Annotated in this window: 69 protein-coding genes, 31 pseudogenes and 4 other annotated features; of the genes and pseudogenes, 51 read left to right on the forward strand and 49 right to left on the reverse strand. The window is 38.1% G+C overall.

The window, feature by feature from the left end; all coding sequences use genetic code 11:
- Together AC4CVD_RS17615 and AC4CVD_RS17620 are read right to left on the reverse strand one after the other, a co-directional pair.
- Positions 1 to 429 (reverse strand): cysteine hydrolase family protein (locus AC4CVD_RS17615; RefSeq protein ID WP_490753562.1); only part of this gene is annotated, 429 nt, incomplete at its 3' end.
- A gap of 84 nt (positions 430 to 513) precedes the next feature.
- The gene (locus tag AC4CVD_RS17620; protein ID WP_490753564.1) at positions 514 to 1,398 is read right to left on the reverse strand and encodes an MBL fold metallo-hydrolase; all 885 of its coding nucleotides are present in this window, start codon (positions 1,396 to 1,398) and stop codon (positions 514 to 516) included.
- Between the two features lie 132 nt (positions 1,399 to 1,530).
- Between AC4CVD_RS17620 and AC4CVD_RS17625 the strand changes: the two genes are divergently transcribed.
- The 3 genes from AC4CVD_RS17625 (at position 1,531) to AC4CVD_RS17635 (ending at position 3,189) form a co-directional block, all read left to right on the forward strand.
- A complete protein-coding gene (locus AC4CVD_RS17625) occupies positions 1,531 to 2,508 on the forward strand; it encodes a GlxA family transcriptional regulator (protein WP_490753566.1) in 978 nt (325 codons plus the stop codon).
- Positions 2,509 to 2,600: 92 nt separating this feature from the next.
- On the forward strand, positions 2,601 to 2,897 hold the full coding sequence (locus tag AC4CVD_RS17630) for a type II toxin-antitoxin system RelE/ParE family toxin (protein ID WP_004647749.1): 297 nt from the start codon (positions 2,601 to 2,603) through the stop codon (positions 2,895 to 2,897).
- A gap of 1 nt (position 2,898) precedes the next feature.
- On the forward strand, positions 2,899 to 3,189 hold the full coding sequence (locus AC4CVD_RS17635; protein ID WP_005093398.1) for an addiction module antidote protein: 291 nt from the start codon (positions 2,899 to 2,901) through the stop codon (positions 3,187 to 3,189).
- Between the two features lie 106 nt (positions 3,190 to 3,295).
- Here the strand turns inward: AC4CVD_RS17635 and AC4CVD_RS17640 are convergent, their stop codons facing one another.
- Both AC4CVD_RS17640 and AC4CVD_RS17645 read right to left on the reverse strand, forming a co-directional pair.
- Entirely contained in the window at positions 3,296 to 4,627 is a 1,332-nt protein-coding gene (locus AC4CVD_RS17640; protein WP_151982606.1) for a basic amino acid/polyamine antiporter, read from the reverse strand.
- A gap of 5 nt (positions 4,628 to 4,632) precedes the next feature.
- A complete protein-coding gene (locus AC4CVD_RS17645) occupies positions 4,633 to 5,511 on the reverse strand; it encodes a homocysteine S-methyltransferase family protein (RefSeq protein WP_151982604.1) in 879 nt (292 codons plus the stop codon).
- A gap of 212 nt (positions 5,512 to 5,723) precedes the next feature.
- On the opposite strand from AC4CVD_RS17645, the gene AC4CVD_RS17650 reads away from it, so the two are divergent.
- From AC4CVD_RS17650 to AC4CVD_RS17665, 4 genes are all read left to right on the forward strand, one after another.
- Positions 5,724 to 6,044: a type II toxin-antitoxin system RelE/ParE family toxin gene (locus tag AC4CVD_RS17650; RefSeq protein ID WP_039253786.1), complete on the forward strand. Its 321-nt coding sequence runs from the start codon at positions 5,724 to 5,726 to the stop codon at positions 6,042 to 6,044.
- Complete coding sequence (gene nadS / locus AC4CVD_RS17655; RefSeq protein ID WP_000369781.1) at positions 6,037 to 6,309, forward strand: NadS family protein; 273 nt, start codon at positions 6,037 to 6,039, stop codon at positions 6,307 to 6,309. The genes AC4CVD_RS17650 and nadS overlap by 8 nt, the downstream gene beginning before the upstream one ends.
- 380 nt (positions 6,310 to 6,689) lie before the next feature.
- Positions 6,690 to 6,938 (forward strand): type II toxin-antitoxin system HicA family toxin, encoded by a 249-nt coding sequence (locus AC4CVD_RS17660; protein WP_004812233.1) that lies wholly within the window; start codon positions 6,690 to 6,692, stop codon positions 6,936 to 6,938.
- On the forward strand, positions 6,935 to 7,267 hold the full coding sequence (locus AC4CVD_RS17665; RefSeq protein WP_004812232.1) for a type II toxin-antitoxin system HicB family antitoxin: 333 nt from the start codon (positions 6,935 to 6,937) through the stop codon (positions 7,265 to 7,267). Before AC4CVD_RS17660 ends, AC4CVD_RS17665 begins: the two co-directional genes overlap by 4 nt.
- A 146-nt stretch (positions 7,268 to 7,413) precedes the next feature.
- Here the strand turns inward: AC4CVD_RS17665 and AC4CVD_RS17670 are convergent, their stop codons facing one another.
- Positions 7,414 to 9,633 carry a TonB-dependent siderophore receptor gene (locus tag AC4CVD_RS17670; protein ID WP_490753569.1) on the reverse strand — a complete coding sequence of 740 codons (2,220 nt, stop codon included), beginning with the start codon at positions 9,631 to 9,633 and terminating at the stop codon, positions 7,414 to 7,416.
- 196 nt (positions 9,634 to 9,829) lie between these two features.
- Between AC4CVD_RS17670 and AC4CVD_RS17675 the strand changes: the two genes are divergently transcribed.
- The 3 genes from AC4CVD_RS17675 to AC4CVD_RS17685 all read left to right on the forward strand — a co-directional run bounded on the left by AC4CVD_RS17675 (position 9,830) and on the right by AC4CVD_RS17685 (position 11,653).
- Complete coding sequence (locus AC4CVD_RS17675; RefSeq protein WP_000246756.1) at positions 9,830 to 10,075, forward strand: type II toxin-antitoxin system RelB/DinJ family antitoxin; 246 nt, start codon at positions 9,830 to 9,832, stop codon at positions 10,073 to 10,075.
- Positions 10,065 to 10,358: a type II toxin-antitoxin system RelE family toxin gene (locus AC4CVD_RS17680; RefSeq protein ID WP_119686978.1), complete on the forward strand. Its 294-nt coding sequence runs from the start codon at positions 10,065 to 10,067 to the stop codon at positions 10,356 to 10,358. Before AC4CVD_RS17675 ends, AC4CVD_RS17680 begins: the two co-directional genes overlap by 11 nt.
- 176 nt (positions 10,359 to 10,534) lie before the next feature.
- A complete protein-coding gene (locus AC4CVD_RS17685; protein WP_490753571.1) occupies positions 10,535 to 11,653 on the forward strand; it encodes a Fic family protein in 1,119 nt (372 codons plus the stop codon).
- Positions 11,654 to 12,288: 635 nt separating this feature from the next.
- Here the strand turns inward: AC4CVD_RS17685 and AC4CVD_RS17690 are convergent.
- The 3 genes and pseudogenes from AC4CVD_RS17690 to AC4CVD_RS17700 form a co-directional block, all read right to left on the reverse strand.
- Positions 12,289 to 12,444 (reverse strand): annotated as a pseudogene (locus AC4CVD_RS17690) (transcriptional regulator); the annotation flags it as partial.
- Positions 12,437 to 12,669 (reverse strand): annotated as a pseudogene (locus AC4CVD_RS17695) (type II toxin-antitoxin system RelE/ParE family toxin). The pseudogenes AC4CVD_RS17695 and AC4CVD_RS17690, both read right to left, overlap by 8 nt.
- Before the next feature lie 272 nt (positions 12,670 to 12,941).
- Complete coding sequence (locus AC4CVD_RS17700) at positions 12,942 to 14,276, reverse strand: ISNCY family transposase (RefSeq protein WP_203080106.1); 1,335 nt, start codon at positions 14,274 to 14,276, stop codon at positions 12,942 to 12,944.
- 622 nt (positions 14,277 to 14,898) lie between these two features.
- Between AC4CVD_RS17700 and AC4CVD_RS17705 the strand changes: the two genes are divergently transcribed.
- The 6 genes and pseudogenes from AC4CVD_RS17705 (at position 14,899) to AC4CVD_RS17730 (ending at position 17,245) form a co-directional block, all read left to right on the forward strand.
- A complete protein-coding gene (locus AC4CVD_RS17705; RefSeq protein ID WP_000401521.1) occupies positions 14,899 to 15,129 on the forward strand; it encodes an antitoxin in 231 nt (76 codons plus the stop codon).
- Complete coding sequence (gene vapC, locus AC4CVD_RS17710; RefSeq protein WP_000639719.1) at positions 15,126 to 15,521, forward strand: type II toxin-antitoxin system tRNA(fMet)-specific endonuclease VapC; 396 nt, start codon at positions 15,126 to 15,128, stop codon at positions 15,519 to 15,521. Before AC4CVD_RS17705 ends, vapC begins: the two co-directional genes overlap by 4 nt.
- A gap of 160 nt (positions 15,522 to 15,681) precedes the next feature.
- The gene (locus AC4CVD_RS17715) at positions 15,682 to 16,113 is read left to right on the forward strand and encodes a DUF6392 family protein (protein ID WP_004763240.1); all 432 of its coding nucleotides are present in this window, start codon (positions 15,682 to 15,684) and stop codon (positions 16,111 to 16,113) included.
- Positions 16,114 to 16,472: 359 nt separating this feature from the next.
- The gene (locus tag AC4CVD_RS17720; RefSeq protein ID WP_261484713.1) at positions 16,473 to 16,550 is read left to right on the forward strand and encodes a hypothetical protein; all 78 of its coding nucleotides are present in this window, start codon (positions 16,473 to 16,475) and stop codon (positions 16,548 to 16,550) included.
- A 35-nt stretch (positions 16,551 to 16,585) separates the two neighbouring features.
- Positions 16,586 to 17,011 (forward strand): annotated as a pseudogene (locus AC4CVD_RS17725) (IS5 family transposase); the annotation flags it as partial.
- A gap of 96 nt (positions 17,012 to 17,107) precedes the next feature.
- Entirely contained in the window at positions 17,108 to 17,245 is a 138-nt protein-coding gene (locus AC4CVD_RS17730; RefSeq protein ID WP_004637095.1) for a hypothetical protein, read from the forward strand.
- A gap of 111 nt (positions 17,246 to 17,356) precedes the next feature.
- Here AC4CVD_RS17730 and AC4CVD_RS17735 read toward each other — a convergent pair whose 3' ends face one another.
- Together AC4CVD_RS17735 and AC4CVD_RS17740 are read right to left on the reverse strand one after the other, a co-directional pair.
- Positions 17,357 to 19,081 carry a bifunctional protein-serine/threonine kinase/phosphatase gene (locus AC4CVD_RS17735; RefSeq protein WP_000751934.1) on the reverse strand — a complete coding sequence of 575 codons (1,725 nt, stop codon included), beginning with the start codon at positions 19,079 to 19,081 and terminating at the stop codon, positions 17,357 to 17,359.
- Between the two features lie 51 nt (positions 19,082 to 19,132).
- On the reverse strand, positions 19,133 to 19,942 hold the full coding sequence (locus AC4CVD_RS17740; protein ID WP_000323725.1) for a formate/nitrite transporter family protein: 810 nt from the start codon (positions 19,940 to 19,942) through the stop codon (positions 19,133 to 19,135).
- Positions 19,943 to 20,226: 284 nt separating this feature from the next.
- Here AC4CVD_RS17740 and cynS point away from each other — a divergent pair, with 284 nt between their 5' ends.
- The gene (cynS, locus tag AC4CVD_RS17745) at positions 20,227 to 20,676 is read left to right on the forward strand and encodes a cyanase (RefSeq protein ID WP_078390387.1); all 450 of its coding nucleotides are present in this window, start codon (positions 20,227 to 20,229) and stop codon (positions 20,674 to 20,676) included.
- A 79-nt stretch (positions 20,677 to 20,755) separates the two neighbouring features.
- On the opposite strand, the pseudogene AC4CVD_RS17750 reads toward cynS, so the two are convergent.
- Together AC4CVD_RS17750 and AC4CVD_RS17755 are read right to left on the reverse strand one after the other, a co-directional pair.
- A pseudogene (locus AC4CVD_RS17750) lies at positions 20,756 to 20,863 on the reverse strand (metallophosphoesterase); the annotation flags it as partial.
- Positions 20,864 to 20,912: 49 nt separating this feature from the next.
- Positions 20,913 to 21,428, reverse strand: a pseudogene (locus AC4CVD_RS17755) (IS3-like element ISAba2 family transposase); the annotation flags it as partial.
- A gap of 89 nt (positions 21,429 to 21,517) precedes the next feature.
- Here AC4CVD_RS17755 and AC4CVD_RS17760 point away from each other — a divergent pair.
- The 3 genes and pseudogenes from AC4CVD_RS17760 to AC4CVD_RS17770 all read left to right on the forward strand — a co-directional run bounded on the left by AC4CVD_RS17760 (position 21,518) and on the right by AC4CVD_RS17770 (position 24,492).
- Positions 21,518 to 22,650 (forward strand): IS3 family transposase gene (locus AC4CVD_RS17760; RefSeq protein WP_223672967.1). Its coding sequence is split into 2 segments (ribosomal slippage): positions 21,518 to 21,770 and positions 21,770 to 22,650, totalling 1,134 coding nucleotides; the frame shifts between segments, so codons are not numbered across the junction.
- Positions 22,651 to 22,728: 78 nt separating this feature from the next.
- Positions 22,729 to 23,655, forward strand: a pseudogene (locus AC4CVD_RS17765) (MFS transporter); the annotation flags it as partial.
- 66 nt (positions 23,656 to 23,721) lie between these two features.
- Positions 23,722 to 24,492 carry an SDR family oxidoreductase gene (locus AC4CVD_RS17770; RefSeq protein WP_490753573.1) on the forward strand — a complete coding sequence of 257 codons (771 nt, stop codon included), beginning with the start codon at positions 23,722 to 23,724 and terminating at the stop codon, positions 24,490 to 24,492.
- 40 nt (positions 24,493 to 24,532) lie between these two features.
- Here AC4CVD_RS17770 and AC4CVD_RS17775 read toward each other — a convergent pair whose 3' ends face one another.
- Positions 24,533 to 25,210, reverse strand: a complete 678-nt coding sequence (locus AC4CVD_RS17775; RefSeq protein WP_490753574.1) for a dehydroquinate synthase/iron-containing alcohol dehydrogenase family protein — start codon at positions 25,208 to 25,210, stop codon at positions 24,533 to 24,535.
- An 85-nt stretch (positions 25,211 to 25,295) separates the two neighbouring features.
- Between AC4CVD_RS17775 and AC4CVD_RS17780 the strand changes: the two genes are divergently transcribed.
- Positions 25,296 to 26,515 (forward strand): IS3 family transposase gene (locus AC4CVD_RS17780; protein ID WP_490753576.1). Its coding sequence is split into 2 segments (ribosomal slippage): positions 25,296 to 25,572 and positions 25,572 to 26,515, totalling 1,221 coding nucleotides; the frame shifts between segments, so codons are not numbered across the junction.
- Positions 25,571 to 25,687: a sequence feature (AL1L pseudoknot), on the forward strand. Its footprint overlaps the gene before it by 117 nt.
- 1 nt (position 26,516) lies before the next feature.
- Here the strand turns inward: AC4CVD_RS17780 and AC4CVD_RS17785 are convergent.
- On the reverse strand, positions 26,517 to 26,924 hold the full coding sequence (locus AC4CVD_RS17785; RefSeq protein ID WP_490753578.1) for an iron-containing alcohol dehydrogenase: 408 nt from the start codon (positions 26,922 to 26,924) through the stop codon (positions 26,517 to 26,519).
- A 120-nt stretch (positions 26,925 to 27,044) separates the two neighbouring features.
- On the reverse strand, positions 27,045 to 27,593 hold the full coding sequence (locus AC4CVD_RS17790; RefSeq protein ID WP_490753579.1) for a 2,4'-dihydroxyacetophenone dioxygenase family protein: 549 nt from the start codon (positions 27,591 to 27,593) through the stop codon (positions 27,045 to 27,047).
- A gap of 172 nt (positions 27,594 to 27,765) precedes the next feature.
- Between AC4CVD_RS17790 and AC4CVD_RS17795 the strand changes: the two genes are divergently transcribed.
- The gene (locus AC4CVD_RS17795) at positions 27,766 to 28,674 is read left to right on the forward strand and encodes a LysR family transcriptional regulator (protein WP_490753581.1); all 909 of its coding nucleotides are present in this window, start codon (positions 27,766 to 27,768) and stop codon (positions 28,672 to 28,674) included.
- Positions 28,675 to 28,722: 48 nt separating this feature from the next.
- Positions 28,723 to 29,055, forward strand: a pseudogene (locus AC4CVD_RS17800) (siderophore-interacting protein); the annotation flags it as partial.
- Positions 29,056 to 29,384: 329 nt separating this feature from the next.
- On the opposite strand, the gene AC4CVD_RS17805 reads toward AC4CVD_RS17800, so the two are convergent.
- From AC4CVD_RS17805 to AC4CVD_RS17815, 3 genes are all read right to left on the reverse strand, one after another.
- Complete coding sequence (locus AC4CVD_RS17805; RefSeq protein ID WP_490753583.1) at positions 29,385 to 30,566, reverse strand: NADH-dependent flavin oxidoreductase; 1,182 nt, start codon at positions 30,564 to 30,566, stop codon at positions 29,385 to 29,387.
- Between the two features lie 24 nt (positions 30,567 to 30,590).
- On the reverse strand, positions 30,591 to 31,106 hold the full coding sequence (locus tag AC4CVD_RS17810) for an MBL fold metallo-hydrolase (protein ID WP_490753585.1): 516 nt from the start codon (positions 31,104 to 31,106) through the stop codon (positions 30,591 to 30,593).
- 134 nt (positions 31,107 to 31,240) lie between these two features.
- Positions 31,241 to 32,149 carry a LysR family transcriptional regulator gene (locus AC4CVD_RS17815; RefSeq protein ID WP_490753587.1) on the reverse strand — a complete coding sequence of 303 codons (909 nt, stop codon included), beginning with the start codon at positions 32,147 to 32,149 and terminating at the stop codon, positions 31,241 to 31,243.
- Positions 32,150 to 32,270: 121 nt separating this feature from the next.
- Between AC4CVD_RS17815 and AC4CVD_RS17820 the strand changes: the two genes are divergently transcribed.
- The 3 genes from AC4CVD_RS17820 to AC4CVD_RS17830 all read left to right on the forward strand — a co-directional run bounded on the left by AC4CVD_RS17820 (position 32,271) and on the right by AC4CVD_RS17830 (position 34,114).
- Positions 32,271 to 33,200, forward strand: a complete 930-nt coding sequence (locus AC4CVD_RS17820; RefSeq protein ID WP_490753589.1) for an alpha/beta hydrolase — start codon at positions 32,271 to 32,273, stop codon at positions 33,198 to 33,200.
- Between the two features lie 385 nt (positions 33,201 to 33,585).
- The gene (locus tag AC4CVD_RS17825) at positions 33,586 to 33,831 is read left to right on the forward strand and encodes a type II toxin-antitoxin system RelB/DinJ family antitoxin (protein WP_000246756.1); all 246 of its coding nucleotides are present in this window, start codon (positions 33,586 to 33,588) and stop codon (positions 33,829 to 33,831) included.
- Complete coding sequence (locus tag AC4CVD_RS17830) at positions 33,821 to 34,114, forward strand: type II toxin-antitoxin system RelE family toxin (protein WP_000221358.1); 294 nt, start codon at positions 33,821 to 33,823, stop codon at positions 34,112 to 34,114. Before AC4CVD_RS17825 ends, AC4CVD_RS17830 begins: the two co-directional genes overlap by 11 nt.
- A 116-nt stretch (positions 34,115 to 34,230) precedes the next feature.
- Here AC4CVD_RS17830 and AC4CVD_RS17835 read toward each other — a convergent pair whose 3' ends face one another.
- The 3 genes and pseudogenes from AC4CVD_RS17835 to AC4CVD_RS17845 all read right to left on the reverse strand — a co-directional run.
- Positions 34,231 to 35,562, reverse strand: coding sequence for a basic amino acid/polyamine antiporter (locus tag AC4CVD_RS17835; protein ID WP_151982606.1), 1,332 nt, complete (start codon positions 35,560 to 35,562; stop codon positions 34,231 to 34,233).
- Between the two features lie 5 nt (positions 35,563 to 35,567).
- Positions 35,568 to 36,362, reverse strand: a pseudogene (locus tag AC4CVD_RS17840) (homocysteine S-methyltransferase family protein); the annotation flags it as partial.
- A gap of 30 nt (positions 36,363 to 36,392) precedes the next feature.
- A pseudogene (locus AC4CVD_RS17845) lies at positions 36,393 to 36,692 on the reverse strand (FKBP-type peptidyl-prolyl cis-trans isomerase N-terminal domain-containing protein); the annotation flags it as partial.
- An 11-nt stretch (positions 36,693 to 36,703) separates the two neighbouring features.
- On the opposite strand from AC4CVD_RS17845, the pseudogene AC4CVD_RS17850 reads away from it, so the two are divergent.
- Positions 36,704 to 36,919: pseudogene (locus AC4CVD_RS17850) on the forward strand (hypothetical protein); the annotation flags it as partial.
- Here the strand turns inward: AC4CVD_RS17850 and AC4CVD_RS17855 are convergent.
- Positions 36,905 to 39,075 (reverse strand): annotated as a pseudogene (locus AC4CVD_RS17855) (P-loop NTPase family protein). The pseudogenes AC4CVD_RS17850 and AC4CVD_RS17855 overlap by 15 nt on opposite strands.
- 76 nt (positions 39,076 to 39,151) lie before the next feature.
- Positions 39,152 to 39,409: pseudogene (locus tag AC4CVD_RS17860) on the reverse strand (arsenate reductase/protein-tyrosine-phosphatase family protein); the annotation flags it as partial.
- Here AC4CVD_RS17860 and AC4CVD_RS17865 point away from each other — a divergent pair.
- Positions 39,395 to 39,587, forward strand: a pseudogene (locus AC4CVD_RS17865) (GlxA family transcriptional regulator); the annotation flags it as partial. The pseudogenes AC4CVD_RS17860 and AC4CVD_RS17865 overlap by 15 nt on opposite strands.
- A 54-nt stretch (positions 39,588 to 39,641) precedes the next feature.
- Here the strand turns inward: AC4CVD_RS17865 and AC4CVD_RS17870 are convergent.
- Both AC4CVD_RS17870 and AC4CVD_RS17875 read right to left on the reverse strand, forming a co-directional pair.
- Positions 39,642 to 39,971: pseudogene (locus tag AC4CVD_RS17870) on the reverse strand (polysaccharide biosynthesis/export family protein); the annotation flags it as partial.
- Positions 39,972 to 40,134: 163 nt separating this feature from the next.
- A pseudogene (locus AC4CVD_RS17875) lies at positions 40,135 to 40,769 on the reverse strand (polysaccharide biosynthesis/export family protein); the annotation flags it as partial.
- Between the two features lie 153 nt (positions 40,770 to 40,922).
- On the opposite strand from AC4CVD_RS17875, the gene AC4CVD_RS17880 reads away from it, so the two are divergent.
- The 3 genes from AC4CVD_RS17880 to AC4CVD_RS17890 all read left to right on the forward strand — a co-directional run bounded on the left by AC4CVD_RS17880 (position 40,923) and on the right by AC4CVD_RS17890 (position 42,851).
- Positions 40,923 to 42,013, forward strand: a protein-coding gene (locus tag AC4CVD_RS17880) for an IS4-like element ISAba1 family transposase (RefSeq protein WP_100607965.1) whose coding sequence is annotated in 2 segments (ribosomal slippage) — positions 40,923 to 41,463 and positions 41,463 to 42,013 — 1,092 coding nt in all. Because the reading frame shifts where the segments join, the coding sequence is not laid out codon by codon here.
- Between the two features lie 8 nt (positions 42,014 to 42,021).
- Complete coding sequence (locus tag AC4CVD_RS17885; RefSeq protein ID WP_490753609.1) at positions 42,022 to 42,318, forward strand: IS630 transposase-related protein; 297 nt, start codon at positions 42,022 to 42,024, stop codon at positions 42,316 to 42,318.
- A 44-nt stretch (positions 42,319 to 42,362) separates the two neighbouring features.
- A complete protein-coding gene (locus AC4CVD_RS17890) occupies positions 42,363 to 42,851 on the forward strand; it encodes a transposase (RefSeq protein ID WP_490753591.1) in 489 nt (162 codons plus the stop codon).
- A gap of 219 nt (positions 42,852 to 43,070) precedes the next feature.
- Here AC4CVD_RS17890 and AC4CVD_RS17895 read toward each other — a convergent pair whose 3' ends face one another.
- From AC4CVD_RS17895 to AC4CVD_RS17910, 4 genes are read right to left on the reverse strand one after another with little or no spacing between them, the layout of a single operon-like run.
- On the reverse strand, positions 43,071 to 44,093 hold the full coding sequence (locus AC4CVD_RS17895) for a Csu type fimbrial protein (protein WP_490753593.1): 1,023 nt from the start codon (positions 44,091 to 44,093) through the stop codon (positions 43,071 to 43,073).
- Positions 44,093 to 46,555 (reverse strand): fimbria/pilus outer membrane usher protein, encoded by a 2,463-nt coding sequence (locus AC4CVD_RS17900; protein WP_490753595.1) that lies wholly within the window; start codon positions 46,553 to 46,555, stop codon positions 44,093 to 44,095. The genes AC4CVD_RS17895 and AC4CVD_RS17900 overlap by 1 nt, the downstream gene beginning before the upstream one ends.
- A complete protein-coding gene (locus tag AC4CVD_RS17905) occupies positions 46,506 to 47,267 on the reverse strand; it encodes a fimbrial biogenesis chaperone (RefSeq protein WP_490753596.1) in 762 nt (253 codons plus the stop codon). The genes AC4CVD_RS17900 and AC4CVD_RS17905 overlap by 50 nt, the downstream gene beginning before the upstream one ends.
- A 5-nt stretch (positions 47,268 to 47,272) precedes the next feature.
- The gene (locus AC4CVD_RS17910; RefSeq protein ID WP_490753598.1) at positions 47,273 to 47,803 is read right to left on the reverse strand and encodes a spore coat protein U domain-containing protein; all 531 of its coding nucleotides are present in this window, start codon (positions 47,801 to 47,803) and stop codon (positions 47,273 to 47,275) included.
- Positions 47,804 to 48,754: 951 nt separating this feature from the next.
- On the opposite strand from AC4CVD_RS17910, the gene AC4CVD_RS17915 reads away from it, so the two are divergent.
- Positions 48,755 to 49,884 (forward strand): IS3-like element ISAcsp5 family transposase gene (locus tag AC4CVD_RS17915; RefSeq protein ID WP_100607972.1). Its coding sequence is split into 2 segments (ribosomal slippage): positions 48,755 to 49,007 and positions 49,007 to 49,884, totalling 1,131 coding nucleotides; the frame shifts between segments, so codons are not numbered across the junction.
- Positions 49,885 to 49,986: 102 nt separating this feature from the next.
- Here AC4CVD_RS17915 and AC4CVD_RS17920 read toward each other — a convergent pair.
- From AC4CVD_RS17920 to AC4CVD_RS17930, 3 genes and pseudogenes are all read right to left on the reverse strand, one after another.
- A complete protein-coding gene (locus AC4CVD_RS17920; RefSeq protein WP_015060294.1) occupies positions 49,987 to 50,922 on the reverse strand; it encodes a hypothetical protein in 936 nt (311 codons plus the stop codon).
- A gap of 71 nt (positions 50,923 to 50,993) precedes the next feature.
- Positions 50,994 to 51,332: a DUF192 domain-containing protein gene (locus AC4CVD_RS17925; RefSeq protein WP_015060295.1), complete on the reverse strand. Its 339-nt coding sequence runs from the start codon at positions 51,330 to 51,332 to the stop codon at positions 50,994 to 50,996.
- Between the two features lie 116 nt (positions 51,333 to 51,448).
- Positions 51,449 to 51,862 (reverse strand): annotated as a pseudogene (locus AC4CVD_RS17930) (DUF4113 domain-containing protein); the annotation flags it as partial.
- Positions 51,863 to 51,901: 39 nt separating this feature from the next.
- Here AC4CVD_RS17930 and AC4CVD_RS17935 point away from each other — a divergent pair.
- Positions 51,902 to 52,611 (forward strand): annotated as a pseudogene (locus AC4CVD_RS17935) (IS3 family transposase); the annotation flags it as partial.
- Positions 52,177 to 52,293, forward strand: a sequence feature (AL1L pseudoknot). Its footprint overlaps the pseudogene before it by 117 nt.
- A gap of 84 nt (positions 52,612 to 52,695) precedes the next feature.
- Positions 52,696 to 53,825 (forward strand): IS3 family transposase gene (locus AC4CVD_RS17940; protein ID WP_290344405.1). Its coding sequence is split into 2 segments (ribosomal slippage): positions 52,696 to 52,948 and positions 52,948 to 53,825, totalling 1,131 coding nucleotides; the frame shifts between segments, so codons are not numbered across the junction.
- A gap of 70 nt (positions 53,826 to 53,895) precedes the next feature.
- Here the strand turns inward: AC4CVD_RS17940 and AC4CVD_RS17945 are convergent.
- From AC4CVD_RS17945 to AC4CVD_RS17955, 3 genes and pseudogenes are all read right to left on the reverse strand, one after another.
- Positions 53,896 to 54,249: pseudogene (locus AC4CVD_RS17945) on the reverse strand (ATP-binding protein); the annotation flags it as partial.
- A gap of 196 nt (positions 54,250 to 54,445) precedes the next feature.
- Positions 54,446 to 55,471, reverse strand: a pseudogene (locus AC4CVD_RS17950) (IS3 family transposase).
- Positions 55,080 to 55,196 (reverse strand) — a sequence feature (AL1L pseudoknot). It overlaps the preceding pseudogene by 117 nt.
- Before the next feature lie 864 nt (positions 55,472 to 56,335).
- A complete protein-coding gene (locus AC4CVD_RS17955) occupies positions 56,336 to 57,508 on the reverse strand; it encodes a replication initiation protein (RefSeq protein ID WP_004637173.1) in 1,173 nt (390 codons plus the stop codon).
- A 913-nt stretch (positions 57,509 to 58,421) separates the two neighbouring features.
- Here AC4CVD_RS17955 and AC4CVD_RS17960 point away from each other — a divergent pair.
- The 5 genes from AC4CVD_RS17960 to AC4CVD_RS17980 all read left to right on the forward strand — a co-directional run bounded on the left by AC4CVD_RS17960 (position 58,422) and on the right by AC4CVD_RS17980 (position 62,460).
- Positions 58,422 to 59,198 (forward strand): ParA family protein, encoded by a 777-nt coding sequence (locus AC4CVD_RS17960; protein WP_058952656.1) that lies wholly within the window; start codon positions 58,422 to 58,424, stop codon positions 59,196 to 59,198.
- A gap of 18 nt (positions 59,199 to 59,216) precedes the next feature.
- On the forward strand, positions 59,217 to 60,116 hold the full coding sequence (locus AC4CVD_RS17965) for a ParB/RepB/Spo0J family partition protein (protein ID WP_110975735.1): 900 nt from the start codon (positions 59,217 to 59,219) through the stop codon (positions 60,114 to 60,116).
- A gap of 320 nt (positions 60,117 to 60,436) precedes the next feature.
- A complete protein-coding gene (locus AC4CVD_RS17970) occupies positions 60,437 to 61,153 on the forward strand; it encodes an alkaline phosphatase (protein ID WP_490753601.1) in 717 nt (238 codons plus the stop codon).
- A 59-nt stretch (positions 61,154 to 61,212) separates the two neighbouring features.
- Entirely contained in the window at positions 61,213 to 61,356 is a 144-nt protein-coding gene (locus AC4CVD_RS17975) for an alkaline phosphatase (protein ID WP_265735892.1), read from the forward strand.
- 153 nt (positions 61,357 to 61,509) lie between these two features.
- The gene (locus AC4CVD_RS17980; protein ID WP_031952559.1) at positions 61,510 to 62,460 is read left to right on the forward strand and encodes an IS481 family transposase; all 951 of its coding nucleotides are present in this window, start codon (positions 61,510 to 61,512) and stop codon (positions 62,458 to 62,460) included.
- A 66-nt stretch (positions 62,461 to 62,526) separates the two neighbouring features.
- Here the strand turns inward: AC4CVD_RS17980 and AC4CVD_RS17985 are convergent.
- Positions 62,527 to 62,652 (reverse strand): annotated as a pseudogene (locus AC4CVD_RS17985) (IS5/IS1182 family transposase); the annotation flags it as partial.
- 57 nt (positions 62,653 to 62,709) lie between these two features.
- On the opposite strand from AC4CVD_RS17985, the gene AC4CVD_RS17990 reads away from it, so the two are divergent.
- On the forward strand, positions 62,710 to 63,411 hold the full coding sequence (locus AC4CVD_RS17990; RefSeq protein WP_490753603.1) for an IS1 family transposase: 702 nt from the start codon (positions 62,710 to 62,712) through the stop codon (positions 63,409 to 63,411).
- Between the two features lie 24 nt (positions 63,412 to 63,435).
- Here the strand turns inward: AC4CVD_RS17990 and AC4CVD_RS17995 are convergent.
- The 3 pseudogenes from AC4CVD_RS17995 to AC4CVD_RS18005 form a co-directional block, all read right to left on the reverse strand.
- Positions 63,436 to 63,978: pseudogene (locus tag AC4CVD_RS17995) on the reverse strand (IS5 family transposase); the annotation flags it as partial.
- A gap of 1,006 nt (positions 63,979 to 64,984) precedes the next feature.
- Positions 64,985 to 66,205 (reverse strand): annotated as a pseudogene (locus AC4CVD_RS18000) (type II toxin-antitoxin system HipA family toxin).
- Between the two features lie 490 nt (positions 66,206 to 66,695).
- A pseudogene (locus tag AC4CVD_RS18005) lies at positions 66,696 to 66,948 on the reverse strand (hypothetical protein); the annotation flags it as partial.
- A gap of 219 nt (positions 66,949 to 67,167) precedes the next feature.
- On the opposite strand from AC4CVD_RS18005, the gene AC4CVD_RS18010 reads away from it, so the two are divergent.
- Positions 67,168 to 67,269, forward strand: a complete 102-nt coding sequence (locus AC4CVD_RS18010; protein ID WP_419350460.1) for an AlpA family phage regulatory protein — start codon at positions 67,168 to 67,170, stop codon at positions 67,267 to 67,269.
- Between the two features lie 27 nt (positions 67,270 to 67,296).
- Here the strand turns inward: AC4CVD_RS18010 and AC4CVD_RS18015 are convergent.
- A pseudogene (locus AC4CVD_RS18015) lies at positions 67,297 to 67,893 on the reverse strand (putative adenosine monophosphate-protein transferase Fic).
- 122 nt (positions 67,894 to 68,015) lie between these two features.
- Between AC4CVD_RS18015 and AC4CVD_RS18020 the strand changes: the two are divergent.
- Positions 68,016 to 69,235, forward strand: a protein-coding gene (locus AC4CVD_RS18020) for an IS3 family transposase (RefSeq protein ID WP_490753604.1) whose coding sequence is annotated in 2 segments (ribosomal slippage) — positions 68,016 to 68,292 and positions 68,292 to 69,235 — 1,221 coding nt in all. Because the reading frame shifts where the segments join, the coding sequence is not laid out codon by codon here.
- Positions 68,291 to 68,407 (forward strand) — a sequence feature (AL1L pseudoknot). Its footprint overlaps the gene before it by 117 nt.
- 1 nt (position 69,236) lies before the next feature.
- Here AC4CVD_RS18020 and AC4CVD_RS18025 read toward each other — a convergent pair.
- Positions 69,237 to 69,395: a YhfG family protein gene (locus tag AC4CVD_RS18025; RefSeq protein ID WP_490753605.1), complete on the reverse strand. Its 159-nt coding sequence runs from the start codon at positions 69,393 to 69,395 to the stop codon at positions 69,237 to 69,239.
- Between the two features lie 277 nt (positions 69,396 to 69,672).
- On the opposite strand from AC4CVD_RS18025, the gene AC4CVD_RS18030 reads away from it, so the two are divergent.
- Genes AC4CVD_RS18030 through AC4CVD_RS18040 form a run of 3 tightly spaced genes read left to right on the forward strand, consistent with a single transcriptional unit; the run spans position 69,673 to position 75,736 of the window.
- Positions 69,673 to 70,137 carry a hypothetical protein gene (locus tag AC4CVD_RS18030; RefSeq protein WP_101495490.1) on the forward strand — a complete coding sequence of 155 codons (465 nt, stop codon included), beginning with the start codon at positions 69,673 to 69,675 and terminating at the stop codon, positions 70,135 to 70,137.
- 12 nt (positions 70,138 to 70,149) lie between these two features.
- Entirely contained in the window at positions 70,150 to 72,531 is a 2,382-nt protein-coding gene (locus AC4CVD_RS18035; protein ID WP_110975732.1) for a hypothetical protein, read from the forward strand.
- A gap of 4 nt (positions 72,532 to 72,535) precedes the next feature.
- Positions 72,536 to 75,736 carry a tyrosine-type recombinase/integrase gene (locus tag AC4CVD_RS18040; RefSeq protein WP_490753607.1) on the forward strand — a complete coding sequence of 1,067 codons (3,201 nt, stop codon included), beginning with the start codon at positions 72,536 to 72,538 and terminating at the stop codon, positions 75,734 to 75,736.
- A gap of 237 nt (positions 75,737 to 75,973) precedes the next feature.
- On the opposite strand, the gene AC4CVD_RS18045 is transcribed toward AC4CVD_RS18040, so the two are convergent.
- From AC4CVD_RS18045 to AC4CVD_RS18065, 5 genes and pseudogenes are all read right to left on the reverse strand, one after another.
- Positions 75,974 to 76,192, reverse strand: coding sequence for a hypothetical protein (locus AC4CVD_RS18045; protein WP_000550046.1), 219 nt, complete (start codon positions 76,190 to 76,192; stop codon positions 75,974 to 75,976).
- Between the two features lie 4 nt (positions 76,193 to 76,196).
- Positions 76,197 to 77,491: pseudogene (locus AC4CVD_RS18050) on the reverse strand (Y-family DNA polymerase).
- A 14-nt stretch (positions 77,492 to 77,505) separates the two neighbouring features.
- Positions 77,506 to 78,132, reverse strand: coding sequence for a LexA family protein (locus AC4CVD_RS18055; RefSeq protein ID WP_419326739.1), 627 nt, complete (start codon positions 78,130 to 78,132; stop codon positions 77,506 to 77,508).
- Positions 78,133 to 78,243: 111 nt separating this feature from the next.
- Complete coding sequence (locus AC4CVD_RS18060; protein WP_262450852.1) at positions 78,244 to 78,885, reverse strand: SOS response-associated peptidase; 642 nt, start codon at positions 78,883 to 78,885, stop codon at positions 78,244 to 78,246.
- Positions 78,886 to 79,068: 183 nt separating this feature from the next.
- Positions 79,069 to 79,302, reverse strand: a pseudogene (locus AC4CVD_RS18065) (transposase); the annotation flags it as partial.
- Position 79,303: 1 nt separating this feature from the next.
- Between AC4CVD_RS18065 and AC4CVD_RS18070 the strand changes: the two are divergent.
- The 5 genes and pseudogenes from AC4CVD_RS18070 to AC4CVD_RS18090 form a co-directional block, all read left to right on the forward strand.
- A pseudogene (locus tag AC4CVD_RS18070) lies at positions 79,304 to 79,961 on the forward strand (DUF4011 domain-containing protein); the annotation flags it as partial.
- Positions 79,962 to 80,249: 288 nt separating this feature from the next.
- The gene (locus tag AC4CVD_RS18075; RefSeq protein WP_078390477.1) at positions 80,250 to 80,540 is read left to right on the forward strand and encodes a type II toxin-antitoxin system HigB family toxin; all 291 of its coding nucleotides are present in this window, start codon (positions 80,250 to 80,252) and stop codon (positions 80,538 to 80,540) included.
- Position 80,541: 1 nt separating this feature from the next.
- Entirely contained in the window at positions 80,542 to 80,943 is a 402-nt protein-coding gene (locus AC4CVD_RS18080) for a helix-turn-helix domain-containing protein (protein ID WP_078390476.1), read from the forward strand.
- A 72-nt stretch (positions 80,944 to 81,015) separates the two neighbouring features.
- Positions 81,016 to 81,168, forward strand: a pseudogene (locus tag AC4CVD_RS18085) (IS3 family transposase); the annotation flags it as partial.
- 109 nt (positions 81,169 to 81,277) lie between these two features.
- Positions 81,278 to 82,308: pseudogene (locus AC4CVD_RS18090) on the forward strand (IS3-like element ISAba22 family transposase); the annotation flags it as partial.
- A 21-nt stretch (positions 82,309 to 82,329) separates the two neighbouring features.
- Here AC4CVD_RS18090 and AC4CVD_RS18095 read toward each other — a convergent pair.
- Positions 82,330 to 82,722: pseudogene (locus tag AC4CVD_RS18095) on the reverse strand (transposase family protein); the annotation flags it as partial.
- Positions 82,723 to 82,759: 37 nt separating this feature from the next.
- Entirely contained in the window at positions 82,760 to 83,083 is a 324-nt protein-coding gene (locus AC4CVD_RS18100; protein WP_326942925.1) for a helix-turn-helix domain-containing protein, read from the reverse strand.
- A gap of 302 nt (positions 83,084 to 83,385) precedes the next feature.
- On the opposite strand from AC4CVD_RS18100, the gene AC4CVD_RS18105 reads away from it, so the two are divergent.
- Positions 83,386 to 83,652, forward strand: a complete 267-nt coding sequence (locus AC4CVD_RS18105) for a transposase (protein WP_490753611.1) — start codon at positions 83,386 to 83,388, stop codon at positions 83,650 to 83,652.
- A 213-nt stretch (positions 83,653 to 83,865) separates the two neighbouring features.
- On the opposite strand, the pseudogene AC4CVD_RS18110 reads toward AC4CVD_RS18105, so the two are convergent.
- A pseudogene (locus AC4CVD_RS18110) lies at positions 83,866 to 84,298 on the reverse strand (transposase); the annotation flags it as partial.
- Positions 84,299 to 84,363 lie beyond the last annotated feature (65 nt).

The raw sequence follows: 84,363 nt of genomic DNA on the forward strand, positions 1-84,363 counted from the left end.
TAGTGTTGCACAAGCATCATGAATAACTTTTACCTTATAACCAAAATCAGAAGCAGCACGAACAGCAGCATCAACACACATATGGGTCATAGCACCAATCACGACTAACTCAGTCACTTGATTGCTATCTAAAATTTCTTTGAGATTCGTATTTAAGAACGCATTGATGTGATTTTTAATGATCACAGATTCATCTTCTTGCGGCTTAACTGTGTCCTGAAATTCAATACCATTTGAGCTAGGTTCAAATATAGGAGATTCAGCATCAGCAATATGTTGGACATGAATCACTTGAGTACCCTGTTGACGGGCCTTCGCAATTACCTTCACTGCATTAGCAGCAGCTTGTTCAATATTTACTAATGGTAATTTACCTGTAGATAGATATTCATTTTGTAAGTCGATCACTAATAAAGCTGATTTTGACATAGCGGTTCCTTTACTTAACTTATATTGGTTTTGTTCTGCTTAGGATTTTAAAGAAGTGGAAAAATTCCACTTCTTTAAATTTACTTAAAATGAAAGGGTTTCACCATCGATAGGAATTAAAACCTTATCTTGGATTCCTTTGTCTTTCACATATTCTGCAAGCTGAGCACGTGTTACCGACATGTGGTTAATTGCATCCATGTGAACAGCAACCACTTTAGCATTTGGTGCTTTCTGAGTTGCATGATAAGTATCTTCTTTGCCCATAATAATGGATTCTTTAAAGCCATCAACCAAGGCATTACCTGTATTCAAGACAATCACATCAGGTTTAAATGTTTGAATCGCTTGATCAACTTCAGAACGCCAGATGGTATCTCCTGCCACATAAACAGTTTCATGGCCAGTAGCTTCAAATACCACACCCATTGCTTCACCTAATCCAGCTTTAAGCTTAGGAATACGGTACATGGCATCAGTACCGTGTTGACCACCAGTTTTAGTGAGCTTAATCCCTTCAAAGGTCGCTTGAGTTAATACACGAACATCTTTGAAGCCTTGTGACTGAATGATTTTCTGGTCTTCTTTATTCTGTACAAACAACGGCATGTTTTTCGGAATAGTCGCTTGTGCTGCATCATCCCAATGATCTAAATGGGTATGGGTCACGATTACCGCATCTACACCTTCTAAAATCGTTTCGGGCTTGATAGGCAAATCGACTAATGGGTTCCGTAAATAGCTACGATGAGTATCAGGAAAACCTTCATAGAATCCTTTTTTAGCAAACATTGGGTCAATTAAAAAAGTCGTATCAGCATAGGTTACTTTAATCGTTGCATTGCGAATTTCTTGTATATGCGTAACTTTAGAAGTATCTCGCTGAACCACCTTATCATTCGCATATAAATGGACTGAAGCCATTGCCAGAGAGAGTGCAATAACAGAGCTACTTAAAATTTTATTCATGTTCCAGATCCAATCATTTAGTCATACTCGAATCATGATAGGAAAAATTAAGCAATAAAATTGTCCTTAAGGACAATCATCGAAACTATTGGGACAACATGCTATATTTATTATTTTAGAGAGGTAGATTGAATGGCTATACCAGTGATTGGATTGTTCGTATATCCCAATATAAATCCATTTCACTTCTCTATCCCCCATATCATTTTCAATATCAAGATTGAAGATAAACGCTTATTTGATCTGAGAATTTTTTCTATAGATGGCCAACCCGTAAAAACAGAACAGTCTATGATGATTATCCCTGATGGGGGGATCGAACTTATTAAACAATTGGATCTTATTATTATTCCTGGATGGGATGATTTTAATCACAAACCTGAAAAAGTACTTATCGATGCCCTAAATTGTGCATATCAAGCTGGAATTAGAATTGTAGGGTTATGCTACGGAACTTATGCATTGGCATATGCAGGGCTGCTTGACCATAAAAAAGCAGCTACGCACTGGATGGCTGAACAGGATTTTAGTGAACGATTTCCACAGGTTCAACTTGATAATGACGCCCTGTATGTAGAAGACCAAAGGATCGTAACCTCTGCTGGAACAGGCGCAGCGTTAGACTGCTGCTTGTACTTGGTACGTGAAATCTATAATGCACGAATTGCGAATAAAGTTGCTAGAGTAATGGTGATCCCGCCTCACCGTGAAGGTGGGCAAACTCAGTTTATTGAACAGCCAGTCGCAGAATCGAGCCAAGATGCACAAATTAACCTATTACTTGATTTTTTAAGAAAGAATTTAGCCTTACAACATAATATTGAAAGCCTCGCTGAACGGACACATATGACACGCAGGACGTTCACACGGCACTTTAAGAAAGCGACAGGTATGACCTTAGTCGATTGGCTGAATACTGAAAGAATCAGATTAAGTTGTGAACTTTTAGAAACGACAAACTTGTCTATCGAAAAGATAACAGAGCTTTCAGGTTTTAATAATACCGTGTCATTTAGAAAAAATTTTCGTGAAAAATATGGCACCAGCCCTCAGGCATGGAGAAAAGCTTTTGGGATCATTAATGAGAATAATCCGCCCCATTTAACATAATGGCGGTTATACGAAATTAATGGATGTTCGTATAGATTACTTGCATATTGTATTCGATCGAATACAATATAGTGAGAAGATAAGGAATCCTCATGATTGAAATTAAACGTCTTCCAGAATTTGATGAATGGTTGGATGGCATTAAAGACAATATGACCCGTATCCGCCTGAATCGTCGATTAGATAAGGTTCAACGTGGAAACTGGGGAGACATTAAACCTCTCCAAGATGGCGTTTGGGAAATGAGAGAATTCTTCGGTTCTGGATGGAGGATGTATTACATCCAACATGGTGACGTTGTGATTGTAATGCTTGGTGGTGGAGATAAATCAACTCAACAACAAGACATCGATCGTGCAGTCAAACTATCGAAAACGTTGGAGGATTAAAATGGTTAAAGTAGCTGATTTACCAAGTTTTGATATGGCTGAGTCACTCAAAACTGAAGAAGACATTGTGATGTATCTCAATATGGTTCTTGAAGAGAATGATCCAGCTGAATTAGCTCATGCACTTGGTGTTATTGCCAAAGCTCGTGGCATGACTCAAATCGCTAAAGAAGCAGGAATTGGGCGTGAGGCACTCTACAAAGCCCTACGTCATGATTCAGCACCACGTTTTGATACGATTAATCGTGTAGTGAATGCTTTAGGCTTAAAACTCACAGTACAACACGCCTAAGACTTTAAAAAATATAATAAAAATGGGAGCTAAAGGCGCCCATTTTTAGTTTCGTATAAGGTGTATTATGTTAATTTAGAAAATTTATAAATCATCTTCATTTAAGTTATTTATCAAGACTTGAAATTGAACGTTTTAAGGAGAAACGGCTGTAGAAAAAAATCAATAATCCTAATGCATAAAAAATACCAGATAACAGAAGTAATGAAAATCCAGCAGCATACAACAACCAGACTGCATACATTGTTGCAATACTTGCAATGACAATATGTTTTGTCCGTTTATTGCGAATCGATTCTTTTAAGTAAAAAGCAGAAACTAAAAAGTATGGCAATAAGATCATAACTGATGAAATTAACAATAATTGTGTGTAATTTTTATTGAAAAAACAAACGGCAATCAATGATAGTTGTACGACAATAGACGTTAGCCATAGAGAGGCAATTGGCACACTATTTTGGTTAGTTTTCAAAAATATTTTTGGGAAAGCCCCATTTTTTGCAGCTAGATAAGGAATCTCTGTTGCAAAAAGTGTCCAGCTTAAATATGAAGATGAAACAGAAATAATCAGACCAAGTGTAATCACGAAAGTACCAGGAATACCGATCAATTGCCCTAAAATAGTTGCCATTGATGGATTATGCATACCTGCGATTTCACTACGGATATTTATGCCATAAGCCAGTACTGTCACCATCACATAAAAAGCCAGTGCCAGCAATACACCAAGCAGCGTTGCTTTTCCAATGTCATTTCGCTTTTTAGCACGAGAGGAAAGTACAACCGCACCTTCAATTCCTGTAAATACCCAGAGTGTAATCAGCATGACATCACGTACTTGTTGCCATACGGGCATTTGAAGTGAAGTATCCAAGAAATTCAGTTTGAATAATTCGAGTTTAAATGCGACAAATGAAAAAATAATAAAAATAACCAATGGAATAATCTTGGCAATGGTTGCCATAAGATTGACCAGTGCGGCTTCTTTGATACCACGGCTGACCAACCAATGGACGAGCCAGACAAATAGAGATGAACCAATTAGAGCGTAAAGTGTATTGCCTTCGCCAAAGTAGATGTGTTCAGGTGTATCTGTAAACATACCTACGGCTGAAAATGCGATGACGACATAACCGACAATGCCGATCGTGGTACATAACCAGTAACCCCAAGCGGAACAAAAACCAATCAGATCACCAAATCCTTCACGGGCGTAGTTATAAATTCCACCGTCAAGATCTGGTCGTTGTCGTGTTAAATAAAGCAGGGAGAAGGCCAAAAAAATAATACCAATGCCTGTAATCAGCCATGCAAAAAGCAAGGCTGATCCATTGGCTACAGCAGCCATATTTTGTGGCAAACTAAACACACCAGAACCGACCATAGAGCTAAACACGAGTGCGGTTAAGGATAGCAAGCCAATTTTAGAAGTTGACATAAAAATTATTCTTGAAAAAACTGAGAAAGTTTCTGAATGTGTTCAGGACCTATGCCACAGCAGCCACCAATCATGGATGCACCAGCGTGTTGCCACTGTTTTGCAAATGTTAGATAAGCATCTGGATCTAGATCTTTACGAACTTCATCCAAACCATCATTGGCTGTTGCTTCACTGTTTTGTGGTGGAAAGGCATTTGCATAAGCACCAATTTTGACACCAGACGGAAGTAGGCTACGGATTTCTTTGATTGCATTTAGAATGACTTCTGGCTGACAGCAATTAAATAAAATTGCATTTGCACCGAGTTCATGTACAAGCTGAGCAGCTTGTTGGATATTTTCACCAGAACGTAATTTTGCTTTAGTTAGAGCTTGTTCGTCTTGCAAGGTAAATGATACCCAAAATTCACGTCCGTCTTTTGGTAGTAACTGATGAATCGTTCTTACTTCTGCGAGGCAAGATTGTGTTTCTGCAAGCCAAAAGTCAACGTCTGGAGAGAGTGCTCCAATAATTGGTTTTGCTAAAGCTTCGGCCTTAGATTGATCAAACAGATCTGCGCGATAAGAACCGAATAAAGGTGGTAGACAGCCTGCAATTTGAATAGGTTGGCCACTTTCTTGGACCGCGAGTTTGGCTTGATTGGTGGCAATTTTTACAAGTTCCGTTACTTCACGATCAAAACGTTCCTGACCAATATGAAATGGTACCACAGCATAATTATTGGTGGTAATGACTTGTGCACCAGCACGAATGAAGTCCAAATGTACTTCTTTTACAATTTCTGGTGCCTCTGTTAGTGCCAGAGCAGACCATTCTGGTTGTCTAAAGGGAGCACCTCTACGTGCAAGTTCGCGTCCGAATCCGCCATCTAAAATTTTCATAAAAATTCTGAGAAATATTGATTATAAAAGAAATAGAATAAAGTCTTTGCTTGGAAAACTATCAATTAACTAGTTTTTTTATATTAAAATTTCATATCTATATAAGATTTATTTAAGATAATGGTGGTTATGCGAAACGAGAGCTACCAGCTCTCGTTTTTTGTTATGGAAACTGCTAAAATTCAAATACGCCATTGACGTATAAAGAGTCCATGTTATTTATTGAAACCAGCATCTTTACCAAGCAAATTAAAGACCTTGTATCTGATGAGGAATATCGTCAACTTCAGCAAGATCTTTTGGTACAGCCTGATAGAGGTGACCTAATCAAGAATGGCGGTGGTATTCGCAAAGTACGTTGTGCTCAAGGTAACAAAGGGAAAAGTGGTGGGATACGGGTGATTTATTATTGGGTCACCGAGGATGATCAGATCTTTTTCTTAGTGGCTTATCCAAAATCAGTAAAAGATAATTTAACAGATAAGGAAACCGCCATTCTGCGCCAACTCGTGAAGGAGCAATTTCATGGATAACAACTTATTTGATGACTTGGTTGCTTCAATCAAAGAAGCTGGAGCTATCAAACGTAAAGAAGTTAAAGCAAGCCGAGTTACAGAACTCGAATTGCCTGATATTAAAGAAGTACGTGAAAAAACTGGCTTGAGCCAAAATGAATTTGCTGCACGTCTACATATTAGCCCCCGTACCCTGCAAAATTGGGAACAGGGACGACGCTATCCAACTGGACCAGCAGCTACATTGATTCGAATTTTAGATGCTCACCCAAGCCTTATTTGAAAAAATTACTTAAAAAATGGGAGCTTAAGGCTCCCATTTTTATTTCGTATAAGGTGTATTATGTTAATTTCAGAATATCTTAATGAAGAGACATAAGCATTTGCTAATCAAAAAACTTTTTTTAATAATTATAGTTGGCATTCTATTCTTTATTGTTCATCAATTTATCTCAACATATTTTGATGTAGATAAAGAGCTATTATCGTCTATAACCAGATGGAGCTACTGGGCTATTGCATTTTATATTGCTATTTTTTTTGACTCCAAAAAATAGGTCTTAATATTTAACATAATGGCGGTTATATGAAATGCAACTAAATTTAGTTGCATTTTTTAATTTCAAGGGACTATACTTAGTCGTAACTGAGTAGGGCTAAAATATGGGTAAAACGGAAAAGTTATTGGAAAAATTTGGAAATTCAAAAAATACGTTTCCATATAAAGATTTAGTCGTTTTACTGAGCCAGCTCGGCTATGAAAAATTTGAAATGGCAGGCTCTCGTGTTCGGTTTTTTAATGAAAAAACTGAACATATGATTTTACTGCATAGACCACACCCTGAAAATGAAATCAAAGGTGGGGCATTGAAAGCTGTAAAACAGGCACTCAAGCAGGAGGGATTTTTATGAGCTATTTAAAGTACAAAGGTTATCTCGGAACAATTGAGCCTGATCTTGAAACAGGTGAGTTATTTGGAAAACTTGCTTTTATTCGTGATCTTATTACCTATGAAGCGGAAACTTTAAAAGCCCTTGAGAAAGCTTTTCAGGAATCTGTAGACGGCTATTTAGAATCATGTGCTGAACTAGGAAAATCTCCTGATCAACCATTCAAAGGCACTTTTAATGTCCGTATTAGCCCTGAATTGCACCGTAAGGCGGTTTTAGCATCAAGTAATTCTCTAAATGCCTTTGTCAGTGATGCGATTCAAGAAAAGTTAATGCGTTTAGGTGCGTAATTTATTGAAGCCTAGGCTACTACCTAAAAATTGAAAAACTCAGCAAAAATGGGAGCTTAAAGCTCCCATTTTTAGTTTCGTATAAGGTGTATTATGTTAATTTTAGAAAATCTTAATTTTTCGAAAATTACAACAATGATAAATGATTAGAATCTGAAAGTTGCAGAAACTAATGTTGTACGAGGATCACCTAGAACTGTTGCATTGGCCCAATATTTTTTATCTAGTACATTATTGATATTTAAACGTAGTGTGACAGGATACTGCTCTAAATTAAACTGATAACGGGCACCTAGATTTATCAGCGTAAAGGATGGTAGACGATCTGTATTCAAATTATCTGCAAAGCGTTCACCCGTATAATTCAAGCCTGCTGAAACACTTAGATTTTCAATCTGTGGTAATTGATATTCTGCATAGACTTTAAAAATATTTTCTGCTACTTCAATTGGGTGTTTACCTTCAAGATCTGGATTTTGCTTCTGTTTTTCTACTTCTGCATCGACCCATGTATAACCTGCGATGACACTCCAATTATTCGTAATTTTCCCTGTTGCTGATAACTCAATACCCTGATGGATTTCTCGACCATCTTGTACATATACAGCTTGGTTAGCATTAATTGCTTGGCTATATTGTAGACCTTTATTAATACGATAAATTGCTGTATTAAATGAAATCTGATCATTCCATTGATATTTTGTACCAAGTTCAATTTGCTTACTTCGTAAAGGATCAAAAGTCTGCCCAGCATTAATTACAGTTAAGCCATTAGCTCTGTCTGGAGCAGTTCCACCATTCTCTAAAGCTTCGATATATGTTGCATAGGTTGTAAGTGTATCCCATGGTTTATAAATAATTGATATATTTGGTGATGCCTGCGATGTCTCATTACCTGAAATTTTATTTTTCATTTCAACATATGCTACCCCTAGCAATGCAGACCATTGTTCATTCAATCGAATATCATCTCCGACTAACCAACTTCTTGACTCATTGTGTGAGCGCTTTGTAATCTCTCCTCGTTCCACTGCAAAACCGACTGGTGCAGGCTGTACGATTGGTTGATTAATATTTAAATTTATATATTCAACCCCGGCAGCCTCTCGAGGATAACGCTTTTGAATAGTCTGAATATTTTGTAACCCTGCTGTCAATGTATGCTCTACCGCGCCTGTATTAAACTTAAAATCTATATATGCAGCACTAGACTTATCTCGTTGCTGACTGGTTAAACGATCTTCACCATCGATGTAAATTCTTGAAACCATTTGATTAAAATGCTCATTATCAATCATCGTATTTGTCGCTGATTGTGTCTCTCGATCGCTCTTACTCTCTAAATAAGATGCTCTAAGTGCTATGTCATCTGTGATAGACCATTTAAGATTTGCACCATATTTTTCTGATTCGTAGTGATTATTCATCCATGGCTGCCCCCATGAGTGATCATTTGATAGTTGATTTGCAGCTAAACGATTTACACCATCTGCGAATTTCCAATCAGCAGTATTTCCATTAACTTCATAGTCTCGTTTCATTGCATCCACTTGAAGGCTAACTCGATCTGTAGGTGCCCAATCTAAAGATAAGCTAGCAAACTCTTTTTCTACTTCTAACCGATCTATCGCAGTTTCACCACCTTGTTTTGCCAGATTCAACCGATAACCAAATGTTTTCCCTTCATCAAATTTCCCTCCAAAATCCGCATGGGTGTACCAACTTTTTCCACCTAAACTCGCTAATTGGATTTCATTATATGGTGTATCTGTTGATCTTTTTGAAACATAATTCACCATACCACCCACGTTAGCTGGACCATATAAGAAACCAGATAAGCCATTGAGCATTTCGAGACGTTCAGTGTCCTCCATTGTTGTCCCATGTCCATATTGATCACCTGGCAATCCATCTCTGTAAACAGTCGATACTTTAAAACCACGACTCATATATGTGGGTTGATCATTCTCAAACTGTGATCTTGTCATCTGTATAACAGGATTAACTCGATAAATTTCATCAGGACTAGCACTTGCTTGTAAATTTTTAATTAAGTCACTATTTGCAATCTGAATTGAATAGGGTACATCTTGTAATGAACGTCCTTCCCATGGTCCAACTTGAGAGATTTTTGTCGTTAAGTAACCTTGTTTAACCAAATCTTGATCTTGTTCAGCTGAAATTTTAATAGTTGGTAAACTGGTTACCTCAGAACTCAGCATACTTTCTGCAAACGACGTACTTGAGATAAAGGATAAAATAAATACAGATCCAGCAATTGAGTTAGTTTTCAATAAAATCTGATAATTTTTAAAACTTGTAAGCTGATAGAAAATCATTATAAATTCCGAATAAAATTTATTCATTTAAAATTAAATCCGATATTGTATACACTTTAATGATAATGATTTCTATTATTAATTAATAATTTTTTCTAACATAGCTTTCTATAAGAGAATAATTTATATTGCCCCATTTAACATAATGGTTGTTATACGAAGTCGACTTGTAATGCAATTTGCATTACAGTACTCTTAGCACATTAAATAACTGGGAGATATGATGGCTACTGTTAACTTCAGGGTCGATGAAGCCCTTAAAGAAAAATCCTATTCCATCCTTAAAGAACAAGGTATTGCACCTACAGATTTCTTTACTAGTATTCTTGAATATGTTGCTACGACTGGGAAACTACCTGTCAAAAAAGCTCTGCTTTCAGAAGAAGATGAAGAATTATTAGCTCTTGTCCGTAAGCGCATTAATGACCCTAAAGAGATGTTTGAGGAAGTCACATTAGATGACTTATAAGCTTTTACGTCACAAAGACTTTAAAGCAGAATGGGAAAAACTCCCTGTTGCTATACGAGATCAATTTAAGAAGAAACTAGCCAAAGTCATAGAGCAGCCACATATTCCAAAGAATATGCTTAGAGGGGATCTTGCAGGTTGCTATAAAATTAAATTATTAAAAGCTGGTGTCAGACTTGTCTATCAAGTTAAAGATGATCAGGTAGTTATCTTGCTCATCACAGTCGGGAAACGAGCTGATAGCATAGTTTATGACGAAGCTAAAAAGCGCATTAAAGACTAAAAATGGGAGCTTATAGCTCCCATTTTTGTGTTATTCACCAATTAAAATGTCTATGCGATAAACCATTTAAAATGTCCTATAAAAAATGAGCTGATTAATTGTCATATTCGGCTCTTGTTGTGAGCCGAATAAGTGCTATATTCAACTCATCTGAAATTTTAGGTGAGCGATTGAAAATGCAGAAATGGATTTGGCAAGCAGAAAACTGGACAAATTTTACATGGCTAGATTCAGTTATCTTACCTAAAACCAGACAGATACATCAAAAAATAGGGATTATTCTGGGGCAAAGTCAGCATGATTTAGCAAAAGAGCAATTCACCCTAGATACTCTGCTTGCCAATCTTGTTGCTTCATCTGCGATTGAAAACGAAACGATCAATGTTTTTTCACTACGATCATCTCTAGCTCAACGCTTAGGTGTCACACTTGAACAGCCTTATCCAAGCTCAGATCGATCAGAAGGTTTAGCCAATATCATGCTAGATGCGCTTAACGATGTTAAGCAACCATTGACTGTTAATCGTCTCATGCAGTGGCATCGTTGGCTTTTCAATGACCCAGATTGGACAATGCACCGTTTACGCATTGGTCAACTTAGGGGGGCAGAGCCTATGCAGGTCGTTTCAGGTCGATTGGACTACCCTAAAGTGCATTTTGAAGCACCGCCAAGACAAGGCTTAGAAGAACGCTTAAATGCCTTCATAGATTGGTTTAATCAAAGTCTAAATGATTCATTGCTTGATCCTCTGTTACGTGCAGGTATTACCCATTTATGGTTTGTTACCCTACATCCTTTTGATGATGGTAATGGACGTATTACACGTACACTTACAGACCTTTCTTTAGCTCAAATGGATGAACAGAGCATTCGTTTATATGCTATGTCTACTGCGATATTGAATAAACGTAAAAGTTACTATGAGATATTAGAACAAACTCAAAAAAATGATTCTGATATCACCGATTGGCTAGTTTGGTTTTTAGATACATTGAATGATAGCCTTGAAAAAACCTTAGTACAGATCAATCGGACATTATTTAAAAGCCAGTTTTGGCATAAATATTCAAATTTAGCCCTGAGTGAAGAACAGCGCAAAGTTCTAAATCGTTTATTAGACGGTGGAGAAAATGGCTTTGAACATGGTATTAGCGCTTCACAATATCAAAAGGTTGCTAAAATTAGTAAGGCAACAGCTACTCGCCATTTATCAGACTTACTTGAGAAAAAATGTATCGTCAAATTGGAAGGTGGGGGACGTAATACACGCTATCAGATCAATACTCAGTTATAGAAATTTAAGCCATAAAAAAAGCCCGACATCCTGTCGGGCTTTTTCATATCGGGTTGCTAGTCTTACTGATCTCGTGCTGCCCATTCCTTGCGCTATTTTCTTATTCTTGTTTTCTAGAAACATCCAGTTCCCTTATGTATTCATCATAGGGCTAATGCGTTGAATTACCAATCCGCAAAAACCTTAAATCTGTGTAAGTTTTAGCTTACAAAGTTGGCCTATTTTATCCCAAGAGTTGTCCGCAGAAATTGGAAATTATTTCTGAACTGTGACCCTTGAGAAATCAGGAAAAAAATGCTAAAACGAATATTTTTTGATCAATTTTATTGGCTAAAAGTTACAGTTTTGCTTAAAAAGAAACCGACTTGTTTCCAAGTCGGTTGAACGAGAACGTTCCAGAGGGTATGAATAACGATAAGATACTGATCTTAAAGTAATATTAAAAACACTGTAACTCCAAAATAGAAATGTCCGGTTTCTCCAAAGTAAAAATGTCCGCTTTTAGAATATGCACTTTTGCAATTTCCTTAGCGGACGATTTGATATGTTGGTGTCTATGTCGGATAAAGAACTTAAACGATTGTGGGTCTTGCAGGAAATCTGCGATCAACGCATAACTCAATCCCAGGCTACTCAGCAAATTCATTTTGGCTCAAGCCAGTTTTTTCACGTACTTCTTTAATATCAGGCAATTCGAGTTCTCTAACTCGGCTTGCTTTAACTTCTTTACGTTTGATAGCTCCAGCTTCTTTGATTGAAGCAACCAAGTCATCAAATAAGTTGTTATCCATGAAATTGCTCCTTCACGAGTTGGCGCAGAATAGCGGTTTCCTTATCTGTTAAATTATCTTTTACTGATTTTGGATGAGCCACTAAGAAAAAGATCTGATCATCCTCGGTGACCCAATAATAAATCACCCGTATCCCACCACTTTTCCCTTTGTTACCTTGAGCACAACGTACTTTGCGATACCACCGCCATTCTTGATTAGGTCACCTCTATCAGGCTGTACCAAAAGATCTTGCTGAAGTTGACGATATTCCTCATCAGATACAAGGTGAACCGTACCGGGTTTGTCGGAAACTTATTTAAGCAAATTTCATACCTGAGTTGTCGATTAAATTTGAGTGGATTGCGATAGCTCAATTTTTTAAATCTTTATGCAACAAAGCCTTATGAAGTTATGATTAGGTGTATCGGATTTAACATAATCAAGATTATACGCAATCTAAGTGTTATTCACCAATTAAAATGTCTATGCGATAAACCATTTAAAATGTCCTGTTTTTAACTGCAAGAGTCAAGCATAGGATTTAAATTTCTTTGTTCAATAACAGCTTTCTGAGCTTTACGACTCGGCATACTTTTCTTGAGGCGGGAACGTTTATTCTGTTTTTCCAATACTTCATGCTGTTGCTGGATATGGGCCAGAACCGAACCTAATCTCTTATTCTCAACCACTGCATTTTGCTGTAGTCCAGCCAGTTTATTGAAGACGCTATAATTGATCTTCCGTCCCTCATACATGATGGCGATAGTTCCATCCGGGTACTCCAGAAATGAAATGTATTGCCCAGCAAGCTTATGATTCAGCTCTGTCGGTTCAAGCATATAAATACACTTGTCATAGGTCAGAGTCAGATTCTTGGTGACCTTACGCGGTTCCTGCCAGGTAAAAATATCATCCAGTTCAAGATCAGATTCGGTTAATGGTCGATGTAAATTCTTTGAGTTTCGTGCACATTTAGCGAACTTTTGATTGAAATGCTCAATAAAGCAGGGTAGCCATGCATTGGCTTCGGCAATCGAACCGATGCCTTCCAGGCGCATCTCCTTAATCAGGCGGTCCTGAAGGGTTCTGTTGGCACGTTCTACACGGCCTTTGGCCTGTGGGGAATTGGCGAAGATAATATCAATGTTTAACTCATTCAGAATCCGGCCAAATTGCGTGATCTTACTATCTTGACTCGATTTCTGATTGACTCGGAATACCGAGTGTTTATCGCTATAAAAGGCCAAAGGCTTGCCGTATTGTTCAATGTAGGCTCGGGTTGAAAGCATATAGTCAAAGGTCGTTTCCGCCTCACAAAAGCGCAAATGCAACAGCTTGCCAGTAGCATCATCGATATACACCAATAAACAGCACTTAGCAGCGCGTCCTTCGAACCAGTCATGATATGAGCCATCAATCTGAATCAGTTCACCGAAGCAATCACGGTTATAACGTGGCTGATATGGACGCTTCAGGCGCTTAGATCGAGGAATCCACAGGTTATTGGCCGTCATCCAGCGCCGAAGCGTTTCTACCGGGATATTCAGGTCAAACATGCTGCTGAGCTTCTCATGCGCCAAGGTGGGTCCAAAGCCCAGCAAATGTTCAGCAATAATGGAAAGGCACTTTGATTTTAACAAGTCATCATGGCGACGATGGCCAGGTTGACCACGACTGGCATGTGCCATACCTGAGACACCATCTTGATTGAGCTTCTGCAATAACCGGGTAATTTGACGGGTGGAAAGATTCAGGATTTCAGCAGCACGGACCTGGGTAATACGATGATCTCGAACGTCTTGCAGAACTGCAAGACGTTGAATTTCTTTGTCAGACATAGTGATCAGCATCTATATTTATATCCAGTCCATGGTGATAAAAACCATCATAAACTAGACATTTTTATTGGTGAGAATATAGACACTTTAAATGGGTTCTAACACTAAGTGTTTTTAATATTACTTTAAGATCAGTATCTTATCGTTATTCATACCCTCTGGAACGTTCTCGTTCAACCGACTTGGAAACAAGTCGGTTTCTTTTTAAGCCAAACTGTAACTTTTAGCCAATAAAATTGATCAAAAAACATTCTCTTTTGCATTTTTTCCTGATTTCTCAAGGGTCACAGTTCAGAAATAATCCCCAATTTCTGCGGACAACTCTTGGGATAAAATAGGCCAACTTTGTAAGCTAAAACTTACACAGATTTAAGGTTTTTGCGGATTGGTAATCCAAAGCATTAGCCCTATGATGAATACATAAGGGAACTGGATGTTTCTAGAAAACAAGAATAAGAAAATAGCGCAAGGAATGGGCAGCACGAGATCAGTAAGACTAGCAACCCGATATGAAAAAGCCCGACAGGATGTCGGGCTTTTTTATTGCCTTATGATTTTAATTTCACTTTGACTTTACAAGATTTAATGTTAAGATATATATCAAAGATATATATCTTGGTTTCGGGAGGTAATTATGGAAATTGCGAAAGTATTTCAAACTGGTCGCAGTCAGGCTGTTCGCTTGCCTAAAGCCTTTCGCTTTAATGGCACGGAAGTGGCCATCAAAAGCTTCGGTCGTGGTGTATTACTCATGCCCATCGACAATCCTTGGGATGTCATGTTAGAAGCAATAAATGAGTTTGAGGTTGGATTCCAATTGGAGCGAGCTGATCAAGGCGAACAGCTCCGTGAGGAGTTCAGATGATTTACCTCTTAGACACAAATATTTGTATCTATGTCATCAACAATAAGCCTCAACAAGTTTTTGAGCGCTTTAAGCAATATCAACTCGGCCAGCTTGCGATTTCGAGTATCACGGCATCTGAGCTGGCTTTTGGTGTAGAGAAGTCTGGATCTGAACGCAATAAACAGGCGTTAAACAAGTTTTTGTCACCTTTAGAGATTCTTCCTTACGATGAACAGGCGATTTGGCATTACGCCAAATTACGCCAGAATCTTCAATCTACAGGTAAACCGATTGGCAGCTTAGATATGCTGATCGCTGCTCATGCTTTGGCATTGGATGTTGTATTAGTTACGAACAATACAAAAGAATTTGAACGAATTGATGGTCTGAAGCTAGAGAATTGGGTCTAATCGCTATATCTAGCCCGCCCTATGCAGGGCTAGAATTCGTATAAGAGATTTATGTTAAATGGATACAGCTTTTGAAAATTTTAACTTTGAATCAGAGATTTCATTTTTAATATGATAAAAACCAAAGGATAAAGAAAATTTTGATTTAGGTATGTCATAAGTGAATTTTTCAGGTGATGTAGAGGTTTTTTTATCTTGTCTTGGAACTAAAGAGTCAAGTTCAGATATTTTGAAAGCAGTTATTCTTGTTGCAAGTGAGTTTGACTCATTAGAGACTAATTTTGGTGGAGAAAAGCTATCCTATTGGCAATTTTTTAAGAGAGGTATTACGTTCAGGTTTAATGAACATCAGATACTAGATACCATTTTCATCTACGTCAAAGAGAATGAAGAATATTACCCATACCCATTTTTAGAAAATCTGATCACAGGTATTAATCACAAAAGTACGATGCAATCTGTAGCTAATTTATTTGGAACCCCCGAAAGAGAAAGTAACAGTTGGCTTAAATACAAAATATTTGATAATTATTTACATTTTGAGTTTCATAATTCATTAGAATTGAAACAAATTACAATGGGACAATATTAATACCATGTTATTAATTTTTATGTATTTTTTTTAAATTTAAAACCTAGATTTGAGTCTAGGATTTTTTAATTTCGTAAAACCGCCATTATGTTAAATTTAGAACATGTTACTTTAAGTTCATAGAGGCTTTGTTGCACAAACCTATCTGTAAAGGCTTTTTCAGCGATATAATTTTCAAATGAAGAAGCCTACACATAAAATCTACCGCACAACCAATTGGCCCGCATATAACCGAGCACTCGTTCATCGCGGAAATATTGCCATTTGGTTTGATCCTGCTACGCAATGGTATGCTCCATCAAAAGGCAAAATAAGGGCGAAATCAAACCTACTCCGATGCAGCCATCCAATGCTGCTTAATGATTAAATCCTTACTCCGTCTGTCTTTACGTATGGTCACTGGCTTTGTGCAAAGTCTGATTAAACTTTGCGGATGAGCAGCTACGAATATCAGTGATATTCGTACACCACGCTTTGTAGAAGACAAAAGCATATTAATATTGCAATCAATTACCAAAAAAGTAGCGATGGGCTGCATCTACTCATAGACTCTACAGGCATGAAGTTTCTAGGTGAGGGCGAATGGAAACGCAAGAAATATGGACCTGAATATCGTCGCCAATGGCGTAAACTTCATATTGGCATAGATGCTAAAACTCTACAAATACGCGCTATTCAGCTTACAACCAATAATGTCAGTGATTCACAGGTGCTTGGTGATTTACTTAATAAGATTCCACAAGATGAGCAGATTGACTCTGTTTATACCGATGGAGCTTATGACACCAAGCAATGCCGTGAGGTCATTGCAGATCGGCAAGCGCATGCGGTGATTCCACCTAGAAAAAAATGCGAAACCTTGGAAAGATACAAAGAGCAGCTCGCTAGATCGAAATGAATTACTTCGAACAGTTAATCTTGGAAGCAGTGCTTCTCAGGCAGGACACTATGGAAAAAATCAGGCTATCATCGGTGAAGTTTGGTTGAAACTAAGATGCACTGCATTAAATTATTAGGAGATAAACTCAGAGCAAGGCGTTTTGATAGCCAAGTCAATGAGATTCATGCACGTGTAGCAGTCCTCAACAGATTTACGGAATTAGGTCGACCACTTACCCAAATTACGCCTTAAATTTAGCTCAATTAGGGGCGCTTTGCATTTCAAATCTTTGTGCAACAAAGCTGTTTGAATAAAAACTTATCTATGTACCTTCAATTTTAAGCATGGTTTGATCCTATCTTTTCAAATAAATGGCCATGCAATACTCAGTAAAAATAATAGCCCTAATACGGCGCAACTCATTTGCCAAAAACGTAAAGGATCTCGTTCAATGATTGCTGGTGGTTTAGAGTTTAATAATTCTTTGGAAGGATGCATTAGATTATGAATGAGTTCAGACAAGGCCTCAAAACGATGTATCGGTTCAATACTCAGCGCTTGGCCTAAAATTTTATCTAACCATATAGGTAAATCTGGCCGATATTTCCTGATGGAATGATATTGAACTTTTTTCATCTGCTTTAAACTGTTACAGCGAGCTAAATCTGTCCCATAAGGTAATTGTTTGGTGAATAAATAATAGGCCATTACCGCCAAAGAAAATTGGTCTGAATGTACAGATGGCGAATGATCAATAAAATACTCCGGTGCCATAAATGCCAAGGTTCCGAGTGCTCGATTCGCATTTTTAGGATTAATTTCGACCAGGCCTCTTACTGCCGTTGAACCATAATCAATCAGTTTAATTTTCATGGCATTTTCTGCATTTATAACCATGATGTTTTTTGGTCGTATATCCTGATGTAGCATTTCCAGCCGGTGCATTGCATTTAAAGCCAAGGCTGTTTGTTGCAAAATTGGTAAAATCTCATCCAGATTTAAAGGCTTTTCTTGGCGATGCAGCCATTGAGCCAAGGTTTCACCCTGTAAATATTCATAACATTGGAATAAATATTTTTTCTCAGTGTTATGTGGATAACACTGCATCAGGTTGTCATGTTTCAGACGTTTCGATACCCAATCTTCGAGTTGAAACTGCTCTACGGCATTTTTATCTTGCTGTAAATCTACCCCCAAAGTTTTTATAACCAAGGGCTGCTGCTGAGTATCGTGTGCCAAATACAGGCAACTGCGATGATTTTGGTGCAAAATTTTATCAATCACATAGCCTTCAAACACTTCACCTTTACTGAGCTGTTGTGGAAATACATAATCCTGCTGAATATGAAACTGATTCAGTTCAGGCAGCTGTTCTACATGGATCACCTGGAGACTTAAGTTATCATCACTGCCCTGTTCTAAAGCTTTTTCAACGAATGCTTTGGCAAGTTGATTTAAATCTGCATCTACTAAAATTAAATCTAATAATTGTTGATCTGTGACAAATTCATAGACCCCATCCGTCATCAGTAAAAAAATATCTTTTTCTTTGAGCTCAATATTTCGATAATCAATTTCAATACGATAGTCGGCACCTAAGGCTCGGCTAAGATAATGCTCTCTTGAAGACAACCAGACACGATGATCATGGGTCAGTAATTCAATTTCATGATCGCGAATGCGGTAAATACGACTATCACCAACATGAAAAACATGGGCTTGTTGCTGTTTTAAAATCAGTGCAGATAAGGTACAGACATAACCTCGGTCTTTATCAAAACGTCCTTGACTTTGTTGAGTCTGTGCATAAAGCCATGAATTGGTCGCGCGGATCACCCGTTCTGCTGAAGTCTGTGTACTCCAGGCATCTGAAGTAGAATAATAGTCAGATAAAAAACTGCCAACGGCGGTTTCTGCTGCAAGATGACTGACATTACTGCTACCGATTCCATCCGCTATAACACAGGCAATACCTTTCTGTTTCAGCACATGTCCTTCGGGCAGATATACTCCATGGAAATCCTGGTTCTGTTGTTTAATTCCGGCAGTAGAATATTGCCCAATACTGACTTTTAATGTTTTTTTCATGCTGAAAGCTCAAAAAGGGATCTATATGATCCCTTTATAAAATGGTGAATATTAAAATTCTTTTTTAACACCAGTACGGACATGGGTTGTATAAAGTGCCAGACCTGTTAATGCCAAACCACCCACCAGATTACCTAAAGCAACCGGCAGTTCATTCCATAGGAAGTAGTCAGCAATCGAGAAGTCACCGCCCATCATCATGGCAAATGGGAACAGGAACATGTTAACGACAGAGTGCTCAAAGCCCATGGCAAAGAACAGCATAATTGGCATCCACATGGCAATGAATTTGCCACTCACCGTAGTAGACATCATCGCGCCAATGACACCTAATGACACCATCCAGTTACACAGCATGCCACGGATAAAAATAGTCATCCAGCCGGCGAATCCGTATTCGGCATAACCTAATGTCCGCTCCTCGCCAATATGCGCAATTTTCACGCCGACAGGGTTTGGATCCGCTGCAAAACCCATGGTATAAACCGCTGCCATGAGCACTGCAACGACTAAACAGCCTGTAAAGTTCCCTACAAACACCAAGCCCCAGTTTTTTAGAATACGTCCCCATGTCACCCCTGGGCGTTTATCTAGCCATGCCAGCGGCGTAAGTACAAATACCCCAGTTAACAGGTCATAGCCCAATAAATACAACATACAAAAACCAACTGGAAACAGGAGCGCACCAATTAGTGCTGATCCTGTTTGCACGGCTATGGTAATGGCAAATACTGCTGCCAGTGCCAAAATCGCACCTGCCATAAAGGCACGAATCAATACATCACGGGTTGCCATATGTAATTTGGATTCACCCGCATCTACCACTTTTTTTGCAAACTCTGCAGGAGCAAGATATGCCATGTCATCGTCCTCATTTTTAATATCTGGACCTGTTTTTAAACAAAAAGACGCCTAAGGTCTTTGAAACCTTAGGCGTCGTTGCCTTAAATATCAGAACAGGTAATTTTGTTATGGCGCCATTGCCATGCTTGTTATAAATAAAGCAAAAGCTGTGCCATAAATTATTTAAAAATCATTCAATTTTTTACGCTCTATTTAAAGCTACTTTCGTCCTCTAGTTGGCATGAGAACTGCATTAATGAAAATTCACATAAATGTATTTCAAAAATAATCTGGAGATTTTTATGATTACCCATCGTCAACAAGTAACTGACATGATCATTTCAGCGAAAGTTTTAAAGTCAATTAAATGGGCAGATGTCGCCAAAGAAATTGGTCTTTCTAAAGAATGGGTAACGGCTGCCTGCCTGGGACAAATGGCATTTAATAAACAGCAGGCAGAGAAAATTGGTCAGATTTTTGACCTTAATGATGAGGCAGTAGCATGGCTGCAAATTGTACCTTACAAAGGCTCTTTACCAACCAGTGTGCCTACGGACCCTTTAATTTACCGCTGGTATGAAGTTGTAAATGTATATGGTTCGACTATTAAAGAGCTGATCCATGAAGAATTCGGTGATGGCATTATGAGCGCAATCGACTTCAGCATGGATATTCAGCGTGAGGAAAACCCGAACGGTGACCGGGTAAATGTCGTATTGTCTGGCAAGTTTTTACCTTATAAAACCTATTAATTAATCGTTTGATAAAGCCATCATATTGATGGCTTTTCATTTCTTCGTAAGGAGATCTTTTATATCACCGTCTTTATCCTTATTTAATTTTGACTATACACAGCTTCTGGGTATAAGAGGAACCGACATCAATATAGTGACAGTTATCAATCTGGGTATGTTTTTTCACAATGGTATACCCTAAATAGGTTTTGAACTGAACCGTACCGGGTTTGTCGGAGACTTTTTTATTTAAGTTAGGCCACCTGACCTAACGGGTTAATCTTATCATAGTACATTGCTTCAAACTCAAAAGGCGATACATAACCCAGTGCGCTGTGTACACGCTCTTTATTAAACCAATCGACCCAGTTTAGTGTCGCAAGTTGTACATCTGCTAAACCTTGCCAATCTGCTTTTAAATATTCAATCACCTCTGTTTTGTATAAGCCATTCACCGTTTCAGCCAAAGCATTATCGTATGAATCACCAGTTGTACCGACTGATGCTCGTAAATTTGCAGCTTCTAAACGATTGGTATAGCGAATAGAAAGATATTGAACACCTCTATCTGAATGATGAATTACATTCTTTGGCATGCCTCGATCATGCAATGCTTGTTCCAATGCATCGAGCACCATATCTGTATTCATCCGTGTAGATACTTTCCATCCAACAATTGCTCGTGAGAACACATCAATAATAAATGCGGTGTAGACCCAGCCAGAATTGGTTTGAATATACGTAAAGTCACTGACCCATAATTGGTCAGGTAGAGGTGGATCAGGAAATTTGAACAACACTTATAAGTGATATTTTGCTCCCCAAATGATGTTATAAACATCAATATATGGAGTATTTTATGACACGTAGACCAAGAAGAAATCATTCAAATGACTTTAAAGCTAAGGTAGCACTTGCTGCGATTAAAGCAGAAAAAACACTTGCTGAATTGAGTGCTGAATTTGATGTTCATCAAAACCAAATTATTGACTGGAAAAATCAACTGATTTCAGCTTCCTCGCAAGCTTTCGATCAATCAAAAGCTCCAACAGAACCACCCATCGATCTAAAAAAACTACATGCAAAAATCGGTGAGCAGGCATTAGAAATTGATTTTTTAGAAGGTGTGTTGAAGAAACTGGGTCGCTTCAACCACAAAAGTTAATCGATGACTCACTTCAGATTTCAGTATCTAAGCAAGCTAAGCTGCTGAAAGTCTCCCGTGGTTGTTATTACTATCGCCCAAAACCTGTGAGTGAATCAGATCTGAAGCTGATGCGCTGTATGGATGAGTTACATATGCAATACCCTTTTGCAGGTAGCCGTATGATGCGTGATTTATTGAATCGTCAAGGACATCATATAGGACGACGTCATACACGTACTTTAATGAAGAAAATGGGCATTAATGCGTTATATCGTAAACCAAATCTAAGTCAGGCCAATCAAGCTCACCGTAAATATCCATATCTGCTCAAAGGATTGGCTATTCAGCGCAGTAATCAAGTGTGGTCTACGGATATAACGTATATCCCTATGGCAAAAGGCTTTGTTTATTTATGTGCTGTGATTGATTGGCATAGCCGCAAGGTACTTGCGCATAGAGTATCGATTAGTATGGAGGTTACATTTTGCATAGAAACATTAAATGAAGCTATTGAAAAATATGGCCGACCTGAAGTCTTTAATACAGACCAAGGCAGTCAGTTTACCAGTGATGCATTTATTGATGTATTGAAATCAAATGGCATTCAAATCAGTATGGATGGTAAAGGTCGATGGGTTGATAATGTGATGGTTGAACGATTATGGCGGAGCGTTAAATATGAAGAGGTGTATCTCAAAGCCTACAGCAATGTTTTGGATGCGAAGAAGCAATTAAACGCATATTTTGAATTTTATAATTTGAAACGACCTCATTCGAGTCTGGACAAAATGACTCCAGATGAGTTTTACTATGACCAGCTACCACAACAAAATAAGGTAGCTTAACTAGAGCAGAGTATCACTTATAAATAAGCTTTTAGTTGTTCAAACAAGTGGGACCACCTCTGTGTATGGGCATCAGCATTATTATTAATGGCTCGACTAGTCCAAGGTTTTGCTCATGGAGGTGAAACAGCAACCTCTTATGCATATATTGCAGAAATAGCCCCTCCTCCGCGACGTGGTTTATGGTCAAGTATGTCTTTTTTTGCTGTTGGTGCGGGATCTCTTGTTGCCACTTTATTTGTAGCCATACTAAATATCATTTATTCAGATGCACAAATGTATGAATGGGTCTGGCGTATTCCTTTTGCTATTGGTGGTGTATTAGCTTTTTTTGCAATTTACTTACGTCGAAATATGCTTGAAACACATATTGAAAGTGACAAGAATGAACAAGTAGATGAGGTGAATTGGCCTTTATCAAAAATTCTAATTTCTGGATTTAAACTTTTTTGGTATGAAGCTGGTTCTACTTTAACTTTTTATACTTGGGTTTCATGTACAGCTATATATGCGATTGGTATTCAAAAAATGCCAGCAAAAGATGCATTTATTATGAGTTGTATAGCTCAGGTGATATATCTGATTTGCTTACCTTTTCAAGGTTTATTGTCAGACTATATTGGTAGAAAAAGCAATACATTAATTACCTATATTGGGTCTTCTTTATTACTCTTTCCTTTATGGTCTTTAATAAGTAATGAGCCTTGGACATTATTAGTTGCTCAAACTATCGGTCTTTTAACGATGGGTTTTTTAATGTCATGTAAACCTGCTGCAATGTCGGAACAAGTACCAACAAAATATAGAACAAAGTTTTTCGGAGTCTTTATGTCATTAGCTGTAACTATTTTTGGTGGAACAGCTTCTTATGTAAATACCTGGTTATATTCAATTGATAAAGGATGGATATTTAATGCCTATCTGATCATTGTTTCTATCATAGCTACAATCACAGTTCTTACATGGAAAAATAATACAGGTATTGATCTAAATAAAATTAAGTAATTTAACTATTTATAGAGAGAGGTTATGTGGTATGTAATGCATAACCTCTTTTTTAATGAGGTAGATATGAAAAGTAAAAAATTTAAAGATAGAACTGTTTTAGTTACTGGTGCAGGTAGTGGAATTGGAGCAAAAATTGCTGAGCATCTTGGCTTATTGGGGGCTACCGTCGCTATTGTAGATATTAATAGCAACATACTAGAAGCTAAAAAAGAAGAGTTTTTAGCTAAAGGCATTAACGTCTTGACCTACTGTGCTGATATTTCCAAATATGACAGCTGTAAAATTGCATATGAATATTTTTATAACAAAATTGGATTTATTGATACATTAATAAATAATGCTGGAATTTCTCCCAAGCATAAGGGAAAACCTCATAAAATTTGGGAGTTAGCACCTGAAGAATGGGTTACTGTAGTAAATGTTAATTTAAATGGAACTTTTAATTTTATAAGCCTTTTAGTTCCAGAAATGATAAATAATAAATTTGGAAAAATTATTAATACTTCTTCTGTGGCAGCCAATGCTTTTTTACCTATAGTATCTTGTCACTACAGTGCAACTAAAGCTGCTATCACAGGTTTAACTCGTCATTTAGCGGGTGAGCTAGGAGCTTATAATATAAACGTAAATGCAGTTGCGCCTGGACGTATTGAAACTCCAATGGTTACAGCTGTCGGTGAGAAGGTAAATAATATATTCATAACAGATACTCCCTTAGGTCGATTGGGAGCACCACAAGAAGTAGCGGAGGTGATTGAGTTTTTGGCATCCGATCAAAGTAGTTTTGTTACAGGTCAGATAATCGATGTAGCTGGTGGATGGCTTATGAGGTAGAAATAATGGGGGTAAACCCCATTATTTTTTGGCTTAGAGATTAAATTTGATTGGACTGTATTAGAGCTTGCCTTAAGGTTTCATGAGTAATTGAGGGTACAAAATTTTTACTATAAGAATTAGTCAAAGTATGGGAGACAATAGTATTTAAGTCTTCCTCATTTAATTCATCGTTGTAACCTAAATCATAAATTGTTGTAGGTAAATCCACTGATTTTAAGAAAGTTATTAATTTATCGATGAAGATAGGATCTCTTTTTTCTAAAATTGCTTGAACAACTGTTCCATAAGAAACTAATTCACCATGTAAGTTTGAAGAAAGTTCAGGGACTGCTGTCAAACCTCTAATAAGTGCATGAGCTAATGATAGTCCTCCACTTTCAAACCCCAAACCACTAAGTAATACTGTTGATTCAACTACTTTTTCAACAATGTTAGTTGTCTTTTTGAGTTTGACATCTTCTAAAGCTAACTTGCCCCAGTTTAATAGGTTTTCATATGTACTATTTGCAAGGAGGAGTGCGGTTTCAAGCGGAGGAGTTCCAAATGAATTTAGGCCATTTGAATTTTTACATTGATTCGCTTCGAACATTTTACTTATTGCATCTCCAATTCCAGCGGAAAAAAATCTAGCAGGAGCTTGTACAATAACTTCAGTATCGACGACTATAAGATCAGGGTTAGATTTAGTTTTTTCAACCGCCTGTACTTTATGCATTTCATCATAAATAATAATTAAACGGCTAGTAGGTGTGAACCGTACCGGGTTTGTCGGAGAGTCAATATTCTGAGAGACTATCCCGATGACAAAATTAAAATATACCCCTGAAATCAGAGAAAGAGCGGTTCAATTATTGATTGAATCTGAAAAAGATTATCCTTCTACTTGGGCTGCAATCACAGCAATTGCGCCTAAGATTGGTTGTACTCCTGAAACACTTCGTGCCTGGCATCAAAAGCATTTAGATCAGCAAAATCCTATTAAAGTACAACAGATATCTGATCAAGAAAAAATGAAGCAAATGGAACGTGAAATTAAAGAATTAAAGCGTGCCAATGAAATTCTACGTAAAGCAGCCGCTTTTTTCGCCCAGGCGGAGCTCGACCGCCCACACAAATAATGGTGGATTTTATCCATAACAATAAGGCGTTATATGGTGTTGAGGCGATTTGTAGAATTTTACCGATCGCACCTTCAACCTATTACCGGACTCTAGATCTCTGTGAAAATCCAGAACATCGAGCAAAGCGAGATTTACATGACTTGCATCATGCTGAGGAGATTAAACGAATTTGGAAGGAAAGTTCAGGTCGATATGGTGTACGTAAAGTCTGGCAAAAACTGAAACGTGAAGGCTATATTATTGCGCGCTGTACAGTTGCTCGATTGATGCAAAAGCTAGGAATACAAGGTGTTTGGCGTGGTAAGAATAAACAGACCACCCGTAGCCGAGATGACCAAAAACGAGCAGATGATTTAGTGAAACGTAATTTTAGTGCTGATCGACCTGACCAATTATGGGTCAGTGACTTTACGTATATTCAAACCAATTCTGGCTGGGTCTACACCGCATTTATTATTGATGTGTTCTCACGAGCAATTGTTGGATGGAAAGTATCTACACGGATGAATACAGATATGGTGCTCGATGCATTGGAACAAGCATTGCATGATCGAGGCATGCCAAAGAATGTAATTCATCATTCAGATAGAGGTGTTCAATATCTTTCTATTCGCTATACCAATCGTTTAGAAGCTGCAAATTTACGAGCATCAGTCGGTACAACTGGTGATTCATACGATAATGCTTTGGCTGAAACGGTGAATGGCTTATACAAAACAGAGGTGATTGAATATTTAAAAGCAGATTGGCAAGGTTTAGCAGATGTACAACTTGCGACACTAAACTGGGTAGATTGGTTCAATAAAAAGCGTGTACACAGTGCACTGGGTTATGTATCGCCTTTTGAGTTTGAAGCAATGTACTATGATAAGATTAACCCGTTAGGTCAGGTGGCCTAACTTAAATAAAAAAGTCTCCGACAAACCCGGTACGGTTCAGTGCATCATTTGAGGCAATAGTTGGGCAAATAGTAATAGGCACATCTAGAGATTTTGCTACGGCTTTGGCTGTATCCATTGCTTTCCCTCCTCCTAGACCGATGATAGTCTGTGGGGAGTGTTTTGAAATTCCTTCGATCATTAAATCAATTACTTTATATGTACATTCACCACTAAATTCAAAAGCTGAATATTCAATTGATTCGGCTTTTAAAGAGACCGTAACCTTATCTAAGATACTTCCCTCAGTTGCTTTGTCATAAATAATCGCAATATTATTAAATTGATACTTTCTAAGAATCAGACCTATACTAGATAAAGCATCCGGTCCTTGAACATATTCACCTGGGAACCCCATAATTTTTAACATTTTTTCCCCTTATCAATATTCAGTTTTCTGAGGATAACCGATATTGTTTATATTCCTAATAACTAGAAAAAAATGCCAAATCAATTAAGAGATGGCATTTTTATACTGAAAAATAAGCCTTTATCGAATAATTTTTTCAAGTTCTGAATCAGGAATCCCTATATTCTTATAGTGAGCTCGTGTGCTCTCAAGTTTTGTAAATACATCTTCATATCCAGTAGCTTTACCATACGGATCAACATAGGTGTAACCGCCATGAACGATAAAAAGTGTAATCATTTCTGTAACGTCTTCAGGAACGAATAAAGTATGTGTTTCACCTGGTGGTTCATATGCAAATGATTTTTCTTCTGCAATCCAATCATGTTCTAAATAGTACCAGCGACCTTTTAATACGAAAGCATGTACAGTTCCTGTATGACGATGACAAGATAAAACACCACTCTTACGTACGCGTAATAAATTTACATAATAGCCAGCGCTAGTGTTGAGTAATAGAGGTTTAAAACTCACTGATTCAGAAGTTGGAACCCATAGATTATCATCCTCTAAATATTTATCTAAGACTCCAGGAAGCACTAAATCAGGAGACATATAAGGTACTTGTGGAAGTTGAAAAGGAACAACATCTTCAACATCTGCTAGCATAGGGGTATTTTGTAGTGTCATATTATTCTCCTTGAATATGAATCTTGAATAAACGAGATATTAACAAAAGAAAAAAAGCTGTTGATTGCATGAAATTCAAATCACATGTGAATAACAGGCAAGGTAGGCTGTTATTGAAATTGGGTATAATGAAATTTGTTCAAAACAGTTCATAATTTTTTGAGGTTCATATATGGATAACTATCGACAAATGATGGCTTTTATGTGGGCCTATGAACATGGCAGCTTTTCAGCTGCTGCTAGAGCACATGATTTAACCCCTTCGGCCATGAGTAAGTTAATAAGTAGATTAGAAAATAGATTGGGTGTCAGATTGTTTCAAAGAGGAGCTAGGCAACTCACATTAACAGAAGAGGGTTTAGCTTATCTAAAAAGTGCAAAGAATGTAGTTTCTGCTATGGCAGAAGCTGATTCGTTAGCTGAAGGATTACCTACAAGAATTAGTGGTAATTTGAAGATAAGAACTATGCCTACATTTGCTAAACATCAAATCCTACCTTGGTTACCAGAGTTTTTAGATAAATATCCTTTAATAAATATAGAATTTGAGTTAAATGCTGTTTATCAGGATGACTTTGATCGTGGAACTGATATTGCAATTTATGGAGGAGTTCTACCTTCTTCCTCTAGAGTAGCGACAAGGATTGGCGAAAGTGAATGGATAACTTGTGCATCTCCAACCTATTTAAAAAAATATGGAAATCCAACTCACCCTATAGATTTATTAAAGCATAGATGTTTTCATTTCAATTTTTCTAGTAGTTGGAATAACTGGGATTTTTTTGAAAATAATGAAAATTTTACTATTCCTATTAAGCCTTTAGCTTCTTTTTCTCAAGGGGATTTTTTAAGAGATTTGGCTCTTCAAGGAGAAGGAATTATACGATTAGCTGATTACCATATAGGGAATGACATTAGGCTAGGTAAACTGGTTCCAATTCTAGTGGAATATAAATCTAGAATTATAGAGCCTCAGTACATAATTTACGTTAACCGAAAACTACAAAGCCCAAGAGTTAAATGTTTTATTGAATTTTTACAGAAAAAAATAAAATTACACCCTTGGAAAATAAACACTTAATAATTTAATTTAATTTAATTTATGAGTTAACTCCAACCTAATGGCAGTACAATGCAATGTATTATCGAGGTTTATGGTAAAGAAGATGAACAGGATTTACTAACCTTAGCTAATGTTGAGATGACGTGGCTACATAACGCTGATCCTGTTCAAGGTAGTCAACTAGCAGATACGATCAAGTCTCTCACGCTACCAAGCGAAAAGCTAAGCCGATTTGCTTATATAGCTGGCGAATTTTCATCAGTTAAAGCTATTCGGCACTATCTAAAAAAAGAAAAAAATTGGGCAGTAAACGAACTATATGCTTTTTCCTACTGGAAATCAGGTATTGCTGAAGATAAATCATCTAATGATCGAAGAGCGGAGAAAGAGGAAAAATAGATATAATTAATTGATTTACAAATTTTCGTTTTAACCTTAAATGCTCATATATAGCTAAGTAACCTAAGTTTAACATGGAAATAAATAAAAAATTTTACTCTATAATATATAGATGAGTAATGAAAAATATTAAAGAGTAAGGCTTTTTCAGGGACTATGTTACCAAGTTATTTTATATGGTTGCCCATCTCATTTTAAACAACAATAAGGGCTTTGGATTTTCTAGTCATAAATTCAATTAAAAATGGGGGTATTACCGTTTTATTTTTTTAGACATAAAAGCTCTAAATTAAAGTGCACTGCTCTTTAAAAGAGCAGCGATGTTACTTTTATTTGGTCTTATAGCCTTCCATTGGAGCCATACCTTTTTCGAAATCATCCTGTTGTGTATTGGTTGAAAAATCGATGGCGGTGGCGTAGGTGGTCATCAGATACTCCTGCATACCAGCAGGAATTTTCAGATCGTCCATATCGTTTGGACTGAGTTTCAACCGGATGCTGGACTCATCGCCGCTTTGTACTTTCTGCACCCATTTCGGTTCATTAATCAATGCACGTCCCAAAGCAACCAAATCGGCCCCTTCACACAGAGCTGCATCTGCATCAGCAGGGGTTTTAACAGTACCGACGGTAATTACAGGAATACTATCGCCTACTACCGCTTTAAACTGCGCTAACAGTGTTTGGGTATTGCTTCTATCGTTAAGCGATGTGCGGTTATAGCTGCCGATGGATAAATGCAGATAATCAATTTGTGATTTAATGTTATTCACGAAATAAAGCGAGTCTTCTAAACGAATCCCTGGGTTTTCCAGTTCTTCAGGAGAAATGCGGTAGCCTAGAATAAAGTTGTCATCGGCATATTCGGCAATGACAGCTTTTACGGCTTTAAGTAACTCGAATACGAATGTCATCCGCGCATCACGGTTACCGCCCCATTTATCGGTACGGTGATTGGAGTGTGGCGAGAAAAACTGTTGGATAAGATAAGTATTTGCACCATGAATTTCTACACCGTCAAAACCAGCTTCAATGCTACGACGGGTGATTTGGGCAAATTCTTGAATAATAGTTTCAATCTCATCATTAGTCAGTTCACGTGGCTCTTCTGAATTGGGTGGATACACTGCAGCCACTGCAGAGGCAGAAACAGGCTGCACGCCACGTAAAATACTTGTAAGGGATTTTCGACCCGCATGAAAAATTTGAAGGATAGCTTTTGTACCGTCAATTTTTATAGCATTTGCCAGTTTTCGGAAACCTGAAATTAGGGCGTCATTGTGTAACATTGGACCGCCTTCAAAACCTTTACCATTTTCACTACACGCAGTAGCGGCAGTAATCAGCATACCCACACCACCGCTGCGTAAGCGGTAATATTCGATTTCATCTTCAGTTAATGCACCATTGTAAAAACTGGATTTGGTCGTCATTGGCGCCATAACCACTCGATTTTTTAGAGTAACGCCATTTTTTAAAGTATAAGGTTGTAAGAATTTGTAAACACTCATTTTAATACTCTATTTATTTGATAATTAACGAATCGGGCGGTAATGTATAGGAATCCAACGATAACTGCCGTCTTTCTCTGCACGAATATGACCTAAGCCAGGGAAAGGCAAATGTGCACCAGCAATTAAAATTTCGCTTTGGGCGATTTTGGGCATCACATTCAGGCGGCTTTTGCGAGCAGAAATAGAATCAGCATCAAAATCTACTGCCACTTCAGGATATTTCATTTGAATCGCGTGGTTGTGCATTAAGTCACCCCAGACCAACATTTTTTCCCCTTTAGACTCAAATTCAAAACCGCTGTGTCCAGGGGTATGGCCAAATAACGGAATCGATTTCACCTTTGGAAGTACTTCATCGCCAGCATTATAAAATTTGACCCGATTTGCTTTTAAATATGGCTTAGCAGCCTCTCTTGCCCATTGCACAAAAGGCTTAGCGTTATCTGAAATTTGTGCCATCGGTGTATCTAACCAAAAAGTTTTTTCTTGATTTGATAAATAAATGAAGGCATTTGGAAGTGAATGAGATCCATGCACGTGTAGCAGTCCTTAACAGATTTACGGAATTAGGTCGACCACTTACCCAAGTTACGCCTTAAATTTGGCTCAATTAGGGGCGCTTTGCATTTCAAATCTTTGTGCAACAAAGCCGGATAAGGCTAATACAGAATCTATTCCCACGGAACCCCAGAAGACCAGTTCTCGATCAGCAAATCTATAAAGGCGCGTATTCTCGGTGACAAATGCTTCTTACTGGGGTAAATAAGCCTTATCGGCTCAGGAGGGAAAGGGAATTCCTTCAGAACAGGTATCAGCGTTCCGTTACGTAAATCATCCCCAATTAGATAAGTAGGCAGATGAACAATTCCGAAACCTGAAATAGCTGATACCCGCATGGCTTCTGAACTGTCGAGGTTAAGACGTCCCGGACCTTCATAGATAAAAGTGCCCTCTGAAGTAGCAAAGCGCCAGTTACGTCTTTTTTCGGAACTGAGCAGAAAGATTGTATCATGTCCTGTTAGTGCCTGAGGCGTTTCCGGTACTCCTCGCAAAGCTAAATATTCAGGTGATGCGCAGGTTACAATATGCTGAGTCGCTATTGTTCGGGTGAGGATACGCGAATCATCCAAGGGCTCGCCAATTCGGATAGCAATATCGAAACCTTCTTCAATAAGATCGACATACCTGTCGGTGAAAGACACTTCTGCCCGGAGATCTGGCCAGTGCTTCAGAAGCGTATCCAGAACAGGAAGAATATGCCGCTGACCAAAAGAAAGTGGCGCACTCAACTTTAGAGTTCCCGTCGGACGAACTCTGCGCATGGCCATAGTAGCATCAACCTCCTCCAGATCATCGAGTATCTGACGGCAGCGATCAAACATAATCCGTCCCTCATCCGTCAGGCTCAGCCGTCTTGTCGTGCGATTCAGCAAGCGGACACCAAGTCGGGACTCCAGCCGCACAATGCTTTTTCCGACGGCCGATCTGGTCAATCCTAATGTAGAAGCCGCGCGGGTATAGCTCCCCGCTTTAACTACAGCGACAAAAGCGGCGATATCACCAATTCTGTTGATTTCCATCCTTAAACACTCCTGTAATTTAGGGACCTATGCGTTCCTGTATATGGGAATCATATTCCCTAATATTTGATATATCATATATTTCTGTAGTTATTTTATACAAATTTAAACCGGAATATTTATGCTTAATGAAAAAACCAAACAGGCCGTTAAAGAATGGTCAGAAAGCCTGGCTGGCCTCGGCCCGATTCTCAAAGGTGAAGATACTATTACCCCTATGAGCGAAGTCCGTAATGCGTATACTCGCATGCTAGCAAAAAATCCTGCACCTGCTGGCGTTAGCTTTAACGACGTGAACATGGGCGGGGTACTCGGAACACTGGTCATACCTGATGTCTTGAAAACCGATGCGATTGTCATGTATATCCATGGTGGAGCTTACATTGTCGGCGAATCGGCAGGCTATCACGGTATAGGCGGTAACTACGCCAGCATGCTGGGAGCACGTGTCTACATGCCAGATTATCGCCTTGCACCAGAGCATCCTTTTCCGACGCCGGTTCTAGATACAGTGCGTGCGTATGAGTGGTTGATTGAGCAGGGCTTTGACGCCAGTAAGATTGTTCTGGCCGGAGAATCTGCAGGCGGAGCCATGGTCATTACAGTCATGGTTGCAGCACGCAACAAAGGGCTTCCACTGCCCGCTGCAGGGGTCTCTATCTCACCTTGGGCAAACCTGGAGCATAGTGGAATATCAATGACTAACCGAGAAGGTCTTGATCCTCTAAATACTAAGGCTGGACTGGATTTTCTGGCCCGTGCTTTTCTTAGTGATGCATTGCCTAATCATCCGATGGCTTCACCAGTTTTTGCCGATGTGACTGGCCTGCCGCCAATACTCATTCAGATTGGTGAGAACGAACTGATGCTGAGCGATGCCATGCGTCTGGCAACCCACCTTGGTGATAACCGGGTGCGCGTAAATCTAGAAGTCTGGCCGGGCATGTTCCATGCATGGCATTTCTTTTCCACGCTTCAGCCAGAGGCGCTGCAGGCCCTGGAAAGTTCAGTAGTCTTTATTCAGCATGCTCTGAAGGATGTAGCTAAATAGTCATCATTAATGCTTATGTTTCAATTAGCGGCGCTGGTAACAGCGCTCGTCAGGAGTAAAAATGATGCATTCCCTGCAAGACTTCTATTTCCCTCCCTATGATCTTGAAAAACACGCCACCTATATATATCCGAAAGCAGACCAGTATTAAGCAACAAAGTATTGATATACAGTTTTTGGCGGTAGATCCAACTGGCAAGAATCTCACGGATGATCCATCTACATGGAAACAGGTGTCTTTTAATTTGACATAAAATCTCTTATTCGAAATCTGAATTTTCCACTAAATATCCACCCATTTAACATAATGGTTGTTATGCGAAGTCGACTTGTAATGCAATTTGCATTACACTATTCCTAGTACATTAAACACTTGGGAAATATGATGGCTACTGTTAACTTCAGGGTTGATGAAGCCCTTAAAGAAAAATCTTATTCAATCCTTAAAGAGCAAGGTATTGCACCTACGGATTTCTTCACTAGTATTCTTGAGTATGTTGCTACGACTGGGAAACTGCCCGTCAAAAAAGCTTTGCTTTCGGAAGAAGATGAAGAATTATTAGCTCTTGTCCGTAAGCGCATTAACGATCCTAAAGAGATGTTTGAGGAAGTCACACTAGATGACTTATAAGCTTTTACGTCACAAGGACTTTACAGCAGAATGGGAAAAACTCCCTGTTGCTATACGAGATCAATTTAAAAAGAAACTAGCTAAAGTCATAGAGCAGCCACATATTCCAAAGAACATGCTTAGAGGCGATCTTGCAGGTTGCTATAAAATCAAATTATTAAAAGCTGGTGTCCGACTTGTCTATCAAGTTAAAGATGATCAGGTAGTTATCCTGCTCATTACCGTCGGAAAACGAGCTGATAGCATAGTTTATGACGAAGCGAAAAAGCGAATTAAAGACTAAAAATGGGAGCTTATAGCTCCCATTTCTGTGTTATTCCCCAATTAAAATGTCTATTCTGCCTTCGTATAACGTGTATTATGTTAATTTAGAAAATTTATAAATCATCTTCATTTAAGTTATTTATCAAGACTTGAGATTGAACGTTTTAAGGAGAAACGGCTGTAGAAAAAAATCAATAATCCTAATGCATAAAAAATACCAGATAACAGAAGTAATGAAAATCCAGCAGCATACAACAACCAGACTGCATACATTGTTGCAATACTTGCAATGACAATATGTTTTGTCCGTTTATTGCGAATCGATTCTTTTAAGTAAAAAGCAGAAACTAAAAAGTATGGCAATAAGATCATAACTGATGAAATTAACAATAATTGTGTGTAATTTTTATTGAAAAAACAAACGGCAATCAATGATAGTTGTACGACAATAGACGTTAGCCATAGAGAGGCAATTGGCACACTATTTTGGTTAGTTTTCAAAAATATTTTTGGGAAAGCCCCATTTTTTGCAGCTAGATAAGGAATCTCTGTTGCAAAAAGTGTCCAGCTTAAATATGAAGATGAAACAGAAATAATCAGACCAAGTGTAATCACGAAAGTACCAGGAATACCGATCAATTGCCCTAAAATAGTTGCCATTGATGGATTATGCATACCTGCGATTTCACTACGGATATTTATGCCATAAGCCAGTACTGTCACCATCACATAAAAAGCCAGTGCCAGCAATACACCAAGCAGCGTTGCTTTTCCAATGTCATTTCGCTTTTTAGCACGAGAGGAAAGTACAACCGCACCTTCAATTCCTGTAAATACCCAGAGTGTAATCAGCATGACATCACGTACTTGTTGCCATACGGGCATTTGAAGTGAAGTATCCAAGAAATTCAGTTTGAATAATTCGAGTTTAAATGCGACAAATGAAAAAATAATAAAAATAACCAATGGAATAATCTTGGCAATGGTTGCCATAAGATTGACCAGTGCGGCTTCTTTGATACCACGGCTGACCAACCAATGGACGAGCCAGACAAATAGAGATGAACCAATTAGAGCGTAAAGTGTATTGCCTTCGCCAAAGTAGATGTGTTCAGGTGTATCTGTAAACATACCTACGGCTGAAAATGCGATGACGACATAACCGACAATGCCGATCGTGGTACATAACCAGTAACCCCAAGCGGAACAAAAACCAATCAGATCACCAAATCCTTCACGGGCGTAGTTATAAATTCCACCGTCAAGATCTGGTCGTTGTCGTGTTAAATAAAGCAGGGAGAAGGCCAAAAAAATAATACCAATGCCTGTAATCAGCCATGCAAAAAGCAAGGCTGATCCATTGGCTACAGCAGCCATATTTTGTGGCAAACTAAACACACCAGAACCGACCATAGAGCTAAACACGAGTGCGGTTAAGGATAGCAAGCCAATTTTAGAAGTTGACATAAAAATTATTCTTGAAAAAACTGAGAAAGTTTCTGAATGTGTTCAGGACCTATGCCACAGCAGCCACCAATCATGGATGCACCAGCGTGTTGCCACTGTTTTGCAAATGTTAGATAAGCATCTGGATCTAGATCTTTACGAACTTCATCCAAACCATCATTGGCTGTTGCTTCACTGTTTTGTGGTGGAAAGGCATTTGCATAAGCACCAATTTTGACACCAGACGGAAGTAGGCTACGGATTTTTTGATCTGCATTTTTATGACTTCTGGCTGACAGCAATTGGGTAAATAAACGTTGCATTTGCACCGAGTTCATGTACAATCTTGAAGCTTGACTGGATATTGCTTCACCAGAACGTAAGCTTTGCTTTAGTTGAGCTTGCTTCGTCTTATTAATAAATGATACCCAAAATTCACGTCCGTCTTTTGCCACAGTAACTGTGAATCGTTCTAACTTCTGCGAGGCAAGATTGTGTTTCTGCAAGCCAAAAGTCAAGTCTGGAGAGAGTGCTCCAATAATTGGTTTTGCTAAACTTGCTTTAGATTGATCAATCAGTTCTGCACGATCAAGAACCGAATAAATAAGACAGCCTGTTGAATATTGGCCACTTTCTTGGACCGCGAGCTGGCTTGATGGGTGGCAATTGCGCTTTACCTTCCGTGACTTCACGTCAAAACGTTCCTGACCTATGGTGGTACCACAGGCATAATCTATTGGTGTTAATGAACTGTCACCAGCACGAATGAAGTCCAAATTACTTCTTTTACCAATTTCTGGTGCCTCTGTTAGTGCCAGAGCAGACCATTCTGGTTGTCTAAAGGGAGCACCTCTACGTGCAAGTTCGCGTCCGAATCCGCCATAGGCTTGTTTTAATTCTTCTTCGCTATAGGCAGGTTGGCTACGAGCATGACCGGCACGGACACCCGTTACAAAACTGTTAATATCGAGTTCTGGTGGAGTTTGATGAGCAACCTCATAACCCAGTGCATAGCTAATTTTTTCTACGGCAGATGCATTTTTTGAAACTTGGGCTTCGGCTGAAGCTGGGTGTTGAGATGCATAATAAACGGGAACAAGTGCAGCACCGCCTAGAATAACAGCTACAGCAATGGGTAAGGCTTTACTCATGTGAAACCAGCATCTTTACCAAGCAAATTAAAGACCTTGTATCTGATGAGGAATATCGTCAACTTCAGCAAGATCTTTTGGTACAGCCTGATAGAGTGACCTAAAAGAATGGCGGTGGTATTCGCAAAGTACGTTGTCTCAAGGTAAAAAGGGAAAAGTGGTTCTGATTTTTATTGGGTCACCGAGAATATATAAATGATCAGATCTTTTTCTTATTGGCTTATCCAATATGCATAGGCATAATTATAGCCATAGCCATAACCTGCACTTGAACGCTGAATATCATTCAAGATCACGCCATTGACCTTGACGCCAGCCTGTTCAAAGCGATTGACCGTTAATTCCAGTTCTTTCATTTGAGTCTGTGCATAACGTGCAATCAACAAATTCACACCTGCATGTTGCGAGATGATAATCCCGTCAGTCACTGCAAGAATAGGTGAAGTATCAATCAGGATATGATCATATTGACTGGATAACTGAGTTAGCATTTCCCCAAATAATGGAGTACTGAGTAACTCGGATGGATTCACCTGGACCAGCAGCTACATTGATTCGAATTTTAGATGCTCACCCAAGCCTTATTTGAAAAAATTACTTAAAAAATGGGAGCTTAAGGCTCCCATTTTTATTTCGTATAAGGTGTATTATGTTAATTTTAGAAAATCTTAATCTTTAACTAACATAATCTTCAGTTGATATCACTTGCATATGCAAATTCAAAAGCGGCCAAATGTTGCATGGACAGACCAGCAGTCTGATTAACGCCATTAAATTCCAAGTCTAGTCGCACAAGCATCATGAATAACTTTTACCTTATAACCAAAATCAGAAGCAGCACGAACAGCAGCATCAACACACTTCTGGTGCAGGACCAGAAATCATCACAATATTGTTCCGTGCATTGCTCAAGGCAAAGTGAATGGCAGTACGCATACTACGCAAACTCTCAATCGCAATATCATCACTGTTTTTAACCGCCAGGATAGGAATATATTTTTTCTTCTTGGCCAGCTTGATATAGCCATTTTGGACAGGCGAGCGAGGTACTGTTGCATATACCGGCAAATCTAGTTCATTTTCAATTTGACTGGAATCTTTAATGCCTGAACGTAGCATGTTGCGTAGCAGTGCCAGCAAGGTACCCAGGAAACCGCCCAAGAAGATGGATAAAATCAGGATTTGCATTTTGTGGTTATCGACTACACGCACATTACCAATTTCACCAGTGCTGATAAGAGTTTAACAGTGTCACTAATAAAGCTGATTTTGACATAGCGGTTCCTTTACTTAACTTATATTGGTTTTGTTCTGCTTAGGATTTTAAAGAAGTGGAAAGAGCTGCTGTTTCACTTCAACTTCACGGAACAGTTGTAAGTATCGGCGTTGCAGGTCTGGTAGCTGCTTTAAAGTACCTTCCAGCTCGTTAATTCTTTTGTTGATGGCAGCCAGTTGTGCATTCATCTGCTGCATCACTGGATGTTCATTGGTGTATTTGGCAGAAGCCTCAGCGACTTGTAGCATTTGCTGTGCTTTTTGGGTTTCCAGGCTAATACTTTGAGTCAGATACAGTTCCGACTCTTTGGTGACATCGACCGTATTGAATTGCTGACGGAAAGTATTGAATTCTCGCTCAGCTACATCCAGTTGCTGGCGCAATTCAGGTAACTGTTCATCCAGAAACTTAAGCGTTTGGGCTGTTTCTGCAGAACGACGTTCACCTAATCCAGCTTTAAGCTTAGGAATACGGACATGGCCTAATACCCCGGTCATTTTGCCTTTTTCTGCCACCGAGTAATTGGCTCAGGATCAGTACCGTGTTGACCACCAGTTTTGCGAACAAGATAGGGTGCATTGAACTGGTCCTGGGTATAAATGGCAACTTTCCACTGACCATGTTCAGACTGCAATTCACTAGGCTGATTTAATGGGGCAGAGAAGACCACTTGTTCTGTGGCCGGATCGGTTAAAGTGTATTTACCCTGCTGAAAGTCAAGACGTAAATTCTTGTCATTGAAATAAGCAGGCACTTCAAACTGACGGATATCAAAGGATTTAGCATTGTCTTTAAAAAGAACAGATGTTTTATTGTATTCGCTTTGATAGTCATGCGGTGACAATAAACGGTTCGTAAAGCTGTTTTCAGTTCCAGCAATTGGGTCAATTAAAAAAGTCGTATCAGCATAGGTTACTTTAATAGTTGCATTGCGAATTTCTGTATATGCGTAACTTTAGAAGTATCTCGCTGAACCACCTTATCACGCATATAAATGGACTGACGCCATTGCCAGAGAGAGTGCAATAATAGAGCTACTTAAAATTTTATTCATGCCAGATCCAATCATTTAGTCATACAATGCGCAATCATAATCCACTGGGCAATGAGTGAAAAAAATAATTCTTTTAAGTCTATCGTATCTTCAGTATTGCTATTTTGGCTCATAATCTTGATTTCAAATTTAAATATATTTTTTCCAGTCAGCAATACAGCTCTGTATTAACTGGCAGGTATCATCAAATACAGCTTGGTCATGCTGATAAGGGTCAGCGATATTCCTGGCTTGCCAGTGCCCCAAACGGAAGGTTTTACCTTTGGCAAAAGGCCAGGTCTGTTCTATATGTTTTTGTTGGTTTTGACTCATCACCAGAACCAGATCAGCCTGTTTAATCATCTCGGCATTCAGCTTTCGAGCGACATGCGGGTACTTATCAATGCCCTAAATTGTGCATATCAGACTGGAATTTTCATTGTAGGGTTATGCTATGGAACTTATGCATTGGCATATGCAGGGCTGATTGACCATGTAAAAGCAGCTACGCTGACTGGATGGCTGAACAAGTATTTTAGTGAACGATTTCCGGCAGGTTCAGCTTGATAATGACGCCCTGTATGTATAGGACCAAAGGATCGTAACCTCTGCTGGAACAGGCGCATACGTTTAATCTGCATTATTGCCCCAAACGATCCAGGTTATAAAGTGCATTCGAGAACGGAATCACTTGGTTCACGACACGTTGCCAGCGTGCCAGACCTGAAGCATCGACATAGACAATATCATTGCTGCGCATCTTGAACTGGTTGGCCAGGCCGAAGTCGGCAATACTGCTCAGGTCCATGTGATAAACTTCGGTGTGTACAGCATTTGACTGGCTGCGCACGATATAAATTTTGCTGCGGCTGGCAGAGAGTGGATTTAGACCCAAACTTTCACCTAATACATCACTTAAACTCATCCCCTGATCGCGCAGTGGCAAGGACTGGTTATCACCCATAACATAAAAGATTGTTAACCGAGCTTTCAGGTTTTAATAATAGGTCCCGTGTCATTTAGAAAAAAATTTCGTGATATGGCAAGCCCTCAGGCATGGAGAAAAGCTTTTGGGATCATTAATGAGTAATCCGGCCCATTTAACATAATGGTGGTTATACGAAGTACATAGACATTTTGCCCTGTTGTGCATTGACACCACCGGCCATGCCCAAGGCCGTATAGACACTTACCGGCTGATCGCTTAAATAAAACTGACCACCTTTGATGACATTGCCCTGAACGGAGTAGCGCTGACCCTGATAGGACAGAACCCGTACAATGACATCCGGAGTTTTTAAATAACGGGCCAACTGACTGCGCAACTCACGGTTGACTTGGGTCAGGGATTTGCCCGCAGCCTTGTAGCGGCCAATAATTGGAAATTGAATATAGCCCTGTGAGTCAATCTGATAACCGTTAGCCTGAGCAGACTGGTCACTACTAATAGTCGTGCTAGGCGGGGTCATTTCCGGATAGGCCCATAAATAGATGGACAGGATATCACCCGGACTCAGACTGTAGCTACGATGCGGGGTGCTAAACAAATGGGCATAGTCTTGTTGAATGTTTTGTCCAGCAGGCTGAACAGTCAGTTTAATCACAGGTGCCTAACTTGAGTGAGTTTAATCACATTGACCGACGTGCCGAGTTCGGTTTGATAAACACCTTCTGCTGGTAGGTCATAAGTTTGCAGACCAGAGGTCACTGCGCAGCCGGTCAAAGTGAGGCCGCAAGTCAGTAAAAAAGCCAGTTGAATTTGTCGCACATGAAATCCCGTTTTTAATATTTAATTCGTTAAATCTGCGATATTCTACCTGAGAACTTTGATTTTATTATAACAAAATGTACTCTGTACACGACAAAAATAGATAACTCATTGAAATAATGTCACAATAATTGTTTTCTAACGACGAATACTATGATACATCTCAATGAGTTATATCTTATCTTAAACAAATCTCTAAAATGGAACAAGTCACATTTAAAGTGCTTTGCGCTCATCATGCTTGTGATTATTTTAAAGCAAACATGTAATCTTTCTTCTGCATCTAAAGCCTTGCCCATCAAGTGCTTACCACAATCATTTTATCGACGTATGCAGCGCTTCTTTGCAGGTCAGTATTTTGATTATCGTCAAATTTCTCAGTTGATTTTCAATATGTTTTCATTCGACCAAGTGCAACTGACTTTAGATAGAACCAATTGGAAATGGGGAAAACGAAATATTAATATCCTGATGCTCGCAATCGTTTATCGTGGAATAGCGATACCTATCCTTTGGACATTGCTTAATAAACGTGGAAATTCAGATACGAAAGAGCGCATTGCTTTGATTCAACGCTTTATAGCCATTTTTGGTAAAGACCGTATTGTGAATGTGTTCGCAGACAGAGAGTTTATCGGTGAGCAGTGGTTTACATGGTTAATTGAACAAGACATCAACTTCTGCATTCGTGTTAAAAAAACTTCATTGTCACCAATCATTTAGGAAAGAATCATAAAATTAGTGATTTATTTCGCCATCTTAAAGTTGGTCAAATTGAATGTCGTAAACGACGGATTTTGGTTGGTCGGGTGAAACTATATATAAGTGCACTACAGTTAGAAAATGGAGAGCTTTTACTCGTCGTTTCTCCTCAGTTTAATGCCAATGCTATTCAGGATTATGCATTACGCTGGGAAATTGAAACCTTATTCAGTTGTCTCAAAGGACGCGGGTTTAATCTTGAAAATACGCGCTTGACAGACCCTAGACGAGTGAAAAAATTGATTGCGGTGTTAGCTATAAGCTTCTGTTGGTGTTACTTAACGGGTGAATGGCAACATGATCAAAAAAAAGCGATAAAAATAAAGAAGCATGGACGACTCTCAATGAGTTTATTTCGCTATGGTTTAGACTATGTTCAAATGGCGATTCAGCGTTTAATTGGTTTTGGGAAAAAAGAAGAGTTTAAGGAAATTTTGGCAATTTTAAGAAGGCAGAACCCTGATAGGATAAGGGTTCTGTGAAATTTGTCGTGTACAGTTTTAAAGACAAAGTCATAGAAATTATGACTAGAGATAAAATGTCGGTGCGAAAAGCAGCACAGCATTTTAACGTCTGTATACAGACGATTCAGAATTGGAAAAAGTCCACTGTAACTAAACCTATTCCTGGTCGCCCAGCTAAAATTAGCAAAGAGCAAATATTGAATGATGTTGAACAATATCCCGATGATTACATCAGTGAACGGGCAGAACGTTTTGGTGTCAGTACACATGCAGTATTTAATGCGCTACATGCTGCAGGAATATCGCGTAAAAAAAGACGTTAAAGCACCCTAAAGCAGATCAAAATCAACGTCGGCAATTTCAGAACTTGATTGAATGTTTAGAACAACAATTACCACTGGTTTATATCGATGAAAGTGGTTTTCAAAGCGAAAGTACGAGATCGCATAGTTATAGTCCTAAAGGAGCGCGAGCTGAAGCTGAATTTAACTGGCAGTTAAAAAATTGTAGCAATGCGATTGGCGCATTAATCGAAAATAGATTGCTTACAGTTGGAGTATTTGATTGTTCAGTGAATACCGAGGTATTTGAATGCTGGATTGAACAGGATTTATTGCCAAAGCTGAAAAAAACCAGTGTATTGATTATGGATAATGCCACCTTTCACAAAGGAACAAGGCTTCAGGAGTTGATATGTTGTGCAGGCCATTACATTGTGTGGCTTCCTAAATATAGCCCGGACTTAAATCCTATAGAAAAAATGTGGTCACGAGTAAAAATGATTCGCAATAAATTTAGAGTTAAAGATATTGATAAATTGTTTAAAGATTACTGTAATGATTTATTTAGTATTTAGCTATATAGGCAGGGCTAGTCTAAATTTAATTCTATCAAAATAAAAAAAGTTTCATACCAAAATTACAAAATACTGAAAATAATGAATATATTTTCTTTATTTTGAAAATTCGTATGAAACTTTATTGCTAAGTATGATTATTTATTACCTAGTATTTAACTTTATTACTCAAAAACACTATTGTTAGATGTGTTTTTTATGCTAGGGGAAAATAAGCAACTAATAATTCACATTGATAGTTACTGTATCAGAGTAATTATCTGGTCTAAAATCAGCGCTCGGTACAGTAACAAATACCTCGTGTGATTTGGGTGATCCGGTACCAATACCTGCCACACCATTTCCTGTACTAGTAGAGGTAGCAGTATTACCCCATATTTTCCCATTAAGGCCTGGTGCTGAACGTAGTTGGTAAGGTACTTTGTTAGTATTACTACCAGTACCACTCATAACCCCCGATCCAGCTTGGTTACCGTTGGATGGAGCTAAGCCAATCGTATAGGGGGCATCTTTTGTACAGGTTACGCCAATAGCATTACCGTTGCTACCAAGGATATTGGTATCACTTGCTGGACGGCTACCTAAGTTTACATCGTTCTTAGTAGTGATTTTACAACTATTAACTATAGTAGCTTGGACTATAAAAGGAAATCGGTTTCTGTCTAGTGTATTACCTGATGTACAATAAGTGAAGTTAGAAGAATCAGATTGTTTATAAGTTAGTGCAGTATGACCACCATTGAAGGTGTTGGTATAAACTCCTGGAGTGGCAAGAGCATTATTATAGTTTGGCAACAAGGCTATCTTTATGGGTACATCTATTGATATAGATGAGTTTGCAGGTATATCGTGTAAGGCAACATATTCTGAATTAACCCCAGTAGAAAGGGTACGAGTACCCCAAAGAGTTTGATCAGGCTTTAGCATAGTAAATGCTAAGCGAGGAGTATTAGTTCCACTATTTTTCATATAGCGTGGGTTAACCTCACTTGCAACATCGCCACCATCAACGGCAAGACAGATTGAGACGTATCTTCTACCAGCGCCATTACTACATTTATAATTCAAAGTCGCAGTAATACTTTCACTATCGACATTATCTGAAGTTAGGCTATTTCCAATATTTACAGCGCCTGCACTCATACTTGCACTACAAGTCGCTGCAGCATTTGCGTTGCCTACTGTTATCCAAAACGCACCTAACATCAAAAAAGGACTATAATACCACCGAAATAAATTCACTATTCTTCTACCTTCTGACAAGTAAATGGACCAATAAGCGGAATGCCATCACCTTGTTTTTGGTAATCAAAGCTGACTTGACAACTATCACCAGAGGGCGTGAGTACCTCTAGTACATTGTGATCATCTAACGTATCTAGGTAGACCTCACCGTCGAAGCCCACGATAGCTGATGGCAAGTGTTTCTGTGTCACTAGGCGTACTTGACTGCCAATAGCCAACGGTTGGTTCACACTATCTACTAGAATAATAGATGCTGAGCGTACCGGAACAAGTTTGAAACTGACTACTGTACCAGCGCGATCGGTTGGGGTTGCCTGAGCCGCTACCTTGTCGATACGCAGATCAGCAGGTAAGTCCATCGGATCAATGCCAATCTTATTATCTTGGTAAGCGTTTAGCGGCGATATCAATAGGAGGCCACGACTATTAGTGGTGCCGATAAGGTTGTTTTGTAATAGTACTGGCACATCTGCAATGCCATCAGTGGAGACCACGGCAAATCCATCGTTGATTTGGCGGGCGGCGAATAAGCCACCGCCCATCATGACTATTGAGCCTGTGCTACTGGCGTAAGTAGCGTAGTCACCATCGTAACTACTGACGCCCGCTTGTACTTGACCATAGCGGCCGAGATAATTTAGCTCAGCGAGTCCGCCACTGTTATTTTTACCATTTCCACCCTCACTGTGCCTAGCCTGAGCGCGCCATCCTAAACCACCGGCACTAGGAACTGATTGTGATACATCAGCAATAAAATCATCGCGACTATCTGTGTGCTGCACACTACTGTTAAACGAGATATTACGATCCAACGAAAATGAGGCGCCGATTGAGGCACTGCTATTCGCGGAATCATTGATATCTTGATTGAGGTTCACATTTAGGTTGAATCGTCGACCAAAAGATTTACTCCAATAGGCGCTGGCAAATTTTGCAGTGTCATCTTCAGCATAGTCCACCTCGTTATAACTCACTCCAAAACTACCTAAGGACTGAGTACTATAACCTGTTGAGATTTGATTGCTTTGACGTATGGCGCTTGATCCGTATTGAGTCGCCACATCACGATAATCGCCGCTGGTACCTAATGTATTAAGACCAATATTGAAGCGGTTATTGTTCCACAAATAGCTGCCACTATATTGCATACCGCTTTGGCCTTGGGTCTCACTGCCTGCTAATGAGGCAAACAAGACTCCCCCCGGACCGCCTAAGACCCATGTCCCACCAACGCCTGCATTAGCAAGATCTTTAGTCGCTTCGGCATGGGTCTCAGCGGTAAAGCGGTTATTCACCCCATAACGCCAGGTACCACTGACGGCAATATCGTTGCCGTAATCAAAAGATTTGATGCCATAGTTTTCACGTACGGTACCGAGCTCAATAGACCAATCAGAAAGCCCTGGCTGCAGCAAACGATGAGTATCATAAAGCGAGAAGTTAACGGTAGAGCTTTGACCTAACGCATCAGTTAATACCAGCTGAGCATTGCCTGCACCGCTGATGCTAGGGGCTGTATTTAACTCAAATGGGCCAGCAGGAACCTCACCACTATATTGTTTGAGGCCATTCACATAGAGCTCCACCGCAGAAGGTAGTGTTGCTGAACCAAAGAATGCAGGGAGTGGCGTAGTCGTCATATAAGGTTGCAAATCAAAATTGCTACCAATTTGTAGACCACCTAAGCGCGTAGACCGTGTCCATGATAGCGCGCCCGTGAGGATATCACCCGCACGTACGGTTATGAGTTTGTCTGGAAAGGACTGGCTCCAACTGGTATCTAAACGAATAGTACGACTGTCCCAATCACGGTTTTTATTACCGTTATCAACACTGTTATTAGAAAATCTATTGCCTGTGGTTAGTGCAGTTGAGCTTAAAACACCATTAGCATTAAAGGCGCGCACTTCGGTAAAGGCGCTTAGACTGGTTGAGTTATTCTCTGACTGTGAACCATAGAAGTTATAATTTAATAATACCCCAGGCGATGAGCTAGCTTGAGTGCGTCGGCTATCACGATTATTTAAAACCGTAGTGTTTAGGTTGAGAGTGCTTAAGGGAGCAACGATAGCGACGGATTGCATACGAGCGTTATAGTCGACCTTGATATTGGCAAAGCTATTTAGCGGTACTGGGTCTGTAGTTCCAGGAGGCACGATAAAGCCAAGCTGCTGTAATACGGCAATACTCGCCCACAGTTGACCATCACGATAGTCAAAATGAGCTAAGCCTGCACTAGCGCCATTGAGAGTCACGTCTAGATATAAATCCAAGCCATGCGTCTGACTCGCATCCTCATCGAGGTCGAGTTGGGTAAATCTAGTATCTGGCAGGCTGACAGGAGTAGGTGCAGGAATAGGAGTTACAGCATAACTGACAGAAATAACAACACTTTGCAGAAGAATTAGTTTAGCGAGTGGGACTGTCCAACGTAACGTCTTGAGTTGTGTCAGTTCCATTAATCATCACCTTAATTTTACCGCTATTTTTTAATTCATTTGGCGGTACTTTGAGGGTCCATTGCATGGTTGCACCCGGTAACACATAACCCAGTAAGCCCGGTGTTATTTCAATATTTTTGCCAGCGGCATCATCAATGCTGAGTTTGGCCAATTGCGCACGCCCATCACCACTATTGCTAACACGCATAACAACCTGATTACCACCCGGTTGCACAGTGTACTTCCATTGCAGCTTTGGAGAGGTTTGTTTAACCCCTATAGGCTGGACAAATACCGGTAGTGAATAACTTAACGCAAACTGTATACCTGTCTTTTCTTCAGTAGATTGAACTGGTATTTCATCAATCGATAGTCGATAAGCGTCTTCTACAGCGCCCACACCACTTGGTGGAGCGGAGGCACGGATAACTCGAATAAGTTGTTTTTCACCCGGTTGTAGTTTAATCATTGGCGGACTGGCCAATAATCCTCGTGATGCGGTGAGTTGATCGCCTTCTTCATTCTGAGACCAGTGGTACACACGCACTTGCGCGTTTACCACACTGTCACCAGTATTACTTAGCGTCAGGCCACTGGCATTTTGTTTGGCTTGCAAGCTGAGAGAAATGGGAGAGACCTGAAGACCACTCGCCATTGCAATACCGCTAGACAACAGCAAACCAGATAAAATACCGTGTATCGCAACACGGCGTATCCAGAGACTTAACATTCAGATTAGAAAGTTACTGAAACATTTACAGTATCTTTATAGGCACCAGGTGTAACGTCTGCAGAATCAGTTACAGTGGCATAAACGGTGGTAGCAATACCAGTTGCATAGTTAGCAGCAGCGGCGGTTGTTACTGTATTAGTGCCAACGTTATTGCCCCAAGCAGTACCACCAGTACCACCAGTACCAGAAGTCAATTTATAAGCAACTTTTTCAGAATTTGGACCGATCAAATTACCAAGACCAGTAGTACCTGAAGTTGAAACAGGTGTAAGTGCAATAATAGCAGCAGAGCCTACAGAACAATTTGTAGTAATGGTTGTAGAACCTGTAACACTGCCAGGTATCAGTTGTGCTTCACCCGCTGCAATATTACCAAGACTGATATCGGCAGTAGCGCCCGTTACTACTGCACAGACCTCATCAACTGTTAGTAAAACATCAAACTGATCAGTTGTAATAGGTGCTGCATTAGCAACAGTTAAAGAACCAGCAGTAAGTAGGGCAGCAGTAAGTAGGGATTTATTAAATTTCATGGTGTTCCTCTTAAATATGTAAATTATATTTATAAATCATTAACTTTGTTAACACATTATAAATCATTAACTTTGTTAACACATTATAAATCATTAACTTTGTTAACACATTATTACATAAGTATACTAGTAAGTCCAATATAAGCAGATGAATGGCTCTTTTAGTAGTACGAGCGGTCAATTTCATCTTTATAGAACTAAAATAATAAATAAAATATTTGGTGGTATTCTAAAAATTACGCTGATTACGCCAATCTCAACTTATCGTAGGCTTTTGATTTTTATAGAATTTAAAATTCTAGGTGGTGTTCTAAAAAGTATGCTGGCGGTAAAAGTCAATAAGAAATCTATGATAAGTTCTCTGATTCTATAGGGCTTTCAAGGCTTCAAAAATTGTTCAAATTTTAATCAGCATACTTTTTGACACAGCACCAAATTCTAATTGTTTTAACTGAAATTTTAAAAAATAAGTAAACCAATACCTTAGAAAAATAAGTTGAGAGTGGGGTCTGATTATAAAAGTTAACAAGAAATCTAAGCTAAGTCTTATATTAAAAAATAAGCAATTATAATCTATATTTGTTGAATAAAATGAACACTATGTACCTAAAACCCTGATTTACACATCAAATTATTTATGATTTGCCATCATAGATAGGTTAGTGCCATAGTTGTTCACTGAACGTTCTGGACAGTTGTACTGTACAGTCTTTAAAAACGTACTTGAACACTAGGTGAATAATGAACATATCGGTGACAAATATATGAGAGTAATAAAGTTTCATCCTTTGTTATGCATAAGCATTTGTTTTTATTGGTTCCAAAATTATATTGTATTTATTAAAGTATCATACTATAGGCAGTGATGTGGTTCTAGGATTTTAGACCACGTCTATAAGTGATAATCTACTCCCCAATAAGCATGGGAAATGCTTGTTTTTGGAGTCAACCATGACACGAAGAAAACGTCGTAATCATTCAGCAGAGTTTAAAGTTAAAGTTGCTCTCGCAGCAATTAAAGGCGACCACACACTCGCTGAACTTTCTACTCAATTCGATTTACATCAAAACCAAATCATCGATTGGAAAAATCAACTGCTTGAGCAATCAGTCAATATTTTTTCACGACCAACAGCACAACAAGAACCAGAGATTGACCTCAAAGCTCTACATGCCAAGATAGGACATCAGGCATTGCAAATTGATTTTTTAGAAGGTGCGCTCAGAAAAATAGGGCAGCTGAGCGGCAAAAAATGATCGATAAGACCCATCAACTTTCGGTACGACAACAATCGCAATTGATTCAAATCAATCGCAGTACGTTGTATTACAAGCCCAAAGAGATTTCATCAACTGATTTGAGTTGGATGCGTCTAATCGATGAAATTCATCTCGACTACCCCTTTATGGGCAGTCGAATGATACGAGATATGCTACAGCGTCAAGGACATCAAATAGGTCGGCGTAAAGTCCGACGTTTAATGCGCTTGATGGGAATACATGCCTTGTATCCAAAACCCAATACCAGTAAGCCTAATCTTGCACACCGTATTTTCCCATATCTGTTGAAAAACATGGTCATCGATCACTCTAATCAAGTCTGGTGTACAGATATCACGTACATTCCTATGGCTAAAGGCTTTGTCTATCTGTGTGCAATTATAGATTGGCATAGTCGTAAAGTACTGGCTCATCGAGTATCGATCAGTATGGAAACAGACTTTTGCATAGATGCGTTGCAAGAAGCAATTGTGAAATATGGTTGTCCTGAGGTGTTTAATACAGACCAAGGCAGTCAATTCACAAGCGAGGCATTTTTGAATGAGTTAAAATTGCGAAATATCCGTATCAGTATGGATGGGAAAGGACGATGGATGGATAATGTGATGATTGAGCGTTTATGGCGCAGCGTGAAGCATGAGGAAGTCTATTTGAAGGCTTACGATACGGTTAAACAAGCGAAACAATCAATTGCTGAATATTTGGATTTTTATAACATGATACGTCCTCATTCAAGTTTGAATAAGGCAACACCGGATGAATTTTATGATCAACATTTACTAAAAGTAATGGCAGCATAATTTAAATATTTAGAGCGGATTTATCACTTATAAAACTGAATTGAGTGGTCTAATTAACGGAACCACATTAGGATAAGGCGCAATACTGTGCTTTAGTGCCCTTTAAAAATCCTTAATTTTCTGAGCGGGCATACCTAATTTAAACATCCTATTAAGCTCAAAAATTGCATATTTTAAATCTTTTTCAGGTATATGCTTAACATCAAAATATTCAATTTGGCCAAATCTCGCTTTATATAATGCAATTCGTTCTATTCTGTGTCGTTGCATCTGCACTGTTGACGACATAATTCGATCCATTAAATAGAATAAGTAATACGATGTGATCTGCATACTGTCTTTAATCATAAATCCATGATTTTTTGTACTTTTATAGTCATATAGTGTTTCATCAATACAAATATCTGCATCTATCCCCCCTAGTGCAACACGGATATTTGCAGAATATCTGGGATTGTATGTGATCAGACTATCAGGCTTAATAAGACCATTCTTAATGAATACATTATCAAAATTTTTGACTAGGGAAGATATATCTTCGTAAACCACGTTCTCCGTTGGTTTTAGTATGTCTTTCTTTGTTGCTACTGGTAGAAATCCAGATCGCCATAGATTTTCTAATTTAGCCAAAAGAATAATTCCACCAATAAATTCTTCATTTAGTTCTAAATCGTTTGATTTATTAGCTAGTAGAAAATCTATGTGATTTTGAATTTTTTTATACAATACCAAAATGCTTTTATTTTTAGTTTCCTCTAGAAAGCTGATAATTTTAGGTTGCTCAAATTCCTTAGCACTCAATTCAGTATTCGTGTAGTACGCACAAATTATTTTAGATAAGTAGTCAAATGCTGTACCAACCAAGCCTGAATCATAACTACTCGTTAATTTATGTTCACTCATAACTTCATAATTAGTAAAAGGAGGAATACCACTGTAAGTTTTGAAATCTTTTTTTTGGGGTGCGACACTTTTTATAATTTCTTTTACTTCCTTGCACTTAGGATCTGAAGATTTCAGTATCGACATTAAAGACATATTTTATACTCTTTATCCATATAGTTACTATTCAAACAATTTTAAAGATACTAAAGACTAGATTGAAAAATCTAAGTTTTTATTCTTTCTAATGCAAATTGAATCTTTTCTTTGGGGCAGTACTGCTTTTGGGAAAATTTTTCCATTACAGCCGACCCAATAATTTTTTTATCTGCATTAAAGAAAAATATCTCTAACTCATAAGGTACATTGACCATATTAAAACAGGTATAAATCGGCTTTTTCCACGTAAAGACTAAAGGCTTTAATGAAGGATTTTCTTTAAAACCTATTTCTTGATCATGCTCCCTATATAGGTACAGAGCCGTTAATTTTTTTCCATTAAAGCTAAACGTCTTTACTTCTTTATCTTGATCAAAGTAAGGGTTATAAACCTGTTTAAAGGCCATAACAGACACTACTATTAAAAGAGCTATAAACGCTGCATATTTTAATTTCAATTCCTGTTATTCCTTTTAGCCAGGTGGCAAGTCACATGCAAAAAAATTATCTTAGTCATGACTAATTATTTAACACTCATAAGTTGATCCCATTTAAAGTAATTGGGAGACAGCTTATTACGTGACATATTCCAATTTCTATCAGGTAGCATACTGGCACCTAATCCTATTTTTCTCTTACCAAATTTATTCTGTATATCATCGAGTGAATCCATAAGTTTATTACTTGATTCTATCTTGTTCATGTCCGTGAATAAGTCATAAATATGAGTGGCTTTAGGTTCAAGACAAGTGAGGATAACTCCACATTTTTTAAATCCAATATTCTTCTGGTATAGCTGATCAACCATTGAGGTAGCAATTTTAGAAAGTAATAAACTATTGTCTGATGGATCGGGTAAAGCGTAAGACAAAGATTTATTATAAAAAGGCTCAGAAGTATCAAATGGATTAGATTGAACAAAACTATGAACCGTACCGGGTTTGTCGGAGAGTCAATATTCTGAGAGACTATCCCGATGACAAAATTAAAATATACCCCTGAAATCAGAGAAAGAGCGGTTCAATTATTGATTGAATCTGAAAAAGATTATCCTTCTACTTGGGCTGCAATCACAGCAATTGCGCCTAAGATTGGTTGTACTCCTGAAACACTTCGTGCCTGGCATCAAAAGCATTTAGATCAGCAAAATCCTATTAAAGTACAACAGATATCTGATCAAGAAAAAATGAAGCAAATGGAACGTGAAATTAAAGAATTAAAGCGTGCCAATGAAATTCTACGTAAAGCAGCCGCTTTTTTCGCCCAGGCGGAGCTCGACCGCCCACACAAATAATGGTGGATTTTATCCATAACAATAAGGCGTTATATGGTGTTGAGGCGATTTGTAGAATTTTACCGATCGCACCTTCAACCTATTACCGGACTCTAGATCTCTGTGAAAATCCAGAACATCGAGCAAAGCGAGATTTACATGACTTGCATCATGCTGAGGAGATTAAACGAATTTGGAAGGAAAGTTCAGGTCGATATGGTGTACGTAAAGTCTGGCAAAAACTGAAACGTGAAGGCTATATTATTGCGCGCTGTACAGTTGCTCGATTGATGCAAAAGCTAGGAATACAAGGTGTTTGGCGTGGTAAGAATAAACAGACCACCCGTAGCCGAGATGACCAAAAACGAGCAGATGATTTAGTGAAACGTAATTTTAGTGCTGATCGACCTGATGTGGTTCTAGGATTTTAGACCACGTCTATAAGTGATAATCTACTCCCCAATAAGCATGGGAAATGCTTGTTTTTGGAGTCAACCATGACACGAAGAAAACGTCGTAATCATTCAGCAGAGTTTAAAGTTAAAGTTGCTCTCGCAGCAATTAAAGGCGACCACACACTCGCTGAACTTTCTACTCAATTCGATTTACATCAAAACCAAATCATCGATTGGAAAAATCAACTGCTTGAGCAATCAATCAATATTTTTTCACGACCAACAGCACAACAAGAACCTGAGATTGACCTCAAAGCTTTACATGCCAAGATAGGACATCAGGCATTGCAAATTGATTTTTTAGAAGGTGCGCTCAGAAAAATAGGGCAGCTGAGCGGCAAAAAATGATCGATAAGACCCATCAACTTTCGGTACGACAACAATCGCAATTGATTCAAATCAATCGCAGTACGTTGTATTACAAGCCCAAAGAGATTTCATCAACTGATTTGAGTTTGATGCGTCTAATCGATGAAATTCATCTCGACTACCCATTTATGGGCAGTCGAATGATACGAGATATGCTACAGCGTCAAGGGCATCAAATAGGTCGGCGTAAAGTCCGACGTTTAATGCGCTTGATGGGAATACATGCTTTGTATCCAAAACCCAATACCAGTAAGCCTAATCTTGCACACCGTATTTTCCCATATCTGTTGAAAAACATGGTCATCGATCACTCTAATCAAGTCTGGTGTACAGATATCACGTACATTCCTATGGCTAAAGGCTTTGTCTATCTGTGTGCAATTATAGATTGGCATAGTCGTAAAGTACTGGCTCATCGAGTATCGATCAGTATGGAAACAGACTTTTGCATAGATGCGTTGCAAGAAGCAATTGTGAAATATGGTTGTCCAGAGGTATTTAATACAGACCAAGGCAGTCAATTCACAAGCGAGGCATTTTTGAATGAGTTAAAATTGCGAAATATCAGTATCAGTATGGATGGGAAAGGACGGTGGAGAGATAATGTGATGATTGAGCGGTTATGGCGCAGCTTGAAGCATGAGGAAGTCTATTTGAAGGCTTACGATACGGTTAAACAAGCGAAACAATCAATTGCTGAATATTTGGATTTTTATAACACGATACGTCCTCATTCAAGTTTGAATAAGGCAACACCGGATGAATTTTATGATCAACATTTACTAAAAGTAATGGCAGCATAATTTAAATATTTAGAGCGGATTTATCACTTATAAAACTGAATTGAGTGGTCTAATTAACGGAACCACATTAATATAAATCGATATAATCCCGAACATATAAAGAGTCGACCACTTTCTCAAAATTGGTAACATGTTGTATTTCATCTAAAAAAACATAGTTTTTTTTACTTTTATCAACTTTGGACAATACATAATCATGTAGTTTACGGTAATCGGTGAGTTCTTCAAATTCCATAAATTCGAAGTTGATGGCAATGATGTTTTCGGCTTGTACACCCTGTGCTTTTAGGTCTTGTTGAAACATCGCCAATAAGGTGGATTTTCCAGAGCGACGTACACCTGAAAGTACTTTAATGACATCACGGTCTTGCCATGTATTCAGAAATTTTAAGTAGCCATCACGTCGAATATTAGCGCTTCTCATTATTTACACTTAGAATCTAAAGTTTTAATAAATTCTATCAAATTTTAGAACGTATATGTAAATATATTTAATTTTAGAAAAAGTTTAAAGGTTAAGTGAAACATTCAAAGCTACTGTAGAAGCATGTAAACAGCAGATCTGATCAAAATCCAAATTCTGAACCGTACCGGGTTTGTCGGAGACTTTTTTATTTAAGTTAGGCCACCTGACCTAACGGGTTAATCTTATCATAGTACATTGCTTCAAACTCAAAAGGCGATACATAACCCAGTGCACTGTGTACACGCTTTTTATTGAACCAATCTACCCAGTTTAGTGTCGCAAGTTGTACATCCGCTAAACCTTGCCAATCTGCTTTTAAATATTCAATCACCTCTGTTTTGTATAAGCCATTCACCGTTTCAGCCAGAGCATTATCGTATAAATCACCAGTTGTACCGACTGATGCTCGTAAATTTGCAGCTTCTAAACGATTGGTATAGCGAATAGAAAAATATTGAACACCTCTATCGGAATGATGAATCACATTCTTTGGCATGCCTCGATCGTGCAATGCTTGCTCAAGTGCATCGAGCACCATATCTGTATTCATCCGTGTAGATACTTTCCATCCAACAATTGCTCGTGAGAACACATCAATAATAAAGGCGGTATAGACCCAGCCTGAATGAGTTTGAATATAGGTAAAGTCACCCACCTGAGAAGCATTGCTTCGCAAGGGTCAGGATGATCAGCATTAAAATTACGTTTCACTAAATCATCTGCCCGTTTTTGGTCATCTCGGTTACGGGTGGTTTGTCAGCGAGATCTAAAGTTCGGTAATAGGTTGAAGCTGCGATCGGTAAAATCCTACAAATCGCATCAACACCATATCGATCTTTATTGTTATGGATAAAATCCACCATTATTTGTATGGGCGGTCGAGCTCCGCCTGGGCGAAAAAAGCGGCTGCTTTACGTAGAATTTCATTGGCACGCTTTAATTCTTTAATTTCACGTTCCATTTGCTTCATTTTTTCTTGATCAGATATCTGTTGTACTTTAATAGGATTTAGCTGATCTAAATGCTTTTGATGCCAGGCACGAAGTGTTTCAGGAGTACAACCGATCTTAGGCGCAATTGCTGTGATCGCAGCCCAAGTAGAAGGATAATCTTTTTCAGATTCAATCAATAATTGAACAGCTCTTTCTCTGATTTCAGGGGTATATTTTAATTTTGTCATCGGGATAGTCTCTCAGAATATTGACTCTCCGACAAACCCGGTACGGTTCACTTTATTATCTTAGAACTCTCTAATGATAATAAGTTTTTTAAACAGTAGAATGGCTATCTAAACGTTGAGCATAAATTTGCTGATGTCTTGGATGCTGAAGATCTATCAACCTCTGTGCCAGAAAGAAAATCTCAAACCTGAAATCATGAGAAATGTAGTAGACAAGGATAAGTTCCCTCAGCAGTTGCCACATAAGGTAGAATAGAAAAAGGTTACCGACCTTTAATGTCAAGGTGAATATGAAAACGTATTCACCAATCTGATGATGAAGGCTAGGCAGGCAATCGAGAAGTTCTACACAGATGGTAGTTTATAGCTATCCTGCCTGATAATAATTTATTGACACAACTCCCCAAGAAGAATCAGGAAAAGCTCTAGACCTTTAGGAAGAAACGGTAGAATCTGGATTCTCCAAGAATCCCCCACAACATCTCATTTCTCTGCTCATAGCTCATTTGATAGCAACTTCACTATGGATGATCAATTAAGCTATTCACATCGAATTGAGTGTCAGTGAAATGGTTTTGGTTGGTGATTTTCTCATTTCTAAACCTGAGACCATCGGACTATCATGCAAAATGGACCACATACGGTCCATAAAAATTTAGAAGCAAAGTTCATTATAGGTATAGAAAAACCCCATAAACCAAAGGTTTATGGGGTTTAATAACTAGTGGGCCCAGACAGACTTGAACTGTCGACCAACGGATTATGAGTTCATAGGTCTATTAATTAGCTATCAAAATATAACCTAAACTGATATCAAGCTTATTTTACACATTATCGTAAACAGTGTAGCAAGTTGCTACACTGTCATATAACTTCTTTTCCAAATATTTCATTCAATCGTTTTCTATTTTCTTTTACAAAATTTGGATTATTTTTCAATTTATATTTCATTTCTTTCTTAAATTCACTCATTGAACTGCCAGCTACAGCAAAATCCATTTGGAACATAATATCATTAACTATCACATTTGCTTGAGATTCAGTTAAGCACCCTTCTGTCTTAAACCACTTACTAAACTGTTTATAATTTGGGTCGTTCGCATAGATGTACCAAGACCTTACGGTCATATCGAACTTCGCACCTAATTCTTTAACAAGCGCATTATCATCAAAATTGACATCTAAATAGATTTGAGTCTTATCATTAGTATTAGATACAACAACTTCCGTGGCATGCCTATTAAGAATTTTAAATCGAACTCCGACAATAGGTCGACCTTTCTTGATGGTATCGTATTCTAATTGAAGACTAGTCCTTTCATTAATTTCTTCAATAATTTTGTCTAAAACGTATCGTCTAAAATCAACCCAACGATCGTATTTTTTCTCCCCAATATCAATTAATGCTTTGATATTCTCAAGTGAAAGTTCAACCTCATAAGAATCTTGATTAGCATACTTAAATTCATTTTTGATAAAGTATGAATACAAACTCATACTGGTGACAGAGTCCAAAGCAAATAAATCTTTCAATTGATAGGTTGTAAAATTTCCATTTGCTAAACGAGTAAAATATGGAAGTACTTCACTGGTGAAACGTATCTGCAAAGCATTTTTAGCATCATCTTCCCAACGGAGTTCACGAATAATTGGTACTACTGAGTGTACTTTTTTAACTTTACGCTTATTATCATCCACGGACTCTTCAATTACAAAATGGGCTACTCGTGATGATAATTCTTTATAAATACGATCAATAGCAACATTAATGGAATTCTTTTTATCTAATCCTAATAGTTCGCCTAAATCATCTTTATGCAAATAAATATAAGTTTGCTCTGTAATTTCACGATCTTGATTATTCTTCTCACCATAATTCGCAACAGCCATCGCATAAAGTAGAGCTTTATACTCATTAGATGATAATTCAATTGGTCTAATCAGACGGTTACTAGTGCTGACTACTCCATTATGTCGAATATTACCAATACAATAAGGTAGATGTTCTAATTCTTCTGGTTCGTTGTGATTGCTCATAAGTGGAAAGATTAAAATATTTTCTACATGTTATACACAAAAGTGGAAGAAGATGCAAACCGCTCACTATTTTCTCTTCCTTACATTAAATTAACTCAGTTTATGCCCATCAAACACCTTAAGAGTGGAAGAAGTGTCACTATTAAAGTGCAATTTTGATACTATTTAGTCTTATGGTGGAATTAATATATAATTAAACACTTTTAAGTGACAATTCTTCCACCTTTGATAATTCATCCGTGTCGCTAAAGCAATCAATTTGAAAATAGGAATAGCCTACAGCACCACTAAAGTGGAATTAATCAACACACATTCCACTGTTAAAGTGACAAGCCTTCCACCATTCCGATATTCTTGACTATTAAACATCATGTTATCCATTAAATTTTATACAAATAGTTTATCCACAGAATAAAAAACATCTAATGACAAGTCTTCCACCTTTATTTCAATAAAAACAAACTTATCAACATCACAAGCAGTTGAATTGTTTTGTTTTAAATTAAAAAATCCACATTAAAATAAATCACAATGACAAGTCTTCCACCATAGTGACAAACCTTCCACTTATCGGTGACAGACCTTCCACTAATTAGTGACAAACCTTCCACTTATAGGTGACAGGGCTTCCACTTATCAATGACAGGCCTTCCACTTATTAGTGACACGCCTTCCACTTTAAGAATCCTATCTATTTGATTTTAAAGAAATAAAATTTGTCTAATTATAATTAACTAATTAATACTAATTAATACTAATTAAAATTAGCTAGCTATATTTTTAAAAAAAGTTAAGAAATGTTTTTTCCACATCTTTTGAATTCAAAAGATAAAAATATGACAAAGGAACTGTAGCAAGTTGCTACAAATATCTTTATATTAAATGAAATCAAAGTAAATTCCTTAAGACAAATATGTCAACTAAAATTATTGCTGTAGCTAATCATAAAGGTGGTTGCGGGAAAACAACTACTGTAGTACATCTTGCTTCAGAACTTGCTGAATTAGGAAATAAGGTCTTAGTAATTGATCTGGATCCACAAGCAAATGCAAGTTTACATATAGGATTAAGACACCCTAGCGAAGTTGAAACTACATCAGCGGAATTACTCATTGGTGATATAAGTCTATTATCGGAAGCATTAGAAGAAGAAACAAAGTTTAAAAATGTTTCCTTAATATATGGCTCATTAACTCTTGGTAAAACTGAAGATCAATTGAAAGATGATGCACCAAGACCAACCGAGGAACTTTCAAATAAATTGAAAATTCTAGAAGGATTATATGACTACATTCTTATTGATTGCCCTCCGAGTTTAAAATTATTAACCAGCAATGCTTTAGCCGCTTCGACACATGTTATTGTTCCAATCGAATCTGGTTCACAATACGGTCTCTATGGTGTTACTGATTTAATTAATCATTTAAGTAAAATTAGAAGAGTTAACCCTGAATTAGAACTCTTAGGTGCTTTATTAATTAAACATGATGAGCGTCAGAATGTATGTAAATTAATAAAAAATGAAGCATTTAATCAAGTTGGAGAATTATTGCATACCACAATTCCGATGAGCACTAAAGTTAATCAAGCTGCAATTTTGCAACAACCTTTATTATCTGTTGATAAAAACTCAAAAGTTCGAAAAGCTTTTGAAACTTTAGCACAAGAAATTGTTCAGCGTGTCAAATAATATAATTCTGGAAATACTATGGTAAGTAATAAAGAGATATTGGCTAAACGTCTTCAGCAAAATACTCAAAAGCATCAACATGCCCAAAAAGAGCATATTAATGATGTCAAAGAGCTAAGACGTAATGTACAAATTACAGATATTCAGGCTAGCCCTAACCAGCCTCGAAAACTCTTTAATCAACAAGATATTGAAGATTTAGCAGCATCAATTGAGGAAATTGGGCTATTACAACCAATTGCAGTTCGTAGAATAAATGATAAATATGAGTTGATTGCTGGTGAAAGACGATTGAAAGCCCACCAATTTCTCAATAAGAACACCATTGAAGTAATCATTATTGATGCATCGGATGAAGAAGTTGCTTTATTAACATTAGCTGAAAATTTAAAGCGAGAAGATCTGACAGATTATGAAATATATGTTGGATTAAATTCTTTGGATGAAAAATTAAAAAAAAATAAGCAGAAGTTAGCAAAGTCATTAGGTATGAATCGTGAAGATATGTATAAATATTTATCTTTTGAAAAATTACCTGGAGAGTTGATTGAAGATTTGGAAAAACAGCCCTCATTATTAGCAAGGACCGCTGCTACAGCAGTGAAAAAGTTTCTATCAGATCATGATGAAAACAATGAAAATGCTAAAGAAGCATTATTCGAAGCATGGTCAAAATTGCTTAAAAAAGAAGTTGAACAGACAAAACTCGCATCACTAGCTGAAAAAATCTTTAAGTCAAGAGAAACGAAAGAAGTAATTCAAACTTCAATTGTACATAAAATTGAATATGATGGGAAAGTTGCTGGTAATATCAAATTTGACCATAATACATTAAAGGTATCTTTAAAAATCGGACAATTTGATGATCAAAATTTACAAGAATTAGAAGCTTTCCTAAGACGAATGTTAGAAAAATAAAGTAAAAAAATAGTGTAGCAATTTGCTACACTATTTTTTGCAATTAGGAAAATCTATATAAGTAGTCATAATAACATTTCCATAAATTTATCATGTAAATTGAATATTTAAAGCGTATTTTTCGACCATCTTAAGATGAGTCGATGCAATGCTTTGGCATAAGAAAAATTAAATAAAAAAAATTAATAAGTTTGGCATGCTGTAGTTTGGGCACAGTTATTTTGACGGGCTGTCAAAGTCCTACTTTAGTTCAATCAACTTCTACTTCAGTACAACCATCAAAACAGCCTTAACGTGTGGTTTTTTTCTTGGGAGATGGAATGGGTATCACGACACTAACAGCTGCACGAATTTATGCTGTTGGTGAAGATGGCCAACTGCCGATAGATCAACTGCCAGTGTCAGCATTTGTTCGTACTTTCTCAAAAGATGCACAGGTTAGAGATAGCGCACCATCGATGGGTGCCTATATGACAGGTGTAAAAATGAAAAATGAATTGATATCCATGGAGACTGGAACAATTGCAGTAGAACTAAATCAGGCCGGAAATCATCAATGTGGAAGCAATCCTCAGAATCAGAATAAGCAAGACACCCAAACTTTACTCGAATTGGCCAAAGCACGAGGTTGGGGTACCGGGGTAGTCACAACAACTCGCATTACGCATGCTACACCAGCATCGACTTATGTCCATATTTGTCATCGTGATGCTGAAAATGACATAGCATCCCCATTAGTACCAAGTTCGCAAGGTGATATTTATCAGTGTTATAACGTCAAATTAAAAGACGGGGTTGATGTGATTCTAGGCGGGGGTAAGCGTCAATTTCTGCAAAAAGATCAAGGGGGAGAACGGATAGACCAACGTAATTTGATCGCAGAAATGCAACAAGCAGGCTATCGAATGGTCTATGATCAAACTCAACTCTCCCCGATGAAGTTAGGAATGAACGAAAAATTATTGGGTTTGTTTAATACTAGCCATTTAAGTTATGACTTAAATCGAACCAAAAAAACTTGCCTGAAGCTAGCTTAAAGCAAATGACGTTGGCCGCTTTGGACATTCTAACCTAAAATAAAAATGGTTATTTCCTGATGGTTGAAGGTGGGCGTATATACCATGCTTTACATGACACTAATGCTAAGCGTGCATTACAGGATACGATTGCCCTAAATGAGGTTTTGGATGCAACCATTAAAAAACTTCAACAAAGTGACCCTGAATTAAAAATACCTTGATTGTGATAACTGCAGATCATGATCACACTCTAATTTTAAATGGCTATGCCAAGCGTACCGGAAAATATGTACAAGGTCAGGAAACCAGTGTACTAGGTGTTTAGTCCCAGATTTTAATGGTGCAATATTCTCAGATAAATGGAAGGAAGCACTATGGGACAAGTTCTACACAGCAGCGCCACAACGACACAGGCAGTGCGTCGAGCAATACAAAATAGTCAAGAGAGCTTAAGAACGCTAGCCAAGCGTTACGGCATCAATCAAAAGACCGTCGCAAAATGGAAGAAACGTACTTCAGTAGATGATCTTACAACCGGCCCAAAGAATCCTCGCTCAAGCGTGTTATCGCCTGAAGATGAGGCGGCAATTGTTGCTTTTCGAAAACGCACTTTGTTGCCGCTAGACGATTGCCTTTATGCATTGCAGCCGAGTATTCCTTATCTGACACGCTCGTCGTTACACCGCTGCTTACAGCGGCATGGTATTTCACGACTGCCTGAGGTACAAGGTGATCGCCCTGTCAGGAAGCGCTTCAAGAGCTACCCCATTGGTTACTTTCATATCGACATCGCTGAGATGCAAACAGCACAGGGTAAGCTTTATCTCTTCGTTGCCATTGATCGCACTTCCAAGTTTGCGTTCACTGAATTGCATACTAAAGCCAGTAAGATGGCAGCCGCGGAGTTCATGCGCAATCTGGTTAAGGCTGTGCCCTATAGAATCCATACGGTGCTAACAGATAACGGCATCCAGTTCACGAACCGCACCTGTGATCGCTACGCCTCTGAGCACATCTTTGATCGGGTTTGTACTGAATGTGGCATTGAACATCGTCTTACCAAGGTTAAGCATCCATGGACCAATGGACAGGTCGAGAGGATGAACCGAACGATTAAAGAAGCTACTGTCAAACGGTTCCATTACGACGATCACACTCAGCTATGCATTCACCTTGCTGATTTTATTGCTGCATACAACTTCGGCCGCAGACTCAAAACACTCAGGGGCCTGACTCCCTACGAATTCATCTGCAAACAGTGGACAGATGAACCTGAACTTTTTAAGATTGATCCGATCCATCAAATGCCGGGACTAAACAACTAGGTTTGGTTAAAAACGGCTTTGTTGCACAAATATTTAAAAAATAAAATCTCCCATACCTACTCATATTTAAGTGACAACTTGGGTATGAGGGCGACCTAATTCTTTGAATTTATTTAAGACAGCTACGCGTGCATGAATCTCATTCACTTGACTATCAACATTCCTTGAGCAGAGTTTATCGACTAATAATTGGCGGTGTTTCAAAAAGTATGCTGAAAAAAACAATATGGCTTTTGATAAAATAGAGGTATGAAAATAACGCTACAAATCAAATGTCCTACCTGTCTAAGTAACAATATAAAGAGAAATGGCATCAAAGTAGATGGGAAACAAAACCATCAGTGCAAAGATTGCAAACGTCAGTTTATTGGTGATCATGCATTAAGCTATCAAGGGTGTAACTCAGGTATTACCGGCAAGATATTACATTTAATGGTCAGAGGAAGCGGTGTAAGAGATATTGCTGAAGTCGAGCGTATCAGCATTGGCAAGGTATTACGAACCTTAAGTAAATCGATCTATCAGATACAGCCTAAACAAAGCCACTACGAATGTCTTGAAGTCGATGAACTTTGGACTTTTGTAGGGAATAAGCAAAATAAACAATGGCTTATTTATGCCTACCATCGAGAATCTGGAGAAATTATTGCTTATGTTTGGGGTAAGCGGGATTTAGCAACGGTTCAACGTCTTAAAGCTAGACTTAAAAAGCTTGGGGTTCAATATGCTCGAATTGCGAGTGATCACTGGGATAGTTTTATCACAGCATTTCAATGTTGCAAGCAAGTGATCGGTAAGTTTTTTACCGTCGGTATTGAAGGTAACAATTGTAGAATTCGTCATCGAATTAGGCGTGGATTTAGGAGAAGTTGCAACTTTTCTAAAAAGCTCGAAAATCATTTTAAAGCCTTTGATTTGACTTTCTTTTACCTTAATAACGGATTTGTTTAACGCCAGCATACTTTTTGAAACACCACCTAATAATTTAATGCAATGCATCTTGGTTTCAACCAGACTTTGCCGATGATAGCCTGACCATTTTTTCCAGATTGTCCTGCCCAAACATTTAACCGTTCGAAGGAGTTCATTTCGCTCTCGTGAATGAGCTTTTATATCTTTCCAGGGCTTTGCATTTTTTCTAGGTGGAATCACTGCATAAGCTTGCCGATCTGCAATGACCTGACGGCATCGTTTTGTGTCATAAGCACCATCTGTATAGACAGAATCGATTTGTTCATCTAAAGGGATTTGAGCAAGTAAATCTTCCACTACCTGTGAATCACTGACATTATTTGCTGTAAGTTATACAGCACGTATTTGAAGGGTTTTAGCATCGCTACCAATATGAAGCTTACGCCATTGGCGGCTATATTCAGGTCCATGTTTCTTAAGCTTCCATTCACCTTCACCTAAAAACTTTAGGCCAGTAGAGTCTACGAGTAGACGGAGACCTCCACTACTTTTTTGATAGCCAATTGCAATATCGATATGCCTTTGTCTTCTGCACAGTGTGGAGTACGAATATCAGTGTGCCGCAGCAAGCGGCGTAAGAGATGAGGGTATGGCCCCTCGCTATCGGCTTGCAGGAGCAGGTAGCAAACCACCATAAGCGGCTTGGATCAAAAGTCCTGGTCGTGAGCGTTATGGAAAAGGCGTTGTAAAGGCGTCAGGTAAGAATTAGGAAGGCGAACACCAGTGAACTGCCGTTCAAGTGTCGAAAGTACTCAAATGACATCAAAACCGGGGATGGATGTTGCCCCGCGATCAGTTTGGCCGTTACCTGCTTACGGGCCATTCGGTGTCCGGCGTAGAGGCAGCGCGATCCTAATTCAGGCTTTTACGTTGAACTGCGGGAACCTTCGGTGGCGATGTCAAGCGAAAGGTACAAGCTCAAAAGGCAAGGCCGATAATAGCAATGCGTCACCAAGGGGCGGAGCAGCTCGTAGTAGTGTTGAAGTTACTGTAATAACACTAAATATAAAAAAAATGGAAGAATAATTCACTAAGTTATTGTTTTTAATTTGATGCTTGTTTTATATGGGGATGATAATAACTTCTGATTACTAGTTTTTACCTTAAATATACCGATTGAAAGATTCATTTAAAGGCTATGAATACATGAGTTTTACAGTTTGGCTAGGTCAGCATGAGTACTTTTCGCAAGATTTAAGATCGACCATGAACGTGATTAAGTTATAGAGGATTGATGAAATAGTTTTTATGAATTTCTGGCTTTTTGGGCTGATTTTATCAAATTCATGTCTATGCAAAATTGCGACATATTTCTCGTGTTGGTAGCTATCCAGAGTTTGGTCTGCATCTATCCATAGTGCAGCCCTTTTTTTGGTGACAGTTTTTTCTTAGTGATTTTCGATCTGGATGTAGTGATTTCACGTTTGCAGAACATATCTTGGTGGTGATCCATCTAATATTCGTGATTATAAAGCGAGCTAATTCACAGGTTCTACAGATTATGTAGCGACTAACTATAAGTTGATGGTTGGCGCTTAGTTTATATTTACGCTTAGGTTTCAGTTAAAAAAATCAATATTTTGTTGAATTCGTGATTGAATCATCTCTAGGGTAGATTCTCAAATTTGATGGGGATACAGGCGCTGCGCAATTTGACTAAATTGAAGTGCAATTTCACGCATGGCCAAGATGATCTCATCGACTTCTAGAGTAGTCAGATTCGCTTCTGAAGTACCGAGTTTATGTATGTCATTTTGGGAAATATTGAGCGCTTCTCCCATAATGTCCATTTGATGATAATCACCTGGACCTTCACAGAAGGTCACATCATAGGCTGGAGCCAATTTCCATTGATCATTTTTTGCCATGAGAAAAGAAAAGTTCTTGGTATGGTCATCCCGATTATTGAAAAGTACATTAAACACAGCACGTTTAAAGGCATGCAGTCTTTGTCGCACATCTTGCGTACACATCAAGGTTTCCCGAAGAAAACTGCGATAGTCTAGGCTACCTGGAACTTTATAGTCTGCTCCAGTATATGCAGCCAAACTCTGCATTGGAATCCGCATGCCATTTTGACGGTCGAATCGTTTAGAAGCAAAAGCCATTAAACCATTGGGCAAATTAAAAAATGGTTGTCTGGAGTCTCGATTGCACAAAGTCGCAAACAATCTGCATAGACGGCTTCAATGGCGCAGACTTCAGGGTGCTCGTGCTGAGCAGGAAACTTAATCAGCCAGGCTTCATGTTGATTAGAAGCTTGAGTCGAAAACTCTAAATTGACAGGATCTCGATAAACCAATGCTTTGGGTCTGGCACCTTGGGGGGAGTCCCCCATGACCAGCAAATGTTGTAAAAATTCGCTACCTTCTCCTTTGAGGACTTCTTGGACCTCCTGTGCCAATTGCGGCAGGGGGATATTTTCTGAAGTTTGTATCTCTGCGACACAGGGTTCAAAGGAGAGGGCACCGATTACATGGGTGCTAATATAAGTTAGGCATTCCAAAGGGCCGATTCGTGCTGGATTCAGTCCAATTTTTCGAAAATATCGATCCATCAACAACATGTCCTAACCATCTGGTAAAGCGTCATAGACTGGACCTGGGAGTCCCATTTGATGAGTAGGAAAACCCTGTCTGAATGGTAGACCTTTTAAAGGGAGTAAGTAAGAAGAGAGCTCAACACCTCGCTGTATTGCTTCTGGGCTATATTCAAAAGCAATGTTGGGTCTACCATTGTTAGCGGCAGTTGAACTAATCAGCGTTCCCCCCAGCCAAGTTTCACCCCAACCGTTGTAATAACACTAAATATAAAAAAAATGGAAGAATAATTTATTAAATTATTGTTTTTATGTGGCTGTTAGTGATGTTATGAATAATAATAAATTTTTTCTTAAGAAATTTTACCTAAAAAAATTGATCAGATAATTTTCTTTAAATGTCATGTATACATAAATTTGACAGTTTGAAGGGATCGGTATGTGCATTTTTCACAAGGTTAAAGATCGACCATAAATGTGATAAACGGCAGGGGATCATTGAAAAATGAATGGATTTAAAAACTACATGTATGCACGGAAAAAAGTATCGCTGCGGTTCTGCTGACAGGCTGTATTGAGCATTGAATGCAAATGATGTAGTAATTGTCTACATGCTATAAGACTAGCATGATGAAGAATGAAATGTAGTTGCCAATATCTAACTTGGATTGAAAAGCATAGCGTTGTTATTCGGAGAAGTGAGGTGAGCCATCCTTCTCTTATACTTAAAATGATACTTATTCAACTGATCTCGACTCATGGGCTGGTTCCAATTAGATGGGTAATAACTTCCATCCCCTATTTTTATTACCACATTTCTTGCATTTAATCCCTTCTTTGGAGATTTGATTCAGCATCACTGTTGTCGATTGAATCAAATCAATGACATAGTTCGTTGGTGCAGGAAAAGCAGAAGAGGCTGCTTTATTGCAAAAGAGAACATTTGGATCAAATGGATTGGATTACACAAAAGCCATGATACAGCCACAGAGCAATTCACCTGCATGTAATCTGTAACATCCATTCTGGTCATCAGACGAAGATTAATCTGAAATTTAAGCACTAAACGCCATAAATCTATGTATGGGCAGACTTTTTTGGACATATGTTGATAAACATGCGGCAAGTTACATTGCTTAAAAGTCTATCTAAGTTAACGATCTATTCAATTCTAGATAAGTAATCTGAATATTACGATCCTAAATTACCCGAAAAGTATTAAGATTTCTAAGAATCGTGTTTGTTGGTTTATTGGGGAAATTAACCAGTGGAATGAAGCAAAGATGATGGCTTATTAAGGATTGTGGGCCCCGACTACTTAAATTTTAGGTATTTTGAATAATGCATATTTCAAAAATCTGAATTAATGGATTTAAATTACCATAAAAACCTTCAACATTGGCTTGAATCCATTGTTGTTGAGAGCCAATGCGAGACCAATCAATACCATAACCAAAATGAGCAATCAGATGCTCAAAGAAAATCCGTTGTGTACGTCCATTGCCTTCACGGAATGGGTGTATGACATTAAGCTCACATTACAAGTCGGCAAGTTGAGGGATCAATTGTTGTGATGCTAAGCCTTGAAAGTACCTTTTTTCTTGAAATGGTTTAAGTAATTTATTGGTTTCAATTTCAATAAGGGAAAAATTACAAAAACGGGTGTCACCTTTGGAAATATCGATTTGTCTTAACTTTCCTGCCCAGTCGTATAAGTCGCCAAAGAGCTGCGCATGAATTGATTTTAAGTATTGTGAGTCGTAAGGTGGTTCAGCATATTCAATGAGGCTACTTGCTAATCCAGACAGTTCCAGTTCAGCTTGTTCTAAAATTTGTTCATCACGAATATTGAGTTTATTTTTTAGGATATTTGTGCCAGGGTAACAATACAGGCTGTCACCCATTTCCCCATATTTATCCATACATGCACCTGACTAAGATTCGGGTTGCGAATACTTCTTATATTTTTGCAAGATTTCAGCTTTACTCTGTTGTGAACCGTACCGGGTTTGTCGGAGAGTCAATATTCTGAGAGACTATCCCGATGACAAAATTAAAATATACCCCTGAAATCAGAGAAAGAGCGGTTCAATTATTGATTGAATCTGAAAAAGATTATCCTTCTACTTGGGCTGCAATCACAGCAATTGCGCCTAAGATTGGTTGTACTCCTGAAACACTTCGTGCCTGGCATCAAAAGCATTTAGATCAGCAAAATCCTATTAAAGTACAACAGATATCTGATCAAGAAAAAATGAAGCAAATGGAACGTGAAATTAAAGAATTAAAGCGTGCCAATGAAATTCTACGTAAAGCAGCCGCTTTTTTCGCCCAGGCGGAGCTCGACCGCCCACACAAATAATGGTGGATTTTATCCATAACAATAAGGCGTTATATGGTGTTGAGGCGATTTGTAGAATTTTACCGATCGCACCTTCAACCTATTACCGGACTCTAGATCTCTGTGAAAATCCAGAACATCGAGCAAAGCGAGATTTACATGACTTGCATCATGCTGAGGAGATTAAACGAATTTGGAAGGAAAGTTCAGGTCGATATGGTGTACGTAAAGTCTGGCAAAAACTGAAACGTGAAGGCTATATTATTGCGCGCTGTACAGTTGCTCGATTGATGCAAAAGCTAGGAATACAAGGTGTTTGGCGTGGTAAGAATAAACAGACCACCCGTAGCCGAGATGACCAAAAACGAGCAGATGATTTAGTGAAACGTAATTTTAGTGCTGATCGACCTGACCAATTATGGGTCAGTGACTTTACGTATATTCAAACCAATTCTGGCTGGGTCTACACCGCATTTATTATTGATGTGTTCTCACGAGCAATTGTTGGATGGAAAGTATCTACACGGATGAATACAGATATGGTGCTCGATGCATTGGAACAAGCATTGCATGATCGAGGCATGCCAAAGAATGTAATTCATCATTCAGATAGAGGTGTTCAATATCTTTCTATTCGCTATACCAATCGTTTAGAAGCTGCAAATTTACGAGCATCAGTCGGTACAACTGGTGATTCATACGATAATGCTTTGGCTGAAACGGTGAATGGCTTATACAAAACAGAGGTGATTGAATATTTAAAAGCAGATTGGCAAGGTTTAGCAGATGTACAACTTGCGACACTAAACTGGGTCGATTGGTTTAATAAAGAGCGTGTACACAGCGCACTGGGTTATGTATCGCCTTTTGAGTTTGAAGCAATGTACTATGATAAGATTAACCCGTTAGGTCAGGTGGCCTAACTTAAATAAAAAAGTCTCCGACAAACCCGGTACGGTTCAGTTGAGTTGTTTGAGTTGTTTGAGTTGTCGTTGTAATGCCTTCAAGCTTTAGGCTGGCTTGATAGTTTTGCGAACGTGTCGCTTGAATATATTTTCTTTTCTGTTCAGTGGTTCTGAGCATTTCTAAACTCCATTGATGCTACACGTGACGTAATAAGTGTAGCAGAGAATCTTTTTGATCAATGCTGCATACACAGCATATCGAAATGTAATACAACGGTATTATTTCATGTAATAACAGAAAACTAAAAAAAATTGGAAGAATTCTTAAAATTTAGACCGACCTAGATAAGTAAACCGTATGTATTTGTTGAGAATTGTAATTGTGAGAAAATTTAGTTGATAGATTAAATATATTTTCATATAAAAAGATATGCTCATTTTTTATATCGATAAAAATGTTAAAATTTGACTATTTAGTAAAAAATATTGAGATTTTTATAGGGCAATTTATCATGCCCTTTTGCTTTGACCGACCAGATGTTCTGCTTGAGATAGTAAAAATTAACTCAGAACTACTAAAAATCAAAAAGATTAAACAGAGTCAGAAAGTAGTAGTACAGGCAAAGTTCAAAGTAATCTACGTCAAAATTTGGCAAAAAATCTTGCTATTGATGCAAAGGGAGCCAGGATTACGTGTGCATTCTAATTATGTTGCAATCTTACAGCTGATACATAATCTTGATGATTTTATCGAAAAATCACAGCAACACTTGTGCTTTGACAGAAAAGCTCAGAAAGAGCTAGATGCTAAATTTTTTGCTAGATTTTTTAAGCTAACAAAAAGTTCAATCAAAGATCAACTTTTACCAAATTGTTCAGATCGTAATGAATTTAACCAATGCAATTTGATAAAAAATTAAGCGAAAGCGAATATGCCAAAGATTGAAACAGAAGAGCAATTCTTAGAATTAGCAGAAAAATTTAAACAAGATTATTGTCTATTACATGATGATGTTGTGAATAAACAATTTGTCGATCTATCAGATGATTTACGTGAAAAAGCCCACGCTCTATATAAAGAAGCGCAACAGATATATGGCTATATATCTAGCTCTAGACAATTAGGTAAATATTATTTTCTAGCTTCTTTAAGTTATTTTGCATGTCCAGATACTAGTAATACACAAGAGCTGTCATCGCAACGTTATTTGATTCTGCAAGCGAGTTTTTTAACATATCGGCAGTATCAAGAATTTGCAAAAATTGATAAAGCTGAGAATAAGCAAAAACATGTTTGTGACCTATTACGCTATGTCTCACGATATGTGCTGGATTCTAATAATGCTGAATTATTTCATGAATGTAGTAAGCTGCTAAATTGTTATGTCACGTACGAACGTAATTTGAAAAAAGAGGATCGTAATCAACTTTTTAATATTAAAGATTTCAAACAAGTACAAGTCATAGAGTATTTATCGGCTCTATTAATAATTTTTAAAAGACTAGATGATCGTCGTGTTGTTCATCGTCAGCGTAAGTCAAAAAAAAGCAAAGTTTTGAAATGGCCAACTAAAAATGAACTCAAAAAATTTCGTGAAATAAAATCAGGTAAGCATGAAGATATCGGACATAACGCAAAGATCAGTTTTTATGATGCCTCTCTTCACAAAGATGAAGATGGTGAAATTGAGTTATTGGACACTGAAATAGAATTATACTCTGAAGATGAAAAAACTAAAAATTTTAATCATTTAATTAGTGATTATGCTGCGTATTACACGCGGCATCGCCAACGCCGTCATGCGCCATTTATTACAAATCCACATTATTTGGCGCCAGATATACTGAAGCAAATTGTTTATGTGCTAAGAGATGAATTATCAGGACGACCGAGGAATGCGGCGATCGCTGCTGCCTGTTTACTGTCTTTATTGACGGGATTATCACCCGTTGCACTGATGGATTTTAATGACCTTATTCAGGAGGGTACGTTGATTCAAAATGGTTCAAGTAGACGTCGCGAATATTTACTCAAATTAAATCTTAATATTACAGAGCAGAAGATTAAGAGCTTAAATGATGAGCGATGGAATGAAATGATGACACATCAACTACATTTACCTTCTGCTTGGTTTGACTATATAGAACAAGCATCGAATCCACTAATTTCTTCAACACACATTAATACCAGACTTAAGAATTGGCTTGATAATCGGTTTGTAGGTTCGATTACTGTTGAAAAACTGCAGGCTCAATTATATTTTCATATATATTATGAAACATATAATGAATATCTAGCTCATGTAATTGCTGGGCGGGATAGTCAGCATCACATGCCTGGTATCTATTATGGAGGGCTACCGAAAGCTCAACTCAGCAGCACATATCTAGCCTTTGTAGAAACAGCACTTACACCACATTCCTCGCAATTTACTGAAGAACTCAAAATATTGCGACAACAATTCAAAGTGCAATCTGCATTATCTATAGGAAGGATAGGGAGCCAACTGGCACTTGAACCCAGTTTTGTGAAAGAGCAATTTGCTTTTTTACATAAACATTGCCAAGAAAATATTCAAAAAGATCAACATATCATTAATCAATTGAATGCATACGCGTGTTGGATGTGGCATGTTAGCTTGTTGAGTTTGGCAAGTCGGCCTAAAAAAAATCTGTTGGGGAATTTGGATGATTATTGTGTTGAGCTTAAGCTTTTATATGTAAACGATAAAAGAAATAGTAAAGCAAGAAAAGATGGTCGTTTTATCCCATTATCTGATTTTTTCATAAAAACACTGCAAAATTACACAGTCTTTTTAGAACAAATTATTGAAGCGTACGGTTCGTTTTTTAGACAAGTCTTTGCAAAGAAAATTACTGTAAATGATCTTTTTGGCAACGTCATTGGTAGTAAAGATATCTTGCCGATAACTGTCAAAGAGTGGCAGAGCAGAAAAATTAAGTTAATCCCTTTATCTCGAAATTGGGTAAATTTATATATGGAAGGAATCTTTCCAAAGAATATGTATTCGAATTGGTTACGTCATTTTGATATGAATTTTTTGATGTATACAGAAGAAAAAAAAGAAGAAAAAAAAGAAGAAAAAAAAGAAGAAAAAAAAGAAGAAAAAAAAGAAGAAAAAACTGCTTTAGCATTCCATTTAATACAGGCCCTTTATGGTCATGACCAACGTGACCGAGAGGCTTTTCATCCGCATTCTTCACTTATTCCGAATGTCTATGTACAGCAAGCCCGCCAGCAATTGCAAGATAATGTCAAATTTTTATCGATTAAACACTTAGAGCGAAAATAGTTGTATGCAAAAAATCAAAGAACTAATAAAACCGCAACTAGATGATCTATTTGTTGATATTCATAGATTGGTGAAAAAGTCGCTAGATAGACAGCCTTCTTCACCTGAAGTATTGACGAAAGACATGCAGCAAAAACTTGATCAGCAGATCGCTGAAAAATGGCATGACATTAAAGATAGTGTTGATTGTTTGAGTCAAAAGTTGAGCCGAGACGAACAATCAAAACTGATGCAATTTACTGAAGATGAATTTAATAAAAGAAGGAGGCAATTCAACCAGAATGTAGATAAAAAATCATACAGAATTAAGCTAAATCCACATACGAAACGGATAGTACTGCCTAGAAAAATTGAGAGTACAGAGTCACGATTAGAACAGGGGCATCTACATATTTTGGTAGTCAAGGAATTAAGGCAGTATTGGCAAGATTCATTTGAATATTGGGATGAACCGAAGTACTTATGGGGAAATTTATGCTTAAGTTTTATATATATTTCAGGCTGTGCAGATGAACAGCATTTGATTACTATTCAGAAACAATTGCAGGATGCCATTGAGCTTGGTAAAAATTTGAATTGTTTTCGGTTATACCATTCTGATTATCAAAAGATTACTAATCCATTGTTACTACATTATCGTGTTGAAAACTCTCAATATGGCAACGATGTAGAAAAGGGAAAGTTGTACCAATGGAAACATGTTTTTTTTAACCCATATGCGCAGTTCATTTTACAATATTTAAAAAAGTTGAAAGCCACTCAGAAAGAATTTCGTCTGCAACATTCAGTTGAAGATTGTATTTTAGAAAGCTTGAGTAAGATAGGCAGGAAAAAAAGTCTTGGGGATCTGCAATATCAAATTAAACGCCGTGGATTTCGTGCATTTAATGATGTGCAAATGGTACTCGAATTTAATCCAAACCTTAGCCTAGATATATTTTTGAGTAATGTGCTTCAGCAAGAGATTAATACTGTCGCTTTAAGGCCATCCGAATTTAGATTGCTGTGGAATAATGATTACAATCAAGTCACAGAACAAGAGAATCGCCCTATTCATTTTGAACAAGAGCAGTTACATCCGGAAGTTCCGACTGCACAAAGCAAATTACAAAAGATTCCGTATGAGTTAATGTTGTTTGATCAAAAGAAACGTAAAGGTCAAAAAGTTGAGCGTTTAGATAAAAAGAGGAATAAAGAAGAACGCACGCTACGTTTTTGGCAAGAAACCAGAAGGGTGTTAGAGGAGAAGATAGTTGATGCTAATACGGAGGAAAAGTCTTTAATTGATGCTCAACTACGCTTAATTGAATGGTTAATGCATTTAAAAAAACGAGGGCTTCAATTATCAACTATTGAAAGCTACTTAGGATCGTTTGGTAAAGAATTTATATTTGAGATTTGGCTCAATAAATTAGATTTAAAGCAACAATCCATTGATGATTATGAAGATTTATATCGACAGTTGTTGAAATATAGCAGTGAACGAGATGCACAAGCAACTCAACGTGAAGCTGTTAAAGGAAAAACCTCTCGTAAGATGCACCAAACAGCAGAATACCGTTTTGGTCGCCTAAAAGATTTTCATCAATTTTGTATAGAGAATTTTGATGCACCAGAGGTATTGGTGTTACAGAATTCAAGTTTTAAGCATTTACAAATTTGCAATGCACGCCTAGTAAGCCCTTTGTTATTTGGCAAGCTATTGGAAAAACTAGAACATTTAAGTCAAGAGCCAACGGCATCAGAGTGGGTCGATCATCTGAGTTGTTTAAAGCTGATGTATTTACTGAGTTATAGAACTGGACTCCGATTAAATGAAGTTCGTTGTCTTAAAATACAAGATATTATTTGCCCAGAGTTACTTTATAAAGAAAAAGAAAATACAGCTTTTAATAATATCACGCTTCATATTCAGAACAATTCATATCGCCGTCTGAAAACGCGAAGTGCGAATCGTCAAATACCATTGAAAATTGCATTGTCAGAACATGAGTTTTTAGTAGTACAACGTTACATACAACATCGTTATGAGCAATATTTGGTTAATCAGCAGGATGATCTACTTTTTAGTGTGAATCATCGTGTATTAACTGATCAATGTATCAGCAAAATTACAGTAGATTTGTTTAGTCAAATATTAGGTATGCATCATGGCTTTAGTTTTCATACATTACGCCACAGTGCTGCTAACTATCTAGCAATAACTTTGCTCGGTTCAAAAGAAATGATCAAGACCTACACAGATTTTCCTTGGGTAAAAGCAAAAAAGATGAGGGATTTATTGTTTGGTATGAAAGCACGTGCTCAAGAAGAGATTATTCAACATAAATGGCAGGTGCTCGCCTCTTGGATGGGGCATAGCAGTATTGAGCAAACGGCTTCAAATTACCTTCATGTTTTGGATTTATTAGCAGTCGATCGAATTTATAATTCGCCGTGTATCATTTCAAAAAAAGTATTAGAACAGTGTTTTAGTCCAGTGAAGTCAAGTACAGACTACATAAACCTAAATCGTTATACTCAGCAGCAGAAATGGTTTCATTCTTATCAGCAAACACAGCCAGTTACGATGGCTGGCCGACAAGAAAAGAAGTTTAGTATAGAGAAGAGTACTCTGACACCTTTTCAACGTTTGATAAGTTTTAGAGAAGGTCGTTTAAGCGAAGATACTCAAGCTCAAGAATGGATGCAACGATGTCAATGGATGAGCACTAAATGGATGGATCGCCAAAAATTTAATTTAAAAACGAATTATGTTTATAGTAAGAATTTAGAAGAGAGTTGGTTTGATGAACTTTACGAAAAGGCTAAAAAACTGACTCGTCAAGATGAAATAATTCCTCTCCTTGATTTTCATTATAAAGATGATAGGCAGCAAGATGCACTGAAAGAAAAGAACATGTTTAAGGCGCTTAAAATATTATTATTACTTGGAAAACTGCGTAAGAATTTTCTACATTTTCAATGCCGAATGAAAGGTGATGAGCAACAAATTGTTAATTTTATTACTGGTATAGAGCCAATGTTAGGAGATCATCTGTATTTAGAAAAACAAAACTACCCAGTTAATTTGGGTGCTCCTGAGCGAACCGTTAAATTTAGTTTTCAAAGAGTTGTCGGTTCTAACAAAAAAAATGTTACTCCGCTGGTTATATTTAATTTAATGTTAAAAATGATGCAAGAAGATGAACTCTGGATCAAATAGCCTAAGCATCTTAAAAAGGGGAAATTTAAAAGCTTTAGCATCACAGTTTCGTCACTGGATTTTAGACACTAGTGTAAATTGGTAAATCGCTGAGCTAAATTGTTGTAGTCCAAACTCGATATGACAGTTACCCATTTTATAGTGTGCCTGTCAGGTTAAATTTGAGCTAAATTATTCTCAGCCCAAATCCGCTTCCAATCAAATAATGATTCAAGTGGCGTGCCGCCTCTGCTCAATCTAATTCACAGTACCTAAAACAGGTATCAACTTCGGCCCAGCCATTCTCGCTTTGCTAATGATATCCACCAGCTCATAATAAGTCAGTTCAAACTTATCATCACTATCAAAAACATAAACCATGTTCTTGCCTTCATGTTCTTGCGGAGTAGGTGGTACAAATCGTTTCGGGATTAGGAGTTGAGTAATTTGTTCGTCAGTTAATTTAAATAAGTGCATGTTTTTATCCTACTCTAGGTAAGTCAGACCATTTTGTTAAATACGATGGTGATCTAAGGTTTTGATTCATGTGCCATGAGGCTTCTTGATTGTTGGCAATGCCTAGCGTAACGAGATTCTTCCCAAACCGTTCACTGATGGCTTCGATGGCATCTGAAAGCCTTTCTCGCTCTTGCTTATGTGAATAGTCCGTGAATAGATCGGGCACAAACTTGGATTGATCTGTAATTTCGAGCAGCACGATTCCCGCCTTTTTATACTTAAAGCCTTTCTTAAATATCTGATCGATGCCTTTCATCGCGGCCTTGGTGATGAGCAGTAGATCATCCGTATGCTCATGCATTTGAACGACGATGTAAGGCGAGTAGCGCTCTGTATTATCAAAGCGACTGGTTTGGATATACACGCCGATCATCTTGCAGATTGAGCCATCTTCCCGCATTCGTTTCACGGCTCTGGCCACATAAAGCCGAACCGAAGCTTTAATGTCATCCATTTCATACACTGGGTTGCCATATGAACGGCTGCTGATGATTTGCTTCTTCGCTACAGTATCATCACTAAGGTCAATACAAGAAAGGCCCTGTAGCTCAAGCACCGTCTTTTCCATCACGATACTAAACTGCTTTTTGATTTCTTTAGGATTGGCATTGATCAGATCCAGCACAGATTGAACACCCATAGTATTGAGCTTCTTACAGTTCTGTCTGCCTACGCCCCAAACCTCAGACACATCAACCTGCGCGAGTAGCGTTTCTGTAGAGCATGGGTCCATATGGGCCAGATTACAGACCCCATTGAAGAACTTGTTTTTCTTGGCGAGATGATTGGCAATCTTGGCTTCGGTTTTAGAGTGACCAATTCCAATACAGCAGGGTAGGCCTAACCAACGCCAAGCCTTAGCCCTCATGTCTTGAGCATATACAGTCAGGTCAAATAGATGCTCGTAAGCTGTGAGCTTCAGAAAGCATTCATCAATGGAATAGACCTTGTATCTCCTGGTGCAACATAGTCCCCAAGCAGCTCCATAAAGCGCTTGGACATTTCGCCATATAAGGAGAAATTACTTGATAGCACCTGAATGTCATGTTGCTTGATCAGATCCTGAATTTGAAATACAGGAATACCCATTTTAATCCCGAGGTCTTTCGCTTCTTGGCTTCTGGCCACCGCACAGCCATCATTGTTGCTGAGCACGATGGTCGGGCGATCATTCAAGGCAGGATTAAACACACGTTCACACGAGACGTAGCAATTATTCACGTCGACTAACGCGAATATTTCATTTTCACTTTTCATGGTTATTCTTCTTTTTATGAGCGGTGATAAATACGTTTTAAATTAAAAGTCACCACACCCCAGATTGAGATGGTCTGACTGTCATCAGGGATGATGTGATTGTAGTTAGGATTTTCAGCCTTCAACCAAAGTTCTGGAAGCGGATAATCTTCATCGCCAAATATCTCTTTGATTTCGGACTTTGACATCTTATTGGTGATCATCAGCCGCTTAATTGTCGAGGCATTGTTATCAATCAGGGCAATAACAATATCGTAATGCTTGGCTTCAATACTGCGATCAATAATGATTGGATCATTAATCTCTAGGCCAGCATCAAGCATGGATTCACTGTCTACATAAGCAATGAACGTAGAAATCGGGTTGTGAATCAGGAACTCATTCAGATCGAGCGCTTTGTCTTGCTCATCCTTGGTACTAAAGGCTGGACCTGCAGGGATGCGCTCTAGAGAGACGGGAATTGAGACTTTGGATTTGGGTAGAACTGCAGTAAGCCCTAACTGCGCAACCAGTTCATTTTGAACAGCGATTTGTTCAAGCACGGTATTGATGGTAGGGCTTGGCTTACCCTCTGGACCCATGAGCTCTTGTAAAGATGACCATGCGTCGTCAGAGAAGTAGATAGGCAACTTCTTAGACATGTGATACTCCTACGCTACGAGGCGTGTTTGGAAGTAGAATTTGTCTAAATAGGATATTACTAACAACGTTTGAAAATCAAATTTAAAAAGTTGTGGATAAACAAGGATGCGTCAGAATAAGACGTTTTGTTTCTGCTTATCGCGTGGAAAAGTGATGAATTCATCGGGCATTTGAAAAAAATATTCATGCGCGTGTTCATGATCTGCAGTCAGCCAGTCTTTTCTGTACTGCTGTGGAATAACGATGATGGAGCGTTTTTCATCCATCGGTGCATGGAATTGCTTCATGAAGGGGTGATGATCCGAATTGATGGTCAACATTGAAAAGGAACGTACCTTATTGCCATCAATCACCGCATCATCATAGATCCCTGCAACCGTGAAAGGCTGATCATCTTTACGCTTGATGGTGTACCAGTATGGCTTGCCATTGATGTATTTGGGTTCGTAGAACTCTTGCACAGGGACTAGGCAGAACTTGCTGTATTTCCATGAGTGTCGAAAGCTGGGCTTATCAGCTACAGACTCGGTACGTGCATTATAAGTGTGGCTGCTAAATTTCAATTCTTTCGCCCAACTCGGAAGTAATCCAAACTTTGCGATATCAAGTTCCAAATGTTCTGAGCCATTCAAGATGATTGGAGCGTGATAAGAAGGAAAGACATGATCCTTAAGCTCAAGATCGAACTGGCTAGTATCGACACCCAAAAGCATCAAATTTCTTTTACTTGGAAATAGGTAATTCGAGCACATGATTATCATACCTTTAAGTGTCACATTTCGAATTATTTGCCTTAAAATTCCATAACGGAATGTACCAATATTTGAATGATAGGTAAGAAAATACAATTAGACAGACTATAAGCAACAAATCAAGAGTCGTGAACTTTTGTCCTTCACGTACTAAAACTAATGAAAATGCACAAACAGGCGAATTCAAACATGAGGAGCGCCAGTTTCAAAAGCCTTATGATAATCAAAAATTTGAGCAAACTTCTCTAATGGTGTAAGCCAATCTAACTCTTTTCTAGGACGAGTATTCAGTGACATGGCAACTTGATTTAAATAATGCTGATCTGCCTGATTTAAATCAATCTCTTTAGGTAAATATTGCCTTATTAAACCATTCATATTTTCGCATGTGCCTTTCTGCCATGGTGAATGTGGGTCGACATTGAGTAAAGTAGGCATTGAGCATTTATTTGTTAAAAATTTAGAGAATGTGCAAGGGGTGAACGCGATATTATCGATTTCTCAATTACTTACGCAAAAGACCGTGATGGCCGCTTATCTATGAATTTTGGTACGCTTAACCGTCAAGGTGGTCAGCGCCGTCTAAATGTAGCAATTACTAGTGCTCGTCAAGGATTACATGTTGTCTCGGCCTTAATTCCAGAAGAAATTAATTTGGCACGCACCAATAGTGAGGGTGTAAGGGATCTAAAAGATTTCTTGGTTTTTGCTCGTAGTGGTCAGCTGCATTTAAATTATGCTGATCAAAGCAAACAGCAGACTAAAAAGAATTTGTAAAGTACTTACAAAATAGGCTTCAAGAAAAATATTGGAGCGTTGACCTCGGAATAGGTCAGGGCGATAGCTGTGTAGATCTTGCTATTAAAGATGACTTGCATGCAGATAGCTATATTGTAGGTATTCTAGTCGATGGTGAAAATTATGCAAAAGCAGCTACAGCAAGAGACTGTGATCAGCTCAGACCAACAGTATTAAATGGGTTAGGCTGGAAGGTATTATCAGTGTGGACAGTTGATTGGTGGCTGGATCCGGAGCATAACTTAACTAAATTGGTAAAAGCATTAGAAGAGATCTAAATAAATCAACAGGTTGCTTAAGTTGTCTGAAACCTTTGAGATGGAAAGCATGCTTTAAATCAAGTCATTGACTTGGGTTGCATGGTCCATGTGAGTCGTAAATTCTATGAACTGCATGTGACGGGGAAAAGTCAGATTAATGAACAGGAATTTTTAAGGTCATCAGATTAAGTGTATTCTGATAATGAATAAAGCGCCGTTTGGCGCTTTATTCATCCTAGCTCTTCAATATTGCAAAATGCGATAATTGGTTTATACTTGATTTATAGCAAAATGCGATAAAATATTATGCATGTGATCACCCACGCTCGAATTATAGAAGCAATTCACAAGTGGCCACAGGCTGAAACGGCATTAGATGGTTGGTATCGAATCATAAAGGCAAACGATCCGAAAGATTTTGCTGAGATGAAACAGCTCTTTCCAGCGGTCGATAAAGTTAGAAAGTTCCATGTATTCGATATTGGCGGGAACAAGATCCGACTTATTGCCGTCGTGATGTATCACGCAAAACGTGTGTATATTCGTCATGTCTTGTCCCATAAAGAATATGACCAAGGTCATTGGAAGGAAGGTTAGTATGAACGCGATGATTAAACAGGCCGTAGACCACTGGCACTACGTTGCACCATTGCTTAGCAAGCCAGAAAATGAAGACGACTTTCATACACTTGTTGAAGCTTTAGATGAACTTTTAGATACCGTTGGTGATGACGAGTCTCATCCTTTAATGGGGCTTATTCATCAGCTTGGTGATTTGGTTGCTGATTATGAAAATGAGCATCTTCCTATGGTTAAAGGGGATGGCCGTGCTGCTTTGGCTTTTCTAATGGAGCAACATGGTTTAGGTCAGTCTGACTTATCAGAGGTTGCAACCCAATCTGTGATTTCTGAGATTTTAAGTGGAAAACGCCAACTGAATATTCGTCATATTAAGGCATTGTCTGAGCGGTTTAATGTATCGGCAGATACGTTTTTCTAAAAGATAGGGCGCCGTGAGGCGCTGAACCGTACCGGGTTTGTCGGAGAGTCAATATTCTGAGAGACTATCCCGATGACAAAATTAAAATATACCCCTGAAATCAGAGAAAGAGCGGTTCAATTATTGATTGAATCCGAGAAAGATTATCCTTCTACTTGGGCTGCAATCACAGCAATAGCTCCTAAGATTGGCTGTACTCCTGAAACACTACGTGTTTGGTTGATGTGTGCTGAAAAAACAGGAGGTTTTAACTTGGTAAACTAAACACACTCATCAGGAGTTTACCATGAGCAAGAAACACAAGACTTAGACCACAGAATTTAAAGCTGAAGCTATCAAATTAATTGAAGCCAATCAAGGCAATGTCTCGGAAACAGCTAGACAACTTAGCATTTCAATGCAAACTCTTTCAAATTGGAATACCAAAGCAAAGGCTGGAACTTTAGCAGGTACAAAACAGTATTCACCTGATCTAAACGCTCTACTCGAAGAAAATAAAAAACTCAAACAACAGCTCAAAATAGCTGAAATGGAACGTGAATTTTTAAAAAAGGCAGCAGCGTACTTTGCCAAAGAAAGTCAGTAAGGTACGCCTATATGAAACAAAAAAGATATTCTTTTCCAATTACCTTAATGGCTCGATTACTTCATGTTTCAGTTTCATGTTTTTATGATTGGCTCAAGAGAGGCGTGAGCAAAAGAACGATTCAACGAAATCAACAGACGATATTGGTGAAAATAGCCCATGAGGAGACAAGGCAGAGCTATGGTTATATTCGATTAACCAAATACTTACAAGCTCAGGGTATAAAAATGAGTATGTACGCTGTACGTCAGATAAAAGCGCTGAACCACCTGTATTGTAAGCGACACAAGCGTTTTAAAAGGACTACGAATAGTGACCATAATCGAGCGATCTATGAAAACCTGCTGGAGCAACAATTCTCAATGACTAGACCAAATCAAGCATGGTCAAGTGATATTACGTACATATGGACTGTTGAAGGATGGCTGTACTTAGCAGCGGTAAAAGACCTTTACACGAAGCAAGTGGTTGGCTATAGCTTAAATGAGCGCATGACAACACAGCTTGTTTGTAATGCGCTAAATATGGCTATTCACAATCAAAAACCAACCAAAGAACTGATTGTGCATTCAGACAGAGGAAGTCAATATTGCAGCCATGAATATCGAAATATACTTGAGCAATATGGTTTTCAAGGTTCAATGAGCAAGCGCGGAGACTGTTACGATAATGCACCGATTGAAAGCTTTTGGGGAATACTGAAAAATGAGTTAGTGCATCATTACAACTATCAAACCAGAGAAGAAGCCAAAGCAGATATTATAAAATACATTAGACTTCCTTCATAAATCATTTTTCAATCAATTTAATTGTTTATATTTCACCCAATCTAAATTGTATATGCCAGCAAGTAAATTAAACCGCAGGTTTAATCGTTTACGACGATTTCTATATACACAAGATAAAATCTTAAAACATTTCATCCTTCCAAATACATGCTCTACTTGAATTCGTCTACGACCAATCTCTCTATTTAACTTTTTTAATTCAGAATCTAGTTTTTCAGTTTTCTTTGCTTTAGATGGCATGAGGCATCCAAAACCCAATTTCTTTATCCCTAAATACCCCTTATCAACGATAAAAAAGGGCTTAAATTTTAATTTCCTCATGCTTTTTTTAAATATTTTAAAATCATGCATGCTTCCATGACTTCCACATACACTCAGTATTTCACCTGTTGTATAGTGCATAGATAGCTGAAATTTAAAGGTATGTCGCTTTTTTTTACCGCTATACCATTTCTTCTGTTTTTTTTGGACGTTGAACTAATATTTCAGTTGCATCAATCACAACAACTTCCCAATCCACTTCATCTCGATTAGGAAGTTGTTTTGGCAAGTTAAATTTTCCAGAACCGATTAAGGTATCTTCAATAACACGTGTGATACGAATTGCACTCGTTTCAGATACACCGTAACTCATACCAAGATGGAAAAATGTTCGATATTCTCTCCAATATTCTATACATAAGAGCAAACGATCTTCCAACGGTAATTTATGCGGTCGTCCTTTACCAATATGACCAGGTAAATGCTTATTTAGCTCGGCCAACATGAGGTTAAATGTAGCCCAACTAACACCGGTAAGCCTACGAAACTTAACGTCTGATAATTTTTGAATATCTTTGAATTTCATCCAAGGATTATCCATTGAATTAAATAATTTTACTGATTAATTTAAGATCAAACAAATTGTACATTTTTTGATTTATGACGGAAGTCTATTGAGTTATTTTATAATCATCGAAGAATTCAAAAGGGTTTGGGTTTTAAGACACCAAATCAAATGGCCGAAGACTTTTATAAGTTGGCTGCCTAGAATCTCCCAAGGGAAAGTCTCCTGATAATTCAGCGTATATCAGTTATTCAAAACAGGGAACTCCTTGTTATGGAAAATATAATTGGCAATTAAAAAATCAAACCAATGCAATAGGAGCAATCCATGAGGGTAAGTTATTTGCAGTGGGTTTATTTGATTGCAAAGTAAATTCTGATGTATTTCATTTTTGGGTAGATAAGTTTTTATTACCAGAGTTACCCTCGAATAGTGTAATTGTCATGGACAATGCAGCCTTCCATAAACGACAAGATATAACACTAAATATAAAAAAAGTGGAAGAATAAATTTCTAAGTTATTGTTTTAGCTTGATGCTTGTTTTGTATGGAGATAAGAGTAACTTTTGATTACTAGTTTTTACCTTAAATATACCGATTGAACGATTCATTTAAATGCTATCAATACATGAGTTTTACAATTTGGCTAGGTCAGCATGAGTACTTTCCACAAGATGAACCGTACCCGGTTTGTCTGAGACTTTTTATTTAAGTTAGGCCACCTGAACTAATCGTTTATTCACACCTCGTTTTAGCCAATCATAAAAGCGTGAAACTGATACATGAAGTAATCGTGCTATCAAAATAATCGGAAATAAGTGTTTTGGGATTTCACATAGGCGTACCTTACTGACTTTATTTGGCAAAGTACGCTACTGCCTTTTTTAGAAATTCACGTTCCATTTCACCATTTCAGCGGATTTAAGCTGCTGTTTAAGTTGCTTATTTTCTTCGAGCAAAGCGTTTAGATCAGATGAATACTATTTAGTACCAGCTAAAGTCCCTGCCTTTGCCTTATTATTCTAATGCGAAAGGGTCTGCATGGAAATGCCGAGTTCTCTAGCTGTTTTTAGATACATTGCCTTGAATGGCTTCTATTGCTTTGATGGTTTCAGCTTTAAATTCTGCCGTATACGTCTTGTGTTTCTTGCTCATGGTAAACTCCTGATGAGTATGTATGGTTTACCAAGTTAAAACCTCCTGTTTTTTCAGCACACATC

This window comes from Acinetobacter sp. LipI_23, from assembly GCF_058243045.1.

Excerpts from the sequence above, each read along its gene's own strand:
- AC4CVD_RS17805 (WP_490753583.1), bottom strand. The coding sequence starts at position 30,566 with ATGAGTGTTTACAAATTCTTACAACCTTATACTTTAAAAAATGGCGTT.
- AC4CVD_RS17660 (WP_004812233.1), top strand. The coding sequence starts at position 6,690 with ATGGGTAAAACGGAAAAGTTATTGGAAAAATTTGGAAATTCAAAAAAT.
- AC4CVD_RS17905 (WP_490753596.1), bottom strand. The coding sequence starts at position 47,267 with ATGTTAAGTCTCTGGATACGCCGTGTTGCGATACACGGTATTTTATCT.
- AC4CVD_RS18080 (WP_078390476.1), top strand. The coding sequence starts at position 80,542 with ATGAACGCGATGATTAAACAGGCCGTAGACCACTGGCACTACGTTGCA.
- AC4CVD_RS18035 (WP_110975732.1), top strand. The coding sequence starts at position 70,150 with ATGCCAAAGATTGAAACAGAAGAGCAATTCTTAGAATTAGCAGAAAAA.
- AC4CVD_RS18040 (WP_490753607.1), top strand. The coding sequence starts at position 72,536 with ATGCAAAAAATCAAAGAACTAATAAAACCGCAACTAGATGATCTATTT.
- AC4CVD_RS17920 (WP_015060294.1), bottom strand. The coding sequence starts at position 50,922 with ATGTCTTTAATGTCGATACTGAAATCTTCAGATCCTAAGTGCAAGGAA.
- AC4CVD_RS17675 (WP_000246756.1), top strand. The coding sequence starts at position 9,830 with ATGGCTACTGTTAACTTCAGGGTCGATGAAGCCCTTAAAGAAAAATCC.
- AC4CVD_RS17785 (WP_490753578.1), bottom strand. The coding sequence starts at position 26,924 with ATGTTAAAAATTATGGGGTTCCCAGGTGAATATGTTCAAGGACCGGAT.
- AC4CVD_RS17685 (WP_490753571.1), top strand. The coding sequence starts at position 10,535 with ATGCAGAAATGGATTTGGCAAGCAGAAAACTGGACAAATTTTACATGG.
- AC4CVD_RS17670 (WP_490753569.1), bottom strand. The coding sequence starts at position 9,633 with ATGAATAAATTTTATTCGGAATTTATAATGATTTTCTATCAGCTTACA.
- AC4CVD_RS18055 (WP_419326739.1), bottom strand. The coding sequence starts at position 78,132 with ATGTCTAAGAAGTTGCCTATCTACTTCTCTGACGACGCATGGTCATCT.
- AC4CVD_RS17770 (WP_490753573.1), top strand. The coding sequence starts at position 23,722 with ATGAAAAGTAAAAAATTTAAAGATAGAACTGTTTTAGTTACTGGTGCA.
- AC4CVD_RS17645 (WP_151982604.1), bottom strand. The coding sequence starts at position 5,511 with ATGAAAATTTTAGATGGCGGATTCGGACGCGAACTTGCACGTAGAGGT.
- cynS (WP_078390387.1), top strand. The coding sequence starts at position 20,227 with ATGATTACCCATCGTCAACAAGTAACTGACATGATCATTTCAGCGAAA.
- AC4CVD_RS17640 (WP_151982606.1), bottom strand. The coding sequence starts at position 4,627 with ATGTCAACTTCTAAAATTGGCTTGCTATCCTTAACCGCACTCGTGTTT.
- vapC (WP_000639719.1), top strand. The coding sequence starts at position 15,126 with ATGATTTACCTCTTAGACACAAATATTTGTATCTATGTCATCAACAAT.
- AC4CVD_RS18030 (WP_101495490.1), top strand. The coding sequence starts at position 69,673 with ATGTTAAAATTTGACTATTTAGTAAAAAATATTGAGATTTTTATAGGG.
- AC4CVD_RS17835 (WP_151982606.1), bottom strand. The coding sequence starts at position 35,562 with ATGTCAACTTCTAAAATTGGCTTGCTATCCTTAACCGCACTCGTGTTT.
- AC4CVD_RS17790 (WP_490753579.1), bottom strand. The coding sequence starts at position 27,593 with ATGACACTACAAAATACCCCTATGCTAGCAGATGTTGAAGATGTTGTT.
- AC4CVD_RS17740 (WP_000323725.1), bottom strand. The coding sequence starts at position 19,942 with ATGGCATATCTTGCTCCTGCAGAGTTTGCAAAAAAAGTGGTAGATGCG.
- AC4CVD_RS18100 (WP_326942925.1), bottom strand. The coding sequence starts at position 83,083 with ATGTTGGCCGAGCTAAATAAGCATTTACCTGGTCATATTGGTAAAGGA.
- AC4CVD_RS18060 (WP_262450852.1), bottom strand. The coding sequence starts at position 78,885 with ATGTGCTCGAATTACCTATTTCCAAGTAAAAGAAATTTGATGCTTTTG.
- AC4CVD_RS17650 (WP_039253786.1), top strand. The coding sequence starts at position 5,724 with ATGTTATTTATTGAAACCAGCATCTTTACCAAGCAAATTAAAGACCTT.
- AC4CVD_RS17925 (WP_015060295.1), bottom strand. The coding sequence starts at position 51,332 with ATGGCCTTTAAACAGGTTTATAACCCTTACTTTGATCAAGATAAAGAA.
- AC4CVD_RS17975 (WP_265735892.1), top strand. The coding sequence starts at position 61,213 with ATGGTTGAAGGTGGGCGTATATACCATGCTTTACATGACACTAATGCT.
- AC4CVD_RS18045 (WP_000550046.1), bottom strand. The coding sequence starts at position 76,192 with ATGCACTTATTTAAATTAACTGACGAACAAATTACTCAACTCCTAATC.
- AC4CVD_RS17680 (WP_119686978.1), top strand. The coding sequence starts at position 10,065 with ATGACTTATAAGCTTTTACGTCACAAAGACTTTAAAGCAGAATGGGAA.
- AC4CVD_RS17955 (WP_004637173.1), bottom strand. The coding sequence starts at position 57,508 with ATGAGCAATCACAACGAACCAGAAGAATTAGAACATCTACCTTATTGT.
- AC4CVD_RS18075 (WP_078390477.1), top strand. The coding sequence starts at position 80,250 with ATGCATGTGATCACCCACGCTCGAATTATAGAAGCAATTCACAAGTGG.
- AC4CVD_RS17705 (WP_000401521.1), top strand. The coding sequence starts at position 14,899 with ATGGAAATTGCGAAAGTATTTCAAACTGGTCGCAGTCAGGCTGTTCGC.
- AC4CVD_RS17960 (WP_058952656.1), top strand. The coding sequence starts at position 58,422 with ATGTCAACTAAAATTATTGCTGTAGCTAATCATAAAGGTGGTTGCGGG.
- AC4CVD_RS17970 (WP_490753601.1), top strand. The coding sequence starts at position 60,437 with ATGGGTATCACGACACTAACAGCTGCACGAATTTATGCTGTTGGTGAA.
- AC4CVD_RS17735 (WP_000751934.1), bottom strand. The coding sequence starts at position 19,081 with ATGAAAAAAACATTAAAAGTCAGTATTGGGCAATATTCTACTGCCGGA.
- AC4CVD_RS18025 (WP_490753605.1), bottom strand. The coding sequence starts at position 69,395 with ATGCTCAGAACCACTGAACAGAAAAGAAAATATATTCAAGCGACACGT.
- AC4CVD_RS17965 (WP_110975735.1), top strand. The coding sequence starts at position 59,217 with ATGGTAAGTAATAAAGAGATATTGGCTAAACGTCTTCAGCAAAATACT.
- AC4CVD_RS17910 (WP_490753598.1), bottom strand. The coding sequence starts at position 47,803 with ATGAAATTTAATAAATCCCTACTTACTGCTGCCCTACTTACTGCTGGT.
- AC4CVD_RS17620 (WP_490753564.1), bottom strand. The coding sequence starts at position 1,398 with ATGAATAAAATTTTAAGTAGCTCTGTTATTGCACTCTCTCTGGCAATG.
- nadS (WP_000369781.1), top strand. The coding sequence starts at position 6,037 with ATGGATAACAACTTATTTGATGACTTGGTTGCTTCAATCAAAGAAGCT.
- AC4CVD_RS17720 (WP_261484713.1), top strand. The coding sequence starts at position 16,473 with ATGATTAAATCCTTACTCCGTCTGTCTTTACGTATGGTCACTGGCTTT.
- AC4CVD_RS17700 (WP_203080106.1), bottom strand. The coding sequence starts at position 14,276 with ATGCTGATCACTATGTCTGACAAAGAAATTCAACGTCTTGCAGTTCTG.
- AC4CVD_RS17820 (WP_490753589.1), top strand. The coding sequence starts at position 32,271 with ATGCTTAATGAAAAAACCAAACAGGCCGTTAAAGAATGGTCAGAAAGC.
- AC4CVD_RS17990 (WP_490753603.1), top strand. The coding sequence starts at position 62,710 with ATGAAAATAACGCTACAAATCAAATGTCCTACCTGTCTAAGTAACAAT.
- AC4CVD_RS17635 (WP_005093398.1), top strand. The coding sequence starts at position 2,899 with ATGGTTAAAGTAGCTGATTTACCAAGTTTTGATATGGCTGAGTCACTC.
- AC4CVD_RS17825 (WP_000246756.1), top strand. The coding sequence starts at position 33,586 with ATGGCTACTGTTAACTTCAGGGTTGATGAAGCCCTTAAAGAAAAATCT.
- AC4CVD_RS17625 (WP_490753566.1), top strand. The coding sequence starts at position 1,531 with ATGGCTATACCAGTGATTGGATTGTTCGTATATCCCAATATAAATCCA.
- AC4CVD_RS17665 (WP_004812232.1), top strand. The coding sequence starts at position 6,935 with ATGAGCTATTTAAAGTACAAAGGTTATCTCGGAACAATTGAGCCTGAT.
- AC4CVD_RS17815 (WP_490753587.1), bottom strand. The coding sequence starts at position 32,149 with ATGGAAATCAACAGAATTGGTGATATCGCCGCTTTTGTCGCTGTAGTT.
- AC4CVD_RS17980 (WP_031952559.1), top strand. The coding sequence starts at position 61,510 with ATGGGACAAGTTCTACACAGCAGCGCCACAACGACACAGGCAGTGCGT.
- AC4CVD_RS17775 (WP_490753574.1), bottom strand. The coding sequence starts at position 25,210 with ATGCATAAAGTACAGGCGGTTGAAAAAACTAAATCTAACCCTGATCTT.
- AC4CVD_RS17900 (WP_490753595.1), bottom strand. The coding sequence starts at position 46,555 with ATGGAACTGACACAACTCAAGACGTTACGTTGGACAGTCCCACTCGCT.
- AC4CVD_RS17795 (WP_490753581.1), top strand. The coding sequence starts at position 27,766 with ATGGATAACTATCGACAAATGATGGCTTTTATGTGGGCCTATGAACAT.
- AC4CVD_RS17630 (WP_004647749.1), top strand. The coding sequence starts at position 2,601 with ATGATTGAAATTAAACGTCTTCCAGAATTTGATGAATGGTTGGATGGC.
- AC4CVD_RS17830 (WP_000221358.1), top strand. The coding sequence starts at position 33,821 with ATGACTTATAAGCTTTTACGTCACAAGGACTTTACAGCAGAATGGGAA.
- AC4CVD_RS17730 (WP_004637095.1), top strand. The coding sequence starts at position 17,108 with ATGCACTGCATTAAATTATTAGGAGATAAACTCAGAGCAAGGCGTTTT.